Source organism: Nocardioides sp. TRM66260-LWL (genome assembly GCF_020075545.1).
Classification (GTDB): domain Bacteria; phylum Actinomycetota; class Actinomycetes; order Propionibacteriales; family Nocardioidaceae; genus Nocardioides.
Genome location: NZ_JAIQZK010000001.1, coordinates 1,186,588 through 1,295,631 on the forward strand (window position 1 = coordinate 1,186,588; position 109,044 = coordinate 1,295,631).

The following is a 109,044-nucleotide window of genomic DNA, read 5'->3' on the forward strand; positions in this document are numbered from 1 at the left end:
TCGCGGGCAGGGGAGGACGACGATGACCGACGAGCAGGAGCTCACGCCGGCGCAGCGGTACGCCGAGTTCCGCCGCAGCCAGGGCAACCCGGTCCTCCGCGACTTCCGGGCGATGCACGACTTCCCGCTCGACCCGTTCCAGGAGCGGGCCTGCGAGGCGATCGAGGCCGGCCGCGGCGTGCTGGTGGCGGCGCCCACCGGCTCGGGCAAGACCATCGTCGGCGAGTTCGCGATCCACCTCGCGCTGGCCACCGGTCGCAAGGCCTTCTACACGACGCCGATCAAGGCGCTGTCGAACCAGAAGTACGCCGATCTCGTGCGACGCTACGGCGCCGACCAGGTCGGCCTGCTCACCGGCGACAACGTCGTCAACGGCGAGGCGCCGATCGTCGTGATGACCACCGAGGTGCTCCGCAACATGCTCTACGCGGGCTCCTCGACCCTGCTGGGCCTCGGCTACGTGGTGATGGACGAGGTCCACTACCTCGCCGACCGCTCGCGGGGCGCGGTGTGGGAGGAGGTGATCATCCACCTGCCGGAGTCGGTCTCGGTGGTGTCGCTGTCGGCGACGGTGTCGAACGCCGAGGAGTTCGGCGAGTGGCTGGCCACGGTGCGCGGCGACACCGACACGATCGTGGAGGAGCGGCGTCCGGTGCCGCTCTACCAGCACGTGCTCGTCGGACGCCGCCTGCTCGACCTCTTCGCCTCCTCCGACGTCGACGCCTCCGCCGGGTTCGTCAAGGAGGGCGCCCCGGTCAACGAGGAGCTGCTCAAGGTCGCCCGGGACGACTGGGCGGCCAGCCGCATCCGCGATCGGCGCTCCCCTCGTGGACGCGGCGGGTCCGGGCGCGTGCAGCAGGTGGGCAACGGGCGCCGGGTGTGGGTGCCGAGCCGTCCCGACCTGATCGACCGCCTCCAGCGCGACCGGCTGCTGCCGGCGATCGTCTTCATCTTCAGCCGGGTGGCCTGCAACGCGGCGGTCACGCAGTGCCTCACCGCGAACGTCCGGCTCACGACGCCGGAGGAGCGCGACGAGATCATCGAGTTCGTCGAGACCTCCTGTCGCCACCTGCCCTCGGAGGACCTCCACGTCCTCGGCTACCACGACTTCCTCGACGGGCTCTCGCGCGGCGTCGCGGCCCACCACGCGGGCATGCTGCCGGTGTTCAAGGAGGTCGTCGAGGAGCTGTTCCTCCGCGGGCTGTGCAAGGTGGTGTTCGCGACCGAGACCCTGGCGCTGGGCATCAACATGCCGGCGCGCACCGTCGTCATCGAGAAGCTGACGAAGTGGAACGGCGAGAACCACGCCGACATCACGCCGGGGGAGTACACGCAGCTCGTCGGACGCGCGGGGCGGCGCGGTCTCGACACCGAGGGACACGGCGTCGTGCTCTGGCAGGCCGGCATGAACCCGCGCGAGCTCGCCGGCCTGGCCTCGACCCGCACGTACCCCCTGCGCTCGTCGTTCCGTCCCTCCTACAACATGGCCGTCAACCTGGTGCACCAGTTCGGACGCGAGCAGGCGCGGGTGCTGCTGGAGCAGTCGTTCGCCCAGTTCCAGGCCGACAAGGCCGTGGTCGGGCTGGCACGCCAGCTGCGCAAGGCCGAGGAGGCGCTCGACGGCTACGCCGAGGCGGCGGCCTGCGACCGCGGCGACTTCATGGAGTACGCCGGCCTGCGTCGGCGGATCAGCGAGGTCGAGAAGGGCGCGAGCCGGGCGCGGCGTGCCGACCAGCGCGCCGAGGCCGTCGAGTCCCTCGGACGCCTCAAGCCCGGCGACGTCATCGTCGTGCCGACCGGCAAGTTCGCCGGCTACGCGGTCGTCGTCGACCCGGGCTGGTCGCCCGAGGGCCCGCGGCCCTACGTCGTCACGCTGGAGCGTCAGGCGCGTCGCCTGGCGATGATCGACTTCCCGACGCCGGTGGAGGCCGTCGCGCGGCTGCGCATCCCGAAGCGGTTCGACGGGCGCAACCCGCAGGCCCGTCGCGACCTCGCCGCCGCGCTGCGCCAGCGCACCCAGGAGCTCGGCCCGCCGTCCGCGCAACGGCGCTCGGCCTCGTCCCAGCCCAGCGAGTGGGAGGACGAGGTCCGCGACCTGCGCGCCAGGCTGCGCCGCCACCCCTGCCACGACTGTCCCGACCGCGAGGACCACGCCCGGTGGTCCGACCGGTGGTTCAAGCTCGATCGCGACGCCGAGACCCTGCGTCGGCGCGTCGAGCAGCGCACGAACACCGTCGCGCGGCTCTTCGACCGCGTGTGCGACGTCCTCACCGCCCTCGGCTACCTGGAGGGCGACGAGGTCACCGAGCGCGGGGCACGGCTGCGCCGCATCTACTCCGAGCTCGACCTGCTCGCGGCCGAGTCGATGCGCGAGCGGCTGTGGGACGGCCTGTCGCCGTCCGCGCTCGCGGCGGCGCTCTCCACCCTCGTCTACGAGGCCAGACGCGCGGACGACACCGCCGCGCCGAGGGTGCCCGCCGGCCCCGCCCAGGAGGCGATCACCGGCATGGTGCGCCTGTGGGGGCAGCTCGACGCCCTCGAGAAGGACCACCGGCTCGACTTCCTGCGTCCCCCCGACCTCGGCTTCGCCTGGGTGGCCTACCGCTGGTGCGAGGGCGACGACCTCGACGACGTGCTGGGGGAGGTCGACCTCGCGGCGGGCGACTTCGTGCGCTGGATGAAGCAGCTGCTCGACCTGGCGGGCCAGATCGCGGACGCCGCCGGCGACTCCGCGCTGCGCACCACCGCGCGCGAGGCGGTGCGACGGATGCGTCGTGGCGTCGTCGCCTACTCGGCTCTGGCGGACTGAGGGTCCGCCGGAGCCGGCGGCGTCCGGCTCAGATCGCCGCGGCGACCGCGTCGGCGATCGGCGTGCTCCCGCCGACGAGCTCCCACTGACGACCGATCGAGCCCGGCTCGGCCAGCACCGCCACCACGGTCGCGGCGACGTCGGCCCGCGGGATCTCCGCGCGCTCGACCTCCTCGGCGAGGGTCACCGTGCCCGCGGGTGCGTCGTCGGTGAGCCCGCCGGGACGCAGGATCGTCCAGTCCAGCCCGCTGGCGCGCAGCGCGGCGTCGGCGTCGCGCTTGGCCTCCACGTAGGCCCGCCACACCGGCTCGACGTCGTCGCCGAGCGGTCGGTCGACGCCGATGGCCGAGATCTGGACGAACCGGCGGATGCCGGCCGCCTTCGCGGCCTCCTGGGACGTCACCGACGCCCCGAGGTCGACGGTGCGCTTGCGCTCGGCGTCGCCGTCGGCGCCGCCTCCGGCGGCGAAGACGACCGCGTCGCTGCCGGCGAACGCGTCGGCGTAGCCGGCGACGTCGGCGGACTCCAGGTCGAGCATGCGCACCTCGACGCCCTGGGCCTCCAGCGCGTCGCGCTGCTCCTCCTTGCGCACGAGGGCGATCGGCGTGTGACCGGCCTCGAGCAGCAGCGGGTGGAGCAGGCGGGCCACCTGGCCATGGCCTCCGACGATCGCGATGCGTGACATGCCCGCGACGCTAGGGCGTCCGCGTCCCTCGGCTGCTCACCCGAGCGCGGGGTCGCCCACGCGGGCCAGCACCGCGACGACCCGCGCCAGCGGCGACGCGGCGTTCAGGTGCTCCCCGAGCGCCTCGACGGCGAGCGGGTCGGCCGGCGTGGCCGCGAGGGCGAGCCGGTCGCGCGGGACGTCGAGGTCGCGGCGCACCGCGACCACCCGCGGGGCGACGTCGAGGTAGGCGGAGCCGTCGACGATCCGCCGGCGCTGTGCGGGGGTGAGCTCGGCCGCCGGGTCGGCCGCAGCCGCCCGGATGCCCGCGAGGTCGCCGAAGCGACCCAGCAGGGTCGCGGCGGTCTTCTCGCCGACCCCGGAGACGCCGGGCAGGCCGTCGGAGGTGTCGCCGCGCAGCGTCGCGAAATCGGCGTACTGCGAGGCCCGCACCCCGTACCTCTCCAACACCCAGGCCTCGTCGACCCGCTCGTGCCGACCGACGCCCTTGGCGGTGTAGAGCACCCGCACGCCCGCCGCGTCGTCGACGAGCTGGAAGAGGTCGCGGTCGCCGGTGACGACGTCGACCGGCATGCCCGCGCCGGTGGCCAGCGTGCCGATCACGTCGTCGGCCTCGGCCTCCGGCGCCCCGACCACGGCGATGCCGAGCGCGTCGAGCACCTCGCGGATCAACGGCACCTGCACCGCCAACGGGTCGGGCACCTCCTCGACGTCCGCGCCGGCCGGCACCTCCTCGACGACCCGGTGGGCCTTGTAGGTGGGCAGCAGGTCGACGCGCCACTGCGGGCGCCAGTCGTCGTCCCAGCAGCACGCCAGGTGCGTCGGCTCGTACTCCTCGGCGAGCCGCGCGATGAACTCCAGCAGACCGCGGACCGCGTTGACCGGCGTGCCGTCGGGCGCCTCGATGGGCGGCACCCCGAAGAACGCACGGAAGTAGAGCGACGCGGTGTCGAGCAGCATCAGGCGAGGGGCACGCATGGGGGGAGTCTCGCAGCACGTGACGCGCCTCGCGTCCCGCCGTCCCGCGACCCGCCGCGGGGCGTCGGCGCGCGCACTAGGGTGTCGCCGGTGAGCGAGGTCGAGACCACGGATCGTCGGATCCTGCAGCTGCTGGCGACCGACGGCCGGATGTCCTACACCGACCTCGGCCGGGCGACGGGGCTGTCGACCTCCGCCGTGCACCAGCGCGTGAAGCGGCTCGAGCAGCGCGGCCTCATCCTGGGCTACGGGGCGACGATCAACCACGCGGACGTCGGCATGCCGCTGACGGCGTTCATCGCGATCCGGCCGATCGACCCGTCCGCGCCCGACGACTGCCCCGACCGGCTGCAGGGCATCCCCGAGATCGAGTCCTGCTGGTCGGTGGCCGGCGAGGAGTCGTACCTGCTCAAGGTGCGCACCAGCACCCCGCAGGACCTCGAGCAGCTGCTCGGCCGCATCCGCAGCGCCGCGAACGTCTCCACGCACACGACGATCGTGCTCTCGACCTACTACGAGAACCGCCCCGTCACCGGGCCGCTCGAGATCTCCTGACGCCTGACGCGTCAGTACGCCTGCACGGCGGCCGTCGCGCGGGACGCCGCCGCCCGCGCCGTCGCGTCGAGGGTCACCTCGGCGTCGCCGTGCTGCGCGGCCCACCACGCCCGCCCGGACTCCGGGAGCGTGTGGATGGGGTCGTAGTAGTGGTACGGACGGTCGAGCGCACCGGCGTCGCCGGCCTCGAGCGACGTGCGGTAGTTCTTGGTCCACGACGAGATGCCGCGCTCGCGGTCGTAGTCGGCGAGCTGGTGCACCCAGCGCTTGCCGACGAAGGGGACGTCGCAGACGATGCGCGGGGTCGCGAAGCCGGGCAGGTAGCCCATGATGTGGTGCTGCAGCCGCTGCGCCTCGGCCACCGAGATCCGCCAGTGCTCCGCGAACGGGATCATGTCGCAGAGGTAGAAGTAGTAGGGCATGATCCGCGCGCCGTCGAGCAGACGGAAGCACAGGTCGAGCAGCGCGTGCGGGTCGGCGTTGACGCCGTCGAGGATCACGCCCTGGTTGCGGACGTCGCGGAGCCCGGCGTCCAGCATCGCCCCGGCCGCCCGCGCCACGATCGGCGTGATCGAGTGCGCGTGGTTGGCGTGGGTGTGCATCGCCAGCGAGACGCCCCGCGAGCGGGCCAGGGCGGCCACCCGGCCGATGCCCTCGACGACCTCCGGCTGCAGCCAGTGCTGGGGCAGGCCGACCAGGGCCTTGGTGGCCAGCCGGATGTCGCGGACGTTCTCGATCTCGAGCAGCGAGGTCAGGAACGCCTCGAGCCGCGGCCACGGCAGGTTCGCGACGTCGCCGCCCGAGACGACGACGTCGCGCACCTGCGGGGTGCGGCGCAGGTAGTCGAGCATGTCGGCGAGCCGGTCGTTCGGCTTGGCGACGAACTTCAGCTTCTCGACCGTCGGGGTGCTGGTGCCGACGAGGTCCATGCGCGTGCAGTGGCCGCAGTACTGCGGGCAGGTCGGCAGCAGCTCGGCGAGCACCTTGGTCGGGTAGCGGTGGGTGAGCCCCTCGGTCGCCCACATCTCGTGCTCGTGCAGCGAGTCGCGGGTGGCGAACGGGTGGGAGCCCCACTCCGTCAGCCGGTCGGAGAGCACGGGCAGCATGTAGCGACGGATCGGGTCGGCGTAGAGCGCATCGGTCAGCGAGCCGGGGCCGCGCGGCGCGACGTGGGGGACCATCGTGTTGAGCATCTGCGGCGGGACGAGCATCGTCATCGTCGCCCGCTCGGCCTGGTCGCGCGCGAGGTCGTCGTAGAACCGGTCGTCCACGAGGTCGCCGAGCACCTCGCGCAGCTGCGCGAGGCTCTTGACGCAGTGCGAGCGCTGCCACTGCGCGGACTCCCACTCCGCGGCCGTGACGTCGCGCCAGCCGGGGAACCGGGTCCAGTCCGGCTCGACCAGCTCGACGCGTCGGTACGGGTAGGGCTGGCCGGTCTCGTCCTCGACGAGGCGGGCGATGGAGTCGGCGATGCTCATGCACCGAGGCTAACGGAATCCTTACGGTCGCGCAGCCCGCCGACCGCAGATCTTCCTGTCTTCAGTGCGTCAGGGTCTCGAGCGTCCGTCGCGTCGCCGGATGATCCGCCGGGCACCCGTAGCGGTGCAGGAGGACGGCGCGCACGAGGTCGGCGGTCGGCGGCACCGGCTCCGGGCCCAGGGGCAGCGCCATCATCCGCAGCCACGGCTCGGAGCCGTCCTCGTGCGGCGGCCGGTACTCGCGGACCGGCAGCAGGGTCGCGCCGTTGCGTTGGTAGAAGGCGATCCGGCGCAGGTCGTCGCGGACCCTCGCCTCGGCCACGCCCGGCTCGTCGGGGTCCTCCACGTCCCAGGCCAGCACCGTGCGCCGCTCGGCGCGCAGCAGGTCGGCCAGGGCGCGCAGCGCCGCCGAGCCGACGCCGGCCCCACGCGGCCCGACGGCGAAGTACCGCAGGAACGTCCACCCGGTGTCGTCCGGCCCGTCCGGCGCGGCGCCGGCGGGCCGCAGGTCGCGGAGGAGGGCCAGGCCGAGCACCTCCTCGGACGCGCCGGTCGCGGGCACGAACGCGAGCATCCGGTCGACGAGCAGCGACGCGAACGGGGCGGAGAGCTCGTCGGGGAAGGCCTCGTCGTAGAGCGCGACGAGCCGTCGACGGGCGGCGTCGCCGAGGTCGTCCCAGGGGAGCGTGCGCAGGCTGGTCGGTGCGGTCATGCGCGGAAGACCTCCTCGCCGCCGAGGTAGGTGGCCAGGACGGGGATCTCGGCGATCGCCCCAGGGTCGCAGGTGACCGGGTCGTCGCCGAGCACGACCAGGTCGGCGAGACGACCGGGCTCGAGCGTCCCGCGCTCGTGCTCCTGGTGCGACGCGCGGGCCGAGCCGACGGTGAACGCGACCAGCGCCTCGAGACCGCTCAGCGCCTCCTCGGGCGCGAACGGCGTGCCGGCGTCGGTGCGCCGGTTGACGAGGTCGTGCATGCCCCGCAGCGGCGCGCCGTCGACGACGGGGCGGTCGGAGCTGCCCGGGAGGATGCAGCCGGCGTCGAGCAGGGAGCGCCCCCGGTAGGCCCACGGCACCCGGGTCGGACCGAGCGCGCGGAGCATGCCCTCGCCGATCTCGCCGACGAACCGCCCCTGCGGCACCGGCACGACGCCGAGCGCCGCGCACCGCGCCACCTGGTCGGCCCGCGCGACGCCGAAGTGCTCGATCCGGTGCCGGGGGTCGGGACGCGGCCAGCGCCGCTGGGCCTCCTCGTAGGCGTCGAGGACGAGGTCGATCGCGGCGTCGCCGATGGCGTGGGTGGCCACCCGCCAGCCCGAGCGGTGCGCGCCGAGGATCCGCGCGCGCAGGGCGTCGGCGTCGTCCTGGAGGTAGCCGGACTCGCCGGGGGTGTCGGCGAACTCCTCGGTGAGCGCGCAGGTGTGCCCGATCAGGGAGCCGTCGGAGAAGACCTTCACCGGACCGATCCGCAGCCGGTCGTCGCCGAGGCCCGTGCGCAGGCCGAGGTCGAGGCCGAGGCCGAGGTCGTCGTCGGGGTGGGCGTCGAGCGGACGCAGCACGTCGGCCGCGACCATCAGCTCGACGCGCAGCGGCAGGCGTCCGGCCTCGCGGGCGCGCTGGTAGGCGAGCAGCTCGACGGGGCTGCGACCGATCCAGCCGCCGCCGATGCCGGCCTCGACCACCGAGGTGACGCCCTGCGAGAGGCTCACGCGTCCGCCGCGCTCGATCGCGTCGACCAGGGTGTCGAGCGGGTAGGGGAGCACCAGCGCCCCCAGGAGCTGCTGGGCCTGCTCCTCCAGACGTCCGTCGGGGCGGCCGTCGGCGTCAACCGACACCCGCCCGCCGACGACGTCGCGGGGACGCTCGTCGAGCCCGAGCTCGCGCAGCACGGCGCCGCTCACCACGCACAGATGCCCCGAGGCGTGCTTGAGCCAGACGCGACGACCCGGCGCGACCCGCTCCAGGCCCTCGCGGGTCGGGTGGCCGCCGAGCTTGTTCTCGTCGTAGCCGGCGCCGACGATCCAGCCGTCCGGCGTGCTCGCCGCCCGCTCGGCGACCGCCGCGTAGAGCGCGTCGAGATCGCGGACGCGCAGGTCGAGCTCGCCCAGCGTCAGCCCGAACCAGGCGAGGTGCTGGTGCGCGTCGTGCAGGCCGGGCACGACGACTGCTCCGTCGAGGTCGACGACGCGCTCGGCCTCGACGTCCTCGTCGACGGCGAGCACGCGGCCGCCCCACACCGCGAGGCTGGAGGCGGTGCCCGAGTGGTCGGCGCCGGCCAGCGTCCGGATGCGGGCGTTCCGGAGCAGGAGGTCGGTCCTCATCGCGCGGCCTCCGTCGGCTCGGTCGGCTCGGTCGGCTCGGTCGGCTCCGTCGGCTCCGTCGGCTCCGTCGACTCCGCGGCGATCTCGGCGGCGATCTCGGCGCGCAGCGCGGACTTCTCCACGCGCAGGGACGCCGTGAGCGGCAGCTCGGCCCGCAGCGCCCACTGGCGCGGCACCTTGAACGGCGCGAGGCGCTCGCTGCACCACGTCTCGAGCGTCTCGGCCGCGGTGGCGTCGGGCAGCCCGGGTGCGACGACGTAGGCGCGCACCTCCTCGCCGCGCACCGGGTCGGGCACGCCGACGACCGCGGCGAGCCGCACCGCCGGATGCCCGAGCAGCACCTCCTCGACCTCCTGGGCGGCGATGTTCTCGCCGGCGCGCCGGATCATGTCCTTGAGCCGGCCGGTGAGGTGGTAGCGCCCGTGGTCGTCGACGCGGGCGAGGTCGCCCGTCGGGAACCAGCCGTCCTCGTCGAACGGCGAGGGATGGCCGAGGTAGCCCTGGAGCATGCCCGGGCCCCGCAGCCACAGCTGCCCCGCCTCGTCGAGTCGGGCCTCGCGATGGGCCGCCGGACGCCCCAGGCAGCCGGACCCCACCAGCTCGTCGTGCTCGGCGAGGTCGACGCGGATGTCCGCGCCGGTCTCGGTCATGCCGAAGGCCTCCAGCCACGGCACCCCGAACCGCTCCTCGAGCGCGGCATGCGACGCCGGTGGGATGGCGGAGCACTGCACGACCCGCACCCGGTGGCGCCGGTCGTCGGGGTGCTCGGGCATCCGCAGCAGCAGGGTCGGCATCGCGGCCAGGCAGTAGACGTAGGTGACCTCGTGCTCGCGGACCTTGGCCCAGAAGGTCGAGGGGTGGAAGCCGTCGAGACCGACCATGCGCCCGCCCGCCACCAGCGCCGCCACCGCGTTCCACTGCGGGTCGACGTAGTGGAACGGCTGCGCGGTCAGCAGCACGTCGTCCGGGCCCAGATGCGGGGTGCCGGTCACCAGCGAGTGCGCCAGCAGCGTCCAGTACCGCGAGGAGAGCAGACAGCCCTTCGGACGTCCGGTGGTGCCGGACGTGTACTGCAGGCTGACCACGCGGTCGGGGTCGGGCGCGAGCTCGGGGAGCGGCGACGTGCCGCCGTCGTCGAGGTCCACGGGCGCGACCACCTCGACGAGCGGTGAGAGCAGCGCACGGTGCTCGTCCCGGGCGACGACCAGCCGCGCCCCGGCGTCCGACAGCACGTGGCGCAGGTCCTCGGCGCGGTAGCGGACGTTCAGCGGCACCGTGAGCGCGCCGAGCCGCTGCAGCGCGAACCAGACCAGCAGCTGCTCGGCGGAGTTGCCGAGCATGACGCCCACCGCATCGCCCGCGGCGACGCCCCGCGCGGCCAGCCCGCGGGCCAGGCGGCGGGTGCGCTCGGCCGTCTCGGCCCGGGTGAGGTCCACCCGCCCCTGCGGCAGGTCGAAGGTCCAGAGCACCGCGTCGGCGCTCGCCGGGTCGCTCGCCGCCAGGTCGAGCAGCTGGACGAGGGTCAGCGTCGTCGGGTCCGCCGGCGCCCCGCCGCGCGGTCGCGCCGGCTCAGCCACGGCCGAACTCCGAGATCGGCGCGGCGCTCTCGCCGGTGAGCGTGGTGAGCACCGCGTGCTCGACCTCGCGGGCCATGGCGTCCTCCAGACCCTCGCCGAGGGCGCGGTCGAGCGCCTGCTTGGCCAGCGCGACGGCGGTGGGCGGGCGCTCGGCGAGCCGATGCGCGAGGGCCACGGCCTCCTCCAGGTGGGTCCCGGCGGGCACGCAGCGCGCGACCAGGCCGATCGCCTTCGCCTCGGCGCCGCCGACGCGCTCGCCGAGCAGGAGCAGCTCCTTGGCCCGCGCCCAGCCGACGAGCGCGGGCAGCAGGGACGAGATGCCGCCGGTCACCGACAGCCCGACGCCGACCTCGGGGAACCCGAACACGGCGTCCTCGCCGGCCACCACGACGTCGCAGCCCAGCGCGAACTCCGCGCCGGCGCCGAGGGCGTACCCGTGGACGGCGGCCACGACCGCTCCGGGGAAGCGGCGGATCTGCCGCGTGACGTCCTGGATGTCCTCCAGTCGTGCCCGGGACTGCTCCACGCTCTCGCGCGCGGGCGGCTCCTTGAGGTCGTGGCCGGCGCAGAACGCGCGACCCCGGCCGGCGAGCACCACGGCGCGTGCGCCGTCGTCGGCCGCGCGGCGCAGCGCGGCGGAGAGCCGGCGGGGGAGCTCGGCGTCGACGGCGTTGAGCCGCTCGGGCCGGTCGAGGTGCAGGATCGCGACGGCGCCGTCACGGTCGTGGTGGACGCTCACAGGTGCTCCGCTCGTCAGGGTCTAGGCTGTCGATCGATCGATCGACCACGCTAGCAGGAGGCCGCATGCCGCGACGCACGCCCGCCGAGCCCGAGCCCGCGCCGGACGCCGAGCCGGACGCCGCCGCGCGGATCCGCGAGGCCGCGCTCGAGCTGTTCGCCACCCGCGGCTTCCACGGCACCGGCATCCGCCAGCTCGCCGAGCGGGCCGGCCTGTCCTCGGCGACCCTCTACCACTACATGGGCACGAAGGAGGACCTCCTTGTCGCCCTCATGACCGGCGGGCTCGACCGGCTGATCGCGCTCGCCGAGGCCGTCGAGGCCGAGGAGCCCGATCCGCTGCGGCGACTCGCCGCGCTCGTCCGCCTGCACGTGCGCGAGCACGCCGAGCGGCCCCGTGAGACCCGCGTGGTCGACGACCAGATCGGCGTCCTGGACGGCGCGGCGAGAGATGCGGTCGTCGCCCTCCGGGACCGCTACGAGGACGTGTGGCGCCGCGCGCTCGACCCGCTGGTGGGCGACCCCCGCGTCGCCCTGGCCGACGCCGCGGCGGCGGCCCTCGCGCGCCGCGCCCTGCTGGAGATGTGCACCGGCGTCGCCCACTGGTACCGCGCCGACGGCGCGCTCCGACTCGAGGCGCTCGGAGAGGCGCACGCGGCGATGGCGCTGCGCCTCGTCGGAGCCACGTCGCCCCGGTGATCCCACGCGTCACACCGGTGACGGGGGGTCCGGCGTCGGCGGCCAGCATGCGGAATCCACACGACTCGGAGGTGAACGGACGGCACCGCGCTGACCTGCGGCGATGCACGTCGTCGCAGGTCAGCGCCCGGTTGACAGCGACCACGCCGGTTCGTGAGGGTGTGGCAGACCGCCCATGCAGATCGTGGCCGGTGGACCGACGTCCGAGTGGCCGTGTCGGAGGGTGAGGTGCCAGCACCCGTCCGACGCTGTTCGCGGAGGTCGGTCCGCCCCGCGAGGGCGCTCACGGGAGGACCCCCCGACCCCTAGACAACAGCCCGACCCCGGCAGCCGGTCGGATCCAGGGCTGGACCGAAGGCTCGGACGGGGTCCTCCCGGGATCTGCAGAGCGACCGCCCCGGTAGCGTGAGGGCGTGCTGCGTCGCCTCGTCGCCGCCCTGCTCAGCGGCGTCGCGCTCTCCCTCGCCTTCGAGCCGGTGGCGGCTCCCTACGTCATCCCCCCGGCGGTCGCGGGGTTCCTGCTGAGCGTGCGCGGCCTGCGGGCGCGCCGCGCGTGGCTGCCCGGCCTGGCGTTCGGCGTCGGCTTCTACTTCGTCCACATCTGGTGGATGCGCGCGGTCGCGACCGCCGCGTGGGTGGCGCTCGCGTCGGTGGAGGCGCTGTTCTACGCGCTGCTCGGCAGCGTCGTCGCCGCCCTCATGACCCGCCGCGCGTGGCCGCTGTGGTGCGCCGCCGCATGGACGTCGATGGAGGTCTGGCGCAGCCAGTGGCCCTTCAGCGGCATGCCCTGGGGACGCCTGGCCTTCGGCGTCGTCGACACCCCGGCCCAGGACGCCCTGCCCTACGTCGGCATGGTCGGCCTCAGCCTGCTGCTCGCGCTCGCCGGCTCGGTCACGGCCTGGCTGGCGGTGGCGGAGCGCCGGCGCGGTCCGGCGCTGGCGCTCGCGGGCGTCGTCCTGCTCCTCCTCGCGCCCGCGGTCCGGCCCTACCACCTGGCGCAGAGCGGCACCGCGACCGTCGCCGCGGTGCAGGGCAACGTGCCGGGCCCCGGCAACGACGTGCTCTTCGACGTGCGCGGGCTGGTCGCCAACCACGCGAACGCCACGGTCGACCTCGCGGCGCGGATCGCGGCGGGGGAGGAGCCGCGCCCGGACCTCGTGGTCTGGCCGGAGAACTCGACGGCCACCGACCCGCTCGGCGACCCGTACACGCGCGAGCAGATCGACCGGGCGGTCGCGGCCGTGGGCGTCCCGGTGCTCGTCGGCGGCATCGTCGACGACGGTCCGAAGCACGTGCTCAACCAGGGCATCGTGTTCACCCCCGACGGCGCGACGTCCGAGCGCTACACGAAGCGTCACCCGGTGCCGTACGGCGAGTACATCCCCTTCCGCGGCCTGATCGACGGGCAGTTCGGGCAGCTGCGCGCGATCCCGCGCGACATGCGGGCGGGCGATCGCCGCACCCCGCTCACGATCGGCCGGCTCTCGGTCGCCGACGCGATCTGCTTCGACGTCGCCTACGACGACGTCGCGCGCGACCAGATGACGCGCGGCGCGCAGCTGATGACGGTGCAGACCTCGAACGCCACCTTCGTCTTCACCGACCAGCTCGACCAGCAGTTCGCGATCACCCGGCTGCGCGCCCTGGAGACCGGCCGGTGGGTCGTCGTGGCGTCGACCAACGGCATCAGCGGCGTCATCGACCCGTCGGGGCGCGTCGTGCAGAGCGCCGACAAGCGCACGACCGCCGTGCTCGTCCAGCAGGTCGGGCTGATGAGCGGTGTGACGCCCGGCACCCGGTGGGGCCTGTGGGTCGGACGCGCCTGTCTGCTGCTCACCGCGGTTGGGCTCCTGAGGGTCCTCCTCGCGTATCGTCGGACGCTCACCGGGCGGGCCGTCGTCCGCCCGGAGCCGGACGACGAAGGAACACGCACGTGAGCATCGAGGGACTCGGACGCGCCGTCATGGTCATCCCGACCTACAACGAGGCCGACAACCTGGCCTGGATCGTCGGCCGCGTCCGGGCCGCACAGCCCGGCCTCGACGTGCTGATCGTCGACGACGGCTCGCCCGACGGCACCGGCCGTCTGGCCGAGGAGCTCGCCGCCGCCGACCCGGCGATCTCGGTGCTGCACCGCACGGAGAAGGCCGGCCTCGGCGCGGCCTACCTCCACGGCTTCTCGGTGGCGCTCGACGCCGGCTACGACGTCATCGGCGAGATGGACGCCGACGGCTCCCACCAGCCCGAGCAGCTCCACCTGCTGCTCGACGCCCTGGGCTCGGCCGACCTGGTCATCGGCTCGCGCTACGTGCCGGGCGGGTCGGTGGTCAACTGGCCGCTGCGCCGTCGGCTGCTCTCGCGCGGCGGCAACGTCTACGTCCGGCTCCTGCTCGGCATCGGCGTGCGCGACGCGACAGCGGGCTTCCGGCTCTTCCGTCGGCACACGCTGGAGAAGATCGAGCTCGACACCGTCCAGGCCACCGGCTACGTGTTCCAGACCGAGATGGTCACCCGCACGCTCAACGCCGGCCTCACGGTCCGCGAGGTGCCGATCGAGTTCATCGAGCGCGAGCGCGGGGCGTCGAAGATGAGCGGGGCGGTGGCCACCGAGTCGCTGCGCCTGGTCACGCGCTGGGGCCTGCAGCAGCGCCGCGAGCGGCGCGCGACCCGTCGTCGCGAGCGGTCCCAGGCGCGCTGATGGCCTCCCGGGGGCGGCGCCTCGCGTCCTGGCTGGTGCTGGCGTTCCTGCTGGTGCCGGTCGTGGAGATCTACGTGATCATCCAGGTCGGCCACGTCGTCGGCGCGGGCTGGACGGTCGTCCTGCTCGTCCTCGACAGCCTGATCGGCGCCTGGCTCGTGCGTCGCGAGGGGGCCCGGGCCTGGCAGGCCCTGCGCACCGCGCTCGCGCAGGGACGCATGCCCGCCACCGAGCTGGCCGACGCGGGGCTGATCCTGATCGGCGGCACCCTCATGCTGACGCCGGGCTTCGTCACCGACGTGGTCGCGGTGCTGCTGATCCTGCCCCTCACCCGCCCGCTCTTCCGTCGCCTGCTGGCGCGCGCGGTCGAGTCGCGGCTGGTCGTGCTCGGCCCCGGTCCGGGCGCCGGTCCCTGGGCCGGACCCCGCGACGCACGACGCCCCGGCGCCGGACCCGAGGGTCCGATCGTCCGGGGCGAGGTGATCGACGACTGACCGCGAGCGCGGTCGGCGTCACGCGTCAGGCAGGACGCCGCTTGGCGTTGGCCCGGTGCAGGTGCGCGGGGCCGATCTCGCCGCCGCGCAGCAGTTCGAGGCGCTCCTTGAGGATGTCCTCGAGCTCCTTCTCCGAGCGCCGCTCCAGGAGCATGTCCCAGTGCGTGCGCGCCGGCTTCTCGACCTTCTGCTCCGGCTCGATGCCGGCCGTGCTCAGGGCCTCGGAGCCGCAGCGCGGGCACTCCCAGGTCGCCGGGATGTCGGCCTCGACCGACATCGTGATCTCGAACTCGTGCTGCTGCGGGCAGCGGTACCCGACCTGCTGACGAGCGGCGAACTCGATGCCGCGCTCGTCCTCGAAGGACTGACCCCCGAGTCGTGCTCCGCGCAGTGTGCGCTCAGCCATGAGGCACCTCCGTTCTCTCTGATCCCCCATGAGGACGGACCCGGAGGCCGCCGAGAGCGGCAGGCTCCGTCGCCCGTCGAGTCCTCAACGGTAGCCATCGGCCGAGGATTCCGGAAAGTGACGAAGGGGTGGCCACCGGACCACGATTCACAGTCGGCTCTCAGGTGGAGCGGCCGCGGACCGGCACCTGGTTGCCCGCCTCGCGGATGCCGCGCTCGGGATCGAGGCGCAGGAGCAGCAGACCGCCGACGACGAAGAAGACCACCAGCGCGAACAGCGCGGGACGGTAGGAGCCGGTGAGCTGGAAGACGACGCCGAACAGCAGCGTCCCGAACCAGCTGGTGCCGCGCTCGGCGGCGTTGTAGAGCGCGAAGTACTCGCCCTCGCGGCCACGGGGGATCAGCAGCGAGAAGAACGAGCGGGAGAGCGCCTGGGTGCCGCCCATGACCAGGCCGATCGCCACGCCGGCCACGAGGAACGGCACGACGTCGCCGGCAGGCAGAGCGATCGCCAGCACGACGATCGCGGCCCACGCGACCGTGCCCCACAGCAGGCACCGGTACGCCCCGTGCCGCGCGGCCAGGCGGCCGAAGAGCAAGGCGCCGCCGAAGGCGACGAACTGGATCATCAGGATGGTGCCGATGAGCACCGAGTCGCCGAAGCCGAGCTGCTTGGAGCCGAACGTCGAGGCGCTGGCCACCACGGTCTGGATGCCGTCGTTGTAGAAGAGGTACGCGACGAGGAAGGTCAGCGTCATCGTATAGCCGCGCAGCTCGCGGAGGGTGCGGCCGAGCTGGCCGAAGCTGCGGTCCCACAGCCCGGAGTCGGGGCCCTGCGGCAGGGTCGGCGCGTAGTCGCGCAGGCGGACGAACGGGATGATCGTGAACCCGGCCCACCACACCGCGGCCGACAGCATCGAGAGGCGCACGGCGAGCTCGGTGGAGAGGCCGAAGGCGTCGTGGCCGAGCACGACGACGAGGTTGAGCAGGAGCAGGAGGCCGCCGCCGAGGTAGCCGAAGGCCCAGCCGCGGCTGGAGACGGCGTCGCGCTCGTCCTCGGTGGAGATCTCGACCAGGATGGCGTAGTAGCTGACCAGCGAGCACCCGGCCAGCAGCGAGGCGAGCACGACCGCGATCGCCCCGATCTGCCACTGGTCGTCGCGCATCCAGAAGAGCATCGAGGCGGCCGCCGCCCCGGCCCAGGCGAAGCCGGCCATGTGCCGCTTCTTGTGCGCCGAGCGGTCGACGAGCGCGCCGACGAGGGGGAGGACGAGCGCGCTGGCGATCGTCGCGAAGCTCGTGAGGTACGACGGCAGCGAGCCGGCCGCGACGTGCAGCCCGAGCACCGAGAGCGTGCGGCTGCACGGGTCCTCGTCCTCGGCGCAGCCGGCGGCCCGGCTGGCCACGGTGATCATGTACGGCGCGAAGAGCACCGTCAGCACGGTCGTGTAGAAGGCGGAGTTCGCCCAGTCGTACCAGTTCCAGGCCCGCTGCTCCCGTCGGCGCTGCGCCGCGGACGTCACGCGTCGGCCTCGGGCCAGGCGCCGTGCTCGCGGAGCACGTCGCGCAGGACGTCCGTGCGGTCGGTCATCAGGCCGTCGACGCCGAGGGCGAGCAGCCGGCGCATCTCCGCGGGGTCGTCGATGGTCCACACGTGGACGTGCGCGCCGGCGGCATGGGCGCGTCGGACGAGGCCGGCCGTGACGACGGGCAGCCGCAGCGGGCCGATCCGCTGGGCCGGGGGCACCTGGAGCGCGGCGACCCGCCCGCCGGTGACGAGCCGTGCGATCCGCGCGCTCGGCACCAGGACGAAGGTCGCCACCTCCCAGGGCGAGGCCGAGGTGGCCACCCGCCCGCCGGTCAGCCGACGGAAGCGCGAGAGCCGACGGCCGGAGAACGACCCCACCAGCACCCGGTCGTGCCAGCCCCGCTGCTCGACCAGCGCGGCCAGGGGTGCCACGGCGTCGGCCGCCTTGAGGTCGAGGTTGAACCGCACATCGGGGTGCGCCTCGATCAGCTCGACGAGGGTCGGCACCGGCTCCGAGCCGCCGATGCGCACCGAGCGCAGTCGCTCGAGGTCGAGGTCGCGCACCGCGCCCGCGTGCCCGGCCACCCGGTCGAGCGAGGCGTCGTGGACGGCGAGCAGCACGCCGTCGCGCGTGGCGTGGACGTCGGTCTCCAGGTGCCGGTAGCCGAGGCCGACGGCGTGGGCGAACGCCCGCGCGGTGTTCTCGATGCCGCCGAGCGCCGCGAGCTCGGGGTGCCGCGCCCCGCCCCGGTGCGCGAAGGCCAGCACGGCCCCCTGACGGAGGCGGACGTCGTCGAGGTACGCCCAGCCGGTGCGGGGCGGTCCGGACCGGCTGCTCACGCGGCTGAGTATGCCGGTCCGGGCCGTCGTCGCGCGGCGCCGGGACTCAGATGTCGCGGAACGTCTCGATCGAGGCGCCGAGGGTGTTGAGCCGCTCGGCGAGGTCCTCGTACCCGCGGTGGATCACGTACGTCGAGCGCAGGACGCTCGTGCCCTTCGAGGCGAGCATCGCGAGCAGGATCACGACGGCCGGACGCAGCGCCGGCGGGCAGACGATCTCGGTGCCGGAGAAGTGGGTCGGACCCTCGATCATCACCCGGTGCGGGTCGAGCAGCTTGACCTGCGCGCCGAGCTTGGTGAGCTCGGTCAGGTAGATCGCGCGGTTCTCGTAGACCCAGTCGTGCAGGAGGGTCTGGCCGCTCGCGACGGCGGCGATGACGGCGAAGAACGGCAGGTTGTCGATGTTCAGGCCCGGGAACGGCATCGGGTGGATCTTGTCCAGCGGGGCCCGCAGCTGCGAGGGGTGCGTGGTCAGGTCGACCAGCCGCGTGTGCCCGTTGCGGGCGAGGTACTCTTCGCTCATCGTGTAGCGCAGGCCCATGCCCTCGAGCGTCGCGAGCTCGATCTCGAGGAACTCGATGGGCACCCGGTTGATGGTGATCTCCGAGCCGGTGACGATCGCGGCCGCCAGCAGCGACATCGCCTCGATGGGGTCCTCCGCCGGCGCGTAGTCGACGTCGACGTCGATGTCGGTGCAGCCGGTGACGGTCAGCGTCGTGGTGCCGACGCCCTCGATCGTGACGCCCAGGCGCTGCAGGAAGAAGCAGAGGTCCTGGACCATGTAGTTCGACGAGGCGTTGCGGATGACCGTCGTGCCCGGGTGGAGAGCGGCGGCCATCAGGGCGTTCTCGGTGACCGTGTCGCCGCGCTCGGTCAGCACGATCGGACGTCCCGGCTCGATCGTGCGGTCGACCTGCGCGTGGTAGCTGCCGTCGGTGGCCTTGACCTCCAGACCGAAGGGACGCAGCGCCGACATGTGCGGCTCGACCGTGCGGGTGCCCAGGTTGCAGCCGCCGGCGTAGGGCAGCTCGAAGGAGTCCGAGCGGTGCAGCAGCGGGCCGAGGAACATGATGATCGAGCGGGTGCGCCGGGCGGCGTCCTCGTCGATGGCGTCGAGCCGCAGCTCCTTCGGCGGGACGATCTCCAGGTCGTTGTCCTCGTTGAGCCAGCGGGTGGTGACGCCGAGGCTGCCGAGCACCTCGAGCAGCCGGTTGACCTCCTCGATGCGTGCCACCTGGCGCAGCGTGGTCCGTCCCCGGTTCAGCAGCGAGGCGCACAACAGGGCGACACCCGCGTTCTTCGAGGTCTTGACGTCGATGCTGCCCGAGAGGGTCGTCGGACCGGTGATGCGCAGGTGCGTCGGGCCGGCGCCGAGGGCGACGATCTCGGAGTCGAGGGCGGCGCCGATCCGCGCCAGCATCTCCAGCGAGAGGTTCTGCTGGCCCTTCTCGATCCGGTTGATCGCGCTCTGGCTGGTGCCGAGCACCTCCGCGAGCTGGTGTTGCGTCATGCCGCGGTGCTTGCGCGCGTCGCGGATGAGGTTGCCGATGCGACCCTTGTAGTCACTCATGGGCCCACGTTAACTCACATGTGAGATAACGCCAGTCTCCGCGGGGAGGCGCGTCGCACGCCTGCCGACCACCACCGACGGTGGGGGCGGCTTGCTGGCGGGGCCGTCGCGGGTGTCGGATGCGGACATGCGCGCGACCACCCTCCACGACACCCGGGACATCCGCTTCACCGAGGTGCCCGACCCCGCCATCGAGAAGCCCACCGACGCGATCGTCAAGGTCTCCGCCGCCTGCATCTGCGGCTCGGACCTGTGGCCCTATCGCGGCGAGAACCCGATCCGCCCGGGCCAGACGATCGGGCACGAGTGCCTCGGCGTCGTCGAGGAGGTCGGCTCCGAGGTCTCGGCGTTCCGGGCCGGCGACCTCGTCGTCGTGCCCTTCGACCACTGCGACAACACCTGCGCGCACTGCCGCAACGGCATGCAGGCCGGCTGCGTCAACCTCGGCATGACCACGAGCGGTCAGGCCGAGTACGCCAAGGTCAACCAGGCCGACGGCAGCCTCGTCGCCGTGCCGGCCGATCACGACCCGGCGCTGGTCCCGTCGCTGCTCGCGCTCTCGGACGTCATGCCGACGGGCTGGCACGCCGCGGTCTCCGCGGGGGTCCGCGAGGGATCGACGGTCGTCGTCATCGGCGACGGCGCGGTCGGCCTGTGCGGCGTGCTCGCGGCCGCGACGATGGGCGCCGAGCGCATCGTCGCGATGTCGCGCCACGAGCCGCGCCAGGAGATCGCCCGGGCCTTCGGCGCCACCCACGTGATCGCCGAGCGGGGCGACGACGCCACCGCGGCGGTCATGGAGCTCACCGACGGCATCGGCGCCGACGCGGTGCTCGAGTGCGTCGGCACCGACCAGTCCATGCGCACGGCCTTCGACGTCGCCCGGCCGGGCTCGATGGTGGGGTTCGTCGGCGTGCCGCACGGCGTCGAGCTGCCCGTCCGCACGATGTTCGGCCGCAACGTGGGCCTGGCCGGCGGCATGGCGCCGGTGCGGCGCTACCTGCCGGACCTGCTCGAGCTCGTGCTGGCGGGTCGGATCGACCCCGGGAAGGTCTTCGACCTCACCCTGCCGCTGGCCGAGGTCGCCGACGGCTACCGCGCGATGGACGAGCGGCGGGCGGTGAAGGTGCTGCTGCAGCCCTGAGGGCCGCGAGGGCCGTGCCCGCGCGACGAGGCGCGCGCCGGTCGGCGGCGGAGGTCAGGCGACCTTCGCCGCCGGCTGGCTCGCGCCCGGGGGCGTCGCGGGGGTGCAGCCGCACGCGGCGTCGCAGGCCAGGAACGTGTGCATGGCGTGCCCGCAGCGCTGGCACGGCAGGTCGTGCGACAGCTGATGATCGGCGTTCTGGACGGTGTCCCACATGGTCGTCTCCTCTCGGTCTCCTCGACCGTACGGACGCGCGGCGTCGGTCCTGAGGTGAACTCCACAGGACTGTCAGGACGCCGTCGGGGCCGTGGCCCGGTCGGGCCATGCGCGCTGACCCGGGCGGACGGCCGCGGATGGCGCGGGCGACCGTGCCGACCCGCGAGCACCTGATCACGTTCGACGCCGGCGACTCTCCCGCCGCTGCTCGACGCCGGCTTCGAGCTGCGCGTGCGCGAGCCCTGGTGGCAGGAGCACCGGATGCTGCGGCTGACGGCTCCCGCCTGCCACCTGCACGTGTTCGGCCCGGACGCGGCCGAGCCGGTGCGGCACCGCCTGTTCCGCGACTGGCTGCGGGCGCATCCGGACGACCGGGAGCGGTACGCCGCGGCCAAGCGGGCGGCGTCGGTGGCCACCCGAGCCGCCGGCGGCCACGGCATGGACTACAACGCGCGCAAGGAGGCCGTGGTGCGCGAGCTCCACGCGCGACTCTTCGCGGCGACCGGTCTCACGCCCGCACCGTGACCGCGTCGCCCTGGGCGAGGCGCCCCCGGTCCAGCACCGACGCGTAGACGCCGAGGCAGGCGTCGCGCTCGCGTGCGGCGCCCCGCAGCCACGGGTGCAGCGCGGGCCGGCCCTCGACGAGGTCGAGCATCCGGCACCGCTCGGTGGGTCCCTCGACACCGAGCACCGCGGTGCCGACGTCGAGCCGGTCCCAGGTGTCCTCCACGAACGGCTCGTCGGTCGCGACCACGAGGTTCGGCCGCAGGCGCCGGGCGTCCGGCGATCCGCCCCAGTGCTCCGCGGCCCAGGCGAGGGTCGCCGTGCCCACCAGGTGCACCGGGCCGGCGTCGAGATGCGGGACCTCGCCCTCCTCGCGAAGCCGCACGGCCACGCCGAGGCGCTCGGAGAGCCAGACGTCGGTCGACGGATCCCCGGCGCGGCGCACGGGGCCGCCGGGGGATCGGAGGGGGTCGAGCACCTCCACCCCGGAGTCGCCCGTCCGGCCGGCGAGCGTCAGCGCCTCGTCACGGCGGCGGAACCTCCGGGTCGACTTCCCGCTGGCGATCCGGCCGTCCTCGTCGTGGATCGCCCACCGGCGGTCGCCGACGACGCCGCGCTCGTCCAGATCGAGGGTCGCCACCCGCTCGCCGACCAAGGCCTTGACGGGGTAGCGCCACAGCTCGGCGATCTCGGTGCCCACGACCGCAGTCTGCCGCAGGCGACCCGTCACGGCCCTCCGGGCAGATCCGCTGGGTCGCCGCGGAGCGTCCGCCTCAGGGCTGGCAGGCCGGGCACCAGAAGAGGCGACGCGCGACCATCTCGGCGGACTCGACCTCGGTGCCGCAGCGGCGGCAGGGGAGACCGGCACGGCCGTAGACGTAGTGCGCGTCGACGCGGCGCACCCGGCCGGTGGGTCGCTCGCGATCGCCGGGCTCGGTGGTGACGATGCGACCGGCCCGGACGCCCGCGCGCAGCAGCACGACCAGGTCGTCCCAGACGGCCTGGACGGCCTCGGGACGGTGCTCGCGACCCGCGCGGAACGGACTCAGCCCGTGCCGGAACAGCACCTCGGCGCGGTAGACGTTGCCGACGCCGGCGATCACCGACTGGTCCATGAGCATCGCCCCGATCGGCGCGCGGCTCCGCGTCACCCGGCTGACGAAGGCCTCGGCGTCGGCACCCCTGCGCAGGGGATCGGGCCCCAGCCGGGCGAGGATCGCGTCGCGCTCGGGATCGGTGAGCACCTCGCAGGCCGTCGGTCCGCGCAGCTCGACCCAGTGCGTGTCCGTGAGCAGCCGCATCCGCAGCGCGCCGCGCGGCTCCGGGGCGGGGAGGGCGCCGTCGCGGAACTTGCCGAAGAGCCCGAGGTGGACGTGCACCCACAGGTCGTCGTAGCGGTGGAAGAGGTGCTTGCCCCACGCGTCCGTGCCGGCCAGCACCTGACCGTCGATCAGCGCGGCGCCCTCGGCGAAGCGTCCCTGCGGGCTGGACGCCTCGACGCGGTGGCCCACGATCAGGCGGTCGTGGTGGCGCGCGATGCGGTGGATGGTGTGTCCCTCTGGCACGCCCGCCATCGTGGCGGGCCGCTCCAAGCGCCCCACCCGCAGGAGGAGGGGGCGCGAGAGCGTCGGCGCTCGGGGGTAGGACTGAGGTCATGCAGACGCGAACCCTGGGCAACCCGACCGTCGGAACCGTCGAGATCGGCGTCGTCGGGCTGGGCCTGATGACCTTCGACCAGTCCGGATCGCAGCCGCGCGAGCAGCTGCTCGACACCGTCCGCGCAGCGCTCGACGCGGGCGTCACCCTCTTCGACACCGCCGACGCCTACGGCCCGGGCGACGAGAAGGGCGCGGACGCCCAGGGCGAGAACGAGCGGCTGATCGCCTCTCTGCTCGACGAGCTCGGCGTGCGCGACCGGGTCACGCTCGCCACCAAGGCCGGACACGTCCGCACCGACGGCGGCGGCTGGGCCACCGACTCCTCCGCCGACCACCTGCACGAGGCCGTCGACGCCAGCCTGCAGCGCCTCGGCGTCGACGTGATCGAGCTGTGGCAGCACCACCGGCCCGACCCCGCCGTGCCGTACGAGGAGGTCGTCGGCACGCTCAAGGAGGTCTACGACGCCGGCAAGGTGCGGCGCGTCGGCCTCTCGAACGCGAATCCGGAGCAGATCCGGCTGGCCCACTCGGTGCTGGGCGACGCGCTGGTCAGCGTGCAGAACCAGTTCTCGCCCGCCTTCCGCTCCAGCGCGCCCGAGATCGAGGTGTGCGAGGAGCTCGGGCTCATCTTCCTGCCGTGGAGCCCGCTCGGCGGCCTCGGCGGCGCGAAGGGCCTCGGCGACGACCACCCCGCGTTCGCGGAGATCGCCGCCCAGCGGGGCGTCTCGCCGCAGCAGGTGGCGCTGGCGTGGGAGATCGCGCAGTCGCCGATCGTCGTCCCGATCCCGGGTGCCAAGCGTCCCTCGTCCATCCAGGACTCCGCGCGCGCCGCGGACCTCGAGCTCAGCGCCGACGAGCTGGCCCGTCTCGACGCCTGAGGCGTCGCCTCACCTGCGGTCGGCGCGACCCCTCAGGGTCTCGCCGGCCCAGAGCGCCCAGGCGATCAGCACCGGCTGGAAGAACAGTCGGATCAGCCGTGCCCGATCGGAGTCGAGGCCGAAGGCATCCGTGCCCTCGACGTACTGGGCGATGTTGCCCGGGAAGATCGCGAGGTAGAAGAGCGCGAGCAGCGCCCCGACCCGTCCGCGATGACGGGGCAGCGCCACGAACGCCGCGCCGAGTCCCACCTCCACGACGCCGGACGCGAGCACGGTGACGTCGGCGTCGACGGGGAACCAGTCGGGCACCTGGGCCTGGAACTCCTGCCGCTTGGCGGTCAGGTGCAGGACTCCGGCGGTGACCATGAACGTGCCGAGCACGAGGCGGCCGGCGGTGCGTGAGGCGCTCATGGACGGACCGTGGGGCCGCCCGCGGTCGGGCGGCCCACCCGCAGGTGGGCCGCCCGACCCGGCTCGTGGCTCCGGCCCGGGTCGATCAGCCGATCCAGATGCCGCGGAGCCGACCGACCTCGCGGATGCGTCGCTCGGCCAGCCGGTCGGCGGCGAGCGCGGGGGAGACGCCCTCGGACGCCGCGGTCTCCAGCACCGCGGCCGTCGTCGCGTGGATGCCCCGGGCCCGCTGCTGCGCCCGCTCGAACGAGAAGCCGGACGGGTCCAGCTCGTCGGCCACCTGGATCAGCCCGCCCGCGTTCACGCAGTAGTCCGGGGCGTAGACGATGCCGCGCTCGAGCATCGTCTTCTCGACGCCCGCATGCGCGAGCTGGTTGTTCGCGGCGCCGCAGACGATCCGGGCGCTGAGCGTCTCGACCACCTCGTCGGTCAGCGCATGCCCCAGCGCGCAGGGCGCGTAGACGTCGAGGGGCTCGGCGACCAACGCCGCGGCGTCGGCGACGACCTCCACCTCGGGGTGCTCCTCGCGCACCCGGTCGACGGCACCCCGCGCGACGTCCGTGATCACCACGCGCGCTCCGTCGGCCAGGAGCAGGCCGACGAGGTGGCGCCCGACCTTGCCGACGCCGGCGACGCCGACCCGGCGTCCGTCCAGCGACTCGGTGCCCCAGGCGTGGCGTGCGGCTGCGCGCAGCCCCTGGTGCACGCCGAAGGCGGTCAGCACCGAGCTGTCGCCGGCGCCGCCGAGGGCCACGGTGCGGCCGGTCACGTGACGCGTCTCGCGGGCGATGAGATCCATGTCGGGGGAGGAGGTGCCCACGTCGCAGGCCGTGCGGTAGCGACCGCCGAGGGACTCCACGAACCGGCCGTAGGCGCGGAGGAGGGCCTCCTCGCCGCCGCGAGCCCGCACCGCGGCGGGGTCGCCCACGATGACGGCCTTGCCGCCGCCGAGGTCGAGCCCGGCGAGCGCGGCCTTGTAGGTCATGCCGCGCGACAGGTCGAGCACGTCGGCGAGGGCGTCGGCGGAGGAGGCGTAGGGGAAGAAGCGGGTGCCGCCGAGCGCGGGGCCGAGGGCGGTGGAGTGGATGGCCACGATGGCGCGCAGCCCCGAGGCCGGGTCGTTCGCGACGACGACCTGCTCGTGCTCGCGCGTGGCGTCGAGGAGGTCGGGACGGGTCGGAGCGCTCTGCGCGCTCTGCTGGACGTGCTGGGTCATGGATGAACCCCTGGTGGACGGGAGCCGCGGGTGGTGGCTCGGATCGATGGACGTCGGGCTTGTGGCCCGGGTCACAGCAGCGTAGTGCCGTCATGGCGGCGCGGGGGAGCCGGCCCGACGGCTGCGGAGTGTCGGCGGCCGCCGCTAGCGTGCGGACCGTCCACCTCGTCCCAGCCAGGGGAGCCCGCCATGACGACCCGCACCGATCGCACCGACAGCCCCGAGGAGCGCGAGCGCGCCGACCTCGCCGCCACGCTGCACCGTCACCGCGGCTTCCTGCGACAGACCGTCCGGGGCCTCGACGACGCCGCCGCGCGCAGCACGCCCACCGCGAGCAGCCTCTCGCTGGCGTCCCTGCTCAAGCACGTCGCCGACACCGAGGAGATGTGGATCGGCTTCTGCCGCACCGGGTCGATGCCCGGCTCCGACGGCTGGACCGGCGAGGACACCCGGTTCGTGCTCGGCCCGGAGCACACGCTCGAGGCGCTCCTGGCCCGGTACGACGAGGTCGCCGCGGCCACCGACGCGTTCCTCGATGGCGCCGACCTGGGCGTCGCCCACCCGCTGCCGGCGGCGCCGTGGTTCGAGCCGGGAGCGTCCTGGACCGTCCGCAGGGTCCTGTGGCACGTCCTCGCCGAGACCGCGCAGCACGCCGGGCACGCGGACATCATCCGCGAGACCCTCGACGGCGCCCGGACGATGGGCTGAGTCGGTGGCGCACCCCGCCGACCTCCACGAGGTCCTGCGCGTCGAGGGCGCCCGCGAGCACAACCTGCGCGACGTCAGCCTGGAGGTCCCCAAGCGTCGCCTGACGGTGTTCACCGGGGTCTCCGGCTCCGGCAAGAGCTCGCTGGTGTTCGGGACGATCGCGGCCGAGTCGCAGCGGCTGATCAACGAGACGTACCCGGCGTTCGTCCAGGGCTTCATGCCGCAGCCGGCCCGTCCGGAGGTCGACGCGCTCCACGGGCTGACGCCGGTGATCGCGGTCGACCAGGAGCCGCTCGCCGCCAACGCCCGCTCGACCGTCGGCACGGTCACCGACGCGCACCCTTTGCTGCGCACGCTCTTCAGCCGGCTCGGTGAGCCCTTCGTCGGGCCTCCGACGGCCTTCTCCTTCAACGTCCCGACCCGCAGGGCGAGCGGGGTGATGTCCACCGAGCGGGCCGGCGGCCGGATCGAGCGGGCCACCGTGAAGGACGTCGTGTACCTCGGCGGCATGTGCCCGGAGTGCGAGGGTCGCGGCACGGTCTCCGCGCTCGACCTCTCGGTGATCGTCGACGAGAGCCGCTCGCTGGCAGAGGGCGCGATCCTGGTGCCCGGCTACACCGCCGACGGCTGGATGGTGGCGGCGTTCAAGGCCGTCGTGCCGCCCGACGTCCCGATCCGCGACCTCACCACGGCGCAGCGCGACGACCTGCTGCACGGCGCGACGCGCAAGGTGCGGGTCGAGAACGTCAACGTCACCTACCAGGGTCTGATCCCGAAGATCCGGGCCTCGATGTTCGCCAAGGACCCCGACTCGCTGCAGCCGCACGTGCGGGCCTTCGTGGAGCGGGCGGCGACGGTCGGCCGGTGCGCCGCCTGCGACGGCACCCGGCTGAGCGAGGCGGCGCGCTCGAGTCGCGTCCGAGGCGCGTCGATCGCCGACGTGTGCGCCTGGCAGGTCGGCGACGCCGCCGCCTGGGTGCGCGACCTCGACGAGCCGTCGACCGCGCCGGTGCGGCGCGCCCTGCTCGACCTGCTCGACTCCTTCGTCGAGATCGGCCTCGGCTACCTCGCGCTCGACCGACCCTCGGGCTCCCTCAGCGGGGGAGAGGCCCAACGGCTGCGGATGATCCGTCATCTCGGCTCGGCCCTCACCGACGTCACCTACGTGTTCGACGAGCCCACCGCCGGACTGCACCCGCACGACGTCGACCGGATGAACCGACTGCTGCTGCGGCTGCGCGACAAGGGCAACACCGTGCTCGTCGTCGAGCACAAGCCCGAGACGATCGCGATCGCCGACCACGTCGTCGACCTCGGTCCCGGTGCCGGGGCTCGCGGCGGCGAGCTGTGCTTCGAGGGCACGGTCGAGGCGCTGCGGGCCTCCGACACCCTCACCGGCCGGCATCTGGCCGATCGGGCCCGGCTCAAGCCGCGCACCCGGACGCCGAGCGGCGTCCTGGAGATCCGGGGAGCCGATCGCAACAACCTCCGCGACGTCGACGTCGACCTCCCACTCGGCGTGCTGTGCGCCCTCACCGGCGTCGCCGGCTCCGGCAAGAGCTCGCTGGTGCAGGGCTCGATCGCCGCACGCGACGACGTCGTGGTGGTCGACCAGACGGCGATCCGCGGATCCCGCCGCAGCAACCCGGCCACCTACACCGGCCTGCTGGAGCCCGTGCGGAAGGCCTTCGCCAAGGCCAACGGGGTCAAGCCGGCCCTGTTCAGCGCGAACTCCGAGGGAGCCTGCCCCACGTGCCACGGATCCGGTGTCATCGACACCGAGCTGGGCTTCATGGAGACCGTCTCGACCCCCTGCGACGACTGCGGCGGCCGCCGCTTCCAGCCGGCCGTGCTCGAGCTGCTGCTCGGCGGTCTCTCCATCGCCGACGTCCACGAGCTCGCGATCGACGACGCCCTCGCGTTCTTCTCCGCCGCCGACTCCCGGGTGCCGGCCGCCGTCACGATCCTGGAGCGGCTCGTGGCCGTCGGGCTCGGCTACCTGACCCTCGGCCAGCCGCTCTCGTCCCTCTCCGGCGGCGAGCGCCAGCGACTCAAGCTCGCGGTGCGGATGGCCGAGCCCGGGGGAGTCGTCGTGCTCGACGAGCCGACCACCGGCCTCCACCTCGCCGACGTCGCGCACCTGCTCGCGCTGCTCGACCGCCTCGTCGACGGCGGCCGGTCGGTCATCGTCGTCGAGCACCATCTGGCGGTCGTGGCACACGCCGACTGGGTGATCGATCTCGGCCCGGGCGCCGGTCACGACGGCGGCCGCGTCGTCTTCACGGGCACCCCCGCCGCCCTGACCTCCGCGGGCACCGTCACCGGCGAGCATCTCGCGCGGTACGTCGACGGCTGAGCCGTTCCGGCGCGCCGACGCGGACGCTGTCCGGGGGGCCGGGGATGATGGCCCCGCCGACCCGACGGCACCCCCTGACCCCGACTCGCCGGAGATGACGATGCGCGCGATCCTGCTCGCCGGAGCGCTCGCCACCGTCCTGTCCCTGCTCGGCACCCGGTACGCCATCGGCTGGTTCGGCCGCCGCGGCTGGGGGCAGCCGATCCGCGCCGACGGCCCCACCACGCACCACGTCAAGCGCGGCATCCCGACCATGGGCGGCCTGGTCATCGTGCTGGCCGCCACCATGGCCTACCTGCTCGCTCGGGCGGCGACCGGCATCGCGCCCAGCGCCAGCGCCTGGCTGCTCCTGCTGCTGTTCGTCGGGTGCGGTCTGGTCGGGTTCCTCGACGACCTGATCAAGGTGGTCTCCCAGAACAACCAGGGGCTGAGCAGCCGGGCCAAGATGGCCGGGCAGACCGTCGTCGCCCTCGCCTTCGGCCTCCTCGCCACGCAGGCCTTCGCCGACGAGCGGGGAGTCCGCCCCGCGTCCACCTACCTCTCCACCACCCACGACTGGGGCGTGCGCCTGCCGCTGGTGGCCACCCTGCTCCTGATCTGGTTCATCGTCGCGGCGACGTCGAACGCCGCCAACCTCACCGACGGCGCCGACGGCCTGCTCGCGGGCGCGTCGATCCTGGTCATCGGCGCCTACGTGTTCGTCAACGTCTGGCAGAACAACCAGCGCTGCGGCTCGAGCCGGCCGAACGTCGTGGTCGCCCAGTGCTACGACGTCCGCGACCCGCTCGATCTCGCGGTGCTCGCGGCGGCGATCAGCGCGGCGTGCGTCGGGTTCCTGTGGTGGAACGCCAAGCCGGCCCGGATCTTCATGGGCGACGTCGGCTCGCTGGCCATCGGGGGAGCGCTCGCCGGGTTCGCGATCCTCTCCCGCACCGAGCTGCTGATGGCGCTGATCGCGGGCCTGTTCGTGCTCGAGACGGCGTGCGTGATGCTCCAGGTCGGCTGGTTCAAGACGACCCGGCGACTCACCGGCCACGGTCGGCGGCTGTTCCGCATCGCACCGATCCACCACCACTTCGAGCACGCCGGCTGGGACGAGGCGACCGTCGTGATCCGGTTCTGGATCGTCGCCGGGGCGTTCGTCGCCCTCGGCCTCGGCGTGTTCTACGCCGCCTGGCTGCTCTGATCCCGCAGCCTCCAGCAGCCTCCCGCATCCGCCGCCGAGGGCCGCTCGGCAGACTGGACGGGTGTCGTCGTCGCGCCTCGTGCTGGTCGAGGGCGAGAGCGACCGCATCGCCGTCACCACGATCGCGAGACGACTCGGTCGCGACCTCGCCACGGAAGGGGTCGAGGTGCGGGTGCTCGGGGGAGCGACCAACCTCCGACGCCAGGTGCGCGAGGCGCTGGTCGATCGGGTCGGCTGGGGCATCAGCGGCCTGTACGACGTGGCCGAGCGTCAGCACGTGGCGCGGGCGCTGGCCGACGTCGGACTCGGGCCGGTCGACGACGCCCTGGGGCTCGAGCAGCTCGGGTTCTTCGCCTGCGTCGACGACCTCGAGGACGAGCTGATCCGCGCGGTGGGCGAGCGTCGCATGCTGGAGGTGATGGGGGAGCACGGCGACCTCGGGGCGTTCCGGCGCCTCCAGCGCCAACCGCTCCAGCGCGACTGGAGCCAGCATCGCCAGCTGCACCGGTTCGTGGCCGCCCGCTCCGGCTACAAGGCGCGGTACGCCCGGCTGCTGGCCGAGGCCGTCCCGCTGGACGACGTGCCCCGCCCGATCGCAGATCTGATCGACCGCATGTGAGGCGTCAGCCCTAGGCTGATCGCATGGTGCTCCTGATCACCCTCGCCCTGATCGGCTTCGTCGTCGTCGCGGTGGTCGCCAACGCGCGCGCTCGAGCCCGACTGGAGGAGCTCGAGCACCCGGCGCCCGACACGCGACGCGCCAGCGACCACGACCAGCCGCCGTCGGCCAGCGGGTTCAGCGGTCCGGTCGGCTGAGGGTCCGGCGGGGCGTCCCGGATCAGTCGAGACCCCACGCAGCGCGGAACTCCGCCGGCGTCGACCCGGCCAGCTGCTCCTGCAGCCGCTCGAGGGTGAACGCGGCCGCCGACGGGTCGCGCTCGGGGAGCGTCAGCACCAGCAGCCCCTCGTCCCGCCGCCGGACGACGACGTCGATGCCGCGACTGAGCTCCATCGTCCCGCCTGACATCGCGCACCAGAGGTCCAGTACGGCGTACACGATGGTCCGCGCCCGCCCTCGGCGCCGGGGCTCGATGCCGACCAGGTAGACGTCGGCGGCGGTGCCGCCATCGTCGGTCTCGGGCAGGTCGAGCACGTCCATGGTCCGAGCCTAGGAGACCCTGGCCCACCGCCTGACGTGCTGCCATGCTCTGCCCATGCGACGACGACCGCTCGGCTGGGAGCTCGGCCTCACGATCATGCTGCTCGGTCTGGTCTGCCTCGGCGCGCTGATCGACTCCGAGGTCGTCGCCGGCGCCGCTCTGGTGCTGATCCTGGCGGCCACGCCGCTGGTCGTCCTCGGCTTCGTGATCCGCCTGCTGGTGGGCATCTGCGTGGAACTGCTGCCCCGACGCCGGGTCGGATGACGTCGACCCGAGCGCGACGCCGCAGCACGCGCCAACGTCTGGCCAAGAGCATCCGTACTGCTGTCGGTGGCCGGCGCGGCCCGTGGTTGCGCGCGGCGATCGTCGTCACGATCGGATGGCTTGCGACGCTGGTCGTCGCACGGATCGATGACGAGCGACTGGCCCTGGTGGTGAAGATCGTGGTGGTCGTCGTGGTCGTATCACCCGCCGCGCTTGTCCGGCTGGTCCGACGCATTGTTCGTGCTGCCCGTGAGGGGTGGGCCGAGGGCGGCAGCCGACTTTGAACTCTACGACCTCACTTCGCCGATAAGCGACATTATGTCAGATTGTGCAGACCTCGCGTCAGGTCGTCGATCGACGACGTCGTCGTCGGCACCAACCGAGCCGTGCGGCCCTTCTGAGCGATCGCCGCGCTGAGGAAGCCGCACCTGCCACCGTCCTCCAGCACGAGAACGGGCGTCGCGTCGTCGATGAACAGCAGCGAACGGCGCAGCGGACGCTGGGGCTGCGCCAGGACGTCGCCCGAACACCCGACGAAGTCGGATGCGGCGCCGAGCGCAGTGCCGAGTCCGGGGCCGAGTCCTGCGCCGGGCCCTCGGGTCATGTCGCTCACCTGGCCCTGCAGCCAGTCGGCCTCCGATGCGGTCACCGGCGTCCCGGACGTCCACCAGAAGGCGCGGCCGTCGGAGACGTAGGTGCACAGGACATCCGTGCGGCCCTCCGAGCGCGCGGCGAGGGCGACGCGATCGCCGGTCGGGATCGAGCTGGCGGACGGGCACGCCTCGCTCGCCGTGTCGGCCGCGCTCGGCGACCCGGCACGGTCGATCACCAAGCGCAGTACGGCCCCGACCACGACGGCCACCAGCAGCACGACGACGAGCAGCAGGACGCGGCGCGGCCTCATGGAATCCCCTCCCGACGGATGCGTGGACCGAACCTAGCCGCATCAGGAGGCGTCGCGAGGGACGAGTTGAGTATCTGCACCCATGTGTCGGGCGCCGGCGACGACGAGGGTTGTCACCGAGTCCACCGACCAGCGGTGGCCGACACGACAAGGACCACGACCATGACCGCTCCCGCCCCCTCCAAGAACACCCCCGCCTTCGCCCTCCAGGCCGGCCTCTCCTTCGGCGTCTCGCTCCTGGGCCTCGTCTGGGCGATCCTCTACGTCCCGGTCGACCCGTGGACGCGCGGCTTCCTCGCGATGACCGGGCTCTTCCTCGTCTCCTCCTCCTTCACCCTGGCCAAGGTGATCCGCGACGCGCAGGACGACAAGTACATCGCCTCCCGCCTCGACCAGGCCCGGGTCGACAAGCTCCTCGCCGAGCACGACCTCCTCGCCACGCCGTTCGACCAGCAGCGCAGCGCCTGAGGTCACGATGACGACGACCCACGCCCCCGTCCGTCGGCCGGTCCGGCCGGCCCGCACCACCGAGCGTCACCTCGCTCGGCTCCGGCTGCTGACCTGGCTCTCGGCCGCCGCGCTCCTCCCCGCCGCCGGCCTGTACGTCGCCGCGCTCCACGCGGCCGGCCGGTCCGACGCCGACCTGTCCCTCTACCTCGCCCTCGCGACGCTGACCGTGGCCCTGACGCCGATGCTGGCGAGCCTGACGCTCGCCGTGACGGGTCGGACGGTGCGCACGACGCGCATCGGCCTGTGGCTGACGGCGTCGATCAGCGCGGCCCTGGGCGCCACCGCGCTGCTGCGCTGCACGCCGGAGGTGGCCTCGGGATCCGACGTCGTGGCCTTCCTGGCCACCTCCGCCGCGTTCGTCGCCGCCGCTCCCCTGCTCGGCCTCCTGATCACCGGAGCCGACCGATGAGCTCGCGAACGGCGACCCCTCGCTACGAGACGACGTCCGAGCAGGACGCTCGACGCCTGTGCGAGTGCCGTTGGCTCGCCCTGCTGTCCTACGTCGGGTGTCTAGCCGCCGTCGCGCTCTACCTGCCGGCCTCGAGCCTCGCCGACCGGGCCGACCCGACGCTCGGGCCCGACGCCTGGTCCGGCTTCGGCGGGCTCCTCGTCCTGTTCCTCTCCCCGCTGTGGCTGCTGCCGGCGGCGGCGCTGGTCCTCGCCACGCTGCTGGTCCGGACGTCAGGCACGGCCGCGACGCTCGTCATGACGATCGCCGTCGGCTCGGCGCTGCTGTCGGTGCCCCCGATCGGCGCGAGTCTCCTCGCCGCGCACGGCGACCCGGCAGCCACCGCGCTGCTGATGATCGACGCCCTCCTGGTCTGGCTTCCGATGGGGATCGTCATCGCGAGGGACGTCGATGTCTGACACCGATCGACCGGACCTGGCCGCGGCGCGGGTCCGCGGGACCTGGGAGCAGCGCACCGTGGCCCGCGCCCGCGTCCTCGGGCTGCTCCTCACCGTGGGCGGCGCCCTGGGCCTGGCGATCTACCACCTCGTCCTCCTGCTGGTGCCCTCGGGCCTGGCCGGGTGGGCGCTCCTCGCCTCCCTCCACTCGTGGAGGCGGCTGGTGCTCCCGTGGGCGCTGGCAGCCGCCCTGGCCCTGGGCTCGTGGACGCTGCGAGGTCGCGCCGGGCTGCGACTCGTGCTGTGGCTGTCCGCCGGCGTGCAGATCGTCCACGGCCTGACGCTGGCGCCACAGGCGATCGGCGTGATCGGGCTCTCCGAGCAGCCCGGGCGGATCGCGTTCGGCATGCTCTCCGCCTACGTCGTGTGGTGGGCCCCGGTCGCCTGGCTGGCGCTGCGGGGCATCGAGCCACGTCGCGGCTGAGGCCGGTGCGGTCGGCTGCCCTCAGTCGGCCAGGCCGCGCTCCATCGCGTACCGCACCAGCTGCGCCCGGTTGTGCAGCTGCAGCTTCCGCAGGGTGTTCTGCGTGTGGTTCTGCACCGTCCGGTGCGAGAGCACCAGCCGCTCTGCGATCTGCTTCGACCCCAGGCCCTTGGCCACCAGACGCAGGATCTCGGTCTCGCGCTCGGTGAGCCGAGGGCCGTCGGCGTCTTGCCGCCCGTACTCCCCCAGCACCAGCCCGGCCAGACCGGGCGTGAACACCGTCTCCCCGGCCGCCACCGCCCGCACCGCGGCGAGCAGCTCGTCGGAGGACGCCGACTTCACCAGGTAGCCGCTCGCCCCGCCCTTGACCGCGTCGAGCACGTGCTGCTGCTCGCCGGACGCCGACAGGATCAGCACCCGGGTGTCGGGGAGGCTCGCGGTGACGGCGGCAGTGACGCCGACGCCGTCCAGCCCCGGCAGGTTGAGGTCGAGGACGAGCACGTCCGGCCGCGTCGCCCTCGCTCGCGCGACCGCGCTGGGACCGTCGGCGGCCGTGGCCACCAGCTCCAGACCGGCCGACTCGAGGTCGCGTCCGACGGCGTCGCGCCACATCGGGTGGTCGTCGACGACCATCACCCGCAGCGGACGTCCCGCGCCGTGATCGTCTGCCGGCTCGGCTGCCGGGCCGACGTCGATCGTGGGGTCGCTCATAGGCCCTCCAGCCTGGCGCGTGGGACGTGCAGCTCCCATTCGGTGCCGCCGGCTCCGGTGTGGAGGCGCGCCGCTCCCCCGAGATCGGCGAGCCGACCGCGGATCGAGTGCGCGACGCCCCGGTGCCCGGTGCGCTCGGCCTCGTCGAGCCGACCGACGGGGATGCCGGGGCCGTCGTCGCGCACGCTGACCGTCACCCCGGAGGGATCGTCCTCCAGCAGGAGCCACGTCCGGACGCCGGGGCCGGCGTGCTCGGCCACGTTCGCCAGCGCCTCGCCGACCGCGGCGATCAGCTCGGCCGCCACGGCGGACGGCACGAGGGTCTCCCCCGCCGGCGTCGCGAGCTCGACCTCGGCCCGTCCCGTCGTCAGGGCGGCCAGAGCGGCCGCGAGGTCGACGGCAGCAGGCGCCTCCTCGTCGATCGGCGCCGGGACGACCAGCGAGCCGTCGACCGCCTCGCTGCGCGCCATCAGCTCGCGCAGCGCCTGCTCCTGCGTGCGCGCCTCCCCGGCGACGGCGGCGAGGTCGGGGTGGTCGGCGGCGTGCGCTCCGGCGATCCGATGGGTGAGCGCGAGCGCCTGGAGCACGCCGTCGTGGATGTCGCGGTAGACCCGGGTGCGCTCGGCGAACGCGGCCGCCTGCCGCTGCGCCTCGATCTCGACGCCCGCGGCGCGATCGACCAGCCGCGCACCGAGTCCGAGCACGACCGAGGCGATGAGCAGGAGCATCAGGGTCCTCAGGACCCCCGCGGTGACGTCGACGCGGTAGGCGAGATCGGCCGCCGAGACCGCCACCGCCGCCGTGAAGGCCGGGACCGCGCCCCAGGAGGCCGCGATCATCAGCACCGGCACGCACGCCCAGTACGACACGAGCGTCGGCCCGTTGGCCGCCTGCATGACGGGGCCGTGGGAGACGATGCTGAGCAGCACCAGCGCGATCGTGACGGTCAGGTCGGCCAGCGGGAGCCAGACCGTCCGACGCAGTCGGCTCCGGTACGCACCGGCCGTGAAGGCCGTCCAGCCCAGCACGACCACGACGGCGGCCACGGCGACGCCGGGACGCGCGAACCGGTCGAGCCGGTCGAGGTCGAGGTAGACGACGTAGAAGGCGAGCAGCACCCGCAGCAGCGACAGCGAGCCGATCATCTCGGCCCGCAGCGCCGACGACGCGGCGGCCCGTTCGAGCGACGGGCGGCGACCGGCGAGCACGTGCCATCCTGACACGGGCCGAGCGCCCCGCGCCGGACGTCGTCCCGCTCGTCGTCGAGGAGCCGCCATGGGCATCACCCGCCGTGCCGCGCTGGTCGGCGCGCTGGCCGCGCCCTCCCTCGCCGCCTGCGTGCGGACCGCGGACGACGGCCCGACGACCCTCGTGGTCGGCGCGGGCGCGAGCGGGCTGACCGCCGCCCGCGCGCTGGCGGACGCGGGGCACCGGGTCGTCGTGCTGGAGGCCCGCGATCGCATCGGCGGACGCGTGTGGACCACGCGACTCGGCTCGACGCCCGTCGACCTCGGCGCCTCGTGGATCCACGGCTCCCGCGGCAACCCGCTCACCGACCTCGCCCGTCGCGTCGGCGCGCGCACCGTGGTCAGCGACCCCGACGACGTCACCGTCTACGACCGGGACCGCGGGGTGGCGGGAGACGCCGTCCTCCTCGGACTGGACCGGCTCTCGGAGCGGGCGGCTGCCGCGATCGCGCGGCACCAGGACGGCGAGGCCGGCGACGCCGACGACGCCGACGTCGCCACGGTCGTCGCGCGCGGCCTCGGCCGGCTGGACGCGGCGGAGCGCCGCCTGCTGCCCGCGGTGCTCGACGAGCTGGAGCAGGAGTACGCCGGACCCGCGTCCGAGCTGTCGGCGCGGTGGTTCGACGCCGACGCGACGCTCGTCGGACCCGACCTGCTGCTGCCCGACGGCTACGTCGGTCTGCTCGCGCCGCTCGCGCGCGGGCTGGACGTGCGCCTGGGGCAGCCGGTGCGGGCCCTGGGCTGGGACGACGGCGGGGTGGTCGTGCGCACCGACACGGCCGAGCTTCGCGCCGACCACGCCGTGGTGACGCTGCCGCTCGGCGTGCTGCAGCGCGGGGACCTAGAGCTGCGCACCGATCCGCCGCCCGCGGTGGCCCGAGCGGTCGAGCGGCTCGGCACGGGCGCGCTCGACAAGGTCGTGCTCCGGATGCCGCGGCGCTTCTGGCCCGACACGGACTGGCTCCAGCACCTCCCCGGTGCGGACGACCCCGCCGCGGGACGGTGGACGCAGTGGGTCGACCTCGCCGGCCCGAGCGGGGAGCCGCTGCTCATGGGCTTCAGCGCCGGCGAGCGGGCGCGCGCCGGCGAGCGGCGCACGGACGACGAGCTGCTCGGCGAGGCGCTCGACCGTCTGCGCGCGATGCTCGGGCGCGTCCCCGATCCGCTCGCTCACCGGATCACCCGGTGGGCCGAGGACCCGTGGGCGCGCGGGTCGTACTCCTTCCACGCCGTGGGCTCCTCCCCCGACGACCGTCGCGCGCTCGCCGAGCCGATCGACGGCCGGGTCGTGCTGGCCGGGGAGGCCACCGACGTCCACTCCTTCGCCACGGTGCACGGGGCGCGTCGCTCGGGCCTGCGGGCCGCAGCCCAGGTGCGCGAGCTCGTCCGCGCGGCGCGCGGGTGAGCGGGCCGGTGCGCCGGTTGCCGCGCGTCCCTACGATCGCGGCATGAGCCTGCGCGTCATCGCCACCATCCCGATCAAGCCCGAGTCCGTCGAGGCCGCCCGTGCGGCCCTGCAGACCCTCGTCGCCGCGACCCGCCAGGAGGACGGCTGCCTGGTCTACGACCTGTTCGAGTCCGGTGCGGCCGCCGGCACGTTCGTCACCGTCGAGGAGTGGACCGACCAGGCCGCGCTCGACGCCCACATGAAGGCCCCGCACATCGCCGAGGCGTTCACGGTGCTCGGCGGCGCCCTGGCCGGCGACGTCGCCATCCACCCGCTGGTCGCGGTCGACGCCTGAGCCGTGGAGCCGACGCCCTACCAGCTCGTCTACGCCAACCGCACCGGGCGGCCGTCCGGGCCGGTGGTGCGGCTGCTCGGCACGGTGCTGCGCGGCGTCCGGGAGGTCCGCGCCCAGGCCGACCCGTACGCCGACGCCTGGCACGCCGACAACCTCGACGTGCTCGCCCGCCCGGGCCGGCGCTGGGTCGCGCTCGGCGACTCGATGGCGCAGGGCGTCGGCGGCACGACCCATCGGCACGGGTGGGCCGGCGTCGTCGCGCGGCGGCTCCAGGACGCCGGACGCGACGAGCAGATCGTCAACCTGTCGGCCACCGGCGCCCGCGTGCCCGACGTGCTCGAGCAGCAGCTGCCCGTGCTGGACGCCCTGCTCGCGCGCGGCGAGGTGGCGGGCGTGGCCGTCGTGATCGGGTCGAACGACCTGTTCGGCCGGCGACGCCACGCCGAGGCGCTGCCGGAGGCGATGCGCGAGCTGGTCGACAGACTCCCGGACGGCGCCGTGGTCGCGTCCCTCCCCCAGCCCCGTCCGGCCGCGCGCGCGGCGAACCGCTGGATCGACGCCGCCGCAGCGGCCGGACGCATCCGGCTCGTCGACCTGCGGGTCGACGGGCCGCGCTCGTGGAAGGGCCTCGTGGCCGCGGACTTCTTCCACCCCAACGACGCCGGCTACGAGGGCCTCGCCGACGCGATCGAGCCCGTGGTGCGGCGAGCCCTGGAGGGCGGCCTGGTCGGCCGCCGCTGACCTCTCCCCCGGAGTGTCGGGCGGGGTCGTCCCGCCTGCCTACGATCGCGCCATGAGCGTCCGCGCAGGCATCGTCATCACCGGCACCGAGGTCCTCACCGGCCGTGTCACCGACCTGAACGGGCCGTTCCTGGCCGAGGAGCTGCGTCGGGTCGGCGTCGACGTGGGGCGCACCGTGGTGGTCGGCGACCGGCGCGACGACCTCGAGGCCGCGCTGCGCTTCCTGCTCGCCGACCACGACCTCGTGCTGACCACCGGCGGGCTGGGGCCCACCGAGGACGACCTCACCGCCGAGGTGGTCGCGGCCGTGCAGGGGCGCCCCGTGGCCCTCGACGCGGCCCTCGAGGCGCGGATCGGGGCGATCGTCGCCGACCTCAACGCGCGCCGCGGCTGGAGCCCGGCCGCCGACGTCGTCGAGCGCTCGGTGCGCAAGCAGGCGCTGGTGCCCGAGGCGGCCGTGGTGCTCGGGCCGGTCGGCACGGCGCCCGGACTGGTCGTCACCTCGTCCGACGGGCCTCCGGTGGTGGTGCTGCCGGGGCCGCCCTCGGAGCTCCAGCCGATGTGGCGCGAGGCGCTCGACGCGGCCCCCGTGCGCGCCGTGCTCGACCGCGCCGAGGAGCTGCGGCAGGAGCAGGTGCGCATCTGGGGGCCGCCCGAGGCCGAGCTGGCCGGGCTGCTGCGCGACCACGAGCGCGAGCACGGATCGCTCGCCGACGCCGGGCTCGAGGTCACCACGTGCGTGCGCGACGGCGAGCTCGAGGTGGTCACGCGCTTCGCGCCGTCCGCCCAGCCGGCCTACGACGCGCTGCTGGCCTCCCTGCATGCCGGCTTCGGCACGCGGCTCTACGCCGACGACGGCCGCTCGCTGGACGACGTCGTCGCCGAGGCGCTGCTCGCCCGCGGCGCGACGGTGGCCACCGCCGAGTCGTGCACCGCCGGGCTGCTCGCCGGACGGCTGGCCGACCGGCCGGGCTCGTCGGCCTACCTGACCGGCGGCTTCGTCACCTACGCCAACGAGGCCAAGACCGCCGAGGTCGACGTGCCCGCCGAGCTGATCGAGCGGGTGGGCGCGGTGAGCCGCGAGGTCGCCGAGGCGATGGCCACCGGCACCCGGCGCCGCCTCGGCACCACGTTCGGGATCGGCATCACCGGCGTGGCCGGCCCCGGCGGCGGCACGCCGGAGAAGCCGGTCGGCCTGGTGCACGTGGCGCTGGCCGGGCCCGACGGGATCGTGCATCGCGAGCTCCGCCTCGGGGGCTCGCGCGCGCTGATCCGTCGGCGCACCGTCGTCTGCTGCCTGCACCTGCTGCGCGAGGCCGCGGGCGCCTGAGGGCTACTCCCCCGCGGTCGTCACCGGCACCACGTCCGGGGCGCCCATCCGGGCGGCGTCGGCGGTCTCGTCGTCGGGCATCTGCTGGCTCTGCCGCTCGGCCTCGACCCGCTTGACGTAGTGCTCGACCTCGCGCTCGCGCTGCGCGTCGTCCCAGGCGAGCGGGCCGGCCATCAGCGCCGCGACGTGCGGCGCGGCGAGGGTGCCGCGGTCGAAGGTCTCGATGCTGATGCGGGTTCGGCGGGTCAGGACGTCGTCGAGGTGACGCGCGCCCTCGTGCGTGACGGCGTAGACGATCTCGGCCCGCAGGTGGTCGTCGGCGCCGGGCAGCGGCTCGAGCAGCGACGGGTCGTCGTCGCCGAGCGCGAGCACCTCGCCGACGAGCGTGCCGTACCGCTCGAGCAGGTGCTCGATGCGGACGACGTGCAGGCCGGTGCGCTCCGCGAGGGCGTGGCGCTGGTTCCACAGCGCCTGGTAGCCCTCGGCGCCCAGCAGCGGCACGTCCTCGGTGACGCACGGGCCCACGCGACGACCGAGCGTGCCCTCGAGGCCGTGCACGGCCTCGTCGACGGCGTCCTGGGCCATCACCCGGTAGGTCGTGTACTTGCCGCCGGCGACGACGACGAGCCCGGGCACCGTGTGCGCCACGGCGTGCTCGCGGGAGAGCTGCGAGGTCGCGTCGCTCTCCCCCGCCAGCAGCGGCCGCAGGCCCGCGTAGACGCCCTCGACGTCGGCGTGGGTCAGCGGCACCTCGAGCACGCGGTTGACGTGCTCGAGCACGTAGTCGATGTCGCTCGCGCTCGCGGCCGGGTGGTCCTTGGAGAGCGCCCAGTCGGTGTCGGTGGTGCCGATGATCCAGTGGCGCTTCCACGGGATGACGAAGAGCACCGACTTCTCGGTGCGCAGGATCAGGCCGGAGTCGCCGCGGATGCGGTCGCGGGGCACCACGAGGTGGATGCCCTTGCTCGCCCGCACCTGGAACTGTCCGCGCTCGTGCGCGAGCGACTGGGTCTCGTCGGTCCACACGCCGGTGGCGTTGACGACCTGCGCGGCGCGGACCTGGATGGTGCGTCCGGTCTCGAGGTCGACGACCTCGGCGCCGGTGACCCGCTGGCCCTCGCGGAGCAGTCCGACCACGCGGGTGCGCGAGGCCACGTGCGCGCCGTAGGCGGCCGCGGTGCGGGCGATGAACATCGTGTGCCGGGCGTCGTCGACCTGCGCGTCGTAGTACTGCAGCGCCCCGACCAGGGCGTCCTTGCGCAGCGACGGGAAGATCCGACGCGCGCCGCGCCGCGTCAGGTGGCGGTGCAGCGGCATGCCGGCGCCGTTGCCGCTGGCCTTGGAGAGCGCGTCGTAGAGCGCGACGCCCGACCCGGCGTAGAGCCGCTCCCACCCGCGGTGCTGCAGCGGGTAGAGGAACGGCACGGGCCGGACGAGGTGGGGGGCCAGCCGCTCCATCAGCAGGCCGCGCTCCTTCAACGCCTCCGCGACGAGCCGGAAGTCGAGCATCTCCAGGTAGCGCAGACCGCCGTGGACGAGCTTGGACGAGCGGCTCGAGGTGCCCGAGGCGAAGTCGCGGGCCTCGACCAGGCCGACGCTCAGACCGCGGGTCGCGGCGTCGAGCGCAGCCCCCGCGCCGACCACCCCGCCGCCGATCACCAGGACGTCGAGACGGTCCTGCTCGAGGCGGGCCAGGGCGGTGGCGCGGGTCTCCGGCGAGAGCGCGACGGGGAGCATGGGGTGTCCTCCTTGCCGACCGCTCGGCGGCCGGATCGTGTGATGGCCTGCGGGGCCCGTCGTCATCGTCAGTCGACGTCGACCCAATCCAGGGTCCGCTGCACGGCCTTGCGCCAGCGGGCGAACGCCTCGTCGCGTCGCTCACCGCTCCACTGCGGCGTCCAGCGGGTGTCCTCGTTCCAGTTCGCCCGCAGCTCGTCGGTGCCCGACCAGAAGCCTACGGCGAGGCCGGCGGCGTAGGCAGCACCCAGAGCGGTGGTCTCGGCGACCACGGGACGACTCACCGGGACGCCGAGGACGTCGGCCTGGATCTGCATGCACAGCTCGTTGGCCGTGACGCCGCCGTCGACCTTGAGCACCTCGAGCCGGACGCCGGAGTCCTGCTCCATCGCCTCGGCGACGTCGCGCGACTGGAAGCAGATCGCCTCGAGGGTGGCGCGGGCCAGGTGGGCGTTGGTGTTGTAGCGCGAGAGCCCGACGATCGCGCCGCGGGCGTCGGAGCGCCAGTACGGCGCGAAGAGGCCGGAGAACGCCGGCACGAAGTACACGCCGCCGTTGTCCTCGACCTGCCGGGCCAGCGCCTCGGACTGCGCGGCGCCGGAGATGATGCCGAGCTGGTCGCGCAGCCACTGGACCGCCGATCCGGTGACCGCGATCGAGCCCTCGAGCGCGTAGACGCACGGCGCGTCGCCGAAGCGGTAAGCGGGCGTCGTCAGCAGGCCGGCCTTCGAGCGGACGATCTCGGTGCCGGTGTTGAGCAGCATGAAGTTGCCGGTGCCGTAGGTGTTCTTGGCCTCGCCGGGCTCGAAGCACACCTGGCCGACGGTGGCGGCCTGCTGGTCGCCGAGGATGCCGGTGATCGACACCTCGCCGGCCACCGGACCGTGGATCGTGGTGGTGCCGTAGTGCTCCGAGGACGAGCGGATCTCCGGCAGCATCGCGCGGGGCACGCCGAAGAACGAGAGCAGCTCGTCGTCCCACTGCAGCGTCTCGAGGTCCATCAGCATGGTGCGGCTGGCGTTGGTGACGTCGGTGACGTGCACGCCGCCCTCGATGCCGCCGGTGAGGTTCCAGGCGACCCAGGTGTCGGTGGTGCCGAAGATCGCGTCGCCGCGCTCGGCGGCCTCGCGCACGCCGTCGACGTTCTCGAGGATCCACTGGATCTTGCCGCCGGAGAAGTACGTGGCCGGCGGCAGGCCCGCCTTGGTGCGGATGACCTCGCCGCGGCCGTCGCGCTCCAGCGCCGAGGCGATGCGGTCGGTGCGGGTGTCCTGCCAGACGATGGCGTTGTAGTAGGGACGACCGGTGTTCCGGTCCCACACCACCGTGGTCTCGCGCTGGTTGGTGATGCCGATGGCGACGAGGTCGCGGTACGTCAGGCGGGCCCGGTTGAGCGCCGTCTGGATCACCGACGACGTGCGCTCCCAGATCTCCACGGGGTTGTGCTCGACCCACCCGGCGCGCGGCAGGATCTGCTCGTGCTCGAGCTGGTGCCGGGCGACCTCGCGTCCGTCGTGGTCGAAGATCATGAAGCGCGTGCTCGTGGTGCCCTGGTCGATGGCGCCGACGTACTCGGCCATGTGGTCTCCTCTGGGATCGGGTGCTGCGGGATCGGGTGCTGCGGGATCGGGTGCTGCGGGATCGGGTGCGGGGCGGGCTCAGCGGACAGCCGCGGGCTGCTGCGCGACGCCGCGCTCGCCGCGGGCGTCGGGTGCGTCGTCCACCGGCTCCTCGGGCAGGTGCCGCTCGATGAGCAAGGAGAACAGTGCTCCACCCACGAGCGCGCCGAGGAGAGGCGCGACGAGCGGCACCCAGAAGTACAGGACGTCGCTCGAGGTCGAGCGCCAGGCGTCCGTGCCGTAGCCGGTGACGAAGGCCGCGAGCCGCGGACCGAGGTCGCGCGCGGGGTTGATGGCGTAGCCGGCGTTGGCGCCCCACGCCATGCCGAGGCCGACGACCACCATGCCGACGAACCACGGCGTCAGGTTCGCCAGCGGTGGGGTGTTGCGGGCGCTGGTGAGCGCGAGCACCAGGAAGACCAGGATCGCCGTGCCGACGACCTGGTCGGCGAAGGCCGTGCCGACGCCGACCGGGGATCCGGTGGCGGTGACCCCCGGCGAGGTCGCGAAGATGCCCAGCGTCGCCTTGCCGAGACCCGGGTCGGCGCCACGGATCAGGTCGCCGTAGGTGTAGCGCACGACGACCGCCCCGGCGAACGCGCCGGCCAGCTGGGCGAGGGCGTATGGCCCGACCTTCGACCAGGCGAAGCCCCGGAACGTCGCCAGCGCCAGCGTGACGGCCGGGTTGAGGTGCGCTCCGGTCAGCCGGCCTGCCGTGTAGATGCCCAGGACGACGCCGAGCCCCCAGCCCCAGCTGACCGAGTCGGCGTCGCCGCGACCCGCGGCGGTGACCGACGCGTCGACCCCGCAGCCGAAGAGGATGAGGATCGCGGTGCCGGCGAACTCGGCGCTGAGCTGGGCTCGCAGCGTCGGCTCGGCAGGGGTGCGGACGGTGGAACCCATGAGACCTCCCTCGCCGCCGGCGCCCCGATGCGTCGGCGGACGCCGTCGACGCTAGGCAGGCGATGTGACGTGGGTCAACCGCGCCCACCCGGCGGGGTCGCGGCCCGCGGCCTTCAGCCGAAGGCGACCTCGGCCGCCGCGACGGTGCCCGCCCGGCGCCCCGGAGCCCGCTGGCCCGACCAGTACAGGTTGGTGTGGGCCACCACCGCCTCGGGCGCCGGCGCCCCGTAGGCCGTGAGGTCCTCGGTGGTGTGGCCGTCGGAGACCAGCAGCGCGTCGTACCCCCGCACCAGGGCGCCGTGCAGCGTCGAGCGGATGCACATGTCGCTCTGGGCCCCGGCCACCACCAGCGTGCCGACGCCGAGGTCCGCGAGCACGGCCTCGAGCCCGGTGTCCTCGAAGGAGTCGCCGTAGGTCTTGGCGATCAGCGGCTCGTCGTCGCGTCGCACCAGCTCGGGCACGTAGGCCCACCCCGGGCTGCCCGCGGGCAGGCCCTCGTCGGAGTGCTGCACCCAGACGACCGGCGCCTGCTGCTCGCGGGCTCGCTCGACGAGCTCGCCGATGACGGCCACCACCTCGTCACGACGCGGCGCGCCCGCGACGACGTCGTTCTGCACGTCCACGACCAGCAGGGCGGTGCGGGGGCGATCAGGGAACAGGCTCATGACCTGACCGTAGGGGCCGCACACGGTCGCGGGCCAGGACCGCTTCAAGGAGTTCGGCCTGATCCCGCTCGGGCACCTGGCGGGCCCGCCTCCGTCAGCCGAACGGAGGGGAGACCGCCGTCGGCATGGAAGGCCTCTAGCCTCTCCGGCATGCCGGTCCCGACCCCGTACCTGCGCGTCGACCTCGAGCGCCTGCGCCGCAACGTGCGCCGGGCCGCCGAGGACGCCGCGACGGCCCGGGTGCGGCTGCGTCCGCACGCGAAGACGCACAAGTCGCTCGACGTCGCCCGGCTCCAGCTCGCCTCCGGCGCCGTCGGCCTCACCGTGGCCACGGTCGGCGAGGCCGAGGTGTTCATGCGCAACGGCTGCACCGACGTCCTGATCGCCTACCCGCTGTGGCTCGACCAGGACCGTGCGCTCCGGCTGCGCGACCTCGCGGACCTCGGTCGCGTCGCCTTCGGCGTCGACTCCGTCGAGGCCGCCGCCCGGGCGGGCCGGCTGCTCGGCGGATCGGGCGTCGAGGTGCTGGTGGAGGTCGACTCGGGGCACCACCGGACGGGGGTGCTCCCCGAGGACGCCGGGCGTGTCGCCCTGGCCGCCAGCCGATCCGGGCTGCCCGTGCGCGGCGTCTTCACCTTCCCCGGGCACGGCTACGCGCCCGGGGAGGCGGCCGCGGCGGCGCTCGCCGAGCGCACGGCGCTGCGCGCGGCGGCCGCGTCCCTCACCGCCGCCGGCGTCGAGGTGCGCCTGCTGTCGGGAGGGTCGACGCCCACGCTGTCGGCCAGTCTCGACGACCCCGACAGCATCGCCGGTCAGCCCGGCGCGCCCGAGCGGGAGCTGCGCCCCGGCGTGTACGTCTTCGGCGACGCCCAGCAGTGGGAGCTCGGCGTGGTCGAGCCGGCCGACGTGGCGCTCACCTGCGTCGCGACCGTCGTCAGCGTGCGTGAGGGACACGTGGTGCTCGACGCCGGCAGCAAGGCGCTCGGCGCGGATCGCGCGACCTGGTCGACCGGCTTCGGGCGGCTGCTGCACGACCCCGACGCACGCGTCGTCCAGCTCTCCGAGCACCACGCGGTGGTCGCGTGGCCCGAGGGCGGCACCGCCCGGCGTCCGCGCCTCGGGGAACTGGTGGAGGTCGTGCCGAACCACGTGTGCGCGGCGGTGAACCTGGCCGACCACCTGTGGGTGCAGGAGGCGGGCGGGATGCGCCCGTGGCCGGTCGCCGCGCGCGGGGCCAACGCCTGAGGCGCGTCCCCGGGCCCGTTCCGGCGGCGAGTCGGCGGCTGCTCCGCCACTGAGAGGAGCCTGAGAAGCGGACGCTGCCCGGCAGCCGCTCGACCGGCTCTCCTAGCATCGGGGTCATGCGTCTGCGTCCGATGTCCCGCCCGCTCGCCCTCGTCGCCGTGCTCGCCGCCGTCGGCCCGCTCGCCGCCTGCAGCGGCGACGACACCGCCGCCGCCGACCCGCAGTCGACGCCGGCCGCCTCCGACTCGGCGTCGGCCTCGGCGTCCTCGGGCGCCGGCGAGTGCGCGTACCCCGCCGGCGAGCCGGCGTCCAAGCAGGTCGACGCGCCGCCCGCGACCCCCGCGGTCTCGGGCACGGTGAAGGCGACGATGAGCACCAACATCGGTGACTTCCAGCTCACCCTCGACGCCGACCGCACCCCGTGCACGGTCAACAACTTCGTGTCGCTCGCCGAGCAGGGCTACTTCGACAAGACCCCGTGCCACCGGCTCGTCACCGAGGGGATCTACGTGCTCCAGTGCGGCGACCCGACCGGCACCGGCACCGGCGGCCCGGGCTACACCATCCCGGACGAGCTGAAGGGCGACGAGGACTACTCGGCCGGGGCGCTGGCCATGGCGAAGACCCAGTTCCCCGACTCCGGCGGCTCGCAGTTCTTCATCGTCTACGCCGACTCCACCGGCCTGCCGAAGGACTACACCGTCTTCGGCAAGGTCGACGCCGCCGCCGTGAAGGCGATCGCTCAGGTCGCCAAGGCCGGCACGAAGGGCGGTCAGACCCCGACGGACGGCGCGCCGGCCAAGCCGGTCGACATCACCAAGGTCACGGTCGACGGCCGCTGACCCGGGCCTTGGGGGACGTCCGGGGGCGGCCGGCCCCACGCCCGGGTGGCCGGACGCGCGCCGGCGGCCGCGTAGGGTCGCGAGCATGACCGCCGAGCCCGTCCCCGCTCCCCCGCGCCGCAGCGGCGTGGGGCTCTCGCGGGCTCGGCGCCCCGGCCCCACGGTGCGGGTGCGGGTCGCGGAGCTGCGCGGAGGCGAGGTGCTGCGCCACGACGACCGGCTGATCACCGAGGAGCCGCTCGAGATCCGGCTGGCGTGGCCGGGCGTGCCGGCCGAGCGCGTTTGGGTGACCATGCGCACGCCGGGCCACGACTTCGAGCTCGCCGCGGGCTGGCTGGCGCACGAGGGCGTCTCCGAGCGTCCCGCGTCGGTCGCCTACTGCACCGACCGTGACCTGGCACCCGAGCAGGAGCTCAACGTCGTCACGGTCACCCTCGACGCCGAGCCTGCACGACGTCCGGGTCATCGGCACGACAGCGCCGCCACCGGCTCGTCGGCCTGCGGGGTCTGCGGCGCCGACAGCATCGCCGACGTCCTGACCGTGCGAGCGGCCTGCCGCCCCGAGCCGGTCGACCTCGACCCGGACGTCGTCCGGGCGCTGCCCGACGCGCTGCGCCTCAGCCAGACGCTCTTCGACCGCACCGGCGGGGTGCATGCCGCCGGGCTGTTCACCGCGGCCGGCGAGACGCTGGTCGTCCGCGAGGACGTCGGCCGGCACAACGCGGTCGACAAGGTCACCGGCGCCCGGGTGCTGGCCGGTCACGCGCCCGGCGGCGACGTGCTGGTCGTGAGCGGACGGGCGGGGTTCGAGCTGGTGCAGAAGGCGGTGACGGCCGGCATCGGCGCGCTCGTCGCGGTCGGCGCGCCCACCAGCCTCAGCGCCCGCCTGGCGGGCGAGTCCGGCCTCGCGCTGTACGGCTTCGTCCGCGGCGAGCGGGCCGTCCGCTACGCCTGAGCGGACGCCGGCGGCGTGGCCTCACCGGTTTTGTCGGAGGCGGCTCCTACGGTCGTCCCGTGCGACTGCTCCACACCTCCGACTGGCACCTGGGCCGCTCCTTCCACCGCGAGGGCATGCTCGGGCACCAGGCGGCCTTCGTCGACCACCTGCTCGAGGTGGTCGAGTCCGAGCAGGTCGACGCCGTGCTGGTCGCCGGCGACGTGTACGACCGCGCGCTCCCGCCGGTCGACGCGGTGCGGCTCGCCGACGAGGCGCTGGCCCGGCTGGCGGCCTCGCGGGCGCGGGTGGTGCTCACCAGCGGCAACCACGACTCCGCCCAGCGATTGGGCTTCTCGTCCCGGCTGATCGACGCCGCCGGGGTGCACCTGCGCACGGACGTGCACGGGGTCGGCACGCCCGTGCTGCTCGAGGACGAGCACGGTCCGGTGGCCGTGCACGGGCTGCCCTACCTCGACCCCCAGGCCGTGGCGCCGCTGTGGGACGTGCCGCGGCGCACCCACGAGGCGGTGCTGGGCGAGGCGATGGCCCGGGTGCGCGCCGATCTCGCGGGGCGGCCCGGCGTCCGCTCGGTCGTGCTCGCGCACGCCTTCGTCGCCGGCGGAGCACGCCGCGTCGAGGAGTCCGACTCCGAGCGCGACATCAGCGTCGGAGGGGTCTCGGTGGTGCCGCTCGAGCTCTTCGACGGCATCTCCTACACCGCGCTCGGCCACCTCCACGGCCGTCACGAGCTGAGCCCGACGGTGCGCTACAGCGGCTCGCCGCTCGCCTACTCGTTCTCCGAGGCCACGCATCGCAAGGGCTCGTGGCTCGTCGACCTCGGCGCCGACGGCGTGGCGTCGACGACCTTCGTCGACGCACCGGTGCCGCGGCCGCTCGTCCGGCTGCGCGGCACGCTCGAGGAGCTGCTCGCCGACCCCGCGCACGCGCGGCACGAAGGCAGCTGGGTCCAGGCGACGCTCACCGACGCCGAGCGGCCGCTGCAGGCCATGGAGCGACTGCGCCGCCGCTTCCCCCACACCCTGGTGCTCGGGTTCGACTCCCTTGCGCCGACCCTCGGGTCCCTGCCGTCCGCCCGCAGCCGCGGTCGCACCGACCACGACCTCGCCCACGAGTTCCTGGCCACCATGCGCGGGCGCGAGCCCGAGCGGGCCGAGGCCGCGCTGCTGCGTCGCGCCGTCGACGCCTGCTGCGACGACGAGCAGGCCGACGCCCTGTTCCCGCTCGACGGCCTGGTGGGCTGATGCGCCTGCACCACCTCGAGGTCACCGCCTTCGGCCCGTTCGTCGATCCGGTCTCCGTCGACTTCGACGCGCTCTCCGCCGCGGGTCTCTTCCTGCTCACCGGCCCCACCGGCGCCGGCAAGACCAGCGTGCTCGACGCCGTCTGCTTCGCGCTCTTCGGCGACGTGCCCGGCGACCGCGCCACCGCCAAGCGACTGCGCTCCGACCAGGCCGAGGCCCACGTGCCGGCACAGGTGCGGCTCGAGGCGACCCTCGGCGGACGACGGCTGCGCCTCACCCGCAGCCCCGCATGGGAGCGTCCGAAGCGACGCGGCACGGGCATGACCACGGAGCCCGCGAAGGTGGCCGTCACCGAGCTGCGCGGCGGCTCCTGGGAGCCGGTCACCACCCGCGCCGACGAGGCCGGCCAGCTCGTCGGCGAGCTGCTCGGCATGACGCTGACCCAGTTCACCCAGGTGGCGATGCTGCCGCAGGGCCGCTTCCAGGCCTTCCTCCGCGCCCGCGCCGACGAACGGCACCAGCTGCTGCAACGGCTCTTCCGCACGGGTCGCTTCGAGCAGGTCGAGCGCTGGCTGCGCGACGAGCGCATCCGGCTGCGGCGCCGCACCGACACGATGCTCGAGGAGATCGGCTCGCACGCCAGCCGCGTGCTCGAGGCCGCCGGCGCGGAGCTGCCCGAGGGCGTGGAGGCCACCGACCGCGCCGCGCTCGCCGTCCCCGCCGCCGACGGCACGCTGATCGCCTGGGCCCGCTCGATCCGTGAGGAGGCCACCCAGGGTCTCGCCGACGCCGCGGACGCCGTGGCCGGCCTGGCGGTCGACGACGAGCGCGCCGGCCGGGAGCTCGACGAGGCGGTGCGTCTGCGCGACGTCGTCGCGGCCGTCAGGACGCTCCGCGCCGACGAGGCCGATCTCGAGCGGGAGGCTCCGGCCCACCGGCAGCGTCTCGACGCGATCGCCGCCGCCGGCCGGGCCGCCTCCGTGCGTCCGCTGCAGGACGTGCTCGCCCGCACGACGCAGCGCGCCGAGGCCGCTCACGCCGACCTGGCCCGGGCCCGCTCCGCGCTCCGCCCCGACGACGAGCCCGAGGGCGCGACGGACGCGCCGCTCGCGCTGGCCGCGGCCCGCGACGACGCCGCGGAGGTCGTCGTCGAGCTCCGCGCGCTCCTCCCCCGGCGCGACGTGCTGGTGCGCCAGCAGCGCGAGCTCGTCGCCGTCGCCGACCGCCTCCGCGAGGCCGAGAGCGCCGTCGCCGACCTCGAGGCGCGCGGGGCCACGCTGCCCGAGGAGGTCATCGCCGCCGAGCGCGAGGTGACCCGCAGCGGCGAGGCCCGGCGCCTCGTCGAGCAGCTGACCGCGACGCGTGGCGAGGTGTGCGCGCGACTCGACGGCGCGCGCGAGGCGGTACGACTCGCCCCCCTCCTCGCCGAGGCGCGCGAGCACCACGTGTGTGCCCGCGAGGCGGTGGTCGCGGCGCACGAGCGGCTGCTCGACGCCCGGGAGGAGCGCATCGCCAACATGGCCGCCGAGCTCGCCGGCGGACTCGCCGTCGGCGGCTGCTGCCCGGTGTGCGGCTCGGCGGAGCATCCCTCGAAGGCGATCGCTCCGCACGGTCAGGCTGACGCCGCGGAGGAACGTCGCGCCCAGCGCGTCCTCGACGACGCCAAGGCCGCCGAGCACACCCGGGCGGAAGCCGTGCGCGACCTCGAGCTGGCCTCGGTGCGCGCCGTCGAACGCGCTGCCGGCGCCGAGCCGGACGAGCTCGAACGGCTGGCGGACGACGTCGACCGCCGGCTGGCGGAGGCCCGGCCCCTGGCCGACGGCGCCCGCGAGGCAGAGCAGCGCCTCGCGCGCCTCCGTGCCGAGGCCGACGCGCATGCCGCCCTGCTCGCCGCCGCCCGCACCGACGCGGCGGTGCTGGCCGAGCGCGCCGCCATGCTGGTCGCCGACCTCGCCGACGGACGAGGACACGTCGGTGACGCGGTCGCCCGCCTGACGACCTCCGACGGCGTGACCGCCGCTCCACTGGGGCTCGACCCGGGTCCCGTCGATCCGCTCGACCTGCTCGCCCCGCTGCTCGAGCAGGCGACCCGACGGCTCGGACGTCTCGACGCCGTCGTGCAGGCGCAGGCGGCGGCCGTCGTCGCCGACGACGCCCTCGACGAGGCGCGACGCCACCTCGAGACCGCGCTCGCCGCGTCGGGCTTCGACGACGCCGCCGCGGTCGACCGGGCCTGGCGGTCCGAGGAGCAGGTCGCCGAGCTTGCCTCCGCGTGCGACGCCTGGCGTCGTCGCGCGGACGCCGCCGACGCCCTCCGCCGCGAGCTCCTCGAGCAGGCGCCCGACCTGTTGGAGGCCGAGACCCTGCCCGATCCGGACGTCGAGACCCTGCGAGGCGCCGCGCAGGCGGCCGCCGAGGCGCTCAGCCGGGGGCGCGAGCGCCTGGCGATCGCGACCACGCGCAGCGGCCGGCTGGTCACCCTGCTCGACGAGCTCGAGGCGCTGGTGGCGCGCTGGCTGCCGGCTCAGCGCGAGCACGAGCGCGTGGCCGGGCTCGCGGCGTTCGTCGAGGGCAAGTCCGAGGACAACCGCCTCCGCATGCGGCTCTCGGCCTACGTGCTCGCCTATCGCCTCGCCCAGGTCGTCGAGGCCGCGAACGTCCGCCTGACCCGCATGACCGATCACCGGTACCGACTCGAGCACACCGCGGAGCGCGGCCACCGTGACACCCGCGGTGGCCTGGGTCTCCTCGTGCGCGACGACTGGTCGGGCGAGGCGCGCGACCCGGCCACGCTCTCGGGCGGGGAGACCTTCGTCGTCTCCCTCGCCCTGGCCTTGGGCCTCGCCGACGTGATCACCGGCGAGATCGGCGGAGCCGCCCTCGACACCCTCTTCGTCGACGAGGGCTTCGGCTCCCTCGACGCCGACACCCTCGACGACGTGCTCGACATGCTCGACGCCCTGCGCGACGGCGGACGGGTCGTCGGCGTGGTCAGCCACGTGGCCGAGATGCGCGATCGCATCCCCACCCAGCTCGTGTTGCGCAAGGCCCGCAGCGGCTCCCGCCTCGAGGTCCGGGTGGCCGCCGCGGGCTGACGCCGCCTGAGCGCCGGGTCAGGCCTGCTCGGCGAACGCCTCCGGCGCCGGGCAGGAGCACTGCAGGTTGCGATCGCCATAGGCCTGGTCGATCCGGGCCACGGGCGGCCAGTACTTGTCGACGTCGACGCCCTGCGGGAACGCGCCGAGCTCGCGGGAGTACGCACGGTCCCAGGCGCCGACGAGCGCCCGCGCCGTGTGGGGCGCGTGCCGCAGCGGCGACTCCTCGGCGCTCCACTCCCCCGCCGCGACGCGGTCGATCTCGCCGCGGATGGCGATCATGGCGTCGCAGAAGCGGTCGATCTCGGCGAGGTCCTCGGACTCGGTCGGCTCGACCATCAGCGTGCCCGCCACCGGGAACGACATGGTCGGTGCGTGGAAGCCGTAGTCGACCAGCCGCTTGGCGACGTCGTCGACCGTCACGCCCGTCTCCTGCGCGAGCCCGCGCACGTCGAGGATGCACTCGTGGGCGACCAGTCCGTTCTCACCGCGGTGCAGCACCGGGAAGTAGGGGTCGAGCCGCGCAGCGACGTAGTTGGCCGCGAGCACAGCGACGGCGGTCGCCCGGGTGAGGCCCTCGGCGCCCATCAGTCGCACGTACGTCCACGAGATCGGGAGGATGCCCGCCGAGCCGTAGGGCGCCGCCGAGATCGGTCCGATGCCCGAGCGACGGGCCTCGTCGGGATGCGCGGCGTGCGAGGGCAGGAACGGCGCGAGGTGTGCGCGCACCGCCACCGGTCCGACGCCGGGGCCGCCGCCGCCGTGCGGGATGCAGAAGGTCTTGTGCAGGTTGAGGTGCGAGACGTCGCCGCCGAAGGCACCCGGGCGTGCGTAGCCGAGCAACGCGTTGAAGTTCGCGCCGTCGACGTAGACCTGGCCGCCGTAGCGGTGGACGAGGTCGCACAGCTCGGTGATCGCGCCCTCGTAGACGCCGTGCGTCGAGGGGTAGGTGACCATGACGGCGGCGAGCGTGTCGGCGTGCTTCTCGCACTGCTGGTGCAGGTCGGAGAGGTCGACGGTGCCGTCGTCCGCGGACTTCACGACGACGACCCGCATGCCCGCCATCACGGCGGAGGCGGCGTTGGTGCCGTGCGCCGAGCTCGGGATCAGGCACACGTCGCGCTGCACGTCGCCGCGCGAGCGGTGGTAGCCGCGGATGGCGAGCAGGCCGGCCAGCTCGCCCTGCGAGCCGGCGTTCGGCTGGATGGACACGCGGTCGTATCCGGTGACCTCGGCGAGCCAGCCCTCCAGCTGGTCGACCATGGTGCGATAGCCCCCGGCGTCCTCGGCCGGCGCGAAGGGGTGGAGGTCGGCGAAGCCCGGCAACGACACCGGCTCCATCTCGACCGTGGCGTTGAGCTTCATCGTGCACGAGCCGAGCGGGATCATGCCGCGGTCGAGCGCGTAGTCGCGCCCGGAGAGACGCCGCAGATAGCGCAGCATCTGGGTCTCCGAGCGGTGCTCCTGGAAGACCGGGTGGGTCAGGTAGGGCGTCGTGCGCTGCGGCGCGGCGTGCTGCAGCCCGGGGCCGTCGGCGTACCCGACGTGCTCGCTCTCGGGGTGGGCGTCGAAGGCGCGCAGCACGTCGGCGACCACGCGTCCGTCGCAGGTCTCGCCGACGCTGATGCCGACGGTGTCGCCGTCGACGAGGCGCAGGTGGACGCCGCGCTCGCGGGCTGCCGCGACCACCTCGGCGGCCCGGCCGGGCACCCGCGCCTGCAGCGTGTCGAAGTACGCCCGGTGCACCAGCTCGACACCTGCGTGCTCGAGCAGCGCGCCGATGGTGGTGGCGTGCAGGGCGATCCGCTCGGCGATCGCCCGCAGGCCCTCGGGACCGTGGTGGACGGCGTACATCGAGGCGACGTTGGCCAGCAGCACCTGGGCGGTGCAGATGTTGGAGGTGGCCTTGTCGCGGCGGATGTGCTGCTCCCGGGTCTGCAGCGCCAGGCGGTACGCGGGGCGTCCCTCGGCGTCGACCGACACGCCGACCAGGCGACCCGGCAGGTGACGCTCGAGGCCGGCGGCGACCGCCATGAAGCCGGCGTGCGGGCCGCCGTAGAAGAGCGGGACGCCGAAGCGCTGGGACGAGCCGACGACCACGTCGGCGCCGAGCGCGCCGGGTGCCTCGAGCACCGTGAGGGCCAGCAGATCGGCGGCCACCACGGCCAGGCCGCCGCGCTCGTGGGCGGCCTCGATGGCCGGACGCGGGTCGACCACCCGACCCGACGCACCCGGGTACTGCACCAGGACGCCCGACCAGGGCCCGTCGGGCAGGTCGCCGAGCAGATCGACGACCAGCACCTCGATGCCCATCGCCTCGGCGCGGGTGCGGACGACGTCGATCGTCTGCGGGAGGGCGTCGGCGTCCACGACGAACGGCCCGGACGCCTTGCGGTTCGCCCGCCGCACCAGCGTCATCGCCTCGGCGGCCGCGGTGCCCTCGTCGAGCAGCGAGGCGTTCGCCGTCGGCAGGCCGGCGAGGTCGCCGATGACGGTCTGGAAGTTCAGCAGCGCCTCGAGCCGGCCCTGCGAGATCTCCGGCTGGTACGGCGTGTACGCGGTGTACCAGGACGGGTCCTCGAGCAGGTTGCGGCGGATCACCGGCGGCGTGATCGTCGCGTGGTAGCCCAGGCCGATCATCGCCTCGGCGGGCCGGTTCGCCGCGGCCAGCGCTCTCACCTCGGCGGCGACCGCATGCTCGTCGACGGCCTCCGGCAGGTCGAGAGGCGCCCGGTCGCGGATGCTCGCCGGCACGGCTGCGTCCATGAGGGCGTCGAGCGAGTCGAGGCCGAGCGCGTCGAGCATGCGCTGGACGTCGGCGTCGCGGGGGCCGATGTGCCGGTCGGCGAAGGTCATGCGGGCTCCTCGAGGTCGGGAGGACGGTGTCGTCCCTCCCCCTCAGTCACAGCCGCGTCGCCGCTCCAGAGTCGCCTCCCCCGCATGGTCCTGGCGCCTGAGAGTTCCTGGGAGGTGTTGCCCCTTCGGCGCTCCGGTCTCGCCGGAGCTCTCCCACGCGGGATGGTCAGCGTGCTCAGCCTACCGGCCGGCGGTCCGAACGCCGACGACCCGCCCGGCGGCGCCGGACGGGTCGTGGAGGAGGTGCGTGGTGCAGGTGCGCTGCCGAGGGCTCAGCCGGCGGTGCGGGCCGCACGCCGGGCGGCGAGCTCGTCGCCCGGCCCGGACGTCACCGCGGGGGCGTCGGCCGCGCGCTCGCTCGGCAGCTCGGCGAGGGTGCCCTCGATCTCGCGCCAGACGCCGCCGATCGCGATGCCGAAGACGCCCTGGCCGCCCTGCAGGAGGTCGATGACCTCGTCGTTGCTGGTGCACTCGTAGACCGAGGCGCCGTCGGACATCAGGGTGACGCGGGTGAGGTCGTCGGTGCCGCGCTCCCGGAGGAACTCCACCGCGGTGCGGATGTTCTGCAGCGAGATGCCGGCGTCGAGCAGCCGCTTGATCACCTTGAGGATCAGGATGTCGCGGAAGGAGTACAGCCGCTGGGAGCCCGAGCCGCTCGCGCCCCGGACGGTCGGCTCCACCAGGCCGGTGCGGGCCCAGTAGTCGAGCTGGCGGTAGGTGATGCCCGCGGCGTTGCACGCGGTCGGACCGCGGTAGCCGAGATCGCTGGGCAGGGGCGAGACGTCGTCGGTGAAGAGCAGTCCCTGCTCCTCGGCCACCTCGCCGGCGCGCAGGGCGTCGGCGTCGGTGACGTGCTGCTCGTGCTCGTTCACGCGGTCCTCCGGATGGCTACTCCGTTGAGCGTAACTCAGAGGGAAGACGCGCGAGCCGGACGGATCACAGCGACGGAGTTACAACAGAGACGGTTCAAGGTACGGCCGCCGCGGAGAGGTGGCAAAGACGTCTCCGGCGTGTCGAACCCTCAATCTCAAGGTGAGGGTGAGGCCGGGCGTCGATCGTCAGCGCGACTCGAAGTCCTCGGGGCTGACGTGGTCGAGGAACTCGCGGAACTTCTCCACCTCGTCCTCCTGCTCGGCGGGGACGGCGAGGCCGGCCTCGTCGAGCACGGCCTCGGCGCAGACGATGCGGCTGCCGGTGCGCAGCGCGAGCGCGATGGAGTCAGAGGGTCGGGCGCTGACCTCGGCTCCGGAGGCGAGCACGAGGGTGGCGAAGAAGATGCCGTCCTTCACGTCGGTGATGCGCACCTCGGTGAGCCCGTTGCCGGTGGCCTCGAGGACGTCCCTGAGCAGGTCGTGGGTGAGCGGCCGGGGCGGCACGACGCCCTGCTGGGCGAAGGCGATCGCGGTGGCCTCGACGGCGCCGATCCAGATCGGCAGGTAGCGCTCGCCGCCCACCTCCCGCAGGAGGACGATCGGCTGGTTGGTCGGCATCTCGACCCGGACGCCCATCACATCGACTTCGCGCACATCGCCACCCTACTGCCGTGGGCACAGGGCACCAGGGCGTCGCCGACCGGACGCGGACCCGACCGGGTGAGCCCGACCGGCGCGATCAGCGGTCCAGGCCCGCCTTGACCAGGGTCGCGTGCAGTCGGACGGAGAGCGCCGCGACCTGCGAGGCGACGTCGGCGGCCCGCGCCGTCGCGGCGGCGTCGCGTCCGCGCGAGAGGGGCGCGGTGACCTGCTCGACGAGGCCGACCTCCCGATCCGCGGCGGCCTTGAACGCCCGCAGGTGCCGGGGCTCGATGCCGAACTCCGCGAGGTCGCGCGCCGTCTGGGCGATGACGAGGTCGTCGGTGTCGTAGTGACCGCTGCCCGGGCGTGGGGTGATCAGGCCGAAGCGCTCGAGCTCGCCCAGCAGCTCCTCGTCGACCTCCGCGACCTTGAGCAGCTCCTTGCGGGAGAGGCGCAGGCCGTCGCGTCGGCGGAAGGACTCGGCGCTCGGCAGCCCGTCGGCGGCCAGCGCCACCGTCGGGACGGTCGGCACGACGGGGTCGATCGCCGGAGGCTCCAGGCCCCGGTCGATCGCGTCGAGGTGCTCGCCGATGACCCGCAGCGGCAGGTAGTGGTCGCGCTGCATGCGCAGCACGTAGCGCAGCCGCTCGACGTCGCGGTGGGAGAACTTGCGGTAGCCGGCCGGGGTGCGCTCGGGCTTGATCAGGCCCTTGTCCTCCAGGAACCGGATCTTCGGGATGGTGACGCCCGGGAAGTCGGGACGCAGGAGGTCGAGCACCTCCCCGATGTTCATCCGCGGGGAGGCGTCCCCCGGCCCCGCATGGGGGTCGCTGGCGTGCGGCATGCCGGGACGGCGTCAGCGGCCGGTCTGGCCGGAGAAGTACACGAGCCGGAACTTGCCGATCTGCACCTCGTCGCCGTCGCCGAGGGCGACGGTGTCGATGCGGTCGCGGTTGACGTACGTGCCGTTGAGGCTGTTGGCGTCGGTGACGGTGAACCCCTCGGGGGTGCGCTCGAAGACCGCGTGGTGCCGGGAGACGGTGACGTCGTCGAGGAAGATGTCGCTGTCGGGGTGGCGCCCGGCCGAGACCTGGTCGGCGTCGAGCAGGAAGCGGCTGCCCGAGCCGGGCCCGCGCTGGACGATCAGCAGCGCGTGGCCGTCCGGCAGCGCGTCGACGGCCTCGGCGTCGACGGCGTTGAGCGCGCGGTCGCTGGTGTCGCGCGCGTCGAGCCCGATCTGGATCGTGGCCGTCGTCTCCCCCGGGGTCTCGCCGAGGCCGGCCGGGGCGGTGTCGGTGACCAGCCGGGTGCCGCACTGGGCGCAGAAGCGGGCGTCATCGGGATTCTGCCTGCCACACGCGGTGCAGAACGGCATCGGGCTACTCCTCCGGATCGGACTGCCGTCGTCCCCGAGCCCGGGGAACCCTCACCACCAGGTGAAGGGTGACGGTTGCCGACGAACCTACCAGCCGCGGCCGGTCGTCGCTCGGGGGCCGAGGGACGATCAGGCGCCGATCTCGGCCTGGTACGCGGCGGCGTCCATGAGGTCCGCGACCGCGCTCGCGTCGGCGGCCACCTCGAAGAGCCAGCCGGCGCCGTACGGGTCGGTGTTCACCAGCTCCGGGGTCGCCGCGAGCGCCTCGTTGACCGCGACGACCTCGCCGGAGACCGGGGCGTAGACGTCGGAGACCGACTTCGTCGACTCCAGCTCGCCGCAGGTGGTGCCGGCCTCGAGCAGCTCGCCGACGACCGGCAGCGAGACGTAGACGATGTCGCCCAGCGCGTCCTGCGCGTACTGGGTGATGCCGATGCGGACGGAGCCGTCGTGCTCGCCCGGCACGCGCACCCACTCGTGCTCGCTGGTGTAGGACAGGTCGTCGGGGTACATGGCGTCTCCTCGGGTCGGCGGGCGGTGGTCGGACGGGATCGGGCGGCGGTCGGGCGGCGGTCGAGTGGGGCGCTCAGGGGGCGTCGTCGGGCGCGGCGAACTCCGGCTGCGCGGCCTGACGGACGGTGTCGATCTCGAGCGAGGTCTGCTCCTGGACGTCGACGGTCGCGCCGTCGGCCTGGAGGTCGCTGCGCGGGCCGTCGCGGAAGGAGATGGCGCCGCTGAGCGCACTGGGGTCGCCGATGACGTCGACCACGAACGGCGAGGTCAGCGTCTTCCCGTCGATCGACAGCCCGCCGGTGGCGTCCGTGACGGAGGTCTGCGCCACCACGCGCACCGAGCCGTTGACCTGCATGGCCTCCGCGCCGGCGTTGCGGAGCTCCTGGATCATGTCGTAGAAGGTCGAGGCCTTGACCCGACCGGTGTCCTCGGTGACGGTGATGCGCACGCCGGGCCCGCTGACCTTGGCCAGGCCCGCGAGCACGGCCAGGGTCTCGCTCTCGGTGCGCGCCTGCTCGACGGCGGTGCGCTGGGCGTTCGTGTCGGACTCCAGCTGTCGCCGGGCGGCCTCGAGCCGGTCGACCTCGTCCTGCGCACGACGGGTCGTGCCGGCCAGGCCGGAGAGCACGTCGATGAGGTCCTGCTCGCGGTAGCCGGTGTAGGAGTCGTCGGCCTGGTTCGTCTGCACCTGGGTGACCGCGCCGAACCCCATGACGCCGAGGAGCACCGCGACGACCGCCTGCGAGCGACCGGGACGCCGCAGCGCGCTGCGGAGCCGCTCGAGACCCGTTAGCGAGGGCTGCACCGGCGGCACGGCCGGGGTCTCGTCCTCGTCCATGGCGTCGTCCCGGGGCTCGAGCGGGGGCTGCACGTCGTCAGGCATGGAACAGGTGCCGTCGGATGGCTGCGACGTTGGAGAAGATGCGGATGCCGAGGACGACGATCACGCCGGTGGAGAGCTGGCCCCCGACGCCCAGCTGGTCGCCGACCCACACGATCGCCGCGGCGATGACGACGTTGCTCACGAACGAGACGACGAAGACCTTGTCGTCGAAGATGCCGTCGAGGAACGCCCGGAAGCCGCCGAACACGGCGTCGAGCGCGGCGACGACCGCGATCGGCAGGTACGGCTCGAGCGAGAGCGGGACGTCGGGCTGGACCACGAGGCCCACGACGACGCCGACCAGCAGTCCGAGCAGGGCGATCACGAGCGGGACTCCTCAGCGGCGGCGGGGCTGGACGGGGGCGCCTGGCGCGCCCACCGGAGCGTACGCGCGGGGGCGGCGGGCAGGCGCAGCCCGGTGTCGTCGTCGACATTCTGCATCGTCAGCCCGAAGCCGTACTGGTCGGTCAGGCCGATGAACGCCGCGCCGCTCTCGGTGTCGAGCAGATCGGCCTGGAGCCGCTTGGGATCGCCGATCGCCGAGACCACGTACGGGGCGCGCAGCGGCTGGTAGTTTACGTTCACCACCTGCCCGGAGTTGCGGATGGCGGAGAGGACGCTGAGCCGCTGCCCGTTGATCGCGATCGCCTCGGCGCCGGCCTCCCAGAGGCCGTCGACGAGCCGGCGCAGATCGGTGTCGCGAACCAGCTCGCCGTCGTCGGGGGCGTCGCGGACCGTGAGGCGCACCCCGGGGCCGGCGACCGGGAGGTAGCCGGTGCGCACCTGGAGCCGTCGCAGGCGGCCCTGCGCCGTCGCGGCCTCGCCGCGGAGCGTCGTCAGCTCGTCGGTGGCGGAGGCCGCGGCGTCCTGGTCGCGCTGGATGCGCTCCTGCTCGCGGGCCAGCACACGACGCTGGTCGTCGATGCGGGAGATCAGGGTGGCGCGACCCGCCGCGGTCGAGTCGGCGTTGCGGGCGGTCTGGATGACGGCGGTCATGAGCAGCAGCCCGAAGAGCGCGAGCACGGCAGCCGCCTGCAGGTGACGACTCCCGCCGGCGCCGTCGTCCGCCGGCGGGGCCTGCGGATCGGGGGCCGCGGCGGCGGCCCGCGCGGCTCGTCGCTCGGCCGCGTGCAGGTAGTCCTCGTCGAGCGACTGCTGGGTGATCAGGGTGAGCAGCGGCGTCGTCACCCGGGCCGGCAGCGGCGCGGGCGGGACGACGGGGTACGGGCGGCTCACCTCAGGCCCGCACCCGCTCGGTGGTGGCCAGCAGTCGGCGCACCTGCGCCGCGTAGAGGACGCCGGCCCACCAGTAGAGGCCCACGCCCCACAGCGCGAACGCCCAGCCCACCACGCGCGCCACCTCGGCGACCGCCCCCGTGCCGTCGCCGAGGAGCAGCAGCGGGAAGGCGTAGAGGAGGTTGAAGGTGGCCGCCTTGCCGAGGAAGTGCACCGGCAGCGAGCTGAGCCCGCGGGTGCGCAGCAGCGGCACCAGACCCCACATGAGGAGGTCGCGCAGCGGGAGCGCGATCGCGAGCCACCACGGGATGACCTCGCGCAGCCCGAGCCCGACGACCACCGCCAGGATGTAGAGCCGGTCGGCGATGGGGTCGAGCAGCTGGCCCAGCGCCGTCGTCTGGTCCCAGCGGCGGGCGAGCCAGCCGTCCAGGAAGTCGGTGACGCCGGAGGCCACCAGCACCAGCAGCGCCAGCACGTCGGCCTCGGGCCCGAGCACGAGCCACAGGAACAGCGGGACGCCCAGCAGGCGCACGCCGCTCAGCACGTTCGGCAGCGTCCACACGCGCGTGGACCGCGCGTCGGCGGACGTCGTCGCGGGGGCCACGGCACAGACCCTAGCGGCGTCCCGGCAGCGTGCCGCGAGCGGGCGCGACACCTCGCGTCATGCGACCGGCTCGTCGTGGTGGGCGGCGTCGCGGATCTCCCCGATGAGCTCCTCGATGACGTCCTCGAGCGTCGCCACGCCGAGCGTGACGCCGTCGGGGTCGACGACGCGCGCCATGTGGGCGCCGCGGCGCTGCAGCTGCTCGAGCACCTCGTGGAGCCGGTCGGTCGGACGCACCGGCGCGAACGGACGCACCCACTTGTCCTCGATCGGCCGCAGCCGTCGCGCCTCGTCGGTCTCCAGGACGTCCTTGATGTGGAGGTAGCCGACGAGCTCGTCGTCGACCCCGCGCACCGGGAAGCGGCTGAAGCCGGTGGCCGCGCAGAGCGCCTCGACGTCGGCGGCGGTGGAGCCGCGCAGCACGGTGGCCAGGCCGGCCGGCGGCATCAGCACGGCGGCGACGGTCTTCTCGGTGAACCCGAGCGCGCCGGCCAGGCGGTCGTACTCGTCGTCCTCCAGCAGGCCCTCGCCGCGCGACTCCTCGACCATGGCGGCGACCTCCTCGCGGGTGAACGCGGAGCTCACCTCGTCCTTCGGCTCCACGCGCAGCGCCCGCAGGATGGCGTTCGCGCAGGCGTTGAGCGCGGCGATGAGGGGACGCAGCACCGTGACGATCGCGAGCAGCGGCGGACCGAGCAGCAGGGCGGCGCGGTCGGGCCCGGCGATGGCGATGTTCTTCGGCACCATCTCGCCGAGCACGACGTGGAGGAACACCACGACGAGCAGCGCGATCGTGAACGCCAGCGGGTGCAGCAGCCCGTCGGGCAGGCCCGCCGCGTGCAGGACGGGCTCGAGCAGGTGGGCGACGGCCGGCTCGCCGACCGCGCCGAGGCCGAGGGAGCAGATCGTGATGCCGAGCTGGGCGCCGGCCATCATCAGCGAGACCTGCTCCATCGCGCGGAGGGTGGAGCGGGCCATCCGCGAGCCGGCCTGGGCGCGCGGCTCGATCTGGCTGCGTCGCGACGACACCAACGCGAACTCGGCGCCGACGAAGAAGGCGTTGAGCGCCAGCAGCACCACGGCGAGGCCGACGGCGGCGAGATCGCTCATCGGGCGGCCTCCTCGACCGCGTCGGCATCGGCGCCGGGCAGCGGCAGCAGCCGCAGCGAGAGCCGGTCGATGCGCAGCCCGTCCATGTGCTCGACGGTGAGCACCGCGAGCCGCTCGCGCGCCTCGACCGCCTCCGTCGGGTCGACCTCGTCGGGCACGGGCACCTCGGCGAGGTCGCCGCTCATCGGGATGCGGCCCAGCACGCTGAGCACCAGACCGGCGATCGTGTCGTAGTCCTCGCCCTCGGGCAGCGCGACGCCGGTGATGTCCTCGACCTCGTCGGGACGCAGCAAGCCGGAGAGCAGCCACGAGCCGTCCCGGCGCTGACGGGCCCGGGAGGCGAGCCGGTCGTGCTCGTCGGCGATGTCGCCGACGATCTCCTCGATCACGTCCTCGAGGGTGACGATGCCGGCGTGCCCGCCGTACTCGTCGAGCACGATCGCCATCTGGAAGCCGTCCTCGCGGAGCAGCGCGAGGAGCGGGTCGAGACGCAGCGAGTCGGGGACGACGGTCGGCCGCGCCATCAGGTGCTTCACCTTGGTCGTGGCGCGCTCGTGCACGGGCAGCGCGACGGCGTTCTTGACGTGCACGGTGCCGACGACGGCGTCCTCGGCGTCCAGCACCGGGAACCGGGAGTGGCCGGTGGAGCGGGCCAGCTCGATGACGCTGCTCGCGCGGTCGTTGGCCTCGAGCGTGAGGGTGCGCACCCGCGGCGTCATGATCTCTCCGGCCGTGCGGGTGCCGAACTCGACCGAGCGCTCCATCAGCTCGGCGGTGTCGGCGTCGAGCGTGCCCTCGTCGGCCGAGCGCTGGATCAGCGAGGCGAGCTCGGTGGAGCTGCGGGCCGAGCGGAGCTCCTCCTGCGGCTCGATGCCGAGCCGGCGCACCAGCGCGTTGGCCGAGCCGTTGAGCAGCCGGATCGGCAGCGCCGTGGCGAGGGTGAAGGCGCGCATCGGGCGCTGGGTGGCGCGGGCGACGGCGAGCGGTCGGGCCAGGGCGAGGTTCTTCGGGACCAGCTCCCCGAGCAGCATCGTGACGACGGTGCTCGCCGCGAGGCTCAGTCCCAGCGCGGTCGGCCCGACCGCGGAGGAAGGCAGGCCCGCCGCTTCCAGAGGATCGCGCACGAGCTCGGCGACGGCGGGCTCGGCCAGGAAGCCGATGGCGAGGTTCGTGACGGTGATGCCGACCTGGGCGCCGGAGAGCTGCGTCGAGAGCTGACGCAGCGCGGCCTGGAGTCCCGCGGCCCCGGGCTCGTCGGCGGCCGCGGCGACGTCGACCTGGTGACGGTCGACGGTGACGAACGAGAACTCGGCGGCGACGAACATGCCGCAGGCCACCACCAGCAGCAGCGCGACGCCGAGCAGGATCCAGGCGGTCATGGGTGCTCCCTCCCCTCGGCCGGACGGCCGCCGTCACGCGGCGGCGGAGGAGGGAGCGGGCGACTTCGAGGGCCGTCCATCGTGGTGCGTCAGGGTCCTTCGGGCTGGGGGTCGGCCTCCGAGGGGCCGTTCCGCCGACGGCGGAGTGGGGGGAAGCCTAGCGGCAGCGCCCATCCGGGCGCGCTCCCCAGAGCGGGGGCGACGCTCCTCGTGCCGCCCCCGGCTCCGGTGGATCCGGCCTCAGCCGGCCGTCGACGCGGAGGGCGACGGCGTGGACGAGGCGCCGCCCAGGGTGATCTGGCAGGTCTTCTGGGCGTCGGCGCTGATCGTCTCGCCCGCCTTCTGGGTCTCCTCGCTGGCCAGCTTCTGCACCTTGGTGCCGAGCTCGGAGATCTTCTTGGCGTCGACGCCCGGCGGGATCCTGCCGCTGGAGAGGCCGGCGAGGTCGCTGACCTTCAGCCCGGCGTCGGCCAGGGCCGCCTGGAACTCCTGGAGGGCGCCGTCGATGGTCTGCCAGGCCGGCTTGACGTTGTCGGGCGCGGAGTCGGCGAACCGGGAGACGACGTCGACGAGCGACTGGAACTTGCTCAGGTCGGCCGCCTCGAGCGAGCCGAGGGTGGACTGCGCCTGCTTGAGCTGGTCGCAGTAGCCTCCGCCGCCGGCGTTCGAGTCGTCGCCGCCACCGCAGCCGGTGAGGCCGGCGCTGAGGCAGACGGTCGCGGCCAGACCGGCCAGGATGCGCTTCACGGGTGTCCTCCGAGGGTCGGGGGCGCGGACGCGCCCGGGGTCAGCATCCCCCAGGGACGCCGCCGGACGCACGGGGGGTCGGTGCCCGGACGGTCGGTGGACGCCGGGCCGGGCGGCTCAGCGGCCGGTGAAGACCGGCGTCCGCCGCTCGGTGCGGGCCGTCGCTGCCTCGCGGACGTCGTCGGAGGCCCAGCACGCGGCGAACGAGGCGTCGATCTCGGCGTCCTGGGCGGTGTCGACGAGGCGGTTGAGGACCAGCTTGTTGTGCGCCAGGGTCAGGGGCGCGAGGGTGGCGATCTCCTGCGCCCAGGCCAGCGCGGCGTCCAGGTCGCCGGCTCGGTCCGCGAGCCCGGCGCGGAGCGCCTCGTCGCGGTCGACGGTCTCGGCGGCGAGCATGAGCCGGCGGGCGAGGCCGCCGCCGGCGACGTGGGCCAGCGCGCGCATCGTCCAGGCGTCCACCGCCATGCCGTTGCGAGCGGTCGGGACGGCGAAGCGCGCGCTCTCGTCCGCGACGCGCAGGTCGCACGCCAGCGCCAGCTGGGTGCCGGCCCCGATGGCCGGGCCGTTGACCGCGGCGATGACCGGCACCGGCAGCCGGGTCAGGCCGTGCAGCATGCCGTACAGCGCGTCGAGGAACTCGGTGCCGTAGACCCCGGTCAGGTCGGCGCCCGAGCAGAACGACGTGCCCTGGCCGGTGATCACCAGCACCCGGGCACCGGCCGCCACCTCCGTCTGCGCCGCCTCGGCGAGGGCGCGGCACTGCGCGAGGTCGAGCGCGTTGCGCCGCTCGGGACGCTGCAGCTCGAGCAGGGACACGGAGCCGTGACGGGTGGTGGCGAGCATGCCCCGCAATCTAGCGGCGGCCCCGCGGCGCCGGACGCGGTGTCCGAGCCGTCAGACGCGCACGACCATCTTGCCGATGTTCGCGCCGCGCATCATGTCGAGGAACGCGTCGACGGCGTGGTCGATGCCCTCGACGACGGTCTCGTCCCACACCAGCTCGCCCGCCGCGAACCACGGGGTCAGCCGCTCCCGGAACTCCGGGGCGAGGTGGCGGTAGTCGCCCAGCGTGAAGCCCTTGAGGGTCAGGCCGCGGGTGATCGCGTTGGCGAGGTTGCGCGGACCCGGGGCCGGCTCGCCCGCGTTGTAGGCCGAGATCGCGCCGCACAGCGCGGCCCGTCCGCCGTCGTTGAAGACCGACAGCGCGGCCTCGAGGTGCTCGCCGCCGACGTTGTCGAAGTACACGTCGATGCCCTCGGGAGCGGCCTCGCGGAGCTGGTCGACGACCGGCCCGGCCTTGTAGTCGAAGGCGGCGTCGAAGCCGTAGCGCTCGGTGAGCAGGGCGACCTTCTCGGCCGAGCCGGCGGACCCGACGACGCGCTTCGCGCCGAGGAGGCGCGCGAGCTGGCCGGCGACGGAGCCGACCGCGCCGGCCGCGCCGGAGACGAAGACGGTCTCGCCGGGCTGGAGGTCCGCGATGGCGGTGAGGCCGACGTAGGCGGTCAGGCCGGTCAGGCCGAATAGGCCGAGGTGGAGCGAGCTCGGAGCGCCCGGGATCTCGGGGACCACGCGGAAGCCGGCGGCGTCCTCCTGCACGAGGTCGCGCCAGCCGTGCTGGTGGAGGACGAGCGCCCCCTCCGGCACGTCGGCCGAGCGCGACTCCACGACCCGGCCGACGGCGCCTCCGGTCATCGTCTCGCCGAGGGCGAACGGCGGGATGTAGGAGCGCGTGTCGTTCATCCGCCCCCGCATGTAGGGGTCGACGGAGAGGAACTCGTTGCGCACCCGCACCTGGCCGTCCGCGAGCTCGCCGTACTCGACCTCGACGGTGCGGAAGTCGTCGTGGGTGGGCCAGCCCGTGGGACGCGAGACGAGCTGGACCTGGGTGCTGGTGGCGGGGCCGGACATGACGCTCCTGGGCTGGACGGCGGTGGGACGTCCCCACGCTAGGCGCTCGCCGCCGCGGGCTCTCGCCCGGAAGCAGGGTCCGGGGTCAGCCGCCGTGCCGGGCGGGTCGGACGCTGCGTCGGGCGGGTCGGTCGTAGGACCGCGCCGCGGCGACCAGGCAGGTCGCGGTGGCGGCGATCAGCACCGCCACCACGATCGTGAGGAACGAGATCCAGAACAGCAGGCCGTGGAGGTCGCCGGAGCCGTGGCCGGACGCGAGCAGCAGGGGCAGGTGCATGCCTCCAGCCTGGCCGCGCGGCGGCCGCGGGATCAGGGGCGTCGGGCGGCTGCGGGCCGGGTCGCGGGACCTGCTCGCGCGGGGCCTGCGGCCCGCCCGACGGGCCGCAGCCCCGCGTCAGGCCTGGGAGGCCTCGCCGCCGGTGAGGTCGAACGGCGCGCTGTTGAGGTGGCGCATCACCGAGCGCAGGCTCTCGGCCAGCTCGGGGTCCGCGGCCAGGGTCGCCTCGGCCTGCTCGACGAACCGCTCGAGGTCGCCGGGGGCGTCCTCGCCGAGCGGGGCCCGGGAGGGGCGCGGCGTGCTGGGGCTGGTGGGAGCGGTCATGGTGGGCCTCCGGGAGTCGCGGGCGTGGCGGGCGATTCCGGAGTCGATGGTACGGATGTTCACCCGACCGCGAGGGCGGCGTCCGACGATGCGTCCCGGCCGGGCGTGGGGACCTACGATCGGGGGGTGAACGACGTCGCGGTGATCGCCTACTTCGCCGACGACCCGAGCCGGCTCTACCAGCTGCAGCAGTGGGTGCCCGTGCTCGAGGTCCTCGATCGCAGCGCCCCGGTGGCGCTCGTGCTGCGCGATCCCGACAGCGCCGCCCAGCTGCGTGAGCGGACGGCGCTGCCGGTGCTGGTGGCGCCGTCGTTCCCCGAGCTCACCGCGCTGTACGCGGGACTCGACGCCGGCGTGGCGCTGTACTGCAACAACTCGATGCTCAACTTCCAGTCGCTGCTCGACTCCCGCCTGCTGCACGTGCACATCAACCACGGCGAGAGCGACAAGGGCTCGATGGCGAGCAACAACGCCAAGGCCTACGACCGCGTGCTCGTCGCCGGCGAGGCGGCGGTGCAGCGCTACGTCGAGCAGCTGCTCGAGCTCGACGCCACGCGCCTGGTGCGCATCGGTCGGCCCCAGCTCGACCTGCGGGAGGAGCCGATCCTCGCGCCGAGCCCACGGCGCACGGTGCTGTACGCGCCGACCTGGGAGGGCGACGCCGACTACAACAACTACTCCTCCCTCGACACCCTCGGCGTCGACGTCGTCGAGGCCGTGCTCGCCCAGCGGGACGTCCGGCTGGTCTACAAGCCGCACCCGAAGATCGTCACCAGCGCGACGCCGGCGATCCGCGACGCGCACCGGGCGGTCACCGCGCTGGTCGAGGACGCCGCACGCCGCGATCCCGACGCGGGCCACCGGGCCATCCCCGTCGGCGACATCCTGCGCGTCATGCCGCGGTGCGACGCGATCGTGACCGACGTCTCCTCGGTGGGCCTCGACTGGCTCTACCTGCGCACCGACGCACCGCTGCTGATCACCGACCGCCACCACGACGCCGAGCGGCTGCGCGCCGAGGTGCCGGTCAGCCGGTGCGCCGACGTGATCACCACCGACGACCGCGACCGCCTGGCCGCGCTGCTCGCCGCCCGGCTGGACCACGACGAGCACCACCTGGCCCGCGTGGCGATGCGGCACCACTACTTCGACGACGTCGCGGTCGGCGAGAGCACGACCCGCTTCGTCGACGTCGTCGTCGGGCTGGTCGAGCACCGCGACCGGCTGCTCGGCCACGAGCGGCGCTCGCCGCTCACGCGACCACGCGGGTCCGCCGCGCCGGCCTGAGCACCCGCTCGGGGTCCAGGCGCACCCCGATGCCCAGCGGCTCGACGAGCGCCTGCAGGGCCCCGCGGCCGAGGTCGACCAGCAGCTGGTGCTCCCCCAGCACGGCCCGGGCCTGCGCGAGCGTCGTGAAGGCGACGACCACCCGGTCGCCCGAGCCCAGGTGGAGCACCTGGAGGTGGAGGCCGCCGTCGGCCGCGACGCGCACCGGCACCGTGAGCACCTCGGAGACCGGGGAGGCCGGGGAGACCGGGGAAGCCGGCGGGGCAGGGACGGCGGGCAGGGCGCGGGGAGCGGAGAGGGGCACGTCCCCGAACGTAGGCAGCGCCCCCCGCCGACGGCAGGGGGCGCTGCGTCAGGATCGCGTCACGATCCCGTCAGGGTCAGGAGACCTTGGCCTTGAGGAACTCGACGGTGCGGGTCCACGCCTGCTGGGCGGCCTCGGCGTCGTAGGTGCCCATCTTGTCGTGGTCGTTGAGGAAGGCGTGACCGGCCGGGTAGTAGAAGAACTCGACCTCGGCGCCCGACTCCTCGCGGATCTGCGCCTCCTGCTGGCGGGCCTGCTCGACCGGGTAGAAGCCGTCGTCCTCGGCGTAGTGGCCCTGCACCGCGGCGGTCAGGCCCTGGTAGGTGTTCGGGACGGCCGGGCCGACGCCGTAGAACGGGACGGCGGCCGAGACCTTGTCGCCGGCCTCGACCGCGAGCAGCAGCACGAAGCCTCCGCCCATGCAGAAGCCGACGGTGCCCACGGTCGAGGAGGTGACGGCGTCGTGGCCGATCAGGAAGTCGACGGCGCCCGAGAGGTCCTTGGCAGCCTGCTCGACCGGCAGGTTGGTCATGAAGGAGCCGGCCTCGTCGGCGTCGTGGGCGACGCGGCCGCCGTAGAGGTCGGGGGCGAGGGCGACGAAGCCCTCACGGGCGAGGCGGTCGCACACGTCGGCGAGGTGGTCGTCGAGACCCCACCACTCCTGGATGACGACGACGCCGGGGCCGCTGCCGGCCTCGGGGACCGCGAGGTAGCCGTGCGCCTCGTTGCCGTTGCTGGGGAAGGTGACGTTCTGCCGGGGATTCTGGTCAGCCATGCGGTCAGGCTAGGCAGCACGACCAACGCGACCGCCACCCGCGCGGGTGTCCTGCCCGGCGTCCGGATCTGCATCGCGACCGGCGGGGCTCAGGACGCGTCGTCGTCCCACCACTCCTCGAGCCCCGGCTCGTCGCCGAGCAGCGACAGCTGGACGCTGCGCGGCGCGCGCCCGGACGACGCAGCCTCGGGGCCCTCGGCCTCGATCAGCCGCAGCGCGAGCCCGAGGCTCGCCACCATCCGCTCGATCTCGGTGGGCACCAGCACCTCGGAATCGCGGACGTCGGCCACGGCGCGGAGGACGGCGTCGACCCGGTGGTCGAAGATCGCCGCGACGGTGCGCGGCGGCACGGGACCGCGCCGGAGGAGACCCGCGAGCGCCTCGAGCTCGGGCCGCAGGTCGCCGACCGGTGGCGGGGCCGACGCTCCGGCGTCTGCGTCGGCGGGATCGGCGACCGGGAGGGAGCCCGAGACCGGGTCGGCCTCCTGCGTGGCGTCGGCGGGATCGGGCTCGGGGTGCTCGGAGCCGGCCACGACCTGCAGCCCGAGCCAGGCGTCGAGGAACCGCCGACCGCCCCAGCGGCCGACCAGCACGTCGCCGAGCGCGTCGACGTCGTGGAAGTGGGCGAGCATCGCGTGCAGCTGCCGGTCGGAGAAGGGCGCCGCCCACAGCCGGTGGACGGCGAGAAGGTCGTCGCCGTCGACGACCAGGCGCGCCCAGGGCACGTCGGCCGCCAGGCCCGGCAGCGCGGCCCGGGCCAGGTGGGGGTGCGGCAGGTCGGCGACGACGTAGGAGAACAGCTCGATCCACGGCTCGTCGGGGTCGACGCGCACCCAGACCAGCGTGGTGCCGACCGGCACCTGGGCGTCGCCGTCGTCGTCGTGCACCGGCTCGTAGCCCAGGAAGTCGCGCAGCGCGGCGTCGACGAGGGCGCGCAGGTCGTCGGCGTCGTTCGGCACCACGGCGGGGAAGACCTCGCCACCGTGCAGGCGACGGCGCGCCTCGAGCCGCCGCGGCTCGGGGCGGCGCAGGCCGTCGAGCGCGACGCCGGCCGCGCGCAGGAAGGCCGGATGGGGCACGCCGAAGGCGTCGGGGAGCAGCGGCAGCACCTGCTCCTCGAGCCAGTGGACGACGCCGTGCGGTCGCGCCGGGTCGGCGAGCTCGACGGCGATCGACCACAGGCGCAGCCCCTCGCCGGGCTCGTCGACCTGACGCTCGGGCGGCTCCCAGCCGAGGGCATCGAGGAGCTCGACCGCGACCGGACCGACCGGCGCGAGCAGCTCGGCCACCACCAGCGGCTCGGGCTGCTCGAGGCGGTGCACCCGCAGGAGCGGGGCGCCGACGTCGTCGCCGTGCCGCAGGTGCACGACCGGGCGACGGTCGTCGCGCGCCATCTCGGCGGCGATCCGCCGCGCCAGCAGGGACCACGCCGCCGCGACCTGGGCCTCCATCGGCTCCACGGGAACCTCCGAGCGTCTCGTCGCCGGGCTCGTCCCGGCGACGGGGTCGACGCTAGGGCCGACCACCGACAGTTTCGGCGCCGGCCTCAGGACGCCCGGCGGCGGGCGCCCGGACCGGGCCGCGGAGCGACCTCCCGCGGGTCCTCGACCGCGTGGCCCGCCTCGCACACCAGGGCCGCGTGCACCGGTGCGCCGCACCCGCGATGGGCCAGCTCGACCGGCGGCCCGTCGGGCGACGCGTAGTGCCGCGCGCCCCAGTCGGCCACGGCGGCGAGCACCGGGTAGAGCTCGAGGCCCTTCGCCGTGAGGCGGTACTCCAGCCGCGCCCGGCCGCCGCCCTCGGGGCGGTACGGCACCCGCCGCAGGATCGCGTGCTCGACCAGCCGGGCGAGGCGGTCGCTGAGCACCTGCCGCGCCAGGCCGCTGTGCTGCTGGATGTCGTCGAAGCGACGCACGCCGTTGAACACCTCCCGCAGCACCACGATCGTGCCGCGCTCCCCCAGCACGCGCATCGCCGCGGCGACCTGGCAGTTCTCGGTGGAGAAGGCGAGGGCGGCGGGTCGCTCGGTGTGCTCGGGGCCGTCGGTGACCATGCGCACAGCATGCCCCACCCTGGGTCTGATTGACAGACCCAGTAGCGGACGGGAGGCTGGCTCCATGACCGAGACCCAGCCGGACGCCGCACCGGACACCGCCCCTGCCCTCGACCCCTTCGCCCTGACGGGGCTCGAGCTCATGCAGGCCATCGCCCGGGGCGACCTGCCGCCGGCGCCGATCGCGGAGACGCTCGGCATGACCGGCTTCGGCGCCGAGGCCGGCTCGGTGTGGGTCGAGCTGCAGCCGGAGCACCGGCACTACAACCCGCTCGGCACGATGCACGGCGGGGTGCTCTCCACGCTGCTCGACACCGCAGCCGCCTGCTCGGTGCACACCACGCTCGAGCCCGGTCAGGGCTACACCTCCCTCGACCTGACGGTGAAGTTCCTCCGCCCGGTGACGACCGAGTCGGGCACGCTGCGCACGACCGGCCAGGTGATCTCCCGCGGCCGCCGCACGGCCCTGGCCGAGGCCCAGGTCGTCGACGGGCAGGGGCGGCTGGTCGCCCATGCGACGTCGACCTGCATGATCTTCAGCTGAGCCCTCCCGTCCCCTCTCCCCCGTCCAGGAGCACCCGTGTCGCCCTCAGACAGCACCCCCAGCAGCACCCGCAGCAGCACCCGCAGCGCGGCGACCGACCTCGCCGGTCTGCGCACCGTCGAGATCCGAGGCAAGCAGCGGTACCACGAGCCCGCCGTGCCGACCGACGCGCAGGCCTTCGCCGACGTCGTGCGGTCGCGCCGGTCCGTGCGCGTCTTCACCGACACCCCGATCCCGCCCGAGGTGCTCGACGAGTGCCTCGACCTGGCGATGCTGGCGCCGAACTCCTCGGGTCTGCAGCCGTGGGAGTTCTACGTGGTGCGCAGCGAGCCGATCCGCTCCCGGCTGGTGCAGGTGTGCATGGGTCAGCTCGCGGCGAAGACGGCCGCCGAGCTGATCGTGTGCGTCGCCCGCACGGACCGGATCAAGGAGCACGCGGCGCAGACCCTCCGCGAGTGGCCCACGCCCGAGACCCCGGGCCCCGCGCGGCAGTACTACCGCGCGATCCCGTTCCTGTACGGCCCCGGGCCGTTCGGTCTGGCGGCCCCGCTCAAGCGCGCGCTCTTCGCGCTCGCCGGTCTCGTCCGACCGGTGCCGCGTGGGCCCTACACCGCGTCCGAGCTGCGGCTGTGGGCCGCGAAGAGCACGGCCCTGGCCTGCGAGAACCTCGTGCTGGCGCTGCGCGCGCACGGCTTCGACAGCTGCATGATGGAGGGCTTCGACGAGGTGCGCCTGCGGCGTCTGCTCGACCTCGACGACGCCGCCCTGCCGATCATGGTCGTCGGCGCCGGCGAGCGCGCGCCGGACGGCGTCTTCTGGCCGCAGCTGCGCTTCGACCGCAGCCAGTTCGTCCACGAGGTCTGAGACCGCGCCCCGATCGCCGACGTCGCCGCGCCGGCCGGTCAGCCGGCGTCGGTGATCGGGGTGATCCAGGCCCGGTGGGTGGACGGGTTCTTGGTGATCGCCAGCAGCTCGTCCATGTGCGGCTCGAGGCCGGTGACCTTGTCGAGCGGGACGCCGACGATGAGCTGGAAGCCCAGGCCCCTCCAGGCCTGCACGGCGCGCCCGGCGAACTCCGAGTCGGCCTTGACGAAGCCCTCGTCGAGGAAGACCGGCGCGAAGCGAGGACGGCTGCGCAGCTCGTCGCCGAGCCGGAACCGCAGCGCCGAGCCGACGATGAACGCCACGAGCTCCTGGCTCTCGCCGCCGGACTTCTCCCCCAGCGTGCGGTAGGTGGCGCGCAGCTCGCCGGTGCGGTGGTCGTAGCGCTCCGCGCTGATCTCGACGTGCCGGCGCACGTCGAGCAGGCGGTCGCGCTCGGACGGCCCGTCCGCCGCGGTGCCGGGGCGCAGCTGCTGCATGAACCGGGCGAGGTCGGCGAAGCGCTGGTCGAGATCGGCCTCGTCCCCCGGCGCGGAGGATCCGGAGGCGAGACGACGCAGGTCCTTGAGGAACGTCTGCAGGTGCACCGGCGCGAGCCGGCGCAGGCGGATGCGCAGGCGGTCGTCGGTCGCGCCGAAGGGCAGGCGCCGCAGGATGGTGTTGATCGGCTCGAGCCGGTCCTCGATCTCCTCCACCGACGCGGCCATCGCGCCGAGCAGCGGCACGAGGTCCTGCCCGCTCCAGTCGGTGAGCCGCCGCCTCCACTCGGCGCGGCGCTCGGCCAGGCCGGTGCCGCGGATGCCCGCCAGGATCGCGGCGTAGTCGGCGTAGGACTCCGGGCTCGTGCCCAGGTTCGGCGAGGGCCACTGCAGCTGGTAGGCGCGGAAGATCGCCACCATCTCGTCCTCCGCCCGGGCGATCGCGGTCTCGGCGTCGGCGACGGCCGCGCGGAGGCTCTGCGCCAGCCGGTGCGAGGACTCGTGGAACCGCTCGAGGTCGGCCGGGTCGGCGGGCGCGGCGGCCGCGGCGAACTCGGCCGCGAGGGCGGCGTCCTGGGCGTCGGTCAGCGCGACGCGGCCGGCGTCCTCCATCTGCGCCAGCCGGTCGGCGACGACGTCCTCGGCGTCGACCAGCACGCCGTGCGCGTCGTCGAGCTCCTGCTGACGGCGCTCGAGGCCGAAGCGGTGGCGCTGCTCGTCCTCGAGCCGTCGCTCGAGATCGGCGATCTGGCCCTGGAGGGTCGCGAGCCGGTCGTCGGCGGCGAGCAGCTCGGCACGGCGGGCCTCGAGCTCGGCGATCCGGCGGTCGCAGCCCGCGACGTCGACGTCGTCGAAGCGCGCGGACCGGACGGCCTCGTGGGCGCCGCGGAGCCGCTCGAGCACCGAGGCGCGTCGGTCGAGCTCGCGCATCTCGTCGTCGAGCCCGACGAGCCGCTGCTCCAGCGCCAGCAGCTCGGCGTCGAGCTCGGCGACGGCGTCGGCGTTGGAGAAGCCGATGACGTCGCGTGCCTCGCCGCGGCCGTGGGCGCCACGGCGGCCCGAGCGGGTCTGGCCCGCGAGCGTGACCCGCAGCCCGTCGCCGGCCAGCTCCTCGGCCGTCTCGACGCACAGCGCGTTGCGGGCGGCCTCGGCGACGTGCGCCTGCACCCAGCCGCGGAACGGCGAGTGCTGGTGGACGAGCTTGCCCGCGATCCGCCGCGGATCGTCGGCCGTGCGCTCGGGCAGGTCGAGGGGGACGCCCTCGAAGGTCAGCCGGCCTCGCAGCCGCAGGCCGTCGATGGCCGTCGAGAAGTGCTCGAGGAGGTGCTCGGGGACGAGCATCACCCGGGCCGTGCCGCCGAGCACGGTCTCGATCGCGGTGCGCCACCGGGTGTGCTCGGGGGCGACGTCGACCAGCTCGCCGACGAACGGCAGGTCGCTGGTCGCGATCCCGCTCGCGGCGGCGACCTCGGCGCGCAGCTCGTGCAGCCGGGCGGGCATGCGTCCGCTGCGGCCCTCGAGCGAGGCCCGCTCGCGGCGCAGCTCGGCCTGGCGGGCCTGCTCGGGGTAGCGGCGCGCGAGGAGCGCGTCGCGTGCCTCACGGAGGGCCTGCTGCTCGGCGGGCCAGCCCTCGAGCCACGCCGCGGAGCGCTCGCGGAGCGTCGCGAAGGTCTCGGCCAGGTCCAGCGCCTCGACCGTGGTCGTGGCCTCCGTGCCCTCGCCGTCGCCGGCACCGGACGACAGCAGCGGCAGCAGGCGGTCCTGCAGCTCGACGCGACGCGCCAGGCGGTCCTCGCGGACGACGGCCTCCTGCTCCAGCGAGGTCGTCAGGGTCTGCAGGGTCGCGCCGCCGGCGGCGTGGTGCGCCTGCTTGGCCGCCTCGACGTCGCCCACCAGGGCGCTCACCCGCGCGGAGGCCGCGGCGAGCTCGCCGCCGACCGCGCGTCGGGCCTGCCGGTTCGCCCGCACCGCGTCGGCGAGCAGCCGGCGATGCGTGCGCGCCAGCCAGAGCTGCAGCGGCGTGTCGCCGACGAGCGTCACGCCGTAGGCGTCGAGCTCGCCGAGGCGGGCGCGGGCCGCCTCGCGTCGCTCGTGCGCCGCCGGCAGCGGCGCGAGCAGCTCCAGCCGCTGCTCCTCGGTGCGCATCGCGGCGTGCGCGAGGTCGAGGTCGTCGAAGTGCTCGACGGCACGGTCGGCGGCGGCGAAGGTGGCCGGACGCTCGAGCACCATCTCCTTGTAGAGCTCGTCGACGCTGCGCACCTGGTTGCCGGCCTGGATGCGGGCGAGCAGCCGCAGCGCCTTCGCGCCGTCGCCGTTGGCCCCGATGCCGAGGCGGGCGTGGATGACGGCCGCGAGCTCCTGGTACGTGCGGTGCACCCGCACCCCGGGGAAGAGCCGCTTCAGCGCGGTGGCGTGGAACCGCTCCGGCACGGCGTGCTCGAGCACGTCGAGCGGCAGGTCGGCGTCGAGGGTGAGCAGCTGCATCGCCACGTCGGTGCTGCGCACCGCGCGCCGCGGCACGTAGTAGGTGCGCGCGACGGTGAACCGCCCGCCCTGGTCGTTGACGAAGGTCATGGCGACCGCGCCCCAGGTGTCGCCGCCCTGACCGCGCAGCAGCCGCTCGACCGGACGTCCGGTGCGCGGGTCGTCGACGACGTCGACGGCGCCGCGCAGGTAGGAGAGCAGGTTGCGCTGGCCGACGCCGCGGGCGCGTCCGGCGACGGCGTCGTTGGAGGCGCCGTTGAACTTCGTGTCCGACGGCATCATCAGCGCGGTGTAGGCGTCGAGGATGGTGCTCTTGCCGACGCCCGAGGCGCCGGAGATCATCGTCGCCGCGCCGCGCAGCGGCACCACCGTGTGGCCGCCGAAGCCGCCCCAGTTGACGAGCTGCAGCTGCGCCGCGCGCCACTGCATCGTGTCGTCGGCCGGCAGCGCCACCTCGGCGCGCTCGAACAGGCCCTCGCCCGGCTCGTCCGACTCGTTCGGCTCGTCCGGGCGGAGGGCGGGGTCGTCGGCCTCCAGGGCTGGCTCGTCGGCATCGAGAGCGTGCTCCAGGGTCACCTCAGGCCTCCGGCTCACCGGTCGGGACGCCGGTCGCGACGGCGGTCTGGTCGGCGGTCTGGTCGAACAGGTCCACGTCGGCCTCCTCGGGCTCCTCCACGGCGCCGGTCTGCTCGCGCAGCGCGGCGAGCAGCTCGACCAGCCGCTCCAGCGGCAGCAGCGACTCCACCGCCTCGCTGATCTCGAAGCGGTCCTCCGAGGCGGTCGGGATCAGCAGCCCGGCCTTCTGGATCGCGACGATGGCGTTGCGGGCGCGCTTCTCGTCGCCCGACTCGTCGGTGGCGTGCGGCGGCCGGAAGGTCGCGACGTGGTCGAGCAGGTCGGCGCGGTCGAGCAGCACGCGGGACTCTCCGCCGGCCTGGCCGGCGCGCAGCCGGTCGCGCAGGTGGACGAGCACGAGGGTCTCCTCGCGACTCCACGCGGCGTCGTAGAGCAGCGTCGGGAAGCGGCTGCCGGTCTCGCTGACGGCCTGCCGCTTCCACGCCACCTCGCGCTCGCGGTCGATCTGCAGGTCGAGGAAGAGGTCGTTGAGGCGCGAGCGGAGCAGCCGCTCGTGCTCCACCAGCACCTGCCAGTCGCGCGGGTGGGTGCGCGCGGAGACGAAGCGCTGCTTGAGCAGCGTGATGAGGACGTGGCGCTGCGCGTAGGCCAGGCCGCCCTCGTCGCCCTCGAAGAGCGACACCGAGGCCTCGTCCAGGTCCTCCAGGTCGGCCTCGTCGGCCCAGTCGAGCCCGTCGGGGTCCGGATCGAGGTCCGGCTCGAGGTCAGGGTCGAGGTCAGGGACGTGGTCGACGGGGGGCTCCGGGTCGAGCCGGGTCATCGGGTCGCCTCCTCGGCGGGGACGGGCAGGGGCGTGCGGGGCACCGCGAAGTCGCGGCGGGTGCCGTCGGGGCGGACGGCGGAGAAGACCTCGTGCGCGGCGGCGTCGGCGGCCTCGGCGGCATCGCGGTCGTCCGACGCCGTCGACCCGTCGGGCAGGTCCTCGCGGCCCTCGGCGGCCAGGTGGAGCAGCCCGAGGATCTCCACGGGACGTCGCAGCTCGGGCTCCAGGCCGGCGAAGAGGGCGCCGAGGGTCGCGGCGCCGGACGTCCCGCGCGCCGCGGCCAGGCGGCGACGCAGGACGTCGAGCCGGGGTCCGCCCTGCGCCTTCAGCTCGGCCAGCGAGGGGCCGGACACGTCCTCGGGCTCGATGGCGGCCAGCCGCTCCGGCGGGACGTCGTCGGCCGGGTCGTGGAACCGCTCGCGCAGGTGCTCGACCCCGATGCGCGGCGGCAGCAGCGGGACGTCGTGCGTGGCGCGGGGGCCGGTGACGGCCATCCAGGCCATCAGCTCGGACTCGACCTGGCGCAGCGTGCGCTCGAGCTCGCGGTCGCGCACCGCGTCATGGCTGACGATGTAGTCCTTCAGCGTCGCGGTGACGCGGGAGCGCTGGGCGAGCACGCGGTCGAGGCCCTCGCGCACCAGCCGGACGGTGCCGCGCAGCTCGGCGCGGTCGGCGTCGGAGAGCACGCCGTCGGCGAGCGGGTGCTCGAGCAGGGCGGCGAGGTCCTCGCGCAGCTGGCCGACGAGCGCGTCGTCGCGCAGCAGCGCGAACGCGCCCTCGAACGCGCGGCCCTCGTGGGTGGCGGTCATGAGGGCGTCGGCGCGCGCGAGATAGGCGTCGATGACCTCGCCCGCGGGACGGTCCTCGCCCCGGAAGGCCGCCAGGATGTCGGCCCGGATCGCGGCGAACCGCTCCTCGACGCGCGCGAAGTCCGACGGCAGCGCGGAGACCAGGCTGAGCAGCTCGGTGAAGCCCTCGACCATGTAGTCCTCGGTGGCGCCGACCAGCTCGCCGCCGTCGACGAGCCGGTCGCGCTCGGCCTGCAGGCGGGCGATCTCGGCGTTGAGGATGCCGACGCGGGTGCCGCGGTCGGGGTTGGCCTCGGCGTTGAACCGTCGCACCGTGCCGAGGATGGTGGCGATGCGGTGCTCGGAGAGGGTGGCCCGGTCGCGGGCGAGCCCCTTCACCAGCTCGAGGGCCTGCTGGGCGTGCGAGGTGAGCGCGTAGACCTCGTGGCCGGCGTCGTCGAGCGAGCGCACGAGCCACTGGCCGCGCATCCAGCGCTGGCACAGCTCGCGCCCGGAGCCCGCGGGCAGGTCGGCGGCGCCGTCGCGTCGCAGCCGCGCGAGGTGCTCCTCGACCTGGGTGTGCAGCCGCGCGGTCGGGATCGGCCGGTTGGTGCGGTCGAAGGACGCGCGGAAGAGCGCGATGACGACGGGGGCCTGCCGCTGGTGCAGCAGGGTGAGCGTGGGCTGGGCGAAGGCGCCGGCCACGCGGGCGAGCTCGGCGGCGATGTCGCTCATCGGCCCTCCCGGCGCGTCCGCGACCGCCCCGGCGGCGGTCGGCTCGGCGGGCAAGCATTCCAGAGGCGTCGCGGGCCCGCGTCGACAGCCCCGCCGGGGCTCCGACGGACCGGGGCGGCGGTGCGGAGCCGCCCCGGTCGTCGCAGGTCAGGCCGCCTGCAGCGCCGCGCGGGACTGCTGGCGGTGCTGGCGGGTGACCCACCCGACGCCGAGCACCATGATCAGGGCCAGCACGGCGGAGGCGCCGTAGGTGCCGAGGCCGAGCCCGCCCTTGACGATCGGCTTGGTGAAGTAGTCGCCGACCGTCGCGCCCAGCGGTCGGGTGAGCACGAACGCCGCCCAGAACAGCAGCGTGTTGGGCACCGACGGCACGAAGTACAGCCCGGCGATGCTCGCGATCAGCACCGCGATGAGCGCCGCGCCGCCCGCGTAGCCGAGACCGGAGGAGTCGGAGAGGAAGTCGCCGAGCGACGTGCCGAGGGTGTTCGAGATGAGGATCGCGGTCCAGAACAGCGCCTCCGCGCGGAAGGAGCTGATCGTGGCGATCGAGAACGGGTGGCCGGTGGCGCGCCAGATCGCGAAGGTCACCAGCAGAAGGGTGGAGAGGATCGCGGCGCCCACGGGGTAGCCGATGCCGAGGCCCTGCGGACCCCAGCCGAGGGAGGTGGCTCCGGCCGAGAGGTACTTCGAGGAGGCGTCGCGGTTCATGAAGTCGCTGATCGTGGTGCCGGCCATCGAGGTCGTGAGGATGACGGCCCAGTAGAACGCCGGGTGGTACGACTTGGCGCGCAGCTGGGCGACGAGGCTCACCACGAACACGGCGAAGAGCGCGATGGTCGAGAGGAAGTAGCCGATCTTCAGCGTCTGGCTGAACATGTCGCCGCCGGTCTCGCCGAGCGTGGTCGCGGCGATCTTGATGATCCAGTAGAGGAGCGTCACCTGGGGCAGCTTGTGGGTGGCGGCGTGGCCGATCTCCTCGAGGTCGAGGTCGCCGGCGGGCGCGATGCGGTTCGTCATGCCCTGAAGGGTGAGGTCGCCCGGCTGACAGGATCCTGACGATCCGCCGCGACCGGACGCGGGAGTCAGGTCCGGGTCAGGTAGGAACAGGCAGGGCTCAGGTCGCGTCGACGTCGAACCGGTAGCCCACGCCGCGGACCGTCGTCACGACGGCGTCGGAGCCGACGTCGCCGAGCTTGACGCGCACCCGGCGCACGTAGGAGTCGAGGGTGTTGTCGTTGACGATCGCGCCGTCCGGCCACGCCGCGGCCACCAGCGCCGCGCGGCGCACGACCTCGCCGGCCCGCGAGAGCAGGGAGGCCAGCAGCCGGAACTCGGTCGGGCTGAGGGTCACCACTGCCTCCCCGCGCACCAGCGCGTGCCGCGCGGGGTCGAGCACGAGGTCGCCGCCCGGGGCGTCGACGCGCGGGCGCCGGACGAGCACCTCGAGCCGCGCCAGCAGCTCCTTGATCGCGAACGGCTTGACCAGGTAGTCGTCCGCGCCGGCGCTGAATCCGGCGAGCCGGTCGTGCAGGGCGTCCAGCGCGGTGAGGAAGAGCACCGGGGCGGGCTGGCCGTTGCCGCGCAGCGCCTGGCACAGGTCGCGGCCGTCGGCGTCGGGCAGGCCGATGTCGAGGACGAGCGCGTCGAGCCGGGCGTCCGGCCCGAAGAGCCGGAGCGCCTCCCCCGCGGTGTGCGCCATCGTCACCTCGTGGCCCGCGCCGCCGAGCGCCTCGGCCAGCACGGAGCGGATCGCCGGATCGTCCTCGCACACGCCGATGCTCGCCATGAGGGCATCATGGCCCAGGTCGCGTCGCGCGCTCCGCACATCCCGACGCGGCGGACCGCGAGGGGGATCCATGGCCAGGACGCCGCGCCGCTCGTCGCTGCGCGGGCAGATCGTGCTGACGACGCTGGGGCTCACCACCCTCATCTCGATCGCGGTCGTGCTCGGCGTCCAGCTGGTGCTGGCCCGCACCGCCACCCGGGACATCGGCAACGTGCTCACCGACCGGACGGCGGCGGTGCAGGCGGTGATCGACGCCAACAGCACCGCGACGCCGTCCGCCGACCTGGGTCGCTACCTCGATCCCGGCGTCCGCATCTACGACGACCGGGCGCGCCTGGTGACCGGCTCGATCGAGGCCGGCGCGCGCGACGCCGCCGACGAGCTGGCGCAACGACTCGTCCAGCCCGACGCGCCGTCGTCGCTGACCGTCAAGGCGGCCGGCGACCTGCGGCTGCGGGCGCAGACGGTGCAGGCCGCGGGCGGCTGGCGCGGGGTCGCGGTGGTCTCCCAGGCCACCGACGGCTACGAGCGCTCGGAGGACTATGCGCTGCTCGCCACCATCGCCGCGGGCGTCGCGCTGGTGGCGGTGTCGGGGGCGGTCGCGACCCGGGTGACGGCCTCGGCGCTGCGCCCGGTGACGCGGATGGCCGCGCTGGCCACCGAGTGGAGCGAGCAGGACCTCAGCCGCCGCTTCGACCTCGGCCCCGCCACCGACGAGCTGGCCCGGCTCGGCGCGAGCCTCGACACGCTGCTCGACCGCGTGGCCGACGCGCTGCGCGCCGAGCAGCGCCTGACCTCCGAGCTGGCCCACGAGCTGCGCACGCCGCTGACGGCGGTGCTCGGCATCGCCGAGCTCGCCGAGATGCGCGCCGGCACCGACCCCCGGGCCGCCGACGACTTCGCCCGCATCGCCGACGCCGCGCGCACGATGAGCACCACCATCACCACGCTCCTCGACGTCGCCCGCCGGCCGATCGACGCGGCGCGCGGCACCGCCCTCGTCGACGACGACGAGCCGGCGCCCACCGCCAGCGTCGCCGAGGTGCTGGCCGCGCTCGACGCGCTGCGCGCCGCGCAGGCCCCCGGAGGCGTCGATCATCTCCCCGAGCTGCACCGCGACGTGCGCGACGCGGACGCGCTGCGCGTCGCCCTGCCGGTCGAGCTGGCGGTCCGCTGCCTCGCACCGGTCGTCGACAACGCGCTGCGGCATGCGCGGCACCGCGTCGAGCTGCGCGCCCGGGCCGCCGACGACGACGTGCTGATCACCGTGCGCGACGACGGCGACGGCGTCGAGGCGGCCGTGGCCGACCGGCTGTTCGACGCCGGGGTCAGCGGCGCCGGGAGCACCGGCCTGGGGCTCGCCGTCGCGCGGCGCGTGGCGAACGCCGTCGGCGGCTCGGTGGAGCTGGCCTCGGCGCGTCCGGCGGTGTTCGAGGTGCGGCTGCCTCGGGCGTGATCGCTAGCGGGCGTCCAGCGCCGCGATGGCGCGGGCCCTCCGACGTCGCTCGCCCAGCCCGCGCACGGCCTCCCCGCCGATGAACCGCGCCGCCGCGACGACGGGACGCAGCCCCGGGTCGGGCTCGAGGCCGGCGCCCATGCGGCCGATCTGGGTCTCGTACCACTCCGACTCCCCCGCCAGCCCCGCGACGGTCGGGAGGGTGTACCGGCGCAGCGTGCGGCCGGGGTCGCCGGCGACCAGCCGGGCGGTGGCGTCCGGGTCGATGGCCAGCGGACGCCCCAGGCCGATCAGGTCGACGCCGTCGGCGAGCAGCCGCTCCATCGCCTCACGGGTGCGGATGCCGCCGGTGAGCGCCAGCGGCACCCCGGCCGCGCGGTCGCGCACCCGCCGCGCGAACGCCGCGAAGTAGGCCTCCTTGACGCTCGTGCCCGACCCGGAGCCCCGCAGGTCGTCGACCTCGCCGAAGAGCGCGGGGTTCTCGTAGGTGCCGCCGGAGATCTCGATCAGGTCGACGCCCTCCTCGACGAGCAGGCCCACGACCTGCTCGGCGTCGTCCTCGGTGAAGCCGCCGTGCCGGAAGTCGGAGGAGTTGAGCTTCACCGCCACGGTGAAGCCGGGTCGCGTCGCGGCCCGCACCGCGCGGACCGCCTCGACCAGCGCGCGGGCGCGCCCGGCGACGTCGCCGCCCCAGGCGTCGGTGCGCCGGTTGACGTGCGGGGAGAGGAACTGCGCGAGCAGGTAGCCGTGGGCGGCGTGCACCTGGACGCCGTCGAGGCCGGCCTGCTCGCAGCGGGCGGCGGACTCGCCGAAGGCCCGGACGAGTCGCTCGACCTCCTCGGCCCGCAGCGCGCGGGGCGCGGCGAACAGGCCCATCATCCGCACCGCGCCGGCCTCGGCGCTCGGCGCGACCGGCCGTCCGGAGAGGAAGCGGTTGGTCTGGCGTCCGGGGTGGTTGAGCTGGGCGATCACCGGGCTGTCGGCCGCAGCCTCGCGCACGCGCCGGAGCCGGGCGACGTCCAGCCGCGCGTCGGCCACGATGTTGCGACTCCGCTCGAGCTGGCGTCGGTCGATCATCAGGTTGCCGGTGATCAGCAGGCCGCCCGCCGCGCCCCGGGCCCAGCGCCGGTAGAGCCGCTCGTGCGCCTCGGTCGGCTGCAGGTCGGCGTCGGCGAGGTTCTCCGTCATCGGCGCCTTGAGGATGCGGTGCGGCAGGACGAGGCCGCTCGGCAGGGTGATCGGATCGGTCAGGGCGGCCACGGGGTGCTCCTCGGCTCGGGACGGACGTCGGCAGATTACCGTCCGATCGGACCGGAAGTGGCGGACGGCTAGGGTGCGGCCGTGCCCGGCTCCGCGTACTCCCCCGGCCACACGGTGCTCGCCGTCACGGTGCCCGCGCTGGACGCCTTCGTCCGGGCCCGCACGGCCCACTACGACGCGTCGTTCGTCTCCGCGGACCCCGCCTTCGTGCACGCGCACGTGACAGTCCTGGCGCCCTGGGTGCCGCGGCCGAGCGCCGCGGACCTGGCCACGATCGGTCGCATCGCCGCCGCCCACCCGGCCTTCGCGCTGCGCCTGGCGCGGATCGAGGCGTTCCCCGACGGCGTCCTCCACCTGCGGCCCGAGCCGGACGCGCCGCTGCGGGCCCTCACCGCGGCCGTGACCGCGGCGTTCCCCGACCACCCGCCCTACGGCGGGCGGTACCCGCACGTCGACCCCCACCTGACGCTCGACCGGCACGACGAGTCCGCGACCCCGCCGGTGACCCGTACCTGGCTGCACAAGCAGCTCGCCGACGTGCTGCCGGTGAGCCTGACCGTCGAGCGGCTCGAGCTGCAGTGGTGGGCCAACCACGACTGCCGGGTGCTCGCCAACTGGCCGCTGGGGCGCGAGGTCGTCCGATGAGGGTGCTGGTGACGGGCGGCGTCCGCTGCGGGAAGTCGCGGCACGCCGAGTCGCTGCTCCGCGGCCACGACGACGTCGTCTACCTGGCGCCGGGCCCGGTGCCCGAGGACGCCGACCCGCCCGACCCGGACTGGCAGGCGCGCATCGACCGGCACCGCGCGTCCCGCCCGGCCGGCTGGACGACGCGCGAGTCGGCCGACCTGGCCGGGGCCCTGCGCTCGGTGCGGGGCGCGCTGCTCGTCGACTGCCTGGGCACCTGGCTCACCCGCCTGCTGGACGACGGGCTATGGGAGGCGTCGGCCGAGGAGGTCGCCGCGGCGGTCGAGACGGCGCTGGACGACGTCGTCGCGGCGCTCGCGGGACGCCCCGCCGACGCCGGTCCGGTCGTGCTGGTGAGCAACGAGGTCGGCTGGGGCGTGGTGCCGGCCCACCGCTCGGGGCGGCTCTTCCGCGACCACCTCGGCGTCGTCAACCAGCGGATCGCCGCGGTCGCCGACGAGGTGCACCTCGTGGTCGCCGGTCGCGTCCTGCGCCTTTGACGCCGGACGACCTCAGAGGCCGAGCACGACCAGGAGCGCCGTCAGCGCCAGCTCGACGCAGGCGCCGAACACGTCGCCGGTGACCCCGCCCAGGCGGGCCGTCGCACGCCGCAGCACGAGCCCGCTCACGGCCGCGGCCGCGCCGACGGCGGCGAGGCCGAGCAGTCGTGCGTCGCCCCACGGGCGCCACAGCGCCCCGTCGCTCGGCCACCCGGAGGCCAGCAGGCCCAGGACGAGGCCGCCCGCGAGCCAGCCGGCGACCGCGGCGACCGGGGCGACGGTGCCGACGAAGGCGCTCCCCAGACCGTCAGCGCGCGCCCCAGGCACGCCGCGGACGCAGGCCATCGCCAGCGCCGAGCGCGAGACGGCCACCGCGACGCCGACGAGCAGCGCGGCGGGCACCGCCGAGCCGGTCTCGCCCCGCGACGACACGACGATCGCGGCGACCCCGGCCGCCTGCAGCCCCAGCACCACGACGAGGGTCACGACGCCGGCCGGCCCGGCGGTCCCGGAGCGCATGACGGCGAGCGACCGCTCGCGGTCGTAGGAGGCGGTGAGGCCGTCGGCGAGGTCGGCGAGGCCGTCCAGGTGCAGCGCCCGGCTGCCGAGGGCGAGGGCGCCGACGACGAGCAGGCCGATCACCAGCGGCGCGAGGCCGAGCCGTGTGCCGACGAGCACCACCGCCGCCGCGGCCACGCCGAGCGGCGCCACCGCGAGCGGGGCGAGGACCATCGCGAGCCCGGCCCGCCGCCGGTCGACCGTCGCCGGCGGGGCGACGCGCAGCACCGTGAGCGTGCCGACCGCCAGGCGCCAGGCGTCCCGCAGCACGCCGCTGCTCACGCCTCCTCCGGCAGCAGCTCGCTGAGCAGGGCGACGTCCCGGAGCAGCGCCACGGCGCTGCGCACCACGGGGACGGCGGCCACGGCGCCGGAGCCCTCTCCGAGGCGCAGGCCGAGGTCGAGCAACGGCTCGAGGCCCAGACGCTCCAGTGCGAGCGACTGCGCGGGCTCGGTCGAGCGGTGTCCGGCGGCGAACCAGGCGACGGCCCCGGGGGCGATCCGCTCGGCGGTCAGCGCGCAGGCGACGCTCATCAGCCCGTCGAGCAGCACCGGCACGCCGGCCCGTGCGGCGGCGACCAGGAAGCCGACCGTCGCCGCCAGATCGGCGCTGCCGACGGCGGCGAGGGTTTCGTGCGGGTCCGCGAGGCGGTGCCCGGCGCGGTCGAGCGCGGTGGCGAGCACCTCGGTCTTGCGGGTCAGGCCGTCGTTGTCGATGCCGGTGCCGCGGCCGACGACCGCGGCGGCCGGCAGGTCGAGCGCGGCGGCGACGAGGGCCGCGGCCGCGGTCGTGTTGCCGATGCCCATGTCGCCGGTGAGCAGGAGCCCGGCGCCCGCGGCGATCTCCTCGGCCGCGACGGCGGCGCCGGCGTCCAGGGCGGCCTCGAGCTCGGCGCGGCTCAGGGCGTCCTCGAGGTGCAGCGCGCCACTGCCGCGGCGGACCTTGAACCGCTGCAGCGGCGTGCGGACGTCGTCGGGCAGGTCGGCGAGGTCGTCGTCGACGCCCAGGTCGAGCACCCGCACGGCGACGTCGTGCGCGGCGGCGAGCGCGCTGACGCCGGCCCGACCGGTCAGGAACGTGCGCACCATCGCGCCGGTGATCGCGGGCGGGAAGGCCGAGACCCCGTGGGCCGCGACCCCGTGGTCGCCGGCGAAGATCACCAGTCGCACCGTGCCCGGGCCCAGCGGGCGCGGCGGCACGGCGTCCTGGCACGCGCTCAGCCAGACCCCCAGCTCGCCGAGGCGACCCAGGGCGCCGGGGGGCGTGGCGAGACCCGCGAGCCGCTCGGCGGCAGCCGCGCGGGCGGTCTCGGACGGGGGACGGACGGTGACGCTCATGGGGCCGGACGCTAGCCGAGCGCCGGACGGGGGCGGCGCGGACCCGTCCGGTCCGCACCGCCCCCGTCCCAGCTGCCCGGGATCCCCGAGACGTCCCAGTCAGACCAGCGGCGTGCTCCCCTGGGCCGAGCCGGCCAGGTAGTTCGCGCGCTCGGGCACCGAGGCGGTGAACCCGCCGTCGGGCGAGGCCGAGAGCAGGTCGCCGCGGCAGGTGGCCACGCCGTGGCGATCGGTCACGGCGTCGCAGGCCGCGGAGGCCGGACGTCCCGAGGGCTGCACGCGCACCGGCACGCCCGCGATCGGCCGTCCGGTCACCGCGCTGCGCACGGTGGTCGTGTACGTGACGGCGAGCTGCAGCAGGCTCACGGCTCGCGACGTCGAGCTGGTCGTGACCGTGTTCGGCGCCTTGCGGACGACGAGGTCGCCGTTGCGGTAGGTCACCCGGTAGTCCGACGCCGCCGAGCCCGTGAGGCTGACGCCGCTGCACGAGCTGCCGACGAGACGGTAGGACCCGGCTGCCAGCGGGTCGCCGACGGCCCGGCCGCCACCGATCCGGGCGCAGTCGAGGCTGCCCGTCAGCGCGACGTCGTCCGGCGTCGTCGCCGACGGCGTGAACCGCGTCGCGGTCTCGCCGTAGACCCGCTCGCCACTGGGCGTGACCGTCACCGAGCGCGGTGCGATGACGACGAGGATCGTCGGTGAGACCGACCCGTCAGAGGCGGCATCGCCTTCGTAGACGGCGAACACGTTGTGCGAGCCCGCGTGCAGTCGAACGCCCGCGAGTCGAGCCGCACCATCCACGAGCGCAGCACGCCCGAGCGGGACGTCGCGATCGTTCACGCGCTCGTAGAACGCAACCTCGCCCTGGGGCTGTCCGCCTGCAGCACGGACCACCGAGGCCCTGAGCGTGAAGGACCCGCCGAACACGCGCGACGACACCGGGGCCAGCGACGTCGTAGTCGCGTCGAGCTCACCCGGGAAGGTCTCGATGTCACCTTCGTCGAGCTGCTCGAGGTAGCTCCGGATCTCCGCCCCAGCACCAGAGAGCGCGACGAGCTCCTGGATCGGAGCCTCGCTGCCGACGGAGGCCTCCGGCTCGGTGAAGTCGTCGGCGACCGTGTAGAAGTCACCACGTTCGCCGTTGCTGCCGACCACCAGGGTCAGCGCGCCCGCCGGGTTCTGCGGATCGCGTGCACGCAACCGCCAGTCGAGGTTCACCGCCCGCTCGCGGCTGAAGTCGATGCGCCACACGGTCCCCTGGCCGGACGCACTCGGGACACCAGCCGCGTTGTACGCGTAGGACATGATGCTGCGGTAGTCGTGGTCGCCGGCCGGGTCGTCCTCGGCGCCGTGATGCCGGAGTCCGTACAGATGTCCGAGCTCGTGCATCGCCGTGATGGCGTTGATGCGGTCGTCCAGGTACGAGCGAAGCGTGCCGCTCGTGATCGCCGGAGTGCCCGCCTCGCGTCGCATCTCCTCCCGCCACGTGGGCTCGTCCATCGTCACGACGAGATCGTCGGCGAGGATCCCAGCCGCCTCTCCGCCGGTCCCAAGCCCGTCCACGTGGTTCGGACACGCGCACACGTACTTGGCGAGCTGTGGGGTCGAGGCACTGCGTGCCCATCCGGAGGCGTTGAACGAGCTCCCCCCCTGATTCGGGGCGGCCGACTTGACTGCCCCGAAGAAGGCGCGGGTCGCCTCGACACGATCAGGGACCTGGCTCCGGTCGAGGACTCCCCGGTGCTCGACGAAGTGCACAGCGATCCCGCCAGGGACGGGCGCGGTCGAGAAGGCGCGCACGATCATGCCTTGGATCCGTGCGTTCCAGCGCTCGCCCCGGACGGTGTCGACGTACACGAACGCATCGGTGCGACCGACCCGAGCCCCCGCCGCAGCGAGGTCGACGTAGCGGTCGTTGACCCACACGCCGTCGGTCTCCCACTTGTCAGGCAGGCCGTCGTCGTCGGTGTCGGGCCACTCCCACCAGTTGGAGGCGCAGCCGAAGCCGGCGGGCACGTTGCGGGGGTCGTTGCTCGTGCAGCCGTTGCGGATCGGGAACACGAACTCGCCCGCTTCGGTGCTGTTGAACGAGCGCGCCGCCAGACTCAGCGGCCCGCCGTCGAGGAAGGCGCCGCGCTGTCCGGAGCCGGCGAGCTCCAGCGAGCGGTCGGGATCTCCGTTGGAGAATCCAGCGTGCGCGGATGCGCCTCCACTGGCCTGGCCGAGCTCCCACTCGATCCGGTCGTAGCGGAACACGACGTCGAAGCCCGAGGGCTGCTCGACGAGCAGGAGCTGGAAGGTGTTTCGACGATCGCCACCCACGTTGTAGTAGCCGACGTCCTTCCACGTCACGCAGAACGCAGTGCGACCGCGGTAGGTGGCGTTCCCGTAGGTGACCTGGCCGAGGTCGCCTCGCGTGTCCACGTCACCGAAGAACGGCGCGATGATCACCTGAGAGGTGCGACTGAGGTCGAACGGGACGTAGGTCGACAGCGGTCGGTCGAAGGTGACGTTGCCGTTGTTGTTCACCCAGAGCGACTGGTAGCGGTGGCCGTAGAAGTCGAGCTCGAACGGCAGCTGGACGTTGCTCGACGAGCCGTCGTCGTTCGCGGGGAGGACGTTCGCACGACAGCCCTCGTCGTCGATGGGAGCAGCCGCCTGAGCGGGGCTCTGGAGGAGAGCGAACAGGGCGAGCACGATCATCATGCTGACCGCGATGGCGCTGGCACGGGAGCGAGCATGGAGCACGGGGCACCTCGGGGTGGGGGTCTGCGTGGTCGCGGCACGTCGGGGGTCGTCCGCGATGGGAGCGACCCGAAACGTAGTGCTGCGGAACCCATCGCACAGGGCTTCGACGCAGGCGTCTAGACCGATCTCCCAGGTGCTGAGCGCGGCTCCGGACGTTCCCGGACGTTCCCGGACAGGAACCCTCAGCCGAGCAGCGCGACGACGCCCGAGCCGCCGTCCCAGGTGGCCCGCAGGTGGGTGCGACCACCGGCGTCCGAGGCGACGACGTCGAGCAGCTGCGGCTCGCCCTCCTCGGCCTCGAGCTCCGAGCCCGAGACGTCGGCGGAGCCCGCGACCCGCGCGATCCGCACGGTCGGCTCGCGTCGCAGCACGAGCTCGTCGCCGTCGTAGACCTCCTCGACCGCCTGCTCCTGGGTGCCGGCGAGCGCGGCGGCGACGCACGCGCGGGCGACCGGGTCGTCGCCGCCGCGGTAGATCCAGCGGCTGCCGAGCACGCTGTGCTGCATCGTCGCGACCTCCGCGACGCCCTCCAGGGGTGCGCCGCGGTAGGAGAGCACGACGTGGACGACCGCGTCGGCGTCCTGCAGCAGGTAGCCCTCGACGCCGACCTCGCCGGCCGGGTCGTCGAGCCGGTAGGCGCCGAGGAGCGGCAGATCGCGTCCGAGGACGGTGGCGAGCACCTCGGCCTTGGTCGGCGTGATCGTGGCCCGGTGCAGGATCGACATGCCACGATCGTGGCACTCGCCGCACCGCCGTCGACCACCCGAGGGGCTGGCCGGGATGCTCCGGGTGTGACGGCGGTCGCAGCCCGGTGGCAGGGTGGGGACGACGTGTCCACCATCTCGGGAGTGAGCCCATGTCCGGTCCCTCGACGACCCTGCCCGCACCGCCGGTGGCGCCACCGGGGGCGCCCCGCTGGCGCTCGACGCTGATCTGGATCCTGGTTGCCCTGCTCGGCGGCGTGTCCTGGGCGGTCCTCGCCCTGGCTCGCGGCGAGGACGTCTCGGCGCTCTGGATCCTGTTCGCCGCCCTCTGCACCTACGCGATCGCGTACCGCTTCTACGCCCGCTGGATCGCGCGGCGCGTGCTCGAGGTCGACGACAGCCGGGCGACGCCGGCCGAACGGCTGGCCGACGGCGTCGACTTCGAGGTGACCGATCGGCGGGTGCTCTTCGGGCACCACTTCGCCGCGATCGCCGGCGCGGGGCCGCTCGTCGGCCCGGTGCTCGCCGCGCAGATGGGCTACCTGCCCGGCACGATCTGGATCATCGTCGGCGTCGTGCTGGCCGGCGCGGTGCAGGACATGGTCGTCCTGTTGTTCTCGGTGCGCCGTGACGGCACGTCGCTGGGCCAGATGATCCGCCGCGAGATCGGCGTCGTCGGCGGCACGGCCGCCCTGGTCGCGGTCTTCGCGATCATGGTGATCCTGCTGGCGGTGCTCGCCCTGGTCGTCGTCAACGCGCTGGCCGAGTCGCCGTGGGGCGTCTTCTCGATCGGGCTGACCATCCCGATCGCGCTCTTCATGGGTCTCTACCTGCGGGTGCTGCGCCCCGGACGCGTGCTCGAGACCACGGCGCTGGGCGTCGTCCTGCTGCTGGCGGCGATCGTCGGCGGCGGGTACGTCGAGCAGCTCGGCCTCGAGGGGCCGCTGACGCTGTCGAAGGAGACGCTGACCCTGCTGCTCGTCGGCTACGGCTTCCTCGCCTCGGTGCTGCCGGTGTGGATGCTGCTGACCCCGCGCGACTACCTCTCGACGTTCATGAAGGTCGGGGTCATCGCACTGCTCGCCGTAGCGCTGCTGGTCGCCCACCCGTCGCTGCAGGCCGACGCCGTCACGCCGTTCGCCACCGCGGGCAACGGCCCGGTCTTCGCGGGCAAGCTGTTCCCGTTCGCGTTCATCACGATCGCCTGCGGCGCGCTCTCGGGGTTCCACGCGCTCATCGCCTCGGGCACCACGCCGAAGATGCTGGCCAAGGAGGGCCAGGTGCGGATGATCGGCTACGGCGGGATGCTGCTGGAGTCGTTCGTCGCGATCGGAGCCCTGATCGCCGCCTGCGTCATCGACCAGGGGCTCTACTTCTCCCTCAACTCGCCCGTCGGGCTCACCGGCGGCACCGTCGACCAGGCCGCGCAGTTCGTCGCCGGCCTCGGCTACCCGATCTCCCCCGACCAGCTCGCGGCCGCCGCGCGGGCCGTGGAGGAGCAGACGCTCATCTCCCGCACCGGGGGCGCGCCGACGCTCGCCGTCGGGCTCTCGCAGGTGTTCTCCAGCGCCTTCGGCGGCGGGCTCGCCGCCTTCTGGTACCACTTCGCGATCATGTTCGAGGCGCTGTTCATCCTCACCGCCGTCGACGCCGGCACCCGGGTCGGGCGGTTCATGCTGCAGGACACCGTCGGCAACGTCTGGCCGCGGTTCGGCGACGTCACGTGGCGCCCTGCCGCCTGGACCGCCTCCGCCGCCGTGGTCGGCGCCTGGGGCTACATGCTCTACGTCGGCGTCTCCGACCCGCTGGGCGGGATCAACCAGCTCTATCCGCTCTTCGGCATCTCCAACCAGCTGCTCGCCGCGATCGCCCTGACCCTGTGCGTGACGCTGCTCGTCAAGCACGGCAGGGCCCGGTACACATGGGTGCCCGGCGTGCCGCTGGCGTGGGACCTCGTCGTCACGCTGACGGCGTCGTGGCAGAAGGTGTTCTCCGCCGACCCCGCCATCGGGTACTTCGCCCAGGCCGACAAGTACCGCACCGCCCGCGACGCCGGTCAGCTGCTCGCCCCCGCGAAGACCGTGGACGACCTCGACGTGGTCATCCGCAACTCGGTGACCAACGGCGTCATCCAGGCCGTCTTCGCCGTGCTGGTGCTGCTCGTCGTGGCCAACGCCGCGGTGGTCGTCGTCCGGGGGCTCCGGGCCGGCGGACTGCCCACCACTGAGGTGCCCGCGGTGCCGTCGCGCATCGTCGCCCCGGCCGACTTCGTCGCCACGCCGGCCGAGCGGGCCGCGCTCGCGGCGCGGGAGGCCGAGCAGCGCCCGCCCGCCGCCAGTGGCGCCGGGAGCCCCCGATGAGACGCGTCCTGGCCGGCATGCGCTGGTACCTGCGAGCCGTCACCGGCGAGGCGCGCTACGACGAGCACGTCGCCGCCTGTCGGCGGAACGGCGTGACGCCGCTGTCCCGCCGTGCGTTCGAGCGGCACCGCGCCCACCTGCGCGAGCACCGGACGTCGTCGCGTTGCTGCTGATGCGGGCCGATTCCGGGCCCCCGGTCCGCCTGTTGTAGTGTTCACGCGCTGCCCTCCGGGGCGGCGTTCGGGCTGTGGCGCAGCTTGGTAGCGCACTTGACTGGGGGTCAAGGGGTCGCAGGTTCAAATCCTGTCAGCCCGACCGAACCGAGAAGCTCCTCTGATCTGCATAACCGCAGGTCAGGGGAGCTTTTTGCTTCCCGGGACGAGCTCCGCAGATGAGAACCGTTGTCACTACGACCGGCGCTCATGGAGCAAATTTGGAGCAAACCTCTCTTGCGCCGCTCGCCAGGGTGGTCTCAGAGGGTCCTCCAGAGGCCCGTGATCGCTCATTGGGAGACGTCCATGAACCATTCCGTCCGCCATTCCCCCACGCCCCCGCAGCCGGCAAGGTCGGCGTCGTCGCGGCCGGCGGCCACCCGACGAGCCCGAGACGCTGACCGCGTTCGTGGGCGGCTAGAGCAGCGCTTTCCAGAAGACGATCTTGTCCTCGTCGGGTCCGTAGAACTGCCGAATGCGAGCCTCCTCATCGAAGCCTCGAGCGAGGTAGAAGCGCTGTGCCTCGGCGTAGCCACTCCCGGACGACGTCTCCACGATCAGGCACCGTGCGATGCCCTCTCCAGCGTCGCGGAGTTGCTCCTCGACGGTCGAGATCAAAGCGGTTCCAAGGCCGCTTCCGTGGCACGTCGGATCCACTGCGAGGAACAGAAGATTCCAGATGCGGTCGGCAAAGGCCTCAGCGGAGACATACGCCGCGGCCTGGACGGCGTGAGGATCGCTCGAGGGAGTCGCGACGAGCCAAGTGGAGTCCGACGTCGGCTCCTCGATCCACCGCTCGAAGGTGCTTTGCAAGTCCTCGAGCTCCTCGGGAACGAACATGTCGTTCGACAGAGCGATCGCCGAGATGGCGGGCCAATCCTCTTGTTGTGCCGGTCGCACGGCGCAGGTAGTCACGATCAGCGACCGTAGCGAGACCTCGACCTCCTTGTCGCCGAGTTTTCAGCCGACTACGCGACGCCCCAGCGGCGCGCCTGGAGTGCCGTGATGCCCGGGTGCTGAGCGACCCGCCGCAGCACCGGCTGCCAGATCCGCTTGCTCCGGTGCACCACGTCCAGGTGGCAGTCGTGGCCGGGCAGCCAGCCCACCACCACGAGGTTGCTCGGCACGTCCAGCCCGCCCTCGGAGCGGTACTCGATGTGGTGCAGCGCCGGCGTCTCCACGTACCGCCCGCACACGCGACAGCACGACTGGTCCCGGTCGATCACGAACTCTCGAACGTCCGTTGGCACCAGGCCCAGGCGCTCGAGCTCCAGCTCTCCATCCACCCCTTCAACGCTAGTTAGCGAGGCAACCCAGATGCAGGACCTGCACGCCCAGATGTGGCACCAGCTGCTCGACCGCGGCCCCTTCATCCAGTACGCCAGCGGCGAGTTCCCGCCCTACGGCTACACCGTCGGTCGATGGCTCACGGGCGAGCCTGAGTACCTCGTCTCCGGCCTCTCCGCCGACGACACCCACGCCCTGCTCGGGCACCTCCTGCACGACGGCACCGAGATCCTCCCGCACTGCCCGGCGCTGCCCTCCCGCATGGCCCTCATGCTGTACGAGCGGCCCATCGTCTCAACGCCGGCGCTCGGCGCGCTCGCCCTGTTCGGCGAGGCGGCAACGCGCGTTGAGCAGGTGGTCTGGTATCACCTGAACAGCCCCATCGTCACCGCCTCCACCGCCACCCAGACCCTCTACGACCTCCGGGACGACTCATGACCGCCACCCTCTTCGTCGCCTACTCCGCGGCGTCCGGCTACTCCATGCCGCCCGAGCCGGTCGAGGTCGACGTGCTCACCGACGCCACTGCCACCGTCAACGGCACCGCCGAGCTCAAGCGCCACCTGACCTTCCTCCCCCTCGGTCCCGGCGACGTCGTCGAGTTCGACATCTCTGGTCGCATCGTCGGCGTCGTCGCGCTCGAGCCCCAGTTCATCGTCGAGGTCGAGCTGTTCATGCCCTCGACCCCGCCACCGGCCGGCACGCTGCGCGACCCCGACGACCCGGTCTACGACGTCGAGAAGCGCCTGTTCTCCCGGTGGAACCAGCAGGCCGTGGTCTCCAGCTACACCCACTTCAGCTGCTTCGTCAGCGCGCCCAGCTGGGACTGGATCGAGACCAACATCCTCGGGAGCCCCGAGGTCGAGCACACCACCGTCCTGCGCAGCCCGGACTTCACCATCGACTTCAAGGCGGCCGTCGACTCCCCCGACCTCGACGGCTCGGGCTACCACCCGCCGGCCTGACGACCCCGCCATTCCTTCCGCCATACCGAATGCTCGGGGCGCCCGGGGCGTCGCGTATGGAGCAATCCATGGAGCAAAGCAGGTGATCGGAGATCACCTCAGATCACTTGACGAGAATGGCGTAAGCGCACATGCTCGAAATGGAGCTCTCGCCCCGTGCCTAAGCCGCTCTGGGGGTCAAGGGGTCGCAGGTTCAAATCCTGTCAGCCCGACCGAACGAACCGGCTCTGATCAGCGAGTTATCGCAGGTCAGAGCCGGTTTCGCGTTGAGGGGCCGCGTCCGGGCCGCCGCCCGTTCCCACGGCGTGACCTTCAGAGCAGGTCGAGCGTCCGGTCCGCATAGCGCTCGATCAGCGTCAGCTCGACGGTCCCCGACGTCGTGGCCACGGTGTAGACCCGCTCGCGAGGACTGAAGACCATGCGGGAGTCGTCCGCTCCGGGCTGCACGCGGTGAGCCCCCGCTCGATCCACGGAGAGCACATCGATCTGCCAGCCCGCCGCCCGTATCCGGCCGCGTTCGAAGGTGGCGACGCCGGCCCACCGCTGCCCCGGCATGACCCTGCCCGACGAAGGATAGGCCAGCACGCAGGGCGCCATCCCGCGCAGGAGCCGCCGAGCCCGGCAGCGCTGGATCGGGTGTGCGACCAGCAGCTCGAACACCTCGATCGCGATGTCGATGAGCGGGAGCGAGCTCATGGGCGGTCCTCGTCCGGCGGCATTGCCTGATCCTGCCACCCACGTCGCCCGCCTGCAGACACGAGCGGACGCCGACGGCCGCCCTCATGTGAACGGTGACTGGTCGATGCGCGGTCGTCCCATGCCCGGCGACCGTGTCCAGGAGGTCCCGGACGAGAGCCCAGGTCTTCGACGCGGGCACGGCGCGACGACCCGTCGAGCGGCAGCGGGTCGCAGACTCCCGCCTCCCCAGGTGGGGGCGACCGCGCCGCCGCGGCGGGGGGCCGTGCCGTCGCGCTGTCCTGCGCGGCAGCGCGACGCCGGGCCTCGCCGTCGGTGGACGGTGCACCGCCCCCCCGACTCGACGCCCTCGACGACCTCGCCGTGACAGGCGGAGCCTAGAACGGGTGGCCGGGGAGGGCGAGCACAAAGATGAACGATCAATCAGTTGAACTCAAGGGAGGTCTAGACGTGCCGATCGGCACAGCGGATCGTCAGCCGTTCCCGAGCAGCGAGGGCGGCATCTCGTGGTCCGGCGCGAGCTCGCGGACGAGGTCGCGCACGCGCCGGTCGATGTCGGCGACGATGCGGCGCACCGTCGCGTCGTCCTGGTTCTTCGGGTCGTCCAGGGGCCAGTCGCGATACGTGGCGCCGGGGACGTAGGGGCAGCTCTCGCCGCAGCCCTGGGTGATGGCCAGGTCGGAGGCGGCGATCATCTCCGCCGTCAGCAGCTTCGGCCGCTCGCGCGAGGTGTCGAGCCCGAGCTCCGCCAGGACCCGCGCCACCTCGGGGTGGATGTGGTCGCCCGGCGTGGTGCCGGCGGAGAGCGCGATGACGCGGCCCTGGGCGTAGTGCTCGGTGAGCAGCCGGGACGCCACCGACCGTCCTCCGTTGGCGCGGCAGGCGTAGACGACGGTGGGCACGTGCCCGGTGGCGTCGGACTGGGCTGTGGTCACGGAGTGCTCCTGTCATGGTGCGGGAGGACGACGTCGTCGGCGCTGTCGGCGGTGGTGGCGACGTCGGGGTAGAGGTAGCGGACGAGCGCGAGGCCGACGCCCGCGCCGACCACCTGCGCGGCGACGAAGCCCGGCACCGAGCCCGGGTCGATGCCGGCGAAGGTGTCGGAGAACATGCGTCCGATCGTGACGGCGGGGTTGGCGAACGAGGTGCTGGCGGTGAACCAGTAGGCGGCGCCAATGTACGCACCGACCGCCGGCGCGGCGAGCGCCCCTCGGCCGGTGCGGGCGAGCGCGAAGACCAGCGCGACCAGGCCCGCTGTGGCGACGACCTCGGCCAGCAGCAGGTGGGCTCCGGTGCGGTCGGTGGTGGCGACGGAGACGGCGTCGAGGTCGAACATCAGGTTCGCGAGGATCGCCCCGACGACGCCGCCGAGGGTCTGCGCCGCCGCGCAGGCCGGAACCTCGGCTCCGGGGAGCCCGGTGCCGGAGCGGCGTCCGAGCAGCCAGTCGGCAGCCGAGACGACCGGGTTGAAGTGGGCGCCGGAGACGGGCCCGAGCATCAGGATCAGCACGGTCAGCCCGAGGACGGTCGCGGTGGAGTTCTCCAGCAGCTGCAACCCCACGTCGTCCGGCGAGAGCCGCTGGGCGGCGATGCCGGAGCCGACCACGATCGCGACGAGCAGGGCGGTGCCGAGGGCCTCGGCGACGAGGCGACGGACGAGCGGTGGGGCGGTCACGGGCAGGCTCCTGGGCTGGGTGGTCGGGCTCACGACGAGGGCTCGTCGAGCTGGGCGGCGAGGTGCGCGATGCGCTCGGCGAGGTCGCCGACGGTGGCGTCGAACGCTCGCTGGGAGCCGTCGGCCACCGGGTCGGGCAGCGACCAGTGCCGCAGCTGCGCGAGGCGCACCCCGGCGGCACGGCGGTGGATCTCGCTGAGCTCCTCATGGGCGGCGTCGCAGACCGTGACGACGAGGTCTCCGTCGCGCAGCACGCCGTCGATCGGCTGCGGCACCGCGCCGGTGAGGTCGAGCCGATGGCGTCGCGCCGCGGCGATCGCCCCCTCCGCGACGCCGCGCGAGGGCCGGGTGCCGGCCGAGACCACGGGCAGGTCGCTGGCCAGCGGCCACAGCGCCGCCGCGAGCTGGGACCGCGCCGAGTTCGCCGTGCACACGAACACCACCCGGGACGGGCGTCGGCGCGGCGCGGTGCCGTCGGGCAGCAGGCCGAGCAGCGCCGTCTGCTCCAGGTGCAGGTACGTGCGCCGCCGGTCGGCGTGCGAGCGGTGCCGCGTGACGACGCCGGCCCGCTCGAGGGCGGCGAGGTGGTGCGCGAGCAGGTTCGATGGGACGTCGAGCGCCGCCGCCAGCTCCGAGGGCGACACGTCGCCCCCGTGCAGGTGGTCGGCGATGCGCAGGCGGGTCGGATCGGCCAGCGCGGCCAGCCGCGCGACGCGCAGATCCGTCTCCATCCGACTCCCCACACCGATCGCTCAACGGACGTTGAGTCAAGTATGGCTGAGTCGTCAGCGGAGGCGCAAGCCGACTCCCCCGACTCACACACGCCCCTCGTCAGGAGTCCGCGCCCGCCCTCCACGACGCCTTCCCGGTCTCCGCCTCGAAGGCGGGCCGTACGTCGACGGTGTCGTACACGATGTGCAGGGTCCTGATGCGTCCGTCCGCGTCGAGCGTCGCGACGTCGACGACGTCGAAGGGCGCGGCGGCACCCGACGGCAGACGCCAGTCGAAGTGGAACCAGAACGCGACGGTGGCGGCGCCGTCGGCCCCGACCCCGGTCATGACCGAGCGCAGGGTGAGTCGGGCGCTGCCGGTGTCAGCGAACAGTCGCGGGTAGAAGAGGCGGGCCGGCACCGGGCCGTAGAGCGGCGAGTGCACGATGCCGTCCTCGGCGAAGAGACCGACGACGGCGTCGACGTCGCCGTCGGCGAGGCCACGCAGGTAGGCGTCGACCAGGCGGGACGAGGCGGTCATGCGGCAGAGGCTAGCGCCGGGGCGCCGGGGCGCCGGGGCGCCGGGGCGCCGACGGACCGTCGGTCAGCCCGCGGCGGGCTGGCTGATCCGCACGTGGTTGCCGAAGGGATCGCGGATGCCGATGTCGGTGCCGTACGGCTGCTCGACCGGCTCCTGGGTGATCTCCACCCGGGCGTCACGCAGCGCGGCGTACGTCGCGTGCACGTCATCGGAGAGGAGGAAGGTCCCGCCCAGCGCGCCCTTCGTCACCAGCTCCCGCACCTGGGCTGCGGTGGCCGGGTCGTGCTGCGGCCCGCCCACGAGCTCCAGCAGGAGCGAGGTGTCCTGGCCCGGGATGCCGATGGTGAGCCAGCGCATGAAGCCGAGGTCGACGTCGTCGCGCGGCTCGAAGCCGAGGTGGGTGGTGTAGAAGTCGAGCGCCTCGTCCTGGTCGAGCACGGGCACCGAGCGGATGTGCAGGCTGGTGATGTGGTTCATGCCGCGGACGCTACTGAGGCCGGGGGCCGGCGCGCTTCTCCGAAACCGCTGACTTCGACGCGGCCTCGCGCGGACGCGTCCACGCCGCGACGAAGCACGACGGCACCGCCAGGGCGCCGTGGGCGGCGCGGAACTCCGACGGCGGACGCCCCACGATCCGCGCGAACGTCGCGCTGAAGCTGCCGAGACTCTCGAAGCCGACCTCCCGGGCGACGTCGGTGACCGGCAGGTCGGTCTGCCGCAGCAGGGACATCGCCCGCTCGATCCGCCGCCGCTGCAGGTAGCGGTACGGGGTCTCGCCGAACACGTCCTTGAACGTCCGGCCGAACTGCGAGGCCGACAGGTGGGCGATCCGGGCCAGGCCCGGCACGTCGAGCGGCTCGGCGTAGTGACGGTCCATCGCGTCGCGGGCACGGAGCATGCGGCGGTTGACGTCCTCACGTCGGGTCAGCTCCACGCGCCCACGCTATCGACCGCCGGAGCCCGCGCGGATCGCTGCGGCGCGAGGCCCCGGACCAGACCAGGTGACCCTCCCCAGTGGACAGGTGTACCGTCGTCGCACTGCCTCCCACGCAGGCAGGCCCCTCCGGAGATCCCCCGGGCCTCTCCCACGCCTGGCCCGGGGCGCGCGGCTCCCGCTCCCTCCGCCTCCGGGCGCGCGGGAGCCGCGCAGGGCCTCGGGCTCGTAGCCTGATCCCATGGCGCGACCCGATCCCCTCGACGACGACCAGATCGAGGCGTACCTCGCGATCATGGAGGTCGCCGGCCAGCTGCGGTTCCGACTCGACGCCGATCTGGGCGGCGCCCTGTCGTACCTCCAGTTCGAGATGCTCGGACGCCTCAGACGCGCATCGGACGACGGGCTGCGGATGACCGACCTCGCCGACCGCGTCGCGGTCAGCCGCAGCGGGCTGACCTACCAGGTGGGCAAGCTGGAGGCGGCGGGCCTCGTCACCCGGACGGCCTCGCGCGACGACGACCGCAGCAACGTCGTGCACCTCACCGAGGCCGGACGGCGCGAGTTCGACCGCTTGCTGCCGGGTCACGTCGAGATCGTCCGCTCGCTGCTGTTCGACGGCCTCCCGGACGACGACGTGGCGGCGCTCGCTCGCATCGTGGGCCACATCCGGGACCGCATCCGCGCACTCCCGCCGCGCTCGACGTCGCGGCGCGCCGACACCTGAGCCTCCGGGAATGCATTTCGAATTCGAAGCGCTACAGTGCTTCGAAATCGAAGCATCGACCCCGGGGAGCCCGTCATGCCCACCACCGTCCACCCGCTCAGCGAGCCGGACCGCGCCGTCATGGCCGCGACCCGTGAGCTGCTGTCGTCCCTGCCGGCGCTGCCACTCGCACCGGAGAGCCGCCCCGCGTACGACGAGATGATCGCCCGCACCCCGACGCTCGACGGCGCGCGCCACGAGCCCGGTGAGCTCGCAGGCGTCCCGGGCTGGTGGTCGCGCGTCGAGGGCGCACCGACCGACACGGCCCTGCTCTACCTGCACGGGGGCGGCTACGTGCTCGGCAGCGCCGAGGCCTATCGCGGCGCGGTCGGCCAGCTCGCGGCCCGCGCCGGGGTCGACGCTTTCGCCCCCGACTACGCGCTCGCCCCCGAGAACGCCTTCCCGGGCGCGCTCGACGACGCCGTCGCCGTCTACGACGCCCTCGTCGCGCAGGGCCGCACCCGCATCGCGCTCGCCGGCGACTCCGCGGGCGGCGGGCTCGCCCTGGCACTCCTCGCGCAGGTGCGCGACCGCGCGGTGCCGCCCGTCGTCGTCGCGGTCGTCTCGCCGTGGACCGATCTCTCCCTGAGCGGCGCGAGCCTCGCGACGCGGGCGGACGCCGACCCGCTCCTCGATCGCACGCGCCTCGCCGAGGCCGCTGCGGCCTATCTAGTCGCCACCGATCCGACGACGCCGGCCGCCTCGCCCCTGTTCGGACCGCTCGAGGCGCCGGTGCCGATCCTGATCCACGTCGGGGCGGACGAGGTGCTGCTCGACGACGCGATCCGGTACGCCGAGCGCGCCGAGCAGGCCGGCGCGGAGGTCGACCTGCACGTCTGGGAGGGGATGCTCCACGTGTTCACCTCGAACGTCGCCTCGCTGGAGGCCGCCGTGCGGGCGACCGACCACCTCGGCGGATTCCTCGCCACGCACCTCCTCGACGCCGCGGCGGGTGCGCGATGAGGGCGATCGTCGTCGAGCGGTTCGGCGGCCCCGAGGTGCTGCGGATCGCCGAGATCGACGAGCCGCGTCCCGGGCCCGGCCAGGTCCGGATCCGGGTGCGGGCGGCCGGCGTCAACCCGCTCGACTGGAAGATCCGCAGCGGGCACGCGCCGTTCCCGATCACGCTCCCCCACGTCGGCGGGCTCGAGGTCGCGGGGGTCGTGGACGAGGTGGGCGAGGGCGTGGGGTCCGTCTCGATCGGCGACGAGGTCCTGGGCCTATCCGTCGAGGGGTTCGCCGAGCACGCCGTGCTGACGACCTTCGCGCCCAAGCCCGCCGGGCTGTCCTGGATCGCCGCGGCAGCGCTGCCGGTGGCCGGCGAGACCGCCACGCGCGTGCTGGGGCAGCTCGGGGTCACCCCCACGGACACGCTCCTCGTCCACGGGGCGGCCGGCAGTGCGGGGGCCGCCGCCGCCCAGCTCGCCGTCGCCGCCGGGGCGACGGTCGTCGGCACCGTACGGCGTCCCGAGCAGCTCGCCCTGCTCGAGCGGTGGGGAGTCGTGCCCGTCCTGGCCGACGAGCGCCTGGTCGAGCGGGTCCGGGAGGCCGCGCCGCACGGCGTCGACCTAGCGCTGGACTGCGCGGGGTCCGGTGCGCTCGGCGACCTCGTCGAGCTCACCGGGAGCGCCGCACGCGTGGTCACGATCGCCGATCCGAGCGCGGCCGAACACGGCGTCCGGTTCAGCGCCGGAGGCGGGACGCCCCGGGCCGAGGACCTGGCCCGGGTGGCCGACCTCGTCGTCGCCGGCCGCTTCGAGCTCCTGCTCGGCCGCACCTATCCGTACGAGCGGGCGGGCGAGGCCCAGATCGCGAGCCGAGCCGGCGCGACCGACGGCAAGCTCGTGCTCGTCCCCGACGAGCACGAGGCCACGGGACCGCGGCCGTAACGCACTCGGGTAGAACTCGTTCCACCTGCGAGGCCGGACGACGTCGTCCGACCAGGCCCCCAGGAGACGAGCATGGCCCTCCCCCGTCGCCGGCCCGCACAGGCGCTGGCACTCCTCACCGCCGTCGCCGCCGCCGCGGCCGGATCGCTCGTGGCGCACGACGTCGGGCCGGCCGATGCCGCGACATCCAGCGCGGCCGCTGGAGCGCGGGCCGGCGCACCCGGATCGCCGTGCGCCGACCCACGCGGACGGCCCTGGTGCGACGGCCGCCTGGCCCCCGACACCCGCGCGGGGCTGCTCCTCGCCGCCATGACGAGCGACGAGCGGATCTCCCTGCTCGCCGGCGACGAGCTGACCGGCGTGTCGGGCCAGGAGGGCACCCACACCGGCACCAGCGACGGCATCGAGCGTCTCGGCATCCCGACCCTGCGGTTCTCCGACGGACCGGTCGGGCCCCGGCAGGGACGCTCGACCCAGATGCCGTCGCCGATCGGCATCGCGGCGTCCTTCGACCGCGCGGCGGCTCGGCTCGACGGCGCCACGATCGGCACCGAGGCCCGGCTCAAGGGCAACGACGTGGTGTTCGCGCCGGGCGTCAACATGGGGCGCACGCCGCTCAACGGACGCACCTTCGAGTACCTCGGGGAGGACCCGTACCTGGCCGGACGCCTGGCGGCGTCCTTCGTGCGGGGCATGCAGGCGCAGGGCGTGATCAGCAACGTCAAGCACTTCGCGGTCAACAACCAGGAGGGCCAGGGGACGCAGGTCCCCGGAGCGCCCATCGGCGCGGGCATCGACGGCTCCCGCATGCTCGTCGACGCGCGCGTGGACGAGCGGACGCTGCGCGAGATCTACCTGCCGGCCTTCGAGGCGGCCGTCCGCGACGGTGGCGCCGGGACGGTGATGTGCGCGTACAACCGGGTCAACGGCCAGTACGCCTGCGAGAACCAGCACCTGCTGAACGAGGTGCTGAAGGGCGAGTGGGGCTTCGAGGGGCTCGTGCTCACCGACTACGGCGCGGCCAAGAACCCGGTCGCCTCGTTGAACAACGGGCTCGACCTCGACATCTGGCCCGGCCTGGTGCTCAACCCGACCGCGGTCGACCTCGCCCTGGCCACCTCCCAGGTCAGCAGCACGACGATCGACGAGCACGTCCGACGCATCCTGCGCACCATGTTCGCCTTCGGCGTCTTCGACCGGGCTCCGTACGTCGACGACGCCTCGCGCATCCCGGCCGCCCGGCACCACGCGCGAGCCGCGGCGCTGGAGATCGCCGGCTCGGTGCTGCTGAGGAACCGCGCGCCGGCCGGCGCCTCCCGTCCGCTCCTCCCCCTGCGTGAGCGGTCGGTGCGCACCCTTGCGGTGATCGGACCCGAGGCGGCGGTGAACAAGACCGGCGGCGGATCGTCCGACGTCGCCCCGCTGCGTCAGGTGACGCCCCTGGACGGGCTGCGCGCGCGGCTCGGCGCCGACCGCGTGGTCTACGACGACGGCTCCGACGCAGCTCGGGCGGCGAGCGTGGCGCGTGCCGCCGACGCCGCCGTGGTCGTCGTCGGCGACGACATGACCGAGGGCGTGGACAAGTCGGCGCCCACGCTCGACGCCGACCAGACCGACGGCGTCGACCGCGACGCCCTGGTGCGCGCCGTCGGCGCCGCCCAGCCGCGCACCGTGGCGGTGCTCCAGACCGGTGGCCCGGTGCTGACGCCCTTCCGCGGCGCCGTCCCGGCGATCCTGGAGATGTGGTACCCGGGTCAGAACGCGGGCACCGCGCTGGCCCGCATGCTGTTCGGCGACGCCGAGCCGGGCGGTCGGCTGCCGATGACCTTCCCCGGCGCGGCCACCGATCTCGTCGCGGCCGGCGATCGGGAGGCGTATCCGGGGGTCGCGGGGACCGTCACGTACAGGGAGGGCGTCCTGATCGGCTACCGGCACTACGACGCACGTCGGCTGCGGCCCGCCTACCCGTTCGGCCACGGCCTGGGCTACACCCGATTCCGGTTCTCCCGGCCGATCGTGCGGCCGGCGTCCGGCGACGGCGTGGCGACGGCGCGGTTCCGCGTCACGAACATCGGCTCCCGCGCGGGCTCGGCGGTGCCGCAGCTGTACGTCGGCATGCCGACCCCCGCGCGCGGGGTCGTGCAGCCGCCGCGTCAGCTCAAGGCGTTCACCAAGGTGCGGCTGGCCCCCGGCGCCTCCCGGGTGGTGACCCTGCGTCTGGACCGACGCTCCCTCTCCTACTGGAGCACCGCTGCCGACGCCTGGCGGATCGCGCCGGGCTGCTACCGCCTCGACCTGGGTCGTTCCTCGCGCGACCTGGTGCACCGGACGATCGTCGGCTGGCGGCGCGAGTGCGGCGGCGCGCTCCGGCTGCGCTAGGTCCCGGGACGCACGAGGGCGCCGACGCAGCGCGTCGACGCCCTCGGGGTCAGGCCGGGTGAGCGGCTCTCAGAGGAGCACCCACGGGCTGAGTGCCGGTGTGGTCGACGCGGCGCGGTCGCGCAGGACGTCGTCGCGACCGCTCTGGTCCCCCTCGCCGCTCTCGCGGTAGTAGACCTGCGCCACGACGCCCGCGCGCACCTTCCACGGCCGGCCCAGGCAGCGGGTCGGCACCTGGGCGATCACGCCCGACGACGTCCGCGACACGACGATGCCGTCGCAGGAGACGCGGTAGCCGTTGCGCGTGACGCCGATGAACGGCTTGGACGGGTCCTCCGCGCCCGTGCTGACCGAGCGCGTCAGGTCGAAGCGGTCGCCCTTCGAGGTGACGATGCGCGCGTGCCAGTTGTCGTCGATGCCGCCGTAGGCGCGGGCGGCGGTGGCGACGGTGACCTTGTACCGGGTGTGCTGGATCGTCAGGTTGGTCAGGTCGGGGTTGCGCTGGCCGGGGTCGACGCGGGTGCGCGTGCCCTGGGCCGCCGTGTCGCTGGTGACGGTGACGTCGCCGGTGGCGTCGCGGTGACGGTAGGCGTCGGCGTGCGCCGTGACGGTGCCGGCGGCGAGCAGGGCGAGAGTGGCGGTGGCCGCAGCGGCGCGGCCCAGTGTCCGAGTGGTCCGAGAGCTCATGCCTCGACCCTCGCACGCCGGCCGCGGAGGCGCGAGCCCCGCGACGGGGTGTCCGTGCCTCGTCACCGCGTCCGAGCACCGACTCGGGCCGTCGGCGGGCCGAGACCACAGAACCCCCCGGGGGGTTATACAGTCGGTATCACGTCGCGCCGAGGAGCCGACGCACCGACCAGCGAGAGGCAGCCGCATGAGCACCTACACGCTCTCCGTCACCCTGGAGCGTCCCTACGACGAGACGGTGGCGGCCGTGCGCGACGAGCTGGCGCGGGCCGGCTTCGGCGTCATCACCGAGATCGACCTCGCCGCGACGTTCAAGGCCAAGCTCGACGTCGACGTCGCGCCGCACCTGATCCTCGGCGCCTGCCGTCCCCAGCTCGCCCACCAGGCGCTGGCCGCCGATCCGTCGGTCGCCGCGATGCTGCCGTGCAACGTCGTGGTCCGCTCCGCGGGCGAGGCGAGCACGGTCGTCGAGGCGTTCGACCCCGCGATGATGCCGCGCCTGCTCGACGAGCCGTCCGACGCCCTGCGCGCCGTGGCCGACGACGCCCGCGGTCGCCTCCAGGACGCCCTCGCGGGCCTCACGTCGGTGGGCGGAGGGCAGGCCTGATGGACCTCGAGCCGACGGAGATCAAGGCCATCATCACCCGCATGAAGCGGGCCAACGGCCACCTCGCCAGCGTCATCCGGATGATGGAGGAGGGCTCGGACTGCGAGTCGGTCCTCACCCAGCTCGCGGCCGTCAACAAGGCGCTCTCGCGCGCGGGCTACGCCATCGTCGCGACCGGGCTCCAGCAGTGCCTGGCCACCTCCGAGGACGGGCTCGACGGCGTGGACGTGAAGAAGATGGAGAAGCTCTTCCTGGCCCTCGCCTGACCCATCGGGGCCGGGGACGAAGGCCCCGGAGCGCGTCTCACCGGCCCGGGCTCAGCAGCTCCTCGAGTCGTTCAGTGATCGCGTCGACCCCGTAGACGGTCTGCGCGGGACGATGGGCCGCGGACGCGAGGAGGCCCGGGTCGCGGACGACGACGTCCTCGCCGACTGCTGCTCGCGCGATCTCGAGCAGATCATCCAGGTCGAGGTGCTCGACCCTCACTCGCCGAGCCGGTCGAGGAGCGAGCGGTCCTCGGAGACGATGCGGGCCAGCAGGGCATCACGACGCCGAGTGCGCTCCTGAGCGGCTCGGGTGGCGGCCTCCACGATGAAGGCGTGCTTGCTCACCCCCTCGCACTCGGCGGCGGCGGAGATCAGCGCGTCGGTCTGCGCGTCGAGTCGGAGCGTCATGGCCACGGCACGAAGATGCCTCGCGATACCGCGAGATGTCACCCAGCCACGCGAGACTCAGCCGCGGTCGCCGCTCCGTCTCACGGACGTGGATGTTGCTCGCGCATCCGCTCAGGCACGACGCACACGGACGCACCTCGGCGTTCGCCGACACGCCCTCGTCGCGAGCCGGATCCCGATCGTCGACCGGGGCCCAGGTCCTCAGCCGTAGGTGACCGTGAGCGTGCCGTCTGCAGCGGGATCGGGGCAGGTCGTCGGCACCGTGACGGTGCTCAGCCCCGTGCACGCCCCCGACAGCGTCGCGCGCGCGACGGTCTGGACGGCGAAGGTCGCGCCCGCGGGCAGGACGACGTCGCTGAACCGTGGCGCGCGGGGCCCGTCGACCGTGGACGCCGCCGCCAGCGTGCGGGTGCGACCGTCGGGATCGACCAGCCAGACCTTGATCGGTCCGAAGGAGTTGTTCGCCTCGATCGTGATGGTCACGGTCGCCGACGGCCGGCAGCCGAGCGGCAGCGGGTAGTCGCCCTCGGAGGGCGATCCGAGCGGCATCCGGACGACGGTGCCGGTGGCCGACGTGCCGAGGGAGCACGTGCTCCCCTCCACGGCCGGGCCGGTCGGGCCGATCGGTCCGGTCGCACCGTCCGCCCCCGCGGGTCCGGCAGGTCCGGCAGATCCGGTCGGACCCACGGCGCCCGTCGGCCCCGCGGGACCGACCGCTCCCGGCGCTCCGTCCACGCCGTCGACCCCGTCTGCTCCCGCAGGGCCCGCGGGGCCTGTCGGCCCGGCGGGGCCGGTGCGGCTCCAGCTCACCGTCCGCTCCGACGAGCGGCACCGCCCGGTCGGCGGCAGCCGCAAGGCGCCGGTCGACGAGCTCGCGCAGGCGGTGACGAAGGATGCTGGCGCCGCGCTGGTGGTGACGTACGAGAACCCGGCGCCCGCGGCGAGCGAGCCGGCGACGGCGCCGACGGCACCGGCCACGACGCTGGAGCGGAACTGGACGGACACGGCGCACCCCTCGGCTCGGCGAGGGAGGGCTCGAGGAGCGTAGGACGCGGCGCCGGGCGCTGCGCAAGACCGCGGCGGGCCGGGCTAGACCGGGCGCCGGGCCAGGAGATCGACGTCCGCCGACAGCGCAGCGAGGACGACCGTGACGCCCGGGGTCGCGCTGTCGGCGAGCGGGCCACGACCCGTCACTGCACCGGCAGCGTCACCGGCTTCGGCGGGGCGACGCCGACGGTCGACGCGAACACCAGGTCCACCGTCTTCGCGCCGGCCGGCACCCGGGCCGGGACGACGAGGGTCGGCGTCGCCTGCTCCTCGATCCGGTAGGGCACCTCGGCGAGCGCCCGGGTGCCGTCCATGACGGTCAGGGTGCCGGCACAGCCGCCCGCGCCCGCGCCGCAGCTCACCTGCACCGACGTGCGTCCGTCCGGGCCGACGGTCAGCGCCGTGCTGAGCGGCTGCAGCACCGAGGGGTACGTGACGCCGGTGGGGGTGTCGTCGCCCGCGGGGTCGAAGCAGGCGTCGAACTCGGCCACGGGGTTGGTGACGGTGCGGCCCCGGACGTCCTCGATCGTGGCGAAGCCGACGAGCTTGCTCGGGCCGCTGACGGTGTAGCAGTCGTTGGCGTGCACGGCGACCTCGAACTTGCCGTAGCCCTCGGGTGGCATCGGCACCGCCGGGTCCGACCAGCCGACCAGGCACACCCAGTCGGAGCCGGCCCCGACGTCGGGCACGTCCGGGCCGCCGCGCTCGCACATGGCGGTCGGGTGCAGCGACGCCGCGGTGAGGCCACGACGGCCCAGCAGCTCCGCCTGGGCGAGGTACCGGTTCGCGAACGCCGCGGGCAGCGACCGCTCGAGCCGAGCCCGGGTGACGGTGCTGCCGCCGCCGATCGCGGTGGCGACGGCTCCGGCGGCCCCGACGACGGCCAGGCAGAGAGCGAGGGTGATCAGGATGCGGCGCATGTCAGCCTCCGGTGACGTCGCGACGGCGGACGAGGACGTAGGCGATCGCGAGCGCGGCGGCGGCCCACACGGCGCTGACCACGAGGCCCTCCACGAGCGGACCGGTGAAGCGCGGCGCGGTGAGCAGGCCGTGCCAGGCCTCGAAGGGCGTGGTCGGCAGCACTGTGCGCAGCCCTTGGAGGCTGCCGAGCGCGCCGACCAGCTGCATCACCAGGCCCAGCGCGGCAGGCGCGGCGATGCCGGCGGCGCTGCTGCGGGTGGCCACCGAGATCAGCACCGCCAGCGCGGTGAAGGCCAGCAGCGGTGGCAGCGTGCTCGCCCAGGCCGCAGCGACCAGCACGAGCGCCTGCCCGTCGCCGATCGTCTGGCCGCTGAGGCCGGTGAGCGGAGCGCCGCCGCCGAGCAGCACGGACGACGCGATCGTCGCGGCCCCGAGCACCGCGAGCACGACCACCGCGAAGCCGGTGGCCGCGAGCACCTTGGCCCAGAAGAGCGTCGAGCGGCCGGTCGAGCGGGTCAGCACCGTCTTCCACGTGCCGTGCTGGTCCTCGCTGGAGAAGACGTCGCCGGCGACGATGGAGGTCAGCAGCGGCAGGGCCCACTGGCCCGCGAAGCCGAGGATCAGCAGGGCCAGCGACCAGCCGGACGTCGTCGCGTAGCGGCCGAAGAGGGTGTCCTTCGGCGGCTGCGACTGCGCGGAGATCGCCAGCGCCACCGGCACCGGCACGACGAGTGCCGCGAGCAGCACGACGCGGACGCGGAGCTGCGCGACGAGCTTGCGCACCTCCCAGGCGAGCACGGCGCCGAGACCGGCGGCACGTCCGGCGGGCCCGTGCGCCGGGCTCGTGGCCACGGTCGGCGTGGGGGCGGGCAGGGTCGTCATCGGCGGGGTCCTCCGTCAGGACGGGCGCCGACGAGCGCCGGGTCGGCGTCGTCGGTCGGCGCGGTCTCGGACGCGCCGTCGGTGAGCATGAAGAAGAGCGCCTCGAGCGGCGTGCGGGTCGGGGTCAGCTCGCGCAGGCCGACGCCACCGCGCACCAGCGCGGCGACCAGCTCCGTGGCGACGCCCTCGGGCCCGACGATCCGCAGGCCGGCGTCGTGACGCGAGACCTCCAGCCCGGGACGCTCACGCGCGAGGTCGTCGGCGAGCGCCAGCGCGCGCTCGTCGTCGTCGGTGCGCAGGAGGTGGCCGGGGTCCGGCGCCATCGCGCGCAGGTCGGCGATCGAGCCGTGGAAGCCGACCCGACCGTGGCTCATGATCGTCACGTGGTCGCAGATCTCCTCGACCTCGTCCATGTGGTGAGAGGAGAGC

116 protein-coding genes, 1 tRNA gene, 1 pseudogene and 1 riboswitch (2 of these 119 cut by a window edge) are annotated in these 109,044 nt (G+C 74.2%); of the genes and pseudogenes, 47 read left to right on the forward strand and 71 right to left on the reverse strand.

The window, feature by feature from the left end:
• A protein-coding gene (locus tag K8Z61_RS05675) for a hypothetical protein (protein ID WP_224127299.1) crosses the window boundary here: on the forward strand, positions 1-26 show its final stretch. It extends 394 nt beyond the left edge of the window; the window shows 26 of its 420 coding nt (coding positions 395-420); its start codon lies off the left edge, out of view; its stop codon occupies positions 24-26.
• Complete coding sequence (locus K8Z61_RS05680) at positions 23-2,809, forward strand: RNA helicase (RefSeq protein ID WP_224127300.1); 2,787 nt, start codon at positions 23-25, stop codon at positions 2,807-2,809. The genes K8Z61_RS05675 and K8Z61_RS05680 overlap by 4 nt, the downstream gene beginning before the upstream one ends.
• A 28-nt stretch (positions 2,810-2,837) precedes the next feature.
• Here K8Z61_RS05680 and K8Z61_RS05685 read toward each other — a convergent pair whose 3' ends face one another.
• Entirely contained in the window at positions 2,838-3,494 is a 657-nt protein-coding gene (locus K8Z61_RS05685; protein ID WP_224127302.1) for an NAD(P)H-binding protein, read from the reverse strand.
• Positions 3,495-3,530: 36 nt separating this feature from the next.
• Positions 3,531-4,472: a 5'-3' exonuclease gene (locus tag K8Z61_RS05690; RefSeq protein WP_224127304.1), complete on the reverse strand. Its 942-nt coding sequence runs from the start codon at positions 4,470-4,472 to the stop codon at positions 3,531-3,533.
• A gap of 90 nt (positions 4,473-4,562) precedes the next feature.
• Between K8Z61_RS05690 and K8Z61_RS19235 the strand changes: the two genes are divergently transcribed.
• Positions 4,563-5,027: an Lrp/AsnC family transcriptional regulator gene (locus tag K8Z61_RS19235; RefSeq protein ID WP_224127306.1), complete on the forward strand. Its 465-nt coding sequence runs from the start codon at positions 4,563-4,565 to the stop codon at positions 5,025-5,027.
• Between the two features lie 11 nt (positions 5,028-5,038).
• Here the strand turns inward: K8Z61_RS19235 and K8Z61_RS05700 are convergent, their stop codons facing one another.
• The 5 genes from K8Z61_RS05700 to K8Z61_RS05720 all read right to left on the reverse strand — a co-directional run bounded on the left by K8Z61_RS05700 (position 5,039) and on the right by K8Z61_RS05720 (position 11,140).
• Positions 5,039-6,505: a KamA family radical SAM protein gene (locus K8Z61_RS05700; RefSeq protein WP_224127308.1), complete on the reverse strand. Its 1,467-nt coding sequence runs from the start codon at positions 6,503-6,505 to the stop codon at positions 5,039-5,041.
• A gap of 61 nt (positions 6,506-6,566) precedes the next feature.
• The gene (locus K8Z61_RS05705; RefSeq protein ID WP_224127309.1) at positions 6,567-7,217 is read right to left on the reverse strand and encodes a hypothetical protein; all 651 of its coding nucleotides are present in this window, start codon (positions 7,215-7,217) and stop codon (positions 6,567-6,569) included.
• Positions 7,214-8,824, reverse strand: a complete 1,611-nt coding sequence (locus K8Z61_RS05710; RefSeq protein WP_224127312.1) for an amidohydrolase — start codon at positions 8,822-8,824, stop codon at positions 7,214-7,216. Before K8Z61_RS05710 ends, K8Z61_RS05705 begins: the two co-directional genes overlap by 4 nt.
• Complete coding sequence (locus K8Z61_RS05715) at positions 8,821-10,401, reverse strand: AMP-binding protein (protein ID WP_224127313.1); 1,581 nt, start codon at positions 10,399-10,401, stop codon at positions 8,821-8,823. The genes K8Z61_RS05710 and K8Z61_RS05715 overlap by 4 nt, the downstream gene beginning before the upstream one ends.
• Positions 10,394-11,140, reverse strand: a complete 747-nt coding sequence (locus K8Z61_RS05720) for an enoyl-CoA hydratase/isomerase family protein (RefSeq protein WP_224127314.1) — start codon at positions 11,138-11,140, stop codon at positions 10,394-10,396. Before K8Z61_RS05720 ends, K8Z61_RS05715 begins: the two co-directional genes overlap by 8 nt.
• 65 nt (positions 11,141-11,205) lie before the next feature.
• Here K8Z61_RS05720 and K8Z61_RS05725 point away from each other — a divergent pair, with 65 nt between their 5' ends.
• The 4 genes from K8Z61_RS05725 (at position 11,206) to K8Z61_RS05740 (ending at position 15,030) form a co-directional block, all read left to right on the forward strand.
• The gene (locus tag K8Z61_RS05725) at positions 11,206-11,838 is read left to right on the forward strand and encodes a TetR/AcrR family transcriptional regulator (RefSeq protein WP_224127315.1); all 633 of its coding nucleotides are present in this window, start codon (positions 11,206-11,208) and stop codon (positions 11,836-11,838) included.
• 413 nt (positions 11,839-12,251) lie between these two features.
• Positions 12,252-13,775: an apolipoprotein N-acyltransferase gene (gene lnt / locus K8Z61_RS05730; RefSeq protein WP_224127316.1), complete on the forward strand. Its 1,524-nt coding sequence runs from the start codon at positions 12,252-12,254 to the stop codon at positions 13,773-13,775.
• Complete coding sequence (locus K8Z61_RS05735) at positions 13,772-14,536, forward strand: polyprenol monophosphomannose synthase (protein ID WP_224127317.1); 765 nt, start codon at positions 13,772-13,774, stop codon at positions 14,534-14,536. The genes lnt and K8Z61_RS05735 overlap by 4 nt, the downstream gene beginning before the upstream one ends.
• Positions 14,536-15,030: an FxsA family protein gene (locus tag K8Z61_RS05740; protein WP_224127319.1), complete on the forward strand. Its 495-nt coding sequence runs from the start codon at positions 14,536-14,538 to the stop codon at positions 15,028-15,030. The genes K8Z61_RS05735 and K8Z61_RS05740 overlap by 1 nt, the downstream gene beginning before the upstream one ends.
• Before the next feature lie 25 nt (positions 15,031-15,055).
• On the opposite strand, the gene K8Z61_RS05745 is transcribed toward K8Z61_RS05740, so the two are convergent.
• The 4 genes from K8Z61_RS05745 to K8Z61_RS05760 form a co-directional block, all read right to left on the reverse strand.
• Positions 15,056-15,436: an RNA polymerase-binding protein RbpA gene (locus K8Z61_RS05745; RefSeq protein ID WP_224127320.1), complete on the reverse strand. Its 381-nt coding sequence runs from the start codon at positions 15,434-15,436 to the stop codon at positions 15,056-15,058.
• 160 nt (positions 15,437-15,596) lie between these two features.
• On the reverse strand, positions 15,597-16,958 hold the full coding sequence (locus K8Z61_RS05750; protein ID WP_224127322.1) for an MFS transporter: 1,362 nt from the start codon (positions 16,956-16,958) through the stop codon (positions 15,597-15,599).
• A complete protein-coding gene (locus tag K8Z61_RS05755; protein ID WP_224127324.1) occupies positions 16,955-17,803 on the reverse strand; it encodes a glycerophosphodiester phosphodiesterase family protein in 849 nt (282 codons plus the stop codon). The genes K8Z61_RS05750 and K8Z61_RS05755 overlap by 4 nt, the downstream gene beginning before the upstream one ends.
• Before the next feature lie 46 nt (positions 17,804-17,849).
• The gene (locus K8Z61_RS05760; RefSeq protein ID WP_224127326.1) at positions 17,850-19,373 is read right to left on the reverse strand and encodes a UDP-N-acetylglucosamine 1-carboxyvinyltransferase; all 1,524 of its coding nucleotides are present in this window, start codon (positions 19,371-19,373) and stop codon (positions 17,850-17,852) included.
• Between the two features lie 127 nt (positions 19,374-19,500).
• Between K8Z61_RS05760 and K8Z61_RS05765 the strand changes: the two genes are divergently transcribed.
• Positions 19,501-20,517, forward strand: a complete 1,017-nt coding sequence (locus K8Z61_RS05765) for a zinc-dependent alcohol dehydrogenase family protein (RefSeq protein ID WP_224127328.1) — start codon at positions 19,501-19,503, stop codon at positions 20,515-20,517.
• Between the two features lie 54 nt (positions 20,518-20,571).
• Here the strand turns inward: K8Z61_RS05765 and K8Z61_RS05770 are convergent, their stop codons facing one another.
• The gene (locus K8Z61_RS05770; RefSeq protein ID WP_224127330.1) at positions 20,572-20,733 is read right to left on the reverse strand and encodes a hypothetical protein; all 162 of its coding nucleotides are present in this window, start codon (positions 20,731-20,733) and stop codon (positions 20,572-20,574) included.
• 201 nt (positions 20,734-20,934) lie between these two features.
• Here K8Z61_RS05770 and K8Z61_RS05775 point away from each other — a divergent pair.
• Positions 20,935-21,258, forward strand: a pseudogene (locus K8Z61_RS05775) (GrpB family protein); the annotation flags it as partial.
• Here the strand turns inward: K8Z61_RS05775 and K8Z61_RS05780 are convergent.
• Together K8Z61_RS05780 and K8Z61_RS05785 are read right to left on the reverse strand one after the other, a co-directional pair.
• Entirely contained in the window at positions 21,242-21,937 is a 696-nt protein-coding gene (locus tag K8Z61_RS05780) for an MOSC domain-containing protein (protein ID WP_224127332.1), read from the reverse strand. The pseudogene K8Z61_RS05775 and the gene K8Z61_RS05780 overlap by 17 nt on opposite strands.
• A 73-nt stretch (positions 21,938-22,010) precedes the next feature.
• Positions 22,011-22,811, reverse strand: a complete 801-nt coding sequence (locus tag K8Z61_RS05785) for an Fpg/Nei family DNA glycosylase (protein WP_224127629.1) — start codon at positions 22,809-22,811, stop codon at positions 22,011-22,013.
• 80 nt (positions 22,812-22,891) lie between these two features.
• Between K8Z61_RS05785 and K8Z61_RS05790 the strand changes: the two genes are divergently transcribed.
• The gene (locus K8Z61_RS05790) at positions 22,892-23,773 is read left to right on the forward strand and encodes an aldo/keto reductase (RefSeq protein ID WP_224127334.1); all 882 of its coding nucleotides are present in this window, start codon (positions 22,892-22,894) and stop codon (positions 23,771-23,773) included.
• A 9-nt stretch (positions 23,774-23,782) separates the two neighbouring features.
• On the opposite strand, the gene K8Z61_RS05795 is transcribed toward K8Z61_RS05790, so the two are convergent.
• On the reverse strand, positions 23,783-24,184 hold the full coding sequence (locus K8Z61_RS05795; protein ID WP_224127335.1) for a hypothetical protein: 402 nt from the start codon (positions 24,182-24,184) through the stop codon (positions 23,783-23,785).
• 85 nt (positions 24,185-24,269) lie between these two features.
• Positions 24,270-25,400, reverse strand: a complete 1,131-nt coding sequence (locus K8Z61_RS05800) for a Glu/Leu/Phe/Val dehydrogenase (RefSeq protein WP_224127336.1) — start codon at positions 25,398-25,400, stop codon at positions 24,270-24,272.
• Between the two features lie 189 nt (positions 25,401-25,589).
• On the opposite strand from K8Z61_RS05800, the gene K8Z61_RS05805 reads away from it, so the two are divergent.
• The 5 genes from K8Z61_RS05805 (at position 25,590) to K8Z61_RS05825 (ending at position 30,466) form a co-directional block, all read left to right on the forward strand.
• Positions 25,590-26,108, forward strand: coding sequence for a DinB family protein (locus tag K8Z61_RS05805; RefSeq protein WP_224127337.1), 519 nt, complete (start codon positions 25,590-25,592; stop codon positions 26,106-26,108).
• A gap of 4 nt (positions 26,109-26,112) precedes the next feature.
• Positions 26,113-28,464, forward strand: a complete 2,352-nt coding sequence (locus tag K8Z61_RS05810; protein WP_224127339.1) for an excinuclease ABC subunit UvrA — start codon at positions 26,113-26,115, stop codon at positions 28,462-28,464.
• A gap of 100 nt (positions 28,465-28,564) precedes the next feature.
• Positions 28,565-29,650 (forward strand): phospho-N-acetylmuramoyl-pentapeptide-transferase, encoded by a 1,086-nt coding sequence (mraY, locus tag K8Z61_RS05815; protein ID WP_224127341.1) that lies wholly within the window; start codon positions 28,565-28,567, stop codon positions 29,648-29,650.
• A gap of 61 nt (positions 29,651-29,711) precedes the next feature.
• Positions 29,712-30,269, forward strand: a complete 558-nt coding sequence (locus K8Z61_RS05820) for a TOPRIM nucleotidyl transferase/hydrolase domain-containing protein (RefSeq protein WP_224127342.1) — start codon at positions 29,712-29,714, stop codon at positions 30,267-30,269.
• Positions 30,270-30,292: 23 nt separating this feature from the next.
• Complete coding sequence (locus K8Z61_RS05825; RefSeq protein WP_224127344.1) at positions 30,293-30,466, forward strand: hypothetical protein; 174 nt, start codon at positions 30,293-30,295, stop codon at positions 30,464-30,466.
• Between the two features lie 22 nt (positions 30,467-30,488).
• Here K8Z61_RS05825 and K8Z61_RS05830 read toward each other — a convergent pair whose 3' ends face one another.
• Positions 30,489-30,809, reverse strand: coding sequence for a hypothetical protein (locus tag K8Z61_RS05830; protein WP_224127346.1), 321 nt, complete (start codon positions 30,807-30,809; stop codon positions 30,489-30,491).
• 55 nt (positions 30,810-30,864) lie between these two features.
• On the opposite strand from K8Z61_RS05830, the gene K8Z61_RS05835 reads away from it, so the two are divergent.
• Together K8Z61_RS05835 and K8Z61_RS05840 are read left to right on the forward strand one after the other, a co-directional pair.
• A complete protein-coding gene (locus K8Z61_RS05835) occupies positions 30,865-31,074 on the forward strand; it encodes a hypothetical protein (RefSeq protein ID WP_224127348.1) in 210 nt (69 codons plus the stop codon).
• Positions 31,071-31,358, forward strand: coding sequence for a hypothetical protein (locus tag K8Z61_RS05840; RefSeq protein ID WP_224127350.1), 288 nt, complete (start codon positions 31,071-31,073; stop codon positions 31,356-31,358). Before K8Z61_RS05835 ends, K8Z61_RS05840 begins: the two co-directional genes overlap by 4 nt.
• 32 nt (positions 31,359-31,390) lie before the next feature.
• Here K8Z61_RS05840 and K8Z61_RS05845 read toward each other — a convergent pair whose 3' ends face one another.
• Positions 31,391-31,945: a hypothetical protein gene (locus K8Z61_RS05845; RefSeq protein ID WP_224127351.1), complete on the reverse strand. Its 555-nt coding sequence runs from the start codon at positions 31,943-31,945 to the stop codon at positions 31,391-31,393.
• A gap of 195 nt (positions 31,946-32,140) precedes the next feature.
• Here K8Z61_RS05845 and K8Z61_RS05850 point away from each other — a divergent pair, with 195 nt between their 5' ends.
• Genes K8Z61_RS05850 through K8Z61_RS05865 form a run of 4 tightly spaced genes read left to right on the forward strand, consistent with a single transcriptional unit; the run spans position 32,141 to position 33,818 of the window.
• Positions 32,141-32,446, forward strand: coding sequence for a YiaA/YiaB family inner membrane protein (locus tag K8Z61_RS05850; protein WP_224127353.1), 306 nt, complete (start codon positions 32,141-32,143; stop codon positions 32,444-32,446).
• A 7-nt stretch (positions 32,447-32,453) separates the two neighbouring features.
• Entirely contained in the window at positions 32,454-32,897 is a 444-nt protein-coding gene (locus tag K8Z61_RS05855; protein WP_224127354.1) for a hypothetical protein, read from the forward strand.
• Positions 32,894-33,355, forward strand: coding sequence for a hypothetical protein (locus K8Z61_RS05860; protein ID WP_224127355.1), 462 nt, complete (start codon positions 32,894-32,896; stop codon positions 33,353-33,355). The genes K8Z61_RS05855 and K8Z61_RS05860 overlap by 4 nt, the downstream gene beginning before the upstream one ends.
• Complete coding sequence (locus tag K8Z61_RS05865) at positions 33,348-33,818, forward strand: hypothetical protein (RefSeq protein WP_224127356.1); 471 nt, start codon at positions 33,348-33,350, stop codon at positions 33,816-33,818. Before K8Z61_RS05860 ends, K8Z61_RS05865 begins: the two co-directional genes overlap by 8 nt.
• A gap of 21 nt (positions 33,819-33,839) precedes the next feature.
• Here the strand turns inward: K8Z61_RS05865 and K8Z61_RS05870 are convergent, their stop codons facing one another.
• Positions 33,840-34,451: a response regulator transcription factor gene (locus K8Z61_RS05870; RefSeq protein WP_224127631.1), complete on the reverse strand. Its 612-nt coding sequence runs from the start codon at positions 34,449-34,451 to the stop codon at positions 33,840-33,842.
• A 74-nt stretch (positions 34,452-34,525) separates the two neighbouring features.
• A complete protein-coding gene (macS, locus tag K8Z61_RS05875) occupies positions 34,526-35,737 on the reverse strand; it encodes a MacS family sensor histidine kinase (protein ID WP_224127357.1) in 1,212 nt (403 codons plus the stop codon).
• Positions 35,738-35,804: 67 nt separating this feature from the next.
• Here macS and K8Z61_RS05880 point away from each other — a divergent pair, with 67 nt between their 5' ends.
• The 4 genes from K8Z61_RS05880 to K8Z61_RS05895 are packed head-to-tail and all read left to right on the forward strand — an operon-like array spanning position 35,805 to position 39,589.
• The gene (locus K8Z61_RS05880) at positions 35,805-37,181 is read left to right on the forward strand and encodes an NAD(P)/FAD-dependent oxidoreductase (protein WP_224127359.1); all 1,377 of its coding nucleotides are present in this window, start codon (positions 35,805-35,807) and stop codon (positions 37,179-37,181) included.
• Positions 37,182-37,224: 43 nt separating this feature from the next.
• Positions 37,225-37,518, forward strand: a complete 294-nt coding sequence (locus K8Z61_RS05885; RefSeq protein ID WP_224127361.1) for a putative quinol monooxygenase — start codon at positions 37,225-37,227, stop codon at positions 37,516-37,518.
• Between the two features lie 3 nt (positions 37,519-37,521).
• Complete coding sequence (locus tag K8Z61_RS05890) at positions 37,522-38,259, forward strand: SGNH/GDSL hydrolase family protein (protein ID WP_224127363.1); 738 nt, start codon at positions 37,522-37,524, stop codon at positions 38,257-38,259.
• A 52-nt stretch (positions 38,260-38,311) separates the two neighbouring features.
• Positions 38,312-39,589, forward strand: a complete 1,278-nt coding sequence (locus K8Z61_RS05895; RefSeq protein WP_224127365.1) for a competence/damage-inducible protein A — start codon at positions 38,312-38,314, stop codon at positions 39,587-39,589.
• Positions 39,590-39,592: 3 nt separating this feature from the next.
• On the opposite strand, the gene K8Z61_RS05900 is transcribed toward K8Z61_RS05895, so the two are convergent.
• The 4 genes from K8Z61_RS05900 to K8Z61_RS05915 all read right to left on the reverse strand — a co-directional run bounded on the left by K8Z61_RS05900 (position 39,593) and on the right by K8Z61_RS05915 (position 44,513).
• The gene (locus K8Z61_RS05900) at positions 39,593-41,326 is read right to left on the reverse strand and encodes a glycerol-3-phosphate dehydrogenase/oxidase (RefSeq protein ID WP_224127367.1); all 1,734 of its coding nucleotides are present in this window, start codon (positions 41,324-41,326) and stop codon (positions 39,593-39,595) included.
• Positions 41,327-41,394: 68 nt separating this feature from the next.
• Positions 41,395-42,906, reverse strand: a complete 1,512-nt coding sequence (glpK, locus tag K8Z61_RS05905; protein WP_224127369.1) for a glycerol kinase GlpK — start codon at positions 42,904-42,906, stop codon at positions 41,395-41,397.
• Positions 42,907-42,984: 78 nt separating this feature from the next.
• Positions 42,985-43,848 carry an MIP/aquaporin family protein gene (locus K8Z61_RS05910; RefSeq protein ID WP_224127371.1) on the reverse strand — a complete coding sequence of 288 codons (864 nt, stop codon included), beginning with the start codon at positions 43,846-43,848 and terminating at the stop codon, positions 42,985-42,987.
• 113 nt (positions 43,849-43,961) lie between these two features.
• Positions 43,962-44,513: an isochorismatase family protein gene (locus tag K8Z61_RS05915; protein ID WP_224127372.1), complete on the reverse strand. Its 552-nt coding sequence runs from the start codon at positions 44,511-44,513 to the stop codon at positions 43,962-43,964.
• A gap of 150 nt (positions 44,514-44,663) precedes the next feature.
• On the opposite strand from K8Z61_RS05915, the gene K8Z61_RS05920 reads away from it, so the two are divergent.
• From K8Z61_RS05920 to K8Z61_RS05940, 5 genes are all read left to right on the forward strand, one after another.
• Positions 44,664-45,758 carry an alanine racemase gene (locus K8Z61_RS05920; RefSeq protein ID WP_224127373.1) on the forward strand — a complete coding sequence of 365 codons (1,095 nt, stop codon included), beginning with the start codon at positions 44,664-44,666 and terminating at the stop codon, positions 45,756-45,758.
• Between the two features lie 116 nt (positions 45,759-45,874).
• A complete protein-coding gene (locus K8Z61_RS05925; RefSeq protein WP_224127374.1) occupies positions 45,875-46,600 on the forward strand; it encodes a peptidylprolyl isomerase in 726 nt (241 codons plus the stop codon).
• Between the two features lie 85 nt (positions 46,601-46,685).
• Positions 46,686-47,555 carry a formate dehydrogenase accessory sulfurtransferase FdhD gene (locus tag K8Z61_RS05930; RefSeq protein ID WP_224127376.1) on the forward strand — a complete coding sequence of 290 codons (870 nt, stop codon included), beginning with the start codon at positions 46,686-46,688 and terminating at the stop codon, positions 47,553-47,555.
• Between the two features lie 59 nt (positions 47,556-47,614).
• Complete coding sequence (locus tag K8Z61_RS05935; protein ID WP_224127378.1) at positions 47,615-48,799, forward strand: exonuclease SbcCD subunit D; 1,185 nt, start codon at positions 47,615-47,617, stop codon at positions 48,797-48,799.
• Positions 48,799-51,894 (forward strand): AAA family ATPase, encoded by a 3,096-nt coding sequence (locus tag K8Z61_RS05940; protein ID WP_224127380.1) that lies wholly within the window; start codon positions 48,799-48,801, stop codon positions 51,892-51,894. Before K8Z61_RS05935 ends, K8Z61_RS05940 begins: the two co-directional genes overlap by 1 nt.
• Positions 51,895-51,912: 18 nt before the next feature.
• On the opposite strand, the gene gcvP is transcribed toward K8Z61_RS05940, so the two are convergent.
• The 17 genes from gcvP to K8Z61_RS06025 form a co-directional block, all read right to left on the reverse strand.
• Positions 51,913-54,750 carry an aminomethyl-transferring glycine dehydrogenase gene (gcvP, locus tag K8Z61_RS05945; RefSeq protein ID WP_224127382.1) on the reverse strand — a complete coding sequence of 946 codons (2,838 nt, stop codon included), beginning with the start codon at positions 54,748-54,750 and terminating at the stop codon, positions 51,913-51,915.
• Positions 54,751-54,825: 75 nt separating this feature from the next.
• Positions 54,826-54,916: riboswitch (glycine riboswitch) on the reverse strand.
• Between the two features lie 106 nt (positions 54,917-55,022).
• Entirely contained in the window at positions 55,023-55,583 is a 561-nt protein-coding gene (locus K8Z61_RS05950; RefSeq protein WP_308116749.1) for a MerR family transcriptional regulator, read from the reverse strand.
• Between the two features lie 225 nt (positions 55,584-55,808).
• The gene (locus tag K8Z61_RS05955) at positions 55,809-56,276 is read right to left on the reverse strand and encodes a bifunctional nuclease family protein (RefSeq protein ID WP_224127384.1); all 468 of its coding nucleotides are present in this window, start codon (positions 56,274-56,276) and stop codon (positions 55,809-55,811) included.
• An 85-nt stretch (positions 56,277-56,361) separates the two neighbouring features.
• Complete coding sequence (locus K8Z61_RS05960; protein ID WP_224127386.1) at positions 56,362-57,108, reverse strand: MerR family transcriptional regulator; 747 nt, start codon at positions 57,106-57,108, stop codon at positions 56,362-56,364.
• A gap of 12 nt (positions 57,109-57,120) precedes the next feature.
• Positions 57,121-57,639, reverse strand: a complete 519-nt coding sequence (locus tag K8Z61_RS05965) for an FHA domain-containing protein (protein WP_224127388.1) — start codon at positions 57,637-57,639, stop codon at positions 57,121-57,123.
• A 129-nt stretch (positions 57,640-57,768) separates the two neighbouring features.
• Positions 57,769-58,152, reverse strand: coding sequence for a glycine cleavage system protein GcvH (gene gcvH / locus K8Z61_RS05970; RefSeq protein WP_224127389.1), 384 nt, complete (start codon positions 58,150-58,152; stop codon positions 57,769-57,771).
• 73 nt (positions 58,153-58,225) lie between these two features.
• On the reverse strand, positions 58,226-59,035 hold the full coding sequence (locus tag K8Z61_RS05975; protein ID WP_224127390.1) for a DUF881 domain-containing protein: 810 nt from the start codon (positions 59,033-59,035) through the stop codon (positions 58,226-58,228).
• Complete coding sequence (locus K8Z61_RS05980) at positions 59,028-59,360, reverse strand: small basic family protein (RefSeq protein ID WP_224127391.1); 333 nt, start codon at positions 59,358-59,360, stop codon at positions 59,028-59,030. The genes K8Z61_RS05975 and K8Z61_RS05980 overlap by 8 nt, the downstream gene beginning before the upstream one ends.
• Positions 59,357-60,271 carry a DUF881 domain-containing protein gene (locus tag K8Z61_RS05985; RefSeq protein WP_224127392.1) on the reverse strand — a complete coding sequence of 305 codons (915 nt, stop codon included), beginning with the start codon at positions 60,269-60,271 and terminating at the stop codon, positions 59,357-59,359. Before K8Z61_RS05985 ends, K8Z61_RS05980 begins: the two co-directional genes overlap by 4 nt.
• 1 nt (position 60,272) lies before the next feature.
• Positions 60,273-60,875, reverse strand: coding sequence for a CDP-alcohol phosphatidyltransferase family protein (locus K8Z61_RS05990; protein ID WP_224127394.1), 603 nt, complete (start codon positions 60,873-60,875; stop codon positions 60,273-60,275).
• 57 nt (positions 60,876-60,932) lie between these two features.
• A complete protein-coding gene (locus K8Z61_RS05995; RefSeq protein WP_224127396.1) occupies positions 60,933-61,985 on the reverse strand; it encodes a hemolysin family protein in 1,053 nt (350 codons plus the stop codon).
• Positions 61,982-63,364, reverse strand: a complete 1,383-nt coding sequence (locus tag K8Z61_RS06000) for a hemolysin family protein (protein WP_224127398.1) — start codon at positions 63,362-63,364, stop codon at positions 61,982-61,984. Before K8Z61_RS06000 ends, K8Z61_RS05995 begins: the two co-directional genes overlap by 4 nt.
• A 240-nt stretch (positions 63,365-63,604) precedes the next feature.
• On the reverse strand, positions 63,605-64,111 hold the full coding sequence (locus tag K8Z61_RS06005; RefSeq protein ID WP_224127400.1) for a hypothetical protein: 507 nt from the start codon (positions 64,109-64,111) through the stop codon (positions 63,605-63,607).
• Between the two features lie 117 nt (positions 64,112-64,228).
• On the reverse strand, positions 64,229-64,954 hold the full coding sequence (locus K8Z61_RS06010; RefSeq protein ID WP_224127401.1) for an enoyl-CoA hydratase: 726 nt from the start codon (positions 64,952-64,954) through the stop codon (positions 64,229-64,231).
• A 51-nt stretch (positions 64,955-65,005) separates the two neighbouring features.
• Positions 65,006-66,019 (reverse strand): NADP-dependent oxidoreductase, encoded by a 1,014-nt coding sequence (locus K8Z61_RS06015; protein WP_224127403.1) that lies wholly within the window; start codon positions 66,017-66,019, stop codon positions 65,006-65,008.
• Positions 66,020-66,104: 85 nt separating this feature from the next.
• On the reverse strand, positions 66,105-66,296 hold the full coding sequence (locus K8Z61_RS06020) for a hypothetical protein (RefSeq protein WP_224127405.1): 192 nt from the start codon (positions 66,294-66,296) through the stop codon (positions 66,105-66,107).
• Positions 66,297-66,413: 117 nt separating this feature from the next.
• Entirely contained in the window at positions 66,414-66,620 is a 207-nt protein-coding gene (locus K8Z61_RS06025; RefSeq protein WP_224127407.1) for a hypothetical protein, read from the reverse strand.
• A 126-nt stretch (positions 66,621-66,746) separates the two neighbouring features.
• On the opposite strand from K8Z61_RS06025, the gene K8Z61_RS06030 reads away from it, so the two are divergent.
• Entirely contained in the window at positions 66,747-67,907 is a 1,161-nt protein-coding gene (locus K8Z61_RS06030) for a CDP-glycerol glycerophosphotransferase family protein (protein ID WP_224127408.1), read from the forward strand.
• Here K8Z61_RS06030 and K8Z61_RS06035 read toward each other — a convergent pair.
• The 4 genes from K8Z61_RS06035 to K8Z61_RS06050 form a co-directional block, all read right to left on the reverse strand.
• On the reverse strand, positions 67,873-68,211 hold the full coding sequence (locus K8Z61_RS06035) for an SAV_915 family protein (protein WP_224127409.1): 339 nt from the start codon (positions 68,209-68,211) through the stop codon (positions 67,873-67,875). The two genes, K8Z61_RS06030 and K8Z61_RS06035, sit on opposite strands and share 35 nt — an antisense overlap.
• 76 nt (positions 68,212-68,287) lie before the next feature.
• Entirely contained in the window at positions 68,288-68,986 is a 699-nt protein-coding gene (locus K8Z61_RS06040) for a dienelactone hydrolase family protein (protein ID WP_224127410.1), read from the reverse strand.
• An 89-nt stretch (positions 68,987-69,075) separates the two neighbouring features.
• A complete protein-coding gene (locus tag K8Z61_RS06045) occupies positions 69,076-70,437 on the reverse strand; it encodes a T3SS (YopN, CesT) and YbjN peptide-binding chaperone 1 (protein ID WP_374227914.1) in 1,362 nt (453 codons plus the stop codon).
• A gap of 95 nt (positions 70,438-70,532) precedes the next feature.
• Entirely contained in the window at positions 70,533-71,039 is a 507-nt protein-coding gene (locus K8Z61_RS06050) for a helix-turn-helix domain-containing protein (RefSeq protein ID WP_224127426.1), read from the reverse strand.
• A gap of 64 nt (positions 71,040-71,103) precedes the next feature.
• Here K8Z61_RS06050 and K8Z61_RS06055 point away from each other — a divergent pair, with 64 nt between their 5' ends.
• Together K8Z61_RS06055 and K8Z61_RS06060 are read left to right on the forward strand one after the other, a co-directional pair.
• On the forward strand, positions 71,104-71,583 hold the full coding sequence (locus K8Z61_RS06055) for a PaaI family thioesterase (protein WP_224127428.1): 480 nt from the start codon (positions 71,104-71,106) through the stop codon (positions 71,581-71,583).
• Positions 71,584-71,619: 36 nt separating this feature from the next.
• The gene (locus K8Z61_RS06060) at positions 71,620-72,447 is read left to right on the forward strand and encodes a nitroreductase family protein (protein ID WP_224127430.1); all 828 of its coding nucleotides are present in this window, start codon (positions 71,620-71,622) and stop codon (positions 72,445-72,447) included.
• 38 nt (positions 72,448-72,485) lie between these two features.
• Here K8Z61_RS06060 and K8Z61_RS06065 read toward each other — a convergent pair whose 3' ends face one another.
• The 5 genes from K8Z61_RS06065 to K8Z61_RS06085 all read right to left on the reverse strand — a co-directional run bounded on the left by K8Z61_RS06065 (position 72,486) and on the right by K8Z61_RS06085 (position 80,136).
• Positions 72,486-76,004 (reverse strand): ATP-binding protein, encoded by a 3,519-nt coding sequence (locus K8Z61_RS06065; RefSeq protein WP_224127432.1) that lies wholly within the window; start codon positions 76,002-76,004, stop codon positions 72,486-72,488.
• Position 76,005: 1 nt separating this feature from the next.
• Positions 76,006-76,824 carry a DUF4194 domain-containing protein gene (locus tag K8Z61_RS06070; RefSeq protein ID WP_224127433.1) on the reverse strand — a complete coding sequence of 273 codons (819 nt, stop codon included), beginning with the start codon at positions 76,822-76,824 and terminating at the stop codon, positions 76,006-76,008.
• Complete coding sequence (locus K8Z61_RS06075; protein ID WP_224127434.1) at positions 76,821-78,350, reverse strand: DUF3375 domain-containing protein; 1,530 nt, start codon at positions 78,348-78,350, stop codon at positions 76,821-76,823. Before K8Z61_RS06075 ends, K8Z61_RS06070 begins: the two co-directional genes overlap by 4 nt.
• A 147-nt stretch (positions 78,351-78,497) precedes the next feature.
• Positions 78,498-79,367, reverse strand: coding sequence for a hypothetical protein (locus K8Z61_RS06080; RefSeq protein ID WP_224127435.1), 870 nt, complete (start codon positions 79,365-79,367; stop codon positions 78,498-78,500).
• A gap of 97 nt (positions 79,368-79,464) precedes the next feature.
• On the reverse strand, positions 79,465-80,136 hold the full coding sequence (locus K8Z61_RS06085; protein ID WP_224127437.1) for a response regulator transcription factor: 672 nt from the start codon (positions 80,134-80,136) through the stop codon (positions 79,465-79,467).
• A gap of 70 nt (positions 80,137-80,206) precedes the next feature.
• Between K8Z61_RS06085 and K8Z61_RS06090 the strand changes: the two genes are divergently transcribed.
• A complete protein-coding gene (locus K8Z61_RS06090; protein WP_224127439.1) occupies positions 80,207-81,592 on the forward strand; it encodes a HAMP domain-containing sensor histidine kinase in 1,386 nt (461 codons plus the stop codon).
• Positions 81,593-81,595: 3 nt separating this feature from the next.
• Here the strand turns inward: K8Z61_RS06090 and K8Z61_RS06095 are convergent, their stop codons facing one another.
• Positions 81,596-82,852: an NADH:flavin oxidoreductase gene (locus tag K8Z61_RS06095; RefSeq protein WP_224127441.1), complete on the reverse strand. Its 1,257-nt coding sequence runs from the start codon at positions 82,850-82,852 to the stop codon at positions 81,596-81,598.
• Between the two features lie 81 nt (positions 82,853-82,933).
• Between K8Z61_RS06095 and K8Z61_RS06100 the strand changes: the two genes are divergently transcribed.
• Entirely contained in the window at positions 82,934-83,497 is a 564-nt protein-coding gene (locus K8Z61_RS06100; protein WP_224127443.1) for a 2'-5' RNA ligase family protein, read from the forward strand.
• The gene (locus K8Z61_RS06105; protein ID WP_224127445.1) at positions 83,494-84,036 is read left to right on the forward strand and encodes a bifunctional adenosylcobinamide kinase/adenosylcobinamide-phosphate guanylyltransferase; all 543 of its coding nucleotides are present in this window, start codon (positions 83,494-83,496) and stop codon (positions 84,034-84,036) included. Before K8Z61_RS06100 ends, K8Z61_RS06105 begins: the two co-directional genes overlap by 4 nt.
• Before the next feature lie 12 nt (positions 84,037-84,048).
• Here the strand turns inward: K8Z61_RS06105 and K8Z61_RS06110 are convergent, their stop codons facing one another.
• The 4 genes from K8Z61_RS06110 to K8Z61_RS06125 all read right to left on the reverse strand — a co-directional run bounded on the left by K8Z61_RS06110 (position 84,049) and on the right by K8Z61_RS06125 (position 89,404).
• Positions 84,049-84,876: an adenosylcobinamide-GDP ribazoletransferase gene (locus tag K8Z61_RS06110; RefSeq protein WP_224127447.1), complete on the reverse strand. Its 828-nt coding sequence runs from the start codon at positions 84,874-84,876 to the stop codon at positions 84,049-84,051.
• Positions 84,873-85,931, reverse strand: coding sequence for a nicotinate-nucleotide--dimethylbenzimidazole phosphoribosyltransferase (gene cobT / locus K8Z61_RS06115; protein WP_224127448.1), 1,059 nt, complete (start codon positions 85,929-85,931; stop codon positions 84,873-84,875). Before cobT ends, K8Z61_RS06110 begins: the two co-directional genes overlap by 4 nt.
• A 99-nt stretch (positions 85,932-86,030) precedes the next feature.
• Positions 86,031-88,628: a nidogen-like domain-containing protein gene (locus tag K8Z61_RS06120; protein ID WP_224127450.1), complete on the reverse strand. Its 2,598-nt coding sequence runs from the start codon at positions 88,626-88,628 to the stop codon at positions 86,031-86,033.
• Positions 88,629-88,861: 233 nt separating this feature from the next.
• The gene (locus tag K8Z61_RS06125; protein WP_224127451.1) at positions 88,862-89,404 is read right to left on the reverse strand and encodes a maltokinase N-terminal cap-like domain-containing protein; all 543 of its coding nucleotides are present in this window, start codon (positions 89,402-89,404) and stop codon (positions 88,862-88,864) included.
• A 131-nt stretch (positions 89,405-89,535) separates the two neighbouring features.
• Between K8Z61_RS06125 and K8Z61_RS06130 the strand changes: the two genes are divergently transcribed.
• From K8Z61_RS06130 to K8Z61_RS06140, 3 genes are all read left to right on the forward strand, one after another.
• A complete protein-coding gene (locus tag K8Z61_RS06130; protein ID WP_224127452.1) occupies positions 89,536-91,743 on the forward strand; it encodes a carbon starvation CstA family protein in 2,208 nt (735 codons plus the stop codon).
• A complete protein-coding gene (locus tag K8Z61_RS06135; protein WP_224127454.1) occupies positions 91,740-91,916 on the forward strand; it encodes a CstA-like transporter-associated (seleno)protein in 177 nt (58 codons plus the stop codon). The genes K8Z61_RS06130 and K8Z61_RS06135 overlap by 4 nt, the downstream gene beginning before the upstream one ends.
• Positions 91,917-91,984: 68 nt before the next feature.
• Positions 91,985-92,058: transfer RNA gene (locus tag K8Z61_RS06140), tRNA-Pro, on the forward strand.
• A 314-nt stretch (positions 92,059-92,372) separates the two neighbouring features.
• Here the strand turns inward: K8Z61_RS06140 and K8Z61_RS06145 are convergent.
• Complete coding sequence (locus tag K8Z61_RS06145; RefSeq protein ID WP_224127455.1) at positions 92,373-92,870, reverse strand: GNAT family N-acetyltransferase; 498 nt, start codon at positions 92,868-92,870, stop codon at positions 92,373-92,375.
• A 53-nt stretch (positions 92,871-92,923) separates the two neighbouring features.
• Positions 92,924-93,241: an HNH endonuclease gene (locus tag K8Z61_RS06150; RefSeq protein ID WP_224127457.1), complete on the reverse strand. Its 318-nt coding sequence runs from the start codon at positions 93,239-93,241 to the stop codon at positions 92,924-92,926.
• A 31-nt stretch (positions 93,242-93,272) separates the two neighbouring features.
• Between K8Z61_RS06150 and K8Z61_RS06155 the strand changes: the two genes are divergently transcribed.
• Together K8Z61_RS06155 and K8Z61_RS06160 are read left to right on the forward strand one after the other, a co-directional pair.
• On the forward strand, positions 93,273-93,680 hold the full coding sequence (locus tag K8Z61_RS06155) for a DUF4262 domain-containing protein (RefSeq protein WP_224127459.1): 408 nt from the start codon (positions 93,273-93,275) through the stop codon (positions 93,678-93,680).
• Positions 93,677-94,207 carry a hypothetical protein gene (locus K8Z61_RS06160; protein ID WP_224127461.1) on the forward strand — a complete coding sequence of 177 codons (531 nt, stop codon included), beginning with the start codon at positions 93,677-93,679 and terminating at the stop codon, positions 94,205-94,207. The genes K8Z61_RS06155 and K8Z61_RS06160 overlap by 4 nt, the downstream gene beginning before the upstream one ends.
• Before the next feature lie 312 nt (positions 94,208-94,519).
• Here K8Z61_RS06160 and K8Z61_RS06165 read toward each other — a convergent pair whose 3' ends face one another.
• The 7 genes from K8Z61_RS06165 to K8Z61_RS06195 all read right to left on the reverse strand — a co-directional run bounded on the left by K8Z61_RS06165 (position 94,520) and on the right by K8Z61_RS06195 (position 98,763).
• Positions 94,520-94,903 carry a hypothetical protein gene (locus K8Z61_RS06165; protein ID WP_224127462.1) on the reverse strand — a complete coding sequence of 128 codons (384 nt, stop codon included), beginning with the start codon at positions 94,901-94,903 and terminating at the stop codon, positions 94,520-94,522.
• Between the two features lie 473 nt (positions 94,904-95,376).
• Positions 95,377-95,838, reverse strand: a complete 462-nt coding sequence (locus K8Z61_RS06170) for a low molecular weight phosphatase family protein (RefSeq protein ID WP_224127464.1) — start codon at positions 95,836-95,838, stop codon at positions 95,377-95,379.
• On the reverse strand, positions 95,835-96,578 hold the full coding sequence (locus K8Z61_RS06175; RefSeq protein WP_224127466.1) for an MIP/aquaporin family protein: 744 nt from the start codon (positions 96,576-96,578) through the stop codon (positions 95,835-95,837). The genes K8Z61_RS06170 and K8Z61_RS06175 overlap by 4 nt, the downstream gene beginning before the upstream one ends.
• A gap of 29 nt (positions 96,579-96,607) precedes the next feature.
• Entirely contained in the window at positions 96,608-97,309 is a 702-nt protein-coding gene (locus K8Z61_RS06180; protein ID WP_224127468.1) for a helix-turn-helix domain-containing protein, read from the reverse strand.
• A 100-nt stretch (positions 97,310-97,409) separates the two neighbouring features.
• Positions 97,410-97,829: a nuclear transport factor 2 family protein gene (locus tag K8Z61_RS06185; protein WP_224127469.1), complete on the reverse strand. Its 420-nt coding sequence runs from the start codon at positions 97,827-97,829 to the stop codon at positions 97,410-97,412.
• Between the two features lie 63 nt (positions 97,830-97,892).
• On the reverse strand, positions 97,893-98,306 hold the full coding sequence (locus K8Z61_RS06190) for a VOC family protein (protein WP_224127470.1): 414 nt from the start codon (positions 98,304-98,306) through the stop codon (positions 97,893-97,895).
• 10 nt (positions 98,307-98,316) lie between these two features.
• Positions 98,317-98,763: a helix-turn-helix domain-containing protein gene (locus K8Z61_RS06195; RefSeq protein WP_224127471.1), complete on the reverse strand. Its 447-nt coding sequence runs from the start codon at positions 98,761-98,763 to the stop codon at positions 98,317-98,319.
• 241 nt (positions 98,764-99,004) lie between these two features.
• Between K8Z61_RS06195 and K8Z61_RS06200 the strand changes: the two genes are divergently transcribed.
• From K8Z61_RS06200 to K8Z61_RS06215, 4 genes are all read left to right on the forward strand, one after another.
• Positions 99,005-99,490, forward strand: coding sequence for a MarR family winged helix-turn-helix transcriptional regulator (locus tag K8Z61_RS06200; protein ID WP_224127472.1), 486 nt, complete (start codon positions 99,005-99,007; stop codon positions 99,488-99,490).
• A 75-nt stretch (positions 99,491-99,565) separates the two neighbouring features.
• Entirely contained in the window at positions 99,566-100,492 is a 927-nt protein-coding gene (locus K8Z61_RS06205) for an alpha/beta hydrolase fold domain-containing protein (RefSeq protein ID WP_224127473.1), read from the forward strand.
• Positions 100,489-101,418 (forward strand): NADP-dependent oxidoreductase, encoded by a 930-nt coding sequence (locus K8Z61_RS06210; RefSeq protein WP_224127475.1) that lies wholly within the window; start codon positions 100,489-100,491, stop codon positions 101,416-101,418. The genes K8Z61_RS06205 and K8Z61_RS06210 overlap by 4 nt, the downstream gene beginning before the upstream one ends.
• 72 nt (positions 101,419-101,490) lie before the next feature.
• Positions 101,491-103,797 (forward strand): glycoside hydrolase family 3 C-terminal domain-containing protein, encoded by a 2,307-nt coding sequence (locus K8Z61_RS06215; protein WP_224127477.1) that lies wholly within the window; start codon positions 101,491-101,493, stop codon positions 103,795-103,797.
• Positions 103,798-103,866: 69 nt separating this feature from the next.
• Here the strand turns inward: K8Z61_RS06215 and K8Z61_RS06220 are convergent, their stop codons facing one another.
• Complete coding sequence (locus tag K8Z61_RS06220) at positions 103,867-104,484, reverse strand: hypothetical protein (RefSeq protein WP_224127479.1); 618 nt, start codon at positions 104,482-104,484, stop codon at positions 103,867-103,869.
• Between the two features lie 187 nt (positions 104,485-104,671).
• Here K8Z61_RS06220 and K8Z61_RS06225 point away from each other — a divergent pair, with 187 nt between their 5' ends.
• On the forward strand, positions 104,672-105,091 hold the full coding sequence (locus K8Z61_RS06225) for a DUF302 domain-containing protein (RefSeq protein ID WP_224127481.1): 420 nt from the start codon (positions 104,672-104,674) through the stop codon (positions 105,089-105,091).
• Positions 105,091-105,357: a metal-sensitive transcriptional regulator gene (locus K8Z61_RS06230; protein ID WP_263430416.1), complete on the forward strand. Its 267-nt coding sequence runs from the start codon at positions 105,091-105,093 to the stop codon at positions 105,355-105,357. The genes K8Z61_RS06225 and K8Z61_RS06230 overlap by 1 nt, the downstream gene beginning before the upstream one ends.
• 37 nt (positions 105,358-105,394) lie before the next feature.
• Here the strand turns inward: K8Z61_RS06230 and K8Z61_RS06235 are convergent, their stop codons facing one another.
• From K8Z61_RS06235 to K8Z61_RS06265, 6 genes are all read right to left on the reverse strand, one after another.
• A complete protein-coding gene (locus K8Z61_RS06235) occupies positions 105,395-105,577 on the reverse strand; it encodes a hypothetical protein (RefSeq protein WP_224127483.1) in 183 nt (60 codons plus the stop codon).
• On the reverse strand, positions 105,574-105,765 hold the full coding sequence (locus tag K8Z61_RS06240; RefSeq protein WP_224127636.1) for a DUF1778 domain-containing protein: 192 nt from the start codon (positions 105,763-105,765) through the stop codon (positions 105,574-105,576). The genes K8Z61_RS06235 and K8Z61_RS06240 overlap by 4 nt, the downstream gene beginning before the upstream one ends.
• Before the next feature lie 201 nt (positions 105,766-105,966).
• Entirely contained in the window at positions 105,967-106,368 is a 402-nt protein-coding gene (locus tag K8Z61_RS06245) for a hypothetical protein (protein WP_224127645.1), read from the reverse strand.
• Positions 106,369-106,955: 587 nt separating this feature from the next.
• Positions 106,956-107,732 carry a hypothetical protein gene (locus K8Z61_RS06255; protein ID WP_224127484.1) on the reverse strand — a complete coding sequence of 259 codons (777 nt, stop codon included), beginning with the start codon at positions 107,730-107,732 and terminating at the stop codon, positions 106,956-106,958.
• A gap of 1 nt (position 107,733) precedes the next feature.
• Positions 107,734-108,615: an ABC transporter permease gene (locus tag K8Z61_RS06260; RefSeq protein WP_224127486.1), complete on the reverse strand. Its 882-nt coding sequence runs from the start codon at positions 108,613-108,615 to the stop codon at positions 107,734-107,736.
• Positions 108,612-109,044: the 3' portion of an ABC transporter ATP-binding protein gene (locus K8Z61_RS06265; protein ID WP_224127488.1), read on the reverse strand. It continues 563 nt past the right edge of the window; the window shows 433 of its 996 coding nt (coding positions 564-996); its start codon lies beyond the right edge, outside the window — the gene reads right to left on this strand; it ends in the stop codon at positions 108,612-108,614. Before K8Z61_RS06265 ends, K8Z61_RS06260 begins: the two co-directional genes overlap by 4 nt.

Excerpts from the sequence above, each read along its gene's own strand:
- K8Z61_RS05680 (WP_224127300.1), top strand. The coding sequence starts at position 23 with ATGACCGACGAGCAGGAGCTCACGCCGGCGCAGCGGTACGCCGAGTTC.
- K8Z61_RS05685 (WP_224127302.1), bottom strand. The coding sequence starts at position 3,494 with ATGTCACGCATCGCGATCGTCGGAGGCCATGGCCAGGTGGCCCGCCTG.
- K8Z61_RS05690 (WP_224127304.1), bottom strand. The coding sequence starts at position 4,472 with ATGCGTGCCCCTCGCCTGATGCTGCTCGACACCGCGTCGCTCTACTTC.
- K8Z61_RS05700 (WP_224127308.1), bottom strand. The coding sequence starts at position 6,505 with ATGAGCATCGCCGACTCCATCGCCCGCCTCGTCGAGGACGAGACCGGC.
- K8Z61_RS05705 (WP_224127309.1), bottom strand. The coding sequence starts at position 7,217 with ATGACCGCACCGACCAGCCTGCGCACGCTCCCCTGGGACGACCTCGGC.
- K8Z61_RS05710 (WP_224127312.1), bottom strand. The coding sequence starts at position 8,824 with ATGAGGACCGACCTCCTGCTCCGGAACGCCCGCATCCGGACGCTGGCC.
- K8Z61_RS05725 (WP_224127315.1), top strand. The coding sequence starts at position 11,206 with ATGCCGCGACGCACGCCCGCCGAGCCCGAGCCCGCGCCGGACGCCGAG.
- K8Z61_RS05740 (WP_224127319.1), top strand. The coding sequence starts at position 14,536 with ATGGCCTCCCGGGGGCGGCGCCTCGCGTCCTGGCTGGTGCTGGCGTTC.
- K8Z61_RS05745 (WP_224127320.1), bottom strand. The coding sequence starts at position 15,436 with ATGGCTGAGCGCACACTGCGCGGAGCACGACTCGGGGGTCAGTCCTTC.
- K8Z61_RS05760 (WP_224127326.1), bottom strand. The coding sequence starts at position 19,373 with ATGAGTGACTACAAGGGTCGCATCGGCAACCTCATCCGCGACGCGCGC.
- K8Z61_RS05765 (WP_224127328.1), top strand. The coding sequence starts at position 19,501 with ATGCGCGCGACCACCCTCCACGACACCCGGGACATCCGCTTCACCGAG.
- K8Z61_RS05770 (WP_224127330.1), bottom strand. The coding sequence starts at position 20,733 with ATGTGGGACACCGTCCAGAACGCCGATCATCAGCTGTCGCACGACCTG.
- K8Z61_RS05785 (WP_224127629.1), bottom strand. The coding sequence starts at position 22,811 with ATGGCGGGCGTGCCAGAGGGACACACCATCCACCGCATCGCGCGCCAC.
- K8Z61_RS05790 (WP_224127334.1), top strand. The coding sequence starts at position 22,892 with ATGCAGACGCGAACCCTGGGCAACCCGACCGTCGGAACCGTCGAGATC.
- K8Z61_RS05795 (WP_224127335.1), bottom strand. The coding sequence starts at position 24,184 with ATGAGCGCCTCACGCACCGCCGGCCGCCTCGTGCTCGGCACGTTCATG.
- K8Z61_RS05800 (WP_224127336.1), bottom strand. The coding sequence starts at position 25,400 with ATGACCCAGCACGTCCAGCAGAGCGCGCAGAGCGCTCCGACCCGTCCC.
- K8Z61_RS05805 (WP_224127337.1), top strand. The coding sequence starts at position 25,590 with ATGACGACCCGCACCGATCGCACCGACAGCCCCGAGGAGCGCGAGCGC.
- mraY (WP_224127341.1), top strand. The coding sequence starts at position 28,565 with ATGCGCGCGATCCTGCTCGCCGGAGCGCTCGCCACCGTCCTGTCCCTG.
- K8Z61_RS05825 (WP_224127344.1), top strand. The coding sequence starts at position 30,293 with ATGGTGCTCCTGATCACCCTCGCCCTGATCGGCTTCGTCGTCGTCGCG.
- K8Z61_RS05830 (WP_224127346.1), bottom strand. The coding sequence starts at position 30,809 with ATGGACGTGCTCGACCTGCCCGAGACCGACGATGGCGGCACCGCCGCC.
- K8Z61_RS05835 (WP_224127348.1), top strand. The coding sequence starts at position 30,865 with ATGCGACGACGACCGCTCGGCTGGGAGCTCGGCCTCACGATCATGCTG.
- K8Z61_RS05840 (WP_224127350.1), top strand. The coding sequence starts at position 31,071 with ATGACGTCGACCCGAGCGCGACGCCGCAGCACGCGCCAACGTCTGGCC.
- K8Z61_RS05850 (WP_224127353.1), top strand. The coding sequence starts at position 32,141 with ATGACCGCTCCCGCCCCCTCCAAGAACACCCCCGCCTTCGCCCTCCAG.
- K8Z61_RS05855 (WP_224127354.1), top strand. The coding sequence starts at position 32,454 with ATGACGACGACCCACGCCCCCGTCCGTCGGCCGGTCCGGCCGGCCCGC.
- K8Z61_RS05860 (WP_224127355.1), top strand. The coding sequence starts at position 32,894 with ATGAGCTCGCGAACGGCGACCCCTCGCTACGAGACGACGTCCGAGCAG.
- K8Z61_RS05865 (WP_224127356.1), top strand. The coding sequence starts at position 33,348 with ATGTCTGACACCGATCGACCGGACCTGGCCGCGGCGCGGGTCCGCGGG.
- K8Z61_RS05870 (WP_224127631.1), bottom strand. The coding sequence starts at position 34,451 with ATGGTCGTCGACGACCACCCGATGTGGCGCGACGCCGTCGGACGCGAC.
- K8Z61_RS05880 (WP_224127359.1), top strand. The coding sequence starts at position 35,805 with ATGGGCATCACCCGCCGTGCCGCGCTGGTCGGCGCGCTGGCCGCGCCC.
- K8Z61_RS05885 (WP_224127361.1), top strand. The coding sequence starts at position 37,225 with ATGAGCCTGCGCGTCATCGCCACCATCCCGATCAAGCCCGAGTCCGTC.
- K8Z61_RS05895 (WP_224127365.1), top strand. The coding sequence starts at position 38,312 with ATGAGCGTCCGCGCAGGCATCGTCATCACCGGCACCGAGGTCCTCACC.
- K8Z61_RS05900 (WP_224127367.1), bottom strand. The coding sequence starts at position 41,326 with ATGCTCCCCGTCGCGCTCTCGCCGGAGACCCGCGCCACCGCCCTGGCC.
- glpK (WP_224127369.1), bottom strand. The coding sequence starts at position 42,906 with ATGGCCGAGTACGTCGGCGCCATCGACCAGGGCACCACGAGCACGCGC.
- K8Z61_RS05910 (WP_224127371.1), bottom strand. The coding sequence starts at position 43,848 with ATGGGTTCCACCGTCCGCACCCCTGCCGAGCCGACGCTGCGAGCCCAG.
- K8Z61_RS05915 (WP_224127372.1), bottom strand. The coding sequence starts at position 44,513 with ATGAGCCTGTTCCCTGATCGCCCCCGCACCGCCCTGCTGGTCGTGGAC.
- K8Z61_RS05920 (WP_224127373.1), top strand. The coding sequence starts at position 44,664 with ATGCCGGTCCCGACCCCGTACCTGCGCGTCGACCTCGAGCGCCTGCGC.
- K8Z61_RS05925 (WP_224127374.1), top strand. The coding sequence starts at position 45,875 with ATGCGTCTGCGTCCGATGTCCCGCCCGCTCGCCCTCGTCGCCGTGCTC.
- K8Z61_RS05930 (WP_224127376.1), top strand. The coding sequence starts at position 46,686 with ATGACCGCCGAGCCCGTCCCCGCTCCCCCGCGCCGCAGCGGCGTGGGG.
- K8Z61_RS05940 (WP_224127380.1), top strand. The coding sequence starts at position 48,799 with ATGCGCCTGCACCACCTCGAGGTCACCGCCTTCGGCCCGTTCGTCGAT.
- gcvP (WP_224127382.1), bottom strand. The coding sequence starts at position 54,750 with ATGACCTTCGCCGACCGGCACATCGGCCCCCGCGACGCCGACGTCCAG.
- K8Z61_RS05960 (WP_224127386.1), bottom strand. The coding sequence starts at position 57,108 with ATGCCGCACGCCAGCGACCCCCATGCGGGGCCGGGGGACGCCTCCCCG.
- K8Z61_RS05965 (WP_224127388.1), bottom strand. The coding sequence starts at position 57,639 with ATGCCGTTCTGCACCGCGTGTGGCAGGCAGAATCCCGATGACGCCCGC.
- gcvH (WP_224127389.1), bottom strand. The coding sequence starts at position 58,152 with ATGTACCCCGACGACCTGTCCTACACCAGCGAGCACGAGTGGGTGCGC.
- K8Z61_RS05975 (WP_224127390.1), bottom strand. The coding sequence starts at position 59,035 with ATGCCTGACGACGTGCAGCCCCCGCTCGAGCCCCGGGACGACGCCATG.
- K8Z61_RS05995 (WP_224127396.1), bottom strand. The coding sequence starts at position 61,985 with ATGAGCGATCTCGCCGCCGTCGGCCTCGCCGTGGTGCTGCTGGCGCTC.
- K8Z61_RS06000 (WP_224127398.1), bottom strand. The coding sequence starts at position 63,364 with ATGACCGCCTGGATCCTGCTCGGCGTCGCGCTGCTGCTGGTGGTGGCC.
- K8Z61_RS06010 (WP_224127401.1), bottom strand. The coding sequence starts at position 64,954 with ATGCTCGCCACCACCCGTCACGGCTCCGTGTCCCTGCTCGAGCTGCAG.
- K8Z61_RS06015 (WP_224127403.1), bottom strand. The coding sequence starts at position 66,019 with ATGTCCGGCCCCGCCACCAGCACCCAGGTCCAGCTCGTCTCGCGTCCC.
- K8Z61_RS06020 (WP_224127405.1), bottom strand. The coding sequence starts at position 66,296 with ATGCACCTGCCCCTGCTGCTCGCGTCCGGCCACGGCTCCGGCGACCTC.
- K8Z61_RS06025 (WP_224127407.1), bottom strand. The coding sequence starts at position 66,620 with ATGACCGCTCCCACCAGCCCCAGCACGCCGCGCCCCTCCCGGGCCCCG.
- K8Z61_RS06040 (WP_224127410.1), bottom strand. The coding sequence starts at position 68,986 with ATGGCTGACCAGAATCCCCGGCAGAACGTCACCTTCCCCAGCAACGGC.
- K8Z61_RS06045 (WP_374227914.1), bottom strand. The coding sequence starts at position 70,437 with ATGGAGGCCCAGGTCGCGGCGGCGTGGTCCCTGCTGGCGCGGCGGATC.
- K8Z61_RS06050 (WP_224127426.1), bottom strand. The coding sequence starts at position 71,039 with ATGGTCACCGACGGCCCCGAGCACACCGAGCGACCCGCCGCCCTCGCC.
- K8Z61_RS06055 (WP_224127428.1), top strand. The coding sequence starts at position 71,104 with ATGACCGAGACCCAGCCGGACGCCGCACCGGACACCGCCCCTGCCCTC.
- K8Z61_RS06070 (WP_224127433.1), bottom strand. The coding sequence starts at position 76,824 with ATGACCCGGCTCGACCCGGAGCCCCCCGTCGACCACGTCCCTGACCTC.
- K8Z61_RS06075 (WP_224127434.1), bottom strand. The coding sequence starts at position 78,350 with ATGAGCGACATCGCCGCCGAGCTCGCCCGCGTGGCCGGCGCCTTCGCC.
- K8Z61_RS06080 (WP_224127435.1), bottom strand. The coding sequence starts at position 79,367 with ATGACGAACCGCATCGCGCCCGCCGGCGACCTCGACCTCGAGGAGATC.
- K8Z61_RS06085 (WP_224127437.1), bottom strand. The coding sequence starts at position 80,136 with ATGGCGAGCATCGGCGTGTGCGAGGACGATCCGGCGATCCGCTCCGTG.
- K8Z61_RS06090 (WP_224127439.1), top strand. The coding sequence starts at position 80,207 with ATGGCCAGGACGCCGCGCCGCTCGTCGCTGCGCGGGCAGATCGTGCTG.
- K8Z61_RS06105 (WP_224127445.1), top strand. The coding sequence starts at position 83,494 with ATGAGGGTGCTGGTGACGGGCGGCGTCCGCTGCGGGAAGTCGCGGCAC.
- cobT (WP_224127448.1), bottom strand. The coding sequence starts at position 85,931 with ATGAGCGTCACCGTCCGTCCCCCGTCCGAGACCGCCCGCGCGGCTGCC.
- K8Z61_RS06125 (WP_224127451.1), bottom strand. The coding sequence starts at position 89,404 with ATGTCGATCCTGCACCGGGCCACGATCACGCCGACCAAGGCCGAGGTG.
- K8Z61_RS06130 (WP_224127452.1), top strand. The coding sequence starts at position 89,536 with ATGTCCGGTCCCTCGACGACCCTGCCCGCACCGCCGGTGGCGCCACCG.
- K8Z61_RS06135 (WP_224127454.1), top strand. The coding sequence starts at position 91,740 with ATGAGACGCGTCCTGGCCGGCATGCGCTGGTACCTGCGAGCCGTCACC.
- K8Z61_RS06155 (WP_224127459.1), top strand. The coding sequence starts at position 93,273 with ATGCAGGACCTGCACGCCCAGATGTGGCACCAGCTGCTCGACCGCGGC.
- K8Z61_RS06160 (WP_224127461.1), top strand. The coding sequence starts at position 93,677 with ATGACCGCCACCCTCTTCGTCGCCTACTCCGCGGCGTCCGGCTACTCC.
- K8Z61_RS06165 (WP_224127462.1), bottom strand. The coding sequence starts at position 94,903 with ATGAGCTCGCTCCCGCTCATCGACATCGCGATCGAGGTGTTCGAGCTG.
- K8Z61_RS06180 (WP_224127468.1), bottom strand. The coding sequence starts at position 97,309 with ATGGAGACGGATCTGCGCGTCGCGCGGCTGGCCGCGCTGGCCGATCCG.
- K8Z61_RS06185 (WP_224127469.1), bottom strand. The coding sequence starts at position 97,829 with ATGACCGCCTCGTCCCGCCTGGTCGACGCCTACCTGCGTGGCCTCGCC.
- K8Z61_RS06190 (WP_224127470.1), bottom strand. The coding sequence starts at position 98,306 with ATGAACCACATCACCAGCCTGCACATCCGCTCGGTGCCCGTGCTCGAC.
- K8Z61_RS06200 (WP_224127472.1), top strand. The coding sequence starts at position 99,005 with ATGGCGCGACCCGATCCCCTCGACGACGACCAGATCGAGGCGTACCTC.
- K8Z61_RS06205 (WP_224127473.1), top strand. The coding sequence starts at position 99,566 with ATGCCCACCACCGTCCACCCGCTCAGCGAGCCGGACCGCGCCGTCATG.
- K8Z61_RS06210 (WP_224127475.1), top strand. The coding sequence starts at position 100,489 with ATGAGGGCGATCGTCGTCGAGCGGTTCGGCGGCCCCGAGGTGCTGCGG.
- K8Z61_RS06215 (WP_224127477.1), top strand. The coding sequence starts at position 101,491 with ATGGCCCTCCCCCGTCGCCGGCCCGCACAGGCGCTGGCACTCCTCACC.
- K8Z61_RS06220 (WP_224127479.1), bottom strand. The coding sequence starts at position 104,484 with ATGAGCTCTCGGACCACTCGGACACTGGGCCGCGCCGCTGCGGCCACC.
- K8Z61_RS06225 (WP_224127481.1), top strand. The coding sequence starts at position 104,672 with ATGAGCACCTACACGCTCTCCGTCACCCTGGAGCGTCCCTACGACGAG.
- K8Z61_RS06230 (WP_263430416.1), top strand. The coding sequence starts at position 105,091 with ATGGACCTCGAGCCGACGGAGATCAAGGCCATCATCACCCGCATGAAG.
- K8Z61_RS06240 (WP_224127636.1), bottom strand. The coding sequence starts at position 105,765 with ATGACGCTCCGACTCGACGCGCAGACCGACGCGCTGATCTCCGCCGCC.
- K8Z61_RS06255 (WP_224127484.1), bottom strand. The coding sequence starts at position 107,732 with ATGCGCCGCATCCTGATCACCCTCGCTCTCTGCCTGGCCGTCGTCGGG.
- K8Z61_RS06260 (WP_224127486.1), bottom strand. The coding sequence starts at position 108,615 with ATGACGACCCTGCCCGCCCCCACGCCGACCGTGGCCACGAGCCCGGCG.